The organism is Pseudomonas sp. GD03842, from assembly GCF_029841165.1.
Taxonomy (GTDB): Bacteria; Pseudomonadota; Gammaproteobacteria; order Pseudomonadales; family Pseudomonadaceae; genus Aquipseudomonas.
The window spans coordinates 56,524-153,374 of sequence record NZ_JAOCEA010000015.1 but is presented as its reverse complement, the minus strand read 5'-3'; the positions used below and the strand labels follow the sequence as shown (position 1 = coordinate 153,374).

Below are 96,851 nucleotides of genomic sequence, written 5' to 3'. Positions count from 1 at the left end.
ATCGGCTGGTGGTGACCGGCAGCCCGGATGCGCCCCCCTACCTGTGGCGCGATCCCCATGATCCTGTGCATCTGATGGGCGCCAATGCCGATCTGCTCAAGGACGCCGCGACGCAGATGGGGGTCAAGGTTGAGGTGTTGTATGGCGGCAAACGCAGTCAGGCGCTGGAAGAAGTGCGCTCGGGTCGTATGGATTTGCTGGCAGACACGCCACTGAATACCAATGAGCTTGAAGCCCTGGATTTCATCCATCCCCCCATCGCGCAGAACGAGATCATGGTCTGGACCCGCTCAGGGCATGCTCAGCCGTTCAATGCCTTGGCGGATCTGCACGGGCATCCGGGCGCCATTTCGGAAAAGACCCGCATCACCCCCGGTTTTGAAAGCGCCATCAAAGAACACCTTGCCGTCGAGCGGCAGCCTAACCTGACTCAGACTTTTCAGAAGCTGATGATGGGACAGGTCGAATACGTACTTGCCGGTCGCTACGCCGCCATGGCGCTGACCCAAGCGCTGGCCATCGACAAGGACCTGCAGGCACAACCCCTTGCGCTGGACCGTCCTGGGCTGTATCTGGCGTTGTCGTTCAATTCCGCCTGCAACGAGCCTTGGCTGCGCGGACAGTTGGCGAAAAAGATGACAGAATTGGCGGCTTCCGGTCGTGCAGCCGAAGCCCTCTCGCGCAATCTCGAATTGTGGAAGGCCCAGCTTCAGCAGCCGACCAGCGTTACCCATCCGTAGGGCCACCCATCAGTAGGAATGTTTTTTTGAGTTTCTTTTTGAAAGTCCGCCCCATGTTGGCGGCCATGGCGATCGCTTCGCTGTTCGGCTGCGCCACCGACCCTGCGCCGACAGAGCAACTCAAGCTCACCGAACAAGCGGTCGCTCAGGCCTCGGCCGTTGGTGCAACGGAAGATGAGCCGGACATGGCCGCTGCGCAGGCAAAGCTTGCACAGGCCAAGGCTGACATGACCCACCAGTCGTACAAGGATGCCCGCATGCAGGCAGAACAGGCCGAGCTGGACGCCCGGCTCGCCGAAGCGCGTGTTCTGACGCAAAAGAGCGACGAGCAGTTGAATCAGGTGAACGGGCGGCTCGAGCGCCTGCGTAAACAATTGGGGACCAGCCAATGAATCGCATTCCCCGTACGCTGGCGCTTGGGCTGTTGTTGGGCTGCGCCGGCCTGTATGGCTGTGCCGGTCACCAGGCCAGCGAGCAAGCCCTGCAGCGCGCCAATACCGATTTCCAGAAAGTGAAGGGCGACACCAATGTGTTGCGCAGTGCGCCCAGGGATGTGATCCGGGCCGGTGAGTTGCTGGCGCGGGCCGAGCGCTTGTCCAGCTACATCGGCAGTTCGGAGGACGTTACCCATTACGCCTATCTGAGCAGTCGCTACAGCGCCATCGCGGCTGAGCACAGTCGGCTGTTGCTCAATCAGGAGAAGCTTGCACGCCTGGAATTGGAGCGTCAGCGCCTGCAACTGGCGCTGCGTGAAGCGAAGTTGGCGGGCGCCCAGAAACAAGGCCAGTGGGCCGAAGATCAGGTGGTCAGCCTCTCGACCCAGCAAAGCGAGCGAGGGCTTGTCATGACCCTTGGCGACATGTTGTTCGACACTGGGCGCGCCGAATTGAAGAGCTCGGCGAACCGTACGGTGCTGAAGGTCGTCCAGTTCCTTCAATACAACCCAAAACGCGTGGTGCGGATCGAGGGTTACACCGACGGCACTGGGGACAGTCGGGAGAATCTGCAGTTGTCTCGCGACCGTGCACAGGCGGTGGCCGATGTCCTCTCCGATCTCGGCATTGATGACGAGCGTATTCAGGTCGAGGGGTACGGCGATCAATTTCCAGTGAGTGCAAACACGTCTGAGCGTGGCAGGGCGCAGAATCGTCGGGTTGAAATCGTGTTTTCTGACGACAAGGGCGTGTTGAGCGCCCCTCGCTAAGCATCCCTCACCAAGCCCGGTTTTTCGTTGAAAAGCCGGGCTTTTTCATGGGCGGTGAAAAGAGGTCTGTTCGAGGGCTGGCGGGAGGAGTGCGCATGAATTGATCCGCAAACCGATGTATGACTAGTCGGAGGGCTAACTGTCCCCGTACACTTCGCAACTGTAATGGTGAACTGCTCGCGCCGGTGCCCGCTGATGATTGGGTCATGGCGCGTAAAACGTGCTTCGAGGGACTCGAAATGACCAATCTTCTGCTGTATCAACGCATCGCTCAGCAGTTGGCTGAAGACATTCGCCGAGGCGTGTATCAGCCCGGCGAGCGGGTGCCCTCCGTACGCAAGATGAGCTCACAGCTCAACGTCAGCCATGCCACGGTGTTGCAGGCTTATGCGAATCTCGAAGATCAAGGGCTGATTCGGGCACGCCCCCAGTCCGGTTACTACGTGCACCAGACGCCGGCTCTGACGGCCCCGACGCCGGACATCGCCCGGGTTGAGCGCCCCGGCCTCGTTACCCGTGCCAGCATCATTCAACAGGTTCTGGTCGAGGCGCGTCGCGAAGGCGTGTTTGCTTTCGGAGCGGCCGTTCCGCACATCGATTACCTGCCGTTGCGCGCATTGCATCAGCAGTTGGCCAAAGTCACTCGGTTCCACAGTCCGCGTGCATTCAATTACATGTTCAGCCCCGGCTTCGAGCCGTTGCGTCGTCAGGTGGCAATCCGCATGCGTGACGCGGGGGTCGTGGTTGATCCTTCAGACATTGTCATCACCCATGGCTGTGTCGATGCGCTGCAGATGTCGCTGCGGGTGCTGACCCGTCCGGGCGATCTGATCGCCGCCGAATCCCCCACCTATTATGGGCTGTTGCAACTGGCGGACCTGTTGGGCCTGAAAGTGATCGAAATCCCCAGCGATCCCAACACAGGCATCAGCCTGGAAGCCTTGCAGTTGGCCGCCAATCAATGGTCGATCAAGGCGTTGGTCATGACCTCGCGCTTGAGCAACCCCTTGGGCAGCACCATGCCGGAGGAGCGACAGAAACACTTGCTGCGGTTGGCGTCGGATTTCGATATTCAGGTGATCGAGGACGATATTTACGGCGAGCTGATGTATGAGCAGAACAAGACGAAGGCCCTCAAGGCGTTCGATCGTCTAGGGCGGGTGATCTATTGTTCGAGTTTTTCCAAAACGCTGTCGCCCGGTGTGCGTATCGGTTGGATGATCGCGGGCAAGTATCAGGCGGAAATTCAGCGCTTGCAGACGTTCAGCACGCACTCGGCGTGCAGTGTCACGCAGATGGCGGTCGCTTCCTATCTGGAGAACGGCGGTTATGACCGCCATCTGCGCTACATCCGGCATGAACACCGGAAAAATCTGAGCGCATTTCAGCTGGCGGTGCAGCAGATGTTTCCAGAGGGGACGCAGATCAGCCGCCCTGCAGGCGGGTTCATCCTTTGGATCAGCTTGCCAGGGCGCGTCAACACGCAGGAATTGCACGTCCGGGCGCTGGAGCAGGGGATCAGCATTGCGCCGGGCCTGATTTTCAGCAACACGGAGCAGTTCAATCACTGCATTCGCCTGAACTGTGGCTTGCCGTGGAATCGGGAGGCGGAACGTGCGCTGATGACGCTGGGTATGCTTGCCAAACAGTTGTGTCAGGACAGCGGTCAATCCTGGTGAACTTGGTCCGCTGAGCGCTTTCCACTCTATACGAGTTAGAGAGGTCGACTGGCAGTGCATTCACTTGTCAGCGGCCATGCAAAGGGCCAGCATATCGGCTTCTGCCTTTTTACTGCCGTTCGATTATGAATTTTCTTCGTTGTGTGGGACTTTCAGTGCTTGTCATTCTGTCAGGATGCGATCCCGACAAGCCGACTGCGCCGCCTCCCAAAGTCGCCGCTCAGGCACCACAGGCCAAGGTTGAGCGCGCGTCCCCCGAACCCGAAAGTGCTCAACGTGCTCCCGTAGCAGCGTCCATCCCCGGTGAGCCGGTGCACGAGCTTAAGCCCAACATCAATGTCGTGCCTGTGACCGCAGGCTCCAAGCCAGCAGGGGGCAGGGCGCCTGAGGAGAAGTTGGCCAAAGTGCCTGCCAAGGAATCGGTTGGGCAGCAGAAAACCCCCACAGCCAATGCCAAATCAGCCAAGGTCAAAGCGGATAACGCCGAGATCGCAAACCGCGCGCCGGTTTCCAGCAAGAGCAAATCCCCGTCGCAGGTGGTGAAAGAGACGCGTCTGCCCAAGGCCGCTCTGGATTTGAGCCTGCCACCGGACATGGTCAAGCAACTGACCCCTCCGGCGAATGTAATCACGGCGGGCGGCAGGACGAAGTCCCCGCAGACGGGCGGCAAGCCGCTGTTGCCGAAGATGTTTCCGGATGCCCAGCAACCCTCTGACTTTCAGCTTCAGGGGCGTTTGTTGAGTAACGAAATGGAGTTGCAGTTGCGCAATGAAGCGCGCAAGGAGGTCGACGGTGCCGCCCTGGATTTCAAATTCACTCAGTGATGTAGCCTGGTTTGGGCTGTTACGCGGCATTTCAAACGCGCGTTTCAGCGGTTAAGATCGTATTCGCTCTCATCACGTCTTTAGAGAAATCGTCATGGAATGCCGTCCGGGCTGCGGTGCCTGCTGCATTGCGCCGTCTATTTCCTCACCCATCCCCGGGATGCCCCATGGCAAGCCTGCGGGTGAGCGCTGTATCCAGCTTTCTGCGGACAAGCGGTGTCTGATTTTCGGCCAGCCTCAGCGTCCTCCGGTGTGTGGCGGTTTCTCAGCCGACCCCGAGGTCTGCGGCAGTAGTTTCGAAGAAGCCGTGCGTTTGATTGGGTGGTGGGAGCAGGCTACCTCGGTCGCATGAAAGGCGGCGGGGGCGGTGGATCTGAGTATCTGAACGACAAACAATAAGGAATAAGAATATGGGTTCGCTGTACCGGATTGCCTTAGGGCTGAGCATGACTGTACTGGTGGCGAGCGCCGTCCAAGCCGAAGACTGGAAGGTCGCCAAGGACGAGGACGGCATCAAGGTCTCTCTAAGTGACGTTCCTGGCTCGCAATACAAGGCTTATCGGGGTGTGACCACCATCAAGGCCAGCGTTGCGAAGCTGCGCAGCTTGCAAGAGGACGTGGCGGGTGCCTGTGCCTGGGTGCATGAGTGCAAGCTGCAGAAAGTGCTCAAGCTCGAGGGTGACAAGGCCTGGACCTACACGCAATTCAACACCCCTTGGCCCGTTACGCCTCGTGACTCGGTGCTGCAAATCACAACGGTTGAAGGTGCTGATGGAAGCTTGACGCGCAAGTTACTCGGGCAGCCGACGTACATTCCGGAAGAGAAAGGCTTCGTTCGGGTGGCGCAAGTGGAGGGGTTTTGGAAACTCGTGCCCAAGGGGCCGAATGAAACAGAGGTGACCTACCAGGTGCATACTGAACCAGGCGGGAGCGTACCTTCCTGGGTGGCGAACAAGTTCGTGGTGGATGCGCCGTTCAATACGCTCAAGGCGCTGCGGGATCGCGCATCGAAATAACCCGGACGATTTTTCATGCGGAACAAAAAAGGCTGCCAGTGGCAGCCTTTTTCAGTTGTCTCGCGCTTACTTTCGTTCAGCCAGGGGCTTGATGTCGCGGGACGTTTCGCCAGTGTACAGTTGGCGCGGACGGCCAATCTTGTACGGACTGGAAAGCATTTCCTTCCAGTGGGAGATCCAGCCCACGGTACGCGCCAGCGCGAAGATGACCGTGAACATGCTGGTTGGGATGCCGATCGCCTTGAGGATGATGCCCGAGTAGAAATCGACGTTCGGGTACAGCGAGCGCTCGATGAAGTAAGGATCGGTGAGCGCGATCTCTTCGAGGCGCATGGCCAGTTCCAACTGCGGATCGTTGGTGATGCCCAGTTCGCGCAGCACTTCGTCGCAGGTCTGTTTCATTACCGTGGCGCGCGGGTCGCGGTTCTTGTAGACGCGATGACCGAAGCCCATCAGCTTGAACGGGTCGTTCTTGTCCTTGGCCTTGGCGATGTACTTGTCGATGTTGGAGACATCGCCAATTTCATCGAGCATGGTCAGCACTGCTTCGTTGGCGCCGCCGTGGGCAGGGCCCCACAAGGCTGCGATGCCCGCGGCAATACAGGCGAACGGGTTGGCACCCGAGGAACCTGCCATGCGTACGGTGGAGGTCGAAGCGTTCTGCTCATGGTCGGCGTGAAGGATGAAGATCCGGTCCATGGCCTTGGCCAGCGTCGGGCTGATCGGTTTGATCTCGCACGGCGTGTTGAACATCATGTGCAGGAAGTTTTCGGCGTAACTCAGGTCATTGCGGGGGTACATCATGGGCTGGCCCATGGAGTACTTGTACACCATGGCCGCAAGGGTCGGCATCTTGGCGACCAGGCGGATCGCCGAGATTTCACGGTGCTGCGGATTATTGATGTCCAGCGAGTCGTGGTAAAACGCCGAGAGCGCGCCGACCACGCCGCACATGACGGCCATCGGGTGAGCATCGCGACGGAAGCCGTTGAAGAACGTCTTCAACTGTTCATGAACCATCGTGTGGTTCTTCACTTTCTCGACGAATTCGGCTTTCTGCTCGGCGGTAGGCAGTTCGCCATTGAGCAGCAGGTAGCAGGTTTCGAGGTAGTCGGACTGCTCGGCCAGTTGCTCGATCGGGTAGCCGCGATGCAGCAAGATGCCGTTGTCACCGTCGATGTAGGTGATCCTGGATTCGCATGAGGCGGTCGACATGAAGCCTGGGTCGAATGTGAAGCGTCCGGTGGCGGTCAGGCCGCGTACGTCGATGACATCGGGACCAACGGTGCCGGTCAGAATGGGCAGCTCGACGGGGGCAGCGCCCTCGATGATCAACTGCGCTTTTTTGTCAGCCATGTGGCCTCCTATTTATGCTTCAAATCATCAGACAGGCCCCCCACGCAGGGCCCGCATCACTATAGTGAGATAAATTCTAAAGTCAATTTGCCAAAAGTCTTCTGGCAGAGGGCTTTAAGTGTGGCTTTTCCACGAAATTCACTGCCATTTACGCCTTTTATTCCGCCAGCGCAATCCGCCATTAGGGGAGGGCGGGTGCGTTGTCATTAGTTGGCTAACTGTCTATACTCGGCACCCGACCGCCAGGGGCTCGCAGGCCCGTTTTTCTGGGGGTCGTCACTTCCTGGGTAGTGGGTACCTGACCAGTGCACTTCCCAACAACTTGCCCTGATTCCTAGGGGCTCTTCAGTGTGAAAAAAAAGCCGTGAAAAGCCAACGACCTGTAAACCTAGACCTAAGGACCATCAAACTCCCCATCACCGCGATCACGTCGATCCTTCACCGCATCTCCGGCATCATTCTCTTCATCGGCATTGCCTTCATGTTGTACGCGCTGGGCAAGTCGCTGGGCTCCGAAGAGGGTTTCGCCGACGTGAAGGCGTCCTTGACCAGTCCTCTGGCCAAGTTCATCGCATGGGGGCTTCTGTCTGCCCTGTTGTACCACCTGGTGGCGGGCGTTCGTCACCTGATCATGGATTCGGGTGTCGGTGAAACGCTTGAAGGCGGAAAGCTGGGCTCGAAAATCGTCATCGCCGTTTCCGTGGTGCTGATCGTTCTGGCGGGAGTTTGGATATGGTAACCAGCGTTACGAACCTGTCTCGTTCGGGCCTCTACGATTGGATGGCGCAACGCGTCTCCGCTGTAGTGCTCGCGGCTTATTTCATTTTCCTGATCGGATACCTGGTCGTTCACCCGGGCCTGGATTTCGCCCAGTGGCATGGCCTCTTCTCCCATAACGGAATGCGCATCTTCAGTCTGCTGGCCCTCGTGGCCCTGGGCGCTCACGCCTGGGTCGGCATGTGGACCATCGCGACCGACTACCTGACGCCCATGAGCTTCGGCAAGTCCGCGCTGGCTGTGCGTTTCCTGTTCCAGGCGGTCTGCGGCATCGTGATGTTCGCGTACTTCGTCTGGGGTGTGCAGATTCTTTGGGGTATCTGATTCATGGCTAACATCAAGACACTATCCTTCGACGCCATCATCATCGGTGGCGGCGGTGCAGGCATGCGTGCTGCCCTGCAGTTGGCTCAGGGCGGCCACAAGACCGCCGTAGTCACCAAGGTCTTCCCGACTCGCTCCCACACCGTATCCGCCCAGGGTGGCATCACCTGCGCCATTGCGTCGGCCGACCCGAACGATGACTGGCGCTGGCACATGTACGACACCGTCAAGGGTTCCGACTACATCGGCGACCAGGACGCTATCGAATACATGTGTCAGGAAGGCCCAGCAGCGGTCTTCGAACTGGACCACATGGGTCTGCCGTTCTCCCGCACCGAAACCGGTCGCATCTATCAGCGTCCGTTCGGCGGTCAGTCCAAGGACTTCGGTAAAGGCGGTCAGGCTGCCCGTACCTGCGCGGCCTCCGACCGTACCGGTCACGCGCTGCTGCACACCCTGTACCAGGGCAATCTCAAGGCAGGCACCACCTTCCTCAACGAGTACTACGCCGTCGACCTGGTGAAGAACTCCGAAGGCGCCTTCGTCGGCGTGATCGCGATCTGCATCGAAACCGGCGAAACCATGTACATCAAGTCCAAGGCCACCGTGCTGGCCACGGGCGGTGCAGGGCGCATCTATGCTTCTACTACCAACGCCCTGATCAACACCGGCGATGGCATCGGCATGGCACTGCGTGCGGGTGTTCCGGTTCAGGACATCGAAATGTGGCAGTTCCACCCGACCGGCATTGCGGGCGCAGGTGTACTGGTCACCGAAGGTTGCCGCGGTGAAGGTGGCTACCTGATCAACGCGCACGGCGAACGCTTCATGGAGCGTTACGCGCCGAACGCGAAAGACCTGGCAGGCCGCGACGTGGTTGCGCGTTCCATGGTCAAGGAGATCATCGCTGGCAATGGTGTGGGCCCTAACAAGGACCACGTACTGCTGAAGCTGGACCACCTGGGTGAGGAAGTGCTGCACAGCCGCCTGCCCGGTATCTGCGAACTGTCGAAGACCTTCGCCCACGTCGACCCAGTCGTCGCGCCGGTTCCCGTGGTTCCGACCTGTCACTACATGATGGGCGGCGTCGCTACCAACATTCACGGCCAGGCGATCACCATGGACGCCGAAGGCAATGACCAGATCATTCCGGGTCTGTTCGCCGTCGGTGAAGTGGCTTGCGTATCGGTTCATGGCGCCAACCGTCTGGGCGGCAACTCGCTGCTCGACCTGGTGGTCTTCGGGCGTGCTGCGGGTCTGCACCTCGAAAAAGCGCTGACCGAAGGCATTGAATATGCCGACGCCAGCGACACCGACATCGATGTTGCCCTGAACCGTCTGAACGCGCTGAACAGCCGTACCGAAGGCGAAGACGTTGCCAGCCTGAAGCGCGAGCTTCAGAGCTGCATGCAGAACTACTTCGGTGTGTTCCGTACCGGTGAATACATGGAGAAGGGGATCGAGCAACTGGCGGGCCTGCGCGAGCGCATCGCCAACGTGAAGATCAACGACAAGTCCCAAGGCTTCAACACCGCGCGTATCGAAGCGCTGGAGTTGCAGAACTTGCTGGAAGTCGCTGAAGCCACGGCGATCGCGGCCAACACCCGTACTGAATCTCGCGGCGCTCACGCCCGTGAAGACTTCGAAGACCGTGATGACGTCAACTGGCTGTGCCACACCCTGTACTATCCGGGTGAAAAGCGTGTTGCCAAGCGCGGCGTCAACTTCGCGCCGAAGACCGTTCCGGCGTTCGAACCTAAAGTCCGGACTTACTAAGGGTGGCTGCTATGTTGAAAGTCGAAGTTTATCGTTACAACCCCGATACCGACTCGGCGCCTAAAACCCAGGTGTTCGACGTCGATACCGGCGGAAAGGACCTGATGGTGCTGGACGTGCTGGCGCTGATCAAAGAGCAGGACGAAGGGTTCTCCTACCGTCGTTCCTGCCGTGAAGGCGTCTGCGGTTCCGACGGCATGAACATCAACGGCAAGAACGGCCTGGCGTGCATCACGCCGCTGTCTGCCGTCGTGAAGAACAACAAGCTGGTGGTGCGTCCGCTGCCTGGCTTGCCGGTCATTCGTGACCTGGTCGTCGATATGAGCATCTTCTACAAGCAGTACGAGAAGGTGAAGCCATTCCTGCAGAACGACACGCCGGCGCCGGCCATCGAGCGTCTGCAGTCGCCTGAGGAGCGCGAGAAGCTGGACGGCCTGTACGAATGCATCCTGTGCGCGTGCTGCTCGACGTCCTGCCCTTCGTTCTGGTGGAATCCCGACAAGTTCCTCGGTCCGGCCGCACTGCTGCAAGCCTATCGTTTCCTGGCTGACAGCCGTGATACCAAGACCCAGGAGCGCCTGGCGTCGCTGGATGATCCGTTCAGCGTATTCCGTTGCCGCGGGATCATGAACTGCGTGAACGTTTGCCCGAAAGGCCTGAACCCTACCAAGGCCATCGGTCACGTTCGCAGCATGCTTCTGACCAGCGGTATCTGATGTTCCGGCCCGTGCGGCAACGCTACGGGCCGGTTCGTTGCACCCTGTGGCATCGATACATCGCAGTATTTGAAAATGTTGTACCCGCAAACGCTGCGGCGCAGGCTTCAACCGGCGCCGGAGTTTAAACCTGAGCAGCGGTCATATGGCTGCGGCTCTTATTTGAAGAAATGAGACCAGCAGGGGCATCCGGGCTGGTACCCGGACTATCTGCGTGATCCCTGGCAGCCGGATTCGTGCGCGACTCGATATCGTCGCGGGATGGATTCCAAGCAGGCTCGGGCGTCGACGCCGGTGGTGTCCCCTAACCGAGGGTGACCAAGCATGCAAGAAAGCGTGATGCAGCGCATGTGGAACAGCGCCCACCTTTCAGGTGGTAACGCTGCCTATGTGGAAGAGCTCTATGAGCTCTACCTGCACGACCCTAACGCTGTGCCAGAAGAATGGCGCACCTACTTCCAGACGCTGCCGGCAGATGGCAGCACTGTCACCGATGTATCGCACTCTACGGTTCGCGATCATTTTGTGTTGCTGGGCAAGAACCAGCGCCGCGCACAGCCGGTCTCCGCCGGTAGCGTGAGCAGCGAACACGAGAAGAAGCAAGTCGAAGTGCTGCGACTGATCCAGGCGTACCGTATGCGCGGCCATCAGGGTGCGCAGCTCGACCCGCTGAGTTTGTGGAAGCGTACTGCGCCAGCTGACCTGTCGATCGACCATTACGGCCTGACCAACGCTGACCTCGATACCACCTTCCGCGCCGGCGACCTGTTCATCGGCAAGGAGGAGGCGAGCCTACGCGAAATCGTCGACGCGTTGCAGAAGACATATTGCCGCACCATCGGTGCCGAGTTCACGCATATCGTCGATTCCAATCAGCGCAACTGGTTCATGCAGCGCCTCGAAAGCGTGCGGGGCCGTCCAGCTTACTCCGCCGACATTCAGAGCCATCTGCTCGAGCGCGTCACCGCGGCCGAGGGTCTGGAAAAGTACCTGGGGACCAAGTACCCGGGCACCAAGCGTTTCGGCCTGGAAGGTGGCGAAAGCCTGATTCCGATGCTGGATGAGCTGATTCAGCGTTCCGGTTCCTACGGCACCAAGGAAATCGTCATCGGCATGGCCCACCGCGGCCGTCTCAACGTTCTGGTCAACACGTTCGGCAAGAACCCTCGCGAGCTGTTCGACGAGTTCGAAGGCAAGAAGAAGGTCGAATTGGGCTCCGGTGACGTGAAATACCACCAGGGCTTTTCTTCCAACGTCATGACCACCGGTGGCGAAGTCCACCTGGCCATGGCGTTCAACCCGTCTCACCTGGAAATCGTTTCTCCTGTGGTGGAAGGTTCAGTGCGCGCCCGTCAGGACCGCCGCAACGACACCACCGGCGAGAAGGTGCTGCCGATTTCCATCCACGGTGACGCGGCATTCGCCGGTCAGGGCGTGGTTCTGGAGACCTTCCAGATGTCCCAGACACGCGGCTTCAAGACGGGCGGCACGATCCACATCGTGGTGAACAACCAGGTGGGCTTCACCATCAGCAACCCGCTGGATGCGCGTTCGACCGAATACGCGACCGATGTGGCGAAGATGATCCAGGCGCCCATCCTGCACGTGAATGGCGACGATCCTGAAGCAGTGCTGTTCGTCAGCCAGTTGGCGATCGACTACCGCATGCAGTTCAAGCGTGACGTGGTGATCGACCTGGTCTGCTACCGCCGTCGTGGCCACAACGAGGCCGACGAGCCAAGCGGTACCCAGCCATTGATGTACCAGCAGATCGCCAAGCAGCGCACCACCCGTGAGCTGTATGCCGATGCACTCGCTGCCGCGGGTGTGCTCAACGCTGAAGGTGCCCAGGCCAAGGTCGACGAATACCGCAGCGCGCTGGACAACGGCATGCATGTGGTCAAGAGCCTGGTCAAGGAGCCGAACAAGGAACTGTTCGTCGACTGGCGTCCCTACCTGGGCCATGCCTGGACGGCGCGTCATGACACCCGTTTCGACCTCAAGACCCTGCAGGAGCTGTCTGCCAAGCAGATGGAGCTGCCGGAAGGTTTCGTGGTTCAGCGTCAGGTTCAGAAGATCTACGAAGACCGCCAGAAGATGCAGGCCGGTGGCTTGCCGATCAACTGGGGCTACGCGGAAACCATGGCCTACGCCACGTTGCTGTTCGAAGGCCATCCTGTGCGCATCACCGGCCAGGACGTAGGTCGCGGCACCTTCTCGCACCGCCATGCCGCGCTGCACAACCAGAAGGATGCCAGCGTCTACCTGCCGCTGCAGAACCTGTTTCCTGGTCAACCAAAGTTCGAACTGTATGACTCCTTCCTGTCGGAAGAGGCCGTCCTGGCGTTCGAATATGGCTACTCGACCACCACGCCGAACGCGCTGGTGATCTGGGAAGCTCAGTTCGGTGACTTCGCCAACGGTGCGCAGGTGGTGATCGACCAGTTCATCACCAGTGGCGAGCACAAGTGGGGCCGTCTGTGCGGTCTGACGATGCTGTTGCCGCATGGCTACGAAGGCCAAGGTCCGGAGCACTCTTCGGCACGTCTCGAGCGTTACCTGCAGCTGTGCGCCGAGCACAACATCCAGGTGTGCGTGCCAACCACCCCGGCCCAGATCTACCATCTGCTGCGCCGTCAGGTGATTCGCCCGCTGCGCAAACCGCTGGTGGTGCTGTCGCCGAAATCCCTGCTGCGTCACAAGCTAGCGATCTCGACCCTGGAAGATCTGGCCGAAGGCTCGTTCCAGACTGTCATTCCGGAAATCGACACCCTCGATCCGGCCAAGGTGACCCGTCTGATTCTGTGCAGTGGCAAGGTTTACTACGACCTGCTGGAAAAACGCCGTGCCGAAGGCCGCGAAGATATCGCCATCGTGCGTATCGAGCAGCTGTACCCGTTCCCGGAAGACGACCTGATGGAGGCCATCGCGCCTTACACCAACCTGACCCATGTGGTCTGGTGTCAGGAAGAGCCGATGAACCAGGGCGCCTGGTACAGCAGCCAGCACCATTTGCGTCGTAGCATCGGCAATCACAACCGTAACCTCGTCCTCGAGTACGCCGGTCGTGACGCCTCCGCTGCGCCTGCCTGTGGTTACGCTTCGATGCACGCCGAACAGCAGGAAAAACTGCTGCAAGACGCGTTCACCGTTTAACGCCTTCGCGCACTAGAAACCGAATTAAGGAATTACAGACAATGGCTATTGAGATCAAAGCCCCCTCTTTCCCGGAATCCGTTGCCGACGGCACCATTTCCAAATGGCACAAGCAACCGGGCGAAGCGGTAAAACGTGACGAGCTGCTGGTCGACATCGAGACGGACAAGGTCGTCCTCGAAGTGCTGGCCGAAGCGGACGGCGTGTTGGCTTCCATCGTCAAGGGCGAGGGCGACACCGTCCTGTCCAACGAGTTGATCGCGACCCTGGACGCAGGCGCTACGGCCTCCGCCGCGCCAGCCGCTGCCCCTGCTGCCGCCGCTCCAGCTGCCGCACCTGCTTCCGCACCGGCCGCAGCTCCCGCTGCGGATGACGACGCTATCGGCGCTCCGGCTGCCCGTAAGCTGGCTGAAGAAAACGGCATCGCCCTGTCCAGCATCAAGGGCACCGGCAAAGACGGTCGTGTGACCAAGGAAGACGTCGTCGCCGCAATCGACGCGAAGAAATCCGCTCCAGCCGCTGCGCCAGCCGCCAAGCCTTCCGCCGCTCCTGCTGCCGCCCCTGTCGTGGCGGTCGGCGACCGCACCGAGAAGCGTGTGCCGATGACTCGCCTGCGTGCCAAGGTTGCCGAGCGTCTGGTCGAGGCTCAATCGACCATGGCCATGCTCACGACCTTCAACGAAGTGGACATGACCGAAGTCATGGCGCTGCGCGCGAAGTACAAGGACCTGTTCGAGAAGAGCCATAACGGTGTACGCCTGGGCTTCATGTCGTTCTTCGTCAAGGCGGCCACCGAAGCGCTGAAACGTTTCCCGGCCGTCAACGCCTCGATCGACGGGTCGGACATCGTTTACCACGGTTATGCGGACGTCGGCGTTGCCGTTTCCAGCGACCGCGGGCTGGTGGTGCCGGTGCTGCGTAACGCTGAACAGATGAGCCTGGCTGAAATCGAAGGCGGCATCGCCACCTTCGGCAAGAAAGCCCGCGACGGCAAACTGTCCATCGACGAGATGACTGGCGGTACCTTCACCATCACCAATGGTGGTACGTTCGGTTCGATGATGTCGACGCCGATCGTCAACCCACCGCAAGCGGCCATCCTGGGCATGCACAACATCGTTCAACGCCCGATGGCGATCAACGGTCAAGTGGTCATTCGCCCGATGATGTACCTGGCGCTGTCTTACGACCACCGCCTGATCGATGGTAAGGAAGCCGTGACGTTCCTCGTGACGATCAAGAACCTGCTGGAAGATCCAGCGCGTCTGTTGCTGGATATCTGATGAGGCAGCCGCACGCTGTACGCCGCACGCTTCAAGATGACAGCGCACGGCGTGGAGCCTGCGGCCCGTAAGTCGCATCCAATGATGCTGGCCGTGAGTCGGGTCTGACGTTTGATACGGATCAGCTCGCGGCTTGCAGCTTGAAGCTTGTAGCTAAAGGAACTTTGTTATGTCCCAGAAATTCGACGTGGTAGTGATTGGCGCGGGCCCGGGCGGTTATGTTGCCGCTATCAAGGCTGCGCAACTTGGTTTCACGACTGCCTGCATCGAGAAGTATCAGGATAAAGAGGGCAAGCTGGCCCTCGGCGGTACCTGCCTGAACGTAGGTTGCATTCCGTCCAAGGCGTTGCTGGACAGTTCCTGGAAGTTCTACGAAGCCAAGAATCAGTTCGGGGTTCATGGCATCTCCGTTTCCGGCGATGTGAAGATGGACGTGCCGGCAATGGTCGGTCGCAAGTCGCAGATCGTCAAAGGCCTGACCGGCGGCGTTGCCAGCCTGTTCAAGGCCAACGGCGTCACCTCCCTGCAAGGGCACGGCAAGCTGCTGGCCGGCAAGAAGGTCGAGCTGACCAAGCCTGACGGTAGCACCGAAGTCATCGAAGCGGACAACATCATTCTGGCGTCCGGTTCGCGTCCGATCGACATCCCGCCGGCCCCGGTCGACCAGAATGTGATCGTCGACTCCACTGGCGCCCTGGAATTCCAGGCCGTCCCTGAGCGTCTGGGCGTGATTGGCGCTGGCGTCATCGGTCTGGAGCTGGGCTCGGTCTGGTCCCGCCTGGGCTCCAAGGTCACCGTTCTGGAAGCGCTGGAGAAGTTCCTGCCGGCCGCGGACGAAGCGGTTTCCAAGGAAGCACAGAAGACCTTCACCAAGCAGGGCCTGGACATCAAGCTGGGCGCTCGCGTCACCGGCTCGAAAGTCAATGGCAACGAAGTCGAAGTCAGCTACACCGACAAGGACGGCGAGCAGAAGATCACCTTCGACCGCCTGATCGTCGCGGTCGGCCGTCGTCCGGTCACGACTGACCTGCTGGCTGCCGACAGCGGCGTCGACATCGACGAGCGCGGCTTCATCTTCGTCAACGATCAATGTGAAACCAGCGTGCCTGGCGTCTATGCGATCGGTGACGTGGTTCGTGGTCTGATGCTGGCGCACAAGGCGTCGGAAGAGGGCATCATGGTGGTCGAGCGCATCAAGGGTCACAAGACCCAGATGAACTATGACCTGATTCCTTCGGTTATCTACACTCACCCGGAAATCGCGTGGGTGGGCAAGACCGAGCAGACCTTGAAAGCCGAAGGCGTGGAAGTCAACGTCGGGCAATTCCCATTCGCGGCCAGCGGCCGTGCAATGGCAGCCAACGACACCGGCGGTTTCGTCAAGGTCATCGCCGACGCCAAGACCGACCGTGTACTGGGCGTTCACGTGATCGGCCCAGGCGCTGCGGAACTGGTTCAGCAGGGCGCTATCGGCATGGAATTCGGTACCAGCGCTGAAGACATCGGCATGATGGTCTTCTCGCACCCGACGTTGTCCGAAGCGCTGCACGAAGCAGCGCTGGCTGTGAATGGCCATGCCATCCACATCCAGAACAAGAAGAAACGCTAAGAAAAAACCACGGCGGACCGCCCGTCGCCAGTCTTGTTCGCAAGCCTGGCCGCGGAAGGTCCGTCGGACTCGAACCCCTGTCAGGCTTCGTCTCCTCACCTTGGTGAAGAGAGGGCGCTTGCCAGGGGAAGCGGTCACAGGTGGTGCGGCACGCCTGGACGGGCAGCACCGAAGCGCAGTACCTAACGAAGACGGTAAAAAGCATGAATCTTCACGAGTATCAGGGTAAGCAGCTGTTTGCTGAATACGGCCTGCCAGTATCCAAAGGCTTCGCAGTAGACACCCCGGAAGCAGCAGCAGAAGCGTGCGACAAGATCGGCGGGACCGAGTGGGTCGTCAAAGCCCAGGTTCACGCGGGCGGTCGCGGCAAGGCCGGCGGCGTCAAGCTGGTCAAGAGCAAAGAAGACGCAGCTGCGTTCGCTGCCCAATGGCTGGGCAAGCGTCTGGTCACTTACCAGACTGATGCCAACGGTCAACCGGTCACCAAGATCCTGGTTGAATCCTGCACTGACATCGCCAAAGAGCTGTACCTGGGCGCTGTAGTCGATCGTTCGAGCCGTCGTATCGTGTTCATGGCGTCCACCGAGGGTGGCGTGGACATCGAGAAAATCGCTCACGACACACCTGAGAAGATTCTCAAAGCCACTATCGACCCACTGGTCGGCGCTCAGCCATTCCAGGGCCGCGATCTGGCATTCCAACTGGGCCTGGAAGGCAAGCAAGTCGCTCAGTTCGCCAAGATCTTCACCGGTCTGGCCAAACTGTTCCAGGACCACGATCTGGCCCTGCTGGAAGTGAACCCGCTGGTCATCAAGGCCGACGGCGATCTGCACTGCCTGGACGCCAAGATCAACATCGACGCCAACGCCATGTACCGTCAGCCCAAGCTGAAGGCGTTCCACGACCCGTCGCAGGACGATCCGCGTGAAGCCCACGCTGCCAAGTTCGAACTGAACTACGTAGCACTGGAAGGCAACATCGGCTGCATGGTCAACGGTGCCGGCCTGGCCATGGGTACCATGGACATCGTCAACCTGCACGGCGGCAAGCCAGCCAACTTCCTGGACGTTGGCGGCGGCGCGACCAAAGAGCGCGTGACCGAAGCGTTCAAGATCATCCTGTCCGACAGCAACGTCGCTGCAGTACTGGTCAACATCTTCGGCGGCATCGTTCGTTGCGACATGATTGCCGAAGGCATCATCGGCGCCGTGAAAGAAGTCGGCGTGAAAATCCCGGTTGTTGTTCGCCTTGAAGGCAACAACGCTGAGCTGGGCGCAAAAGTACTGGCAGAAAGCGGCTTGAACATCATCGCAGCTACCAGCCTGACCGACGCTGCTCAACAAGTCGTCAAAGCTGCGGAGGGCAAATAATGAGCGTCCTGATCAATAAAGACACCAAAGTCATCTGCCAGGGCTTCACCGGCTCGCAAGGTACTTTCCACTCCGAACAAGCCATTGCCTACGGCACCAAAATGGTTGGCGGCGTGACCCCAGGCAAAGGCGGCAGCACTCACCTGGGCCTGCCGGTGTTCAACACCGTCGCCGAAGCCGTCAAGGCCACCGGCGCCGACGCTTCGGTCATCTACGTTCCGGCTCCGTTCTGCAAGGACTCGATCCTGGAAGCGGCATTCGCGGGCATCAAGCTGATCGTCTGCATCACCGAAGGCATTCCTACCCTGGACATGCTGGACGCGAAGGTCAAATGCGACGAGTTGGGCGTGACCCTGATCGGGCCTAACTGCCCTGGCGTCATCACCCCGGGCGAGTGCAAGATCGGCATCATGCCAGGTCACATCCACTTGCCAGGAAAAGTCGGTATCGTTTCGCGTTCCGGCACCCTGACGTACGAAGCAGTGAAGCAGACCACTGACGCCGGTTTCGGTCAGTCCACCTGCGTCGGTATCGGTGGTGACCCCATCCCGGGCTCGAACTTCATCGACATCCTGAAGCTGTTCCAGAACGACCCGCAGACCGAAGCGATCGTCATGATCGGTGAGATTGGTGGTTCGGCCGAGGAAGAAGCGGCTGCCTACATCAAGGCAAACGTGACCAAGCCGGTCGTTTCCTACATCGCAGGTGTGACGGCGCCTCCGGGCAAGCGCATGGGCCACGCCGGTGCGATCATCTCCGGTGGTAAAGGCACTGCAGACGAGAAGTTCGCTGCGCTGCAAGACGCTGGCGTAAAAACTGTCCGTTCGCTGGCAGACATCGGCAAAGCCCTGGCTGAGCTGACCGGTTGGGAAATGAAGAAGTAAGCATCGCTTACCGATCATCGCTCGATCCACAAAGGCCACCTTAGGGTGGCCTTTGTGTTTCCAGGCATTGTGTAATGAGTGTGGCAAGCGTGCTCCTACAAGTGAATCTGCGAAATATGTAAGAAACTTCCGAAATGCGACATGAATGTGCATGCATTGGTCGATCTGCCCTGTGTTGGAGCGGGAAATAGGGTAGGCTAGCCGCCATTTTGCTCGGCCAGCTCCCAAAAGGAGCGGTCATGCTCCTAAGGGCCTGTCTTAAAAGGATGGGCAGCATTTCCCTCGACCCATTGGGAAATCTCCTCTTAATTCCGATTCTGCAGTGTGGTTTCTTCGATGAAAGTGTTGAAAGGTCAGGACATCCTGGCGCTTGGCTTCATGACGTTCGCGTTGTTTGTGGGTGCTGGCAATATTATTTTCCCTCCTATCGTCGGCCTTCAGGCCGGTCCTCATGTGTGGATGGCGGCGCTGGGCTTTCTGGTGACTGCCGTGGGCCTGCCGGTCGTCACAGTCATTGCATTGGCCAAGGTGGGAGGCGCGATGGACGCGCTCAGCAGCCCCATCGGTAAAGTGGCGGGCACGGTGCTCGCTGCGGTGTGCTATCTCTCGGTGGGGCCTTTGTTCGCGACGCCGCGCACAGCGACCGTTTCGTTCGAAGTGGGCCTTGCACCGCTGACCGGCGAGAGCTCGTTGGCCTTGTTTCTCTACAGCCTTGTCTATTTCCTGCTGGTGTTCTGGATCTCGCTGTATCCGGGCCGGTTGCTCGACACCGTGGGGCGCTTCCTGGCACCGCTCAAGATCATCGCACTGGCAGTGCTCGGGATTGCCGCATTTGCGCTGCCCGCAGGCGACGTCGGCACGGCGCAACCGGCCTATGTCGCCGCGCCGTTTTCCCAGGGTTTCATCAACGGTTACCTGACGATGGATACGCTCGGTGCGTTAGTGTTCGGCATCGTCATCGTCAACGCCATTCGCTCGAGGGGCGTGGATTCTGCGCGGTTGATCACGCGCTACGCCATCATCGCCGGGCTGATCGCCGGGGTCGGCTTGGCGCTGGTCTACATCAGTCTGTTCCGCCTTGGCTCGGGGAGCCATGCCGTGGCGGCTGGCGCAACCAATGGCGCGGCGGTGCTGCATGCCTACGTGCAGCATACCTTCGGCTCAATGGGCAGCGGCTTTCTGGCTGTCTTGATTTCGCTGGCGTGCCTGGTCACCGCGGTTGGCTTGACGTGCGCCTGCGCAGAGTATTTCAGCCGCTTGTTGCCGTTGTCGTATAAGACGCTGGTAGTGCTTCTGGCTGGCTTCTCGCTGCTGGTCTCTAACTTGGGGCTGACGAATCTGATCCATTTCTCGATTCCCGTCCTGACCGCCATCTATCCACCCTGCATCGCCTTGGTCGCGCTTAGCTTCTGCGAAGCGTTCTGGCATGCTCAAGGCCGGATTGTCGCGCCTGTGATGGCCGTGTCACTGGTGTTCGGAATGGTGGATGCAGTGAAGGGGGCAGGGCTCGACGCCTACTTGCCGGACGTGATGGCCCATCTGCCTCTGAGCGACCAGGGGCTGGCCTGGCTGGTGCCATCGTTGATCACGCTGTTCGCTGCGTTCGTGATCGATCGCGTCATTGGCAAGCGTGGCGAGGCATTGGCTTGAGCGTGATGCACTAAAAAATAAAGCCCGACGAGTCGGGCTTTATTTTTTTTGAAACTTTGGAACTTACGGCTTAGTTGTCGCAGGCGCTTGTTCGTTCGCTTCTTTCGCGCGCTCTTGAGCGGCTTCAGCGTTCTTTTGCGCAGCTTCCTGACTTTCCTTGGCCGCGTCATTCACTTTTTCTTGAGCCTTTTGCATCGACTCTTGGGATTGCTGGGCAGCCTTGTTCGCATCCTGTTGTTTGTCTTCGGATTTCTTGTCACAGGCAGCGAGGCCCAGGGTGGCAGAGAGCATCAGGGCAATGGCTAAAGTCTTACGCATGGGGTGTTTCTCCTTATTGATCATCAACGTGCCTTCGAACGCGGTCGCGTTAAATTGGTTCCATTTTTAGTGTGAATTAACAGCGCATTTCTTCAGACTCGACACGCCATCTTGTAGGAGGTATCTGATGAAACGTTTTTGCGCTTGTTGCAGTTCCAAACGTTTGCGTTAACGCCGCTAGTTGCTCGCGAAGATTCGACGCTCGTCGCTTCGGTCCCCTTGAAATCCCCTGTCTCGACCCCACCTTCATGACAACCCGCCGTCCGGCCCTGTGCTGTCGGGTCCTTGGGGCGGCCCCCTATTCGTGTGGACTGATTGGAGTTTGATGACCATGAGTGTGGAAACTCAAAAGGAAACCCTGGGCTTCCAGACCGAGGTGAAGCAACTGCTGCACCTCATGATCCATTCGCTGTATTCGAACAAGGAAATTTTCCTCCGCGAGCTGATTTCCAACGCCTCTGACGCGGTGGACAAGCTGCGCTTCGAGGCGCTCTCCAAGCCCGAGTTGCTCGAGGGCGGCGCTGAGCTGAAGATCCGCGTGAGCTTCGACAAGGCCGCCAAGACCGTCACTCTGGAAGACAACGGCATCGGCATGAACCGCGATGACGTCATCACGCACCTGGGTACGATCGCTAAATCCGGTACCGCCGATTTCATGAAAAATCTCACGGGCGATCAGAAAAAGGATTCGCACCTGATCGGCCAGTTCGGTGTGGGGTTCTATTCAGCGTTCATCGTGGCCGACAAGGTCGACGTCTTCAGCCGTCGCGCCGGCACCGACGCAAGCGAAGGTGTTCACTGGTCGTCTCGGGGCGAGGGTGAGTTCGAGGTGGCGACGGTCGAGAAGGCCGAGCGCGGCACCCGCATCGTGCTGCACCTGAAGAGCGGTGAAGACGAGTTCGCCGACGGCTATCGCCTGCGTAACATCATCAAGAAATATTCTGACCACATCGCTTTGCCGATCGAGTTGCCCAAAGAGCAGGTTGCCGTTGAAGGCGAGCCTGAGCCCGCGCAAGAGTGGGAAACCGTCAACCGCGCAAGCGCCCTGTGGACCCGACCTCGTACCGAAGTGAAGGATGAGGAGTACCAGGAGTTCTACAAGCACATCGCCCATGACTTCGAAAACCCGCTGAGCTGGAGCCACAACAAGGTCGAGGGCAAGCTGGAGTACAACTCGCTGTTGTATGTACCGGCGCGTGCACCGTTCGACCTGTACCAGCGCGAAGCGCCACGGGGCTTGAAGCTGTATGTGCAGCGTGTGTTCGTCATGGACCAGGCCGAGTCGTTCCTGCCGTTGTACCTGCGTTTCATCAAGGGCGTTGTGGATTCCAACGATCTGTCGTTGAACGTTTCCCGCGAGATCCTGCAAAAGGACCCGATCATCGATTCGATGAAGTCGGCCCTGACCAAGCGTGTGCTGGACATGCTGGAGAAACTGGCCAAGAACCAGCCGGAGGACTACAAAGGCTTCTGGAAAAACTTCGGTCAAGTCATGAAGGAAGGTCCGGCCGAAGATTTCGCCAACAAGGAAAAGATCGCCGGGCTGCTGCGCTTCGCCTCGACCTCCGACGACAGCGGCGAACAGAGCGTTGCGCTGGCCGATTATCTCGGCCGCGCCAAGGAAGGTCAGGACAAGATCTACTACCTCACCGGTGAAAGCTACGCGCAGGTCAAGAACAGTCCGCACCTGGAAGTCTTCCGCAAGAAGGGCATCGAAGTGTTGCTGCTGACCGATCGTATCGACGAATGGTTGATGAGCTACCTCAGCGACTTTGACGGCAAAGGCTTCGTCGATGTGGCCCGCGGTGACCTGGATCTCGGCAAGCTGGACTCGGAAGAGGACAAGAAGGCCCAGGAAGAAATTGCCAAGGACAAAGAGGGTTTGATCGAGCGCCTGAAGACTGCACTGGGCGACGCCGTCAGCGAAGTGCGTGTTTCCCATCGCCTGACCGATTCGCCTGCGATTCTGGCCATTGGTGAGCAGGATCTGGGCCTGCAGATGCGTCAGATCTTGGAAGCCAGCGGGCAAAAGGTTCCGGATTCCAAGCCCATCTTCGAATTCAACCCGACGCATCCGCTCATCGACAAACTGGACAACGAACAGAGCGAAGACCGCTTCGGCGAGCTGTCGCACATCCTGTTCGATCAGGCGGCGCTGGCTGCGGGCGACAGCTTGAAGGATCCGGCCGCTTACGTGCGCCGTTTGAACAAGTTGTTGGTCGAGCTTTCGGCTTAACATTGAAACCCGCCAAAACCCGCTTCGGCGGGTTTTGTCATTTGATCTAGCCATTTTCAGTAGCAGGAGTCAGCAATGAACGACGTGACCGTGCAGTCCTTGGTGTACGCGATTGATGGGCAACACTACGAAAGCCGGCTGGTGTTCAGTCCAGGCGCGAAAGCCTTGCCCGGCTTGGTGATGGCGCCCAACTGGATGGGGGTCAGCGAAGACGCTGAGGAAATTGCCAAGCAAGTGGCCAGTAAAGGCTACGTGGTGCTGTTGGCGGACTTGTATGGGCAGAACGTACGCCCCACCAACGCCGATCAAGCCATGGCCGCCATGCTGCCTTTGAAAAATGATCGTGGGCTGCTGAACAAGCGTATGCGTACCGCCCTCGATCAGCTCACCACGCAGTCGGTGGCGGCCGTCGATACCGGTCGCCTGGCGACATTCGGCTTCTGCTTTGGCGGCTGCTGTGCCCTGGAGTTGGCCCGCACCGGCGCGCCGTTGAAGGCTGCGGTGTCGTTCCATGGCACGCTGGATACCACCCACCCGGCGGATGCGAAGAACATCCAGGGCAAGGTACTGGTGCTGCACGGTGCGTCCGACCCGTTGGTGCCAAAGGAACAATTGCCGGCGTTCGAAGCGGAAATGAACGCAGCGAAGGTCGACTGGCAACTGCTGAGCTACGGCGGGGCGTTTCATTCCTTCACCGACCCACATGCCAACAACCCGGGGGTGCAGATGTATAACCCAACCGTTTCCAAGCGTGCTTTCACCGCGATGCATAACCTGCTGGATGAAGTCTTCGCCCATTGAGAGGCGCCCGCTGTAGCGGCGTCCTACCGCCGCCGTAGCGGCACGGCTCGCCAACGGTGGCACCCTGAAGGTCGCTGCCATCGGCGAGCGGTGCGGCTGCAGGGTCCCCGTCGTTGCCGTCAGCTCATCTGCGAGCGGGCGGCAGTTCGATCCGTTCGATTTCTCCGGGCACCGTCGGCCAGTCACCCACCGCCCATTTGGCCCTTGCCTGATCGATGAGCGCCTGATCACTGGCAACGAAGTTCCAGTTCATCCGCCGCGGGCCGTCCAGTGGCGCGCCACCGATGAGTACCGCGTGGGATTCTTCATTGGCACACAAGACGGGCTCCGCGTCTGCTTCCAGCACCACCAGAGTTCGAAGGGGAACCGGTTCGCCATCCAGTGCCATGTCGCCGTCGATTACGTACAGAGCGCGCTGCTCATGCTCGGTCGGAATCAGCAAAGTGGTGGCGGCTTGCATCTTCAGTTCGGCGTAGAGCGTCGGCGACAACACCGGGACGGGAGAGGCGAGGCAAAAACCGGTGCCCGCGATCATGCGCAGGGTAATGCCCATAGCGTCGCTCACCGGCAAACTGCTAGCGGGGTGGTGGCTGTAGTGACCGGCCCCTTGCTCATGGGCCTTTGGGGATGCCAGCCAGACCTGCAAGCCGTGCAAGCGAGACCCGCTCTGCAGCAGGTCGGGCGGGGTGCGTTCGATATGGGCAATGGCGCTGCCCGCCGTCATCCAGCTGACATCGCCTGGCTTGACGCGTTGATCGCTGCCGAGGCTGTCCTTGTGCTGGATTTCGCCTTCGAACAGGTAGGTCAAGGTCGACAGCCCGATATGGGGATGCTGACGGATGTCCATTCCGCTTTCTGGCGCGTATGTGGTTTTCAGCATGTGGTCGAAAAACACGAAGGGTCCGACGCTGCGGCATTGGGCGCTCGGCAGGGGACGCAGGATCGGCTGCCCTTCGACGTCTTCGGCGCGGGGTTTTATGGTCAGCATTTCATGGCTCTCGTGGGACGTATGTGCAGCATACAAGGCACAGGAACATCCGTCTGGTCCGCGTGTGCTCAGGCTGCGCGCCACTCATCGCGTGGGAAGTCGAATGGTTGCGCCATCTGCCGATGGAGGCGCACATCAGTCCACGTCGCTGCTCGCCCTTGAGTCGTCAATGGGGATCACCGGGGCAGTGGTCAGGGCAATAAAAAAGGCGCCTCGAAAGGCGCCTCGAAAGGCGCCTTCTTCATTGACGGGCCGCGCAGGGGGCGACAATCACTTGCCGGTCCAGCGCTTCATCACCAAGGTCGCATTGGTGCCGCCGAAGCCGAAGCTGTTGCTCATGACCAGGTTGATGTCCGCATTTTCGCGGGTCTTGGTCAGGATCGGCAGGTCAGCCACTTCGGGGTCCAGTTCGTCGATGTTCGCCGAACCGGCCATGAAGTTGCCTTCCATCATCAGCATGCAGTAGATCGCTTCGTGAACGCCTGCGGCGCCCAGGGAGTGACCCGACAGGCTCTTGGTGGAGCTGATGGCCGGTGCGTTGGCACCGAACACTTCACGCACGCCTTTCATCTCCGCGACGTCGCCGACCGGGGTCGAGGTGCCGTGGGTGTTCAGGTAGTCGATGGTGCCGTCGACGGTAGACAGTGCCTGCTGCATGCAGCGGATGGCGCCTTCGCCGCTTGGCGCGACCATGTCGTAACCGTCGGAGGTCGCACCGTAGCCGACCAGCTCGGCGTAGATCTTGGCGCCACGGGCCAAAGCGTGCTCCAGTTCTTCGACGACGACCATTCCGCCACCGCCTGCAATCACGAAACCGTCACGGTCGGCATCGTAGGCGCGAGACGCCTTCTCAGGGGTCTCGTTGCGCTTGCTGGACAACGCGCCCATGGCGTCGAACAGGAACGACTGGCTCCAATGCTCCTCTTCACCGCCACCGGCGAAGACGATGTCCTGCTTGCCCATCTGAATCTGTTCCATCGCCGTCCCGATGCAGTGTGCACTGGTGGCGCAAGCCGAGGCGATGGAGTAGTTCAGGCCTTTGATCTTGAACGGCGTCGCCAAGCAGGCCGACACGGTGCTGCTCATGGTGCGGGTCACGCGGTAAGGGCCGACGCGCTTCACGCCTTTTTCGCGCAGGATGTCCAGCGCTTCCATCTGGTTCAGGGTCGAAGCACCGCCCGACCCGGCGATGAGGCCGGTGCGTACGTTGGACACCTGGTCTTCGGTCAGGCCGGAATCCTTGACCGCCTGCTCCATCGCCAGGTAGGCATAGGCAGCGGCATGGCCGACGAAGCGATAGACCTTGCGATCGATCAGTTCTTCCAGGTTCAGGTCGATGGAGCCGGACACCTGGCTGCGCAGGCCCATTTCCTTGTATTCCGGGTTGAAGCGGATGCCCGGGCGGCTCTTACGCAGGTTTTCGGAGACGGTCTCTTTGTCATTGCCCAAGCAGGAAACAATGCCCAGACCGGTGATAACGACACGGCGCATGCGAATACCCTTAGAAATCGTCAGTGGAGGTGAAGACGCCGACGCGAAGGCCTTCGGCGGTGTAGATTTCGCGACCGTCCACGGCCACGGAACCGTCGGCGATGGCCAGGTTCAGCTTGCCTTTGAGGACGCGCTTGATGTGGATGTTGTAGGTGACCTTTTTCGCGGTCGGGAGGACCTGGCCGAAGAATTTCACTTCGCCCGAGCCCAGCGCACGGCCGCGGCCCGGCAGACCTTGCCAGCCCAGATAGAAACCGACCAGTTGCCACATGGCGTCGAGGCCCAGGCAGCCCGGCATCACCGGATCGCCTTCGAAGTGACAGCCGAAGAACCACAGGTCTGGAGTGATATCCAGTTCGGCGACCAATTCACCTTTGCCGAACTTGCCGCCTTCCTGGCTGATGTGGGTAATGCGGTCCATCATCAGCATGTTGGGGGCGGGCAGTTGCGCGTTACCCGGGCCGAACAGCTCGCCGCGGCTACAGCGCAGCAAGTCTTCCCGGGTAAAGGCGTTTTGTTTGGTCATGCGAGCTCCTCGATAATCCTGTGCGGCTGGGTGTGGCTTATGTTTGACCCAATCTGGCCAGCGGGTTTCCCCGGCGCTGGCAGCCTACCCATAGACTATTGCGTTGTAGTGAAAGTCACAGCACAAGTGAAATGAATGTACACCTGTACACTGAAATCGTCCGTCCGCGCGGCTGCACGGGTCGATCACGGCACACAAGACTGCCGCAATTTATCATTTATCGCCAGTCGCAGATGCCTTAATGGTCAGCCAGCGCTGCAAAACCTGCTGTAAATCAGTGCGTTTGAAGGGTTTGGCCAGGTAATCGTTCATTCCCGCCTGCAGACACAGATCCCGATCGCCATGCCGGGCGTTGGCCGTGAGCGCAATGATGGGCAGGCTCTCCAGTCCTGGCAGTGCCCGGATCCGGCGTGTCGCTTCATAGCCGTCCATGACCGGCAAACGGCAATCCATCAGAATCAGCGCATACTTTTCCTTGCTGGCCATGCTGACTGCCTGTGCCCCGTCACCGGCCACGCTGACCTGCAACCCCAGGCTACGCAACATCGCCTCGACCACGGTGCGGTTGACGGGGTTGTCTTCGACCAGCAGAACGCTGCTGTTGCCTTCTTGCGGCAGCTCGCCCACTGCACCTGGCGGAGGGGAAGGGTCTTCTTGAGCCACGCGCAGCAGCGGAATTCGCAGCGTGAACACCGAACCGATGCCCTCGCTGCTCTGTGCCTGCAACGAGCCGCCCATGCGTTCGGCCAGGTTTCGGGCGATGGGCAGCCCAAGTCCCGTCCCTCCGTAACGTCTTGAAATGGAATTGTCCGCCTGTTGAAACGCGTCGAACATCGATTCAAGCAACTGCGCCGAGATACCGATGCCGCTGTCCCGCACGGCGCAAGTGAAGAGGACATGTTGACTGTCCGTCTGCTGCCAGGCGGTTTCGACCCTCACGCTGCCGAATTCGGTGAATTTCAACGCGTTGCCGATGAGGTTGACCAGTATCTGTCTGATCCGGGTCGGATCGCCTTTGACGCGCAGCAGATTCATGCCTGGAGGCAAATCCAGCTCCAGCGCCAGACCGCGCTGTTGCGCGTTGTGGGCAAACGCCTGAACGGACGTGGCGATCAGGTCCGCCAGGTTGAAGGAGATATTCTCCAACTCGAGGGCATCCCGTTCGAACCGGGAGAAGTCCAGAATATCGTTGATCACGCGCAACAGATGCTCGGTGGACTCGGTGGCCAGTGCCGCGTACTCGGCCTGCTCCTCGGTCATTCGAGTCGTTTCCATGAGCTGGAGCATTCCCAGCACGCCGTTCATCGGGGTGCGCAACTCATGGCTCATCATCGCCAGAAATTCCGACTTCGCATTGTTCGCGCGCTCGGCTTCCTCACGGGTCCTGATCAGTTCGTCCATGGCTTTTTTCTGCTCGCGGCTGGCTTTCTCCAGGCCCAGCGCGAGGTTGTTGATGTGGCGCGCCAGGTCACCCAGCTCGGCGTCGTCCGCAACGGGTAGGGGTACGGTGTAATCGCCATGCTGAATGGCTTTGACAGCATCGCTCATGGCACTGATGGGTTGGGACAGGCTCAGGGACAAGCGGCGCGCCAGGATGTAGGTAAACAGAAGCGCGAACAGGGCGAGAATGCCGGCCTTGAGCAGAATCTCCTGCTCCCTGATGTTGAACGCGTCACTGGACATGCCGACCAAGACGCGGCCCAGGTAATCTTCGACCGGGACGCTGGTGAGGTCATCGAGTTCATCCGCCGGCTTGACCCGTTGCAGGCGTATAGGCGCCTGGAACACCTCCAATTGGCGTGAGTGCGTGGAGTCGGTCGCCTGCTCGACATGGACCAGTACCTTGCCCGTGCTGTCCTGAACCTCAAGAAAGCGCACATGCGGCGTGCTCATGGTGGCCTTCATCAGGCTCTCCAGCACGTCCTCGTTGCCCACGATGACGCCGTATTCGGAGGCAGGTGCCAGCTGGTTGGCAATCAATTGCCCCGTGTGGGTCAGTTCCTGACGCAGGTCCTGAATGCGCACCACGGTAAAAAAGCTGATCAGCAACAGGGTCAACAGCAAGGCCGGACCGAGGCTGAGGATTTGCGTGCGGGTGCTGATGTTCCAGCCGCGTTGCGCCGTCAAAGCCGGACTCCCGAGGTCAAGGGTGTCTCACAGGTCATCGTGGGTACGATTCTCATTGAAAGCGCTCTTACGATAGCTCATCGGCGGCGGGGTGGAATTTTCACTCGGAGCGCGCATCTTAACCGAGCCGTCGGGATTTTCCTCGTGAAGAGTAGGGTGCTTGCTATCTGATCCGTGGGGTCGTGTTTTGCCGCTGGTGGCGAGCCCGGCGCTCCGTATAATGCTGCCATCGCCAGTTTCGATGGCTCTAGATGGATGGTTTTATGACCCAACAGCAACCGATCGCCGTTTTGGGTGGTGGCAGTTTCGGCACCGCCGTGGCCAACCTGCTGGCCGGCAATGGCCACCGGGTCCTGCAGTGGATGCGCGACCCCGAGCAGGCCGAGGCGATTCGCGTGAACCGCGAGAATCCGCGTTACCTCAAGGGCATCAAGGTGCTCGAGGCCGTCGAGCCGGTGACTGATCTGCAGAGCGTTCTGAGCCAGAGTCAACTGATCTTCGTTGCGCTGCCGTCCAGTGCGCTGCGCAGCGTGTTGACCCCCCATGTCCAGCGGTTGACCGGCAAGATGCTGGTCAGCCTGACCAAGGGCATCGAAGCCCAGACGTTCAAGCTGATGAGCGAGATTCTCGAAGACATCGCCCCGAATGCTCGCATCGGGGTGCTGTCCGGGCCGAATCTGGCCCGTGAGATTGCCGAACACGCGCTGACCGCAACGGTGGTGGCCAGTGAAGACGAAGCATTGTGCCAGGCGGTCCAGGCCGCGCTGCATGGCCGCACTTTCAGGGTCTACGCCAGCGCCGACCGATTTGGTGTCGAGCTCGGCGGCGCGCTGAAGAACGTTTACGCCATCATTGCGGGCATGGCGGTGGCGCTGGGGATGGGGGAGAACACCAAGAGCATGCTGATTACCCGCGCCCTGGCTGAAATGACCCGCTTCGCCGTCAGTCAGGGCGCCAACCCCATGACCTTTCTCGGCCTTGCGGGCGTCGGCGATCTGATCGTGACCTGCTCGTCGCCCAAGAGCCGCAATTACCAGGTTGGCTTCGCTTTGGGCCAAGGGCTCTCGCTGGACGAAGCAGTGACCCGGCTGGGCGAAGTCGCCGAGGGCGTCAATACGCTCAAGGTGCTCAAGGCCAAAGCCCAGGAGCTTCAGGTGTATATGCCCTTGGTGGCAGGGCTGCATGCGATTCTTTTCGAAGGCCGGACGCTGGAGCAGGTCATCGAGTTGTTGATGCGCGCCGAGCCCAAAACCGACGTCGACTTCATTTCGACCGGCGATTTCAACTGATCCCTCTCTTCTCTGGAGAAGCCCGTGAACGAATCGAAATTCAAGCAGCACGAATCGATCCTCCTGCGCATCGTGTGGATGCTGGTCTTTGTGGTGGTGTGGGAGGTGGCGGTGATCGTGCTGGGGGTGGTGGTGCTGGTGCAACTGGCGTACCGACTGTTCTACGGCGCGCCAAGCCTGAGCCTGATGTCGTTCGGCGACAGCCTGAGCCAGTTCATGGCTCAAATCGGCCGGTTTGGCACGTTCCATACCGATCAGAAGCCCTGGCCGTTCGCCGACTGGCCGACTCCACGCCCACCGGAAGGCGAAGCACCGCACACCGTGCCTGCCGCAACGCACCCGGTGAGTGACGAGGAACCCAAGCTATGAAAGTGTGGATTCTGCGCCATGGGGAGGCGCAGTACCGGGCCCGTACCGACGCCGAACGGGAGCTGACCGCCAACGGCTGCCAGGAGGTGCTCGCCAGCGCGGCGCATCTGCTCGGCGAGCCCTTGCGCTGGATCATTGCCAGCCCCTATGTCAGGGCGCAGCAGACTGCCGAACGCGTCCGTCAGGCCCTGGGGTTCGCGGATGCCGTGGTCACCGTGCCCTGGCTCACACCGGACAGCGATCCGCGCCAGGCGCTGGACAACCTGGACCTGTACGCACCGGACAATGTACTGCTGGTCAGCCATCAGCCGCTGGTGGGCTCGTTGATCAGTCTGGCCGTGCATGGCCATGTGCAGCAGCCTGCCGGGATGCACACCGCAAGCCTTGCCGAACTGGAAGCCGACTTTCCGCTGGCGGGGGCGATGAACCTGATCGGTGTGCGGCATCCGGGGTGATGCGCCTCGGCCCGGCAGATGATGTTCTTCTGTGGGAGCCGTTCAACAGTGGACCATTCAATAAAAAGGAAACCCCATGAGCCTATGGCACGACACCCCCGATCTCGACGCACTCAACGCCATGCAGAAAAACACCATTGGTGAGCTGCTGGATATCCGTTTCGAGGCGTTTGACGACCAGTCCCTCACTGCCAGCATGGTGGTCGACCACCGGACACACCAACCCTATGGCCTGCTGCACGGCGGGGCGTCGGTAGTGCTGGCGGAGACCGTCGGCTCGTCCGCCAGCTACCTGGTCATCGACCCCGCCAAGTACTTCTGCGTCGGGCTCGAAATCAACGCCAACCACCTGCGCGGTCTGCGCACGGGTCGGGTTACGGCCGTAGCGCATCCGGTGCATATCGGCCGCACGACTCACGTCTGGGATATCCGCCTGACCAGCGATGAGGGCAAGGCCAGTTGTATTTCACGATTGACCGTGGCGGTCGTGCCTTTGGGTGAACAGCCCCCTGCACGTTAAAACTCCCGCTGTGACCGGAGTGTCATCCCCGATGGCAGTTCCGGTCATTGCCGCTGTGTCAGGCTCACGCCCACAATTGCAGCCTGATCACGGTCTCTGGATGTGCTGGCATGACTCAACACGTGTTTTTCGCCCACGCGAATGGCTTCCCGTCGGCCACCTACGGCAAGTTGTTCGCGGCGCTGGGAGATGAGTTCGAGGTCACCCATCTTGCGCAGCATGCCCATGATCCACGGTTTCCGGTCAGTGATAACTGGCCGAATTTGGTGGACGAGTTGATTCACCACCTTCGTGAACAACCGTACCCCGTGTGGGGAGTCGGCCACTCGCTGGGCGGCGTGCTTCATTACCACGCCGCGTTGCGGCATCCGGAACTGTACCGTGGGGTGGTGATGCTCGATTCGCCGGTGCTGACCCGCTTCGATCAATGGATGATCCGCGCGGCCAAGCGTTTCGGTTTCATTGACCGCATCACCCCGGCAGGCCGGACGCTGGGCCGTCGTGAGGTATTCAGCGATCTGGACGCTGCCCGGCATTACTTTTCCGGGAAGACGCTGTTCCGTCGCTTCGACCCCGAATGTTTCGAAGCCTATCTGTTGCACGGTTTGCAACCGGACGGTGAGCAACTGCGCCTGCGTTTCGACCCGGCCACGGAAATCAGCATTTACCGCAGCGTCCCGCACACCAGCCCTGGCGTTGCTCGCCACCTTCGCGTCCCGTTGGCGATGGTCCGGGGGGAGCGCAGCGATGTGGTCCGGCGTCATCATGCGTTGCCCGTCAAACGTATGCGCGGGGGAGTGTACCTTTCGGTACCTGGCGGGCATATGTTCCCGCTGGAACATCCCGAAGACACCGCGAAGATGCTCAAAGTCCTGTTTTCCCGTTGGGCCGCGCTCGAACCTGCCGCTGCGCAGGTCCCACCCCAGCGGCGAGTGGGCGCATGAGCTGTGCGGTCGAAGAAATACGTTTGAGCCTGCCCCATATCGAGCTGGCCGCTCATCTGTTCGGCCCGCAGGACGGTCAGCCGGTCATTGCCTTGCACGGCTGGCTGGACAACGCGAACAGCTTCGCTCGCCTTGCGCCGAAGCTCAAAGGTCTTCGCCTGTTGGCGCTGGACATGGCCGGGCACGGGCATTCGGACCATCGGCCAGCAGGGGCGGGCTACGGGCTGCCCGATTATGCCCACGACGTACTGCACGTGGCGCAGCAGATGGGCTGGGAGAGCTTCTCGCTGATGGGGCACTCGCTGGGCGCCATCGTTTCGGTGATTCTCGCCGGGTCGGTGCCGGACCGCATCGAACGTTTGGCGCTCATCGATGGCCTGATGCCTCTTCTTGGCGAGCCCGAAACAGCCGCCGAGCGCATGGGAGCTGCGCTGGCGGCGCAACTGGCTCAATCCGGCAAGCGCAAACCGGTGTATGCGCAGATGGATCAGGCGATCGAGGCCCGAATGAAGGGAAGGGTAGCGGTGAGTCGCGAGGCCGCCGAGCTTCTTGCCCAACGGGGCCTGATGCCCGTGCCGGGCGGTTACACCTGGCGCAGCGACAGTCGACTGACTTTGCCATCGGCGATGCGCATGACTCGGGTCCAGGCGCTTTCCTTCGTCCATGCCATTCGTTGTCCTGTGCACCTGGTCGTCGCCGATTCGGGCATGCTGGCGCAGAACACGTCATTGCTGGGCAGCTTGCCGTTCAGCGTGACTGTCCTGCCGGGCGGCCATCATCTGCATTTGAATGACGAGGCGGGTGCGGCCTCTGTTGCAGACTGTTTCAATCGGTTCTTCACCGTTCCTTGACTTGAGCAGCGCAACTGCCGAGGCTGAGCGGGTTGAAACAGGAGACTGCCCGATGGACCACCGCTCACACCTGCTCTGCTGCCCCGGACTGCGCCCCCTTCCCGTCCTGCTGTCCCCTTCGATGACGCGCCCATGAGGGCGTCCAAGCGTTTTGCGTGCTCGCTTGGCTGGCTGCTGGGCTTGGCTGGCTACGTCACGACCGGTCTGGCGGCGGATGTCGCCGGCAGTCAGGATTTTCCCAATCTTCCGCGCCCCGCCGACGCCGAAATCGTCGACTACAAACCTGCCACGAGCCAGGAACGGATCTTCCCTCTGGGCTCGATTCGCAAGATCAGTGGCCAATTGCGCTTCGATGGCCAGGTGGTTTCCCGAGGCACCAGCCGTTCCGTGACCTATCAATTACCGCCGGAGCGTTCCGCCGACGAGGCGTTCACGGCCGCCCGCGAAGCCTTTCAGCAACAGGGCGCGCAACTGTTGTTCTGGTGCCAGGCACGTGATTGCGGTGAAAGCAGTCTGTGGGCCAATGAGGTATTCGGCAACGCCCGGCTGTACGGTGCCGACAATGGACAGGCCTATTTGCTGCTGCGTATGGCGCCGGGCAGTGACACGCTGGTGGCGCTCTACAGCATCACCCGTGGCAATCGCAGGGCCATGTTGCACGTCGAGGAGTTTCAGGCCGATGCGCCCTTGGGTGAGTTGCTGCCCACGTCGGCGACCCTTCTGCGTGAGCTGAAAAGCTCCGGGGATCTTGACCTTTCCATGCTCAAGGGCGAACCCAGAGAGCCTTGGATAACCCTGCTGTCGAGGGGCTTGAACCTGGACAGTGCACTGCGGGTGATCCTTTCCGGACCGACGAGCGAGGCATGGCGGCAGGCGTTGATCGACAAAGGCGTCCGGGCTGCGCGGCTGGAATCCGGGAACAAGCCCACCCAGGGACTGGTGGTCGAGCTCATCCGTTGAGCACGCGGCAGTGCGGTGCGTCTCGGGGAGTTCGATGAGCCTGCGGTCGGAATAAGGCGCGCGGTGATGTTCGCCGTTATGCTTCCGGTTCCTGTTTCCATTTGTACGGAATGATTCATGCTCAATAACGATCGCCTGTTGGTCCAGATCCTGCTGCTGGCGCTGCTTGGCGCCTGTCTGTGGGTCATGGCGCCGTTTTGGTCGGCCCTGTTCTGGGGAGCCGTGCTGGCCTATGCCAGTTGGCCATTGATGCGTTTGTTGACGCGATGGTTCAACGGTCGAGAATCGCTGGCAGCAGGCATTCTGACCCTGGGCTGGATGTTGCTGGTGGCCGCACCGCTGGTCTGGCTCGGGTTCAACCTGGCCGATCACGTCCGTGATGCCACGGCCTTCATCCGCGATGTACAGGTGGACGGCTTGCCGGATCCGCCCGTCTGGCTGGGCAGCCTGCCGTTCGTAGGCGAGCGACTGGTGGGTTACTGGAACACCATCGACCAGCAGGGCGCCGCGATGCTGGCCAGTCTCAAGCCCTATCTGGGTCAGATGGGTAATTGGCTGCTGGCGCGCAGCGCGCAAATCGGCAGCGGCATGCTCGAACTGACGCTGAGTATCGTTTTCGTGTTTTTCTTCTACCGCGATGGGCCTCGCCTGGAGGCGTTCGTGCTGAGCCTGTTGGAGCGCCTGATCGGCGACCGGGCGCAGTATTACCTCGATCTGGTGGCCGGCACGGTGCAGCGCGTCGTGAACGGAGTGATCGGCACGGCAGCAGCCCAGGCGATTCTGGCCCTGATCGGCTTTCTGATTGCAGGCGTGCCGGGTGCGCTGGTGCTCGGGATCGGAACCTTCCTGTTGAGCCTGGTGCCAATGGGGCCGCCACTGATCTGGATCCCTGCCACGGCGTGGTTGGCGTGGAGGGGCGAATACGGCATGGCAGTGTTCCTCGGGTTGTGGGGCACGTTCATCGTGAGCGGGGTCGATAACGTGCTCAAGCCCTACCTGATCAGCCGGGGCGGCAACCTGCCGCTGGTGATCGTGCTGCTGGGGGTGTTCGGTGGCTTGCTGGCGTTCGGCTTCATTGGCCTGTTCATTGGTCCGACCTTGCTGGCGGTGGCCTACAGTCTGTTGCTGGATTGGGCCGGCGACAGCCGTGCCCGACAATTGCCCAAGTAAAGCCCCCGATCCCCCCTGAATTGGACTGTCGGCAATTAATTTTTACGCTTTCTTTATGCGAGGCCTCCGTCCCCGATCTCGTTCCTTTACACCGCTCATGAAGACAATTCCCACACGGTAATCGCCGTATGACGGAGAGTTTTTCATGAGCGTTCTGGATGGGGTGTCTCTGCTGCTGGCAGCAGGATTGTTCGTGTACTTGCTGGTGGCGCTGCTGCGTGCTGGCCGGGTCGAGGAATGACGGCCATGCACGGTTACGACTACCTGCTGTTACTCGCATTCTTCGCCTTGGTGCTGGTGCCCGCGCCGCTGCTGGGGCGTTTCTTTTATAAGGTGATGGAGGGCCAGCGTACCTGGCTGAGTCCGGCGATGGGGCCGGTCGAGCGCATCTGCTATCGATTGTCGGGGGTCGACCCCAGCGTCGAACAAAACTGGAAGACCTACACCTTGGCCTTGCTGGCGTTCAACCTGGCAGGGTTTGCCGTGTTGTTCGCCATTCTGCTGTTTCAGGGCGCGCTGCCGTTGAACCCGCAAGGCCTTCCCGGGATGGAGTGGTCGCTGGCGTTCAATACGGCGATGAGCTTCGTGACCAACACCAACTGGCAAAGCTACAGCGGTGAGGCCTCGCTGAGCTACCTGAGCCAGATGGCTGGGCTGACGGTGCAGAACTTCGTCAGCGCCGCGACTGGCATCGCCGTGCTGGTCGCGTTCTGTCGCGGCATCGGGCGCCGCTCGACTCAGCATCTGGGTAATTTCTGGGCCGACATGACACGCGCCACGCTCTATGGCCTGCTGCCGCTGTGCCTGGTGTTGGCGCTGTTTCTGGTGTGGCAAGGTGTGCCCCAGACGTTTGCTCATTACGTGGACGCGGTCACCCTGCAAGGCGCCGACCAGACGATCCCCCTCGGCCCGGCCGCCAGCCAGATCGCAATCAAACAATTGGGAACCAACGGCGGCGGCTTCTTCGGCGTCAACTCGGCGCACCCGTTCGAGAACCCTAGCGCTTGGAGCAACCTGTTCGAGCTGGTGTCGATCATCCTGATTCCGGTGGCGTTGGTGTTCACCTTCGGTCACTACGTCAAGGACATGCGCCAGAGCCGCGCCATTATCGCCTGCATGCTCGTGCTGTTCCTGATCGGCGGCGCGGTCGCGCTGTGGGCCGAGTACCAACCGAACCCGGCATTGAACATCGCGGGTGTCGAGCAGACGGCGCCCATGGAAGGCAAGGAGACGCGCTTCGGCACGACCGCCACCGTGCTTTGGGCGACGACCACCACCGCGGCATCCAACGGCTCGGTCAACGGCATGCACGACAGCCTCAACCCGCTGTCTGGAATGATTGCCCTGGCCAACATGATGGTGGGCGAGGTGATTTTCGGTGGCGTCGGCGCGGGCCTTTACGGGATGTTGCTGAATGTCCTGATCGCGGTCTTCCTCGCCGGGCTGATGATCGGACGCACGCCGGAATACCTGGGCAAGAAGCTGCAAGCCCGTGAGGTGAAACTGCTGGTCGCGACCCTGATCGTGATGCCGGTCGGCGTGTTGGTGTTCGGTGCACTGGCGGCTTCGTTGCCCGGTCCTGCCGGCGCGGTGAGCAACCCCGGCGCCCACGGTTTCAGCCAGTTGCTTTACACCTACACCTCGGCCACGGCGAACAACGGCTCGGCGTTCGGTGGATTCAGCGCCAACATCCTGTTTCACAACCTGATGCTGAGCCTGGCGATGTTCATCGGTCGCTTCGGCTACATCCTGCCCGTGCTGGCACTGGCCGGCAGCCTGGCCGCGAAAAAGACCGCGCCCCTTGGCCTCAACAGTTTCCCGACCCATGGCCCGCTGTTCGTCACCCTGCTGACGGTGACCATCTTGCTGGTGGGCGGCCTGACGTTCCTGCCGACGCTGGCACTGGGCCCCATTGCCGAACACCTGAGCCTGGGCTTCTGAGGATCGAATCATGAATATGCGTGCTACTGTCCCAAACGCTGCTGCACCGAAACACCCTGAACCGGCGGCCGACTCGGTAAAGACTGGTTTCGCCGAGCTGTGGCGGCCGGCGTTGGTCCAGGCGTTCGTCAAACTCGACCCCCGTCAGTTGCAGCGGGCACCGGTCATGCTAGTGGTGGAGCTGACGGCGATTCTGACCACGCTGCTCTGCCTGATTCCCAACCCTGCCGTGCCGACGTTCGTGGCGGTGCAGATTGCGCTGTGGTTGTGGTTCACCGTGTTGTTCGCCAACTTCGCCGAAGCCTTGGCGGAGGGACGCGGCAAGGCCCGGGCCGACAGCCTGAAAGCTGGAACCGAAGGCCTCAAAGCTCGTTTGCAGGGGGCCACCGGGGCCTTTATCACGGTCAATGCCAGCACATTGCGCAAGGGCGACGTGGTGCGGGTCGAGGCGGGCGAGCTGATTCCCGGCGACGGTGAGGTGATCGCCGGCATCGCCGCGGTCAACGAAGCGGCGATCACCGGTGAATCCGCTCCCGTGATTCGTGAATCTGGCGGCGATCGCTCGGCGGTGACCGGCAACACTCGGCTGGTCTCGGACTGGTTGCTGGTGCGCATCAGCAGCAACCCCGGCGAATCGACCCTCGACCGCATGATTGCGTTGGTGGAAGGCGCCAAGCGTCAGAAAACCCCCAACGAAGTGGCGTTGGACATCCTCCTGATCGGTTTGACCCTGATTTTTCTGCTGGTGGTGGTGACGCTTCAGCCGTTCGCTCATTTCGCGGGGGGCAACCTGCCACTGGTGTTTCTGGTGGCGTTGCTGGTCACGCTGATCCCGACCACCATCGGCGGCCTGTTGTCGGCAATTGGCATTGCCGGGATGGACCGTCTGGTCCGCCTGAACGTCATCGCCAAGTCCGGCCGTGCCGTGGAGGCCGCCGGCGACGTGCATGTGCTGCTGCTGGACAAGACCGGCACCATCACCTTCGGCAACCGTCGTTGTGCCGCGGTGTATGCAGCGCCGGGTGTCAGTGGCAAGGAGCTGAGCGAGGGAACGCTGCTGGCTTCACTGGCGGATGACACCGCCGAAGGCAAATCCATCGTTGAGTACCTGCGCGCGCTGCATCCCATGAGCGAGCCTGCGCCGGATCAATTGACGGCAGTGCCTTTCAGCGCCGAGACGCGGTTGTCCGGCGTGGACTATCAGGGCCGGTTGTACCGCAAAGGGGCGGTCGATTCCCTGCTGGCCTTCATCGGTCGTGACCGTTCGGAACTGCCAGCGCCCCTGGCACGCGAGATCGACAAAATCGCCAAAACCGGTGGTACGCCGCTGCTGGTGTCGGTCGATCAGACCTTGCTCGGCGTGGTTCACCTCAAGGACGTGGTCAAGCCGGGCATCCGCGAGCGCTTCGACGAGTTGCGCAAATTGGGCATCCGTACGGTGATGGTCACCGGGGATAACCCCCTGACCGCTGCTGCCATTGCCGCCGAAGCGGGTGTCGACGACGTGCTGGCCGAAGCCACGCCGGAAAAGAAACTGGAGCGCATTCGTCAAGAGCAGAACGATGGCCGTCTGGTCGCGATGTGCGGCGACGGCGCCAACGATGCGCCGGCCCTGGCCCAGGCGGACGTGGGCATGGCGATGAACGATGGCACGCAGGCGGCGCGGGAGGCGGCCAACATGGTCGACCTGGACAGCGACCCGACCAAGCTGCTGGACGTCGTCCAGATCGGCAAGGAGTTGCTGGTGACCCGTGGCGCGCTGACCACCTTTTCGATCGCCAACGACGTGGCCAAATACTTCGCGATCCTGCCTGCGTTGTTCGCGGCCATCTACCCGCAGCTTGGTGTGCTCAACATCATGCGCCTGGCCAGCCCGCAGAGCGCGATCCTCTCGGCCATTGTCTTCAACGCCTTGATCATCGTGGTGCTGATTCCACTGGCACTGCGGGGTGTGCGGGTACAGGCGGCGAGTGCCGCGCACCTGCTGCGCCGCAACCTGCTGATTTACGGGCTGGGCGGGATTGTCGTGCCGTTTCTCGGGATCAAGGTCATCGACCTGTTGTTGACCGCCCTGCACCTGGTTTAGCCGCGTGTCGTGGTGTCGTGAGTGCGGCGGGCGGTGACCGTCCGCCGCCACTGAAATGAATTGAGGAATGAATGATGTCGACTATAGTGCGTCCCGCCGTCAGCCTGATCGTGTTGATGACCTTGATCACCGGCGGGGTTTATCCGCTGGTGTTGACAGGCGTCGCGCAGGCGGTGTTTCCGGAACAGGCCAACGGCAGTCTGGTGTATGACGATCAGGAAAAGGTCCGGGGGTCGGAATTGATTGCGCAGAATTTTACGGGCGAAGAATGGTTTCACCCACGCCCCTCGGCGGGGGCGTTCGCGACGGTGGCCAGCGGCGCGAGCAACCTGGCGCCGAGTAACCCCGCACTGGCGACGCGCATCGGCGACGATGCGGCCAAAGAGCGGGTCGAAGGGCAGGGACCGGTGCCGCTGAACCTGCTGACGACATCGGGCAGCGGCCTGGACCCTCATCTTTCGCCTGCGGCGGCTGACTACCAGGTGAGCCGTGTCGCCAGCGCCCGGCATCTGCCACGGGCAACCGTGCAGAAACTGGTGGTGGAAAACACCTACAGCCCGCTGATCGGCCCGCCGGTAGTCAATGTGCTGGCGTTGAACCAGGGTTTGAGTGAGTTGCGGCCCCAGGCAGAATGACAGCCTGAACCTGTAGGAGCGCGCTTGCCCGCGATAGCGTCGGGTCAGGCAAAAACGGGGGTTAAACAGATGGCTATCGCGGGCAAGCGCGCTCCTACAACGGTTGTGATGACCTGTTATTGATGCATTGGATGAGCCATTTTTTTAGGGGATCTTTGTGAATTCAGACACCCGCGCCGATGCCTTGCTGGCCTCTCTTCCCCGCGGCGACCGTGGCCGTCTGAAAGTCTTTCTTGGCGCTGCGCCGGGGGTCGGCAAGACGTTCGCCATGCTCCAGGCCGCTCACGCGCAACTGCGCCAGGGCGTTTCACTTCTGGTGGGCGTGGTGGAAACCCACGGTCGCGCAGAGACCGAGGCCTTGCTCGTCGGCTTGCCACAGCTGCCCATGCTGCGCTGCGAATACCGTGGCGTCATGTTGGAAGAAATGGACCTTGACGGCCTGCTTGCGGCCAGGCCCAAACTGGCGCTGGTGGACGAGCTGGCCCACAGCAACGCGCCGGGCAGTCGCCACGCCAAGCGCTGGCAGGACATTCAGGAACTGCTGTCGGCGGGCATCGACGTCTACACCACCGTCAACGTACAGCACCTGGAAAGCCTCAATGACCAGGTGCGTGGCATCACGGGTGTGCAAGTGCGGGAAACCCTGCCGGACTGGGTGCTGCAAGAAGCCTACGAGCTGGTGCTGATCGACCTGCCGCCCCGCGAACTGCTGGAGCGCCTGCGCGACGGCAAGGTCTATGTGCCCGAACAGGCGAGGGCCGCCATCGACGCCTTCTTTACCCAGACCAACCTGACCGCATTGCGTGAATTGGCCATGCAGACGGCGGCCGCGCAGGTCGATAACGATTTGGCACTGGGCTACCGTCAACTGGGTCAAGCCGCCCCGGCAGTGCGCGGGCGCCTGTTGGTGGGCGTGGACGGGGATGCGCAGGCCGAGCGGCTGGTGCGCCACGCCAGCCGTGTTGCGCAGCGCCGGCATTTGCCCTGGAGCCTGGTGCACGTCGATAACGGCCGATTCTTCGATGAACTCGCCCGTAGTCGCTTGCAGAACGCCCAGCAACTTGCCGAGCGGTTGGGGGGCGAAGTCGTGGTGCTGCGGGCGCCGGAAGTGGCCAGGACGTTGATCCAGCATGCCACTGAGCGCCGGGCCAGCCTGGTGTTGGTGGGGCAGTCTCGGCCGCTGTTGCGCCGTCGTGTGTTCGGTGGGGGGCTGGCCGCGCGTCTGTTGCGCAACGCTCATGGGCTAGAGATCAACGTGCTCGACAGTGAAGCTCGGCCCGATCAACCGCGCTCTATCACCCCGCGCTCGTTGCGCTGGTTCGATTACCTGCTGGCGGTGTTGGCAACGGTCGGGGCCAGTGCGTTGGCATGGGCGGTGTCCAGCGTGCTGGCATTGCCCAACATCTCATTGGTGTTTCTGGCTGCAGTCCTGCTGGTGGCCGTGCGCAGCAGTGTGGGGCCGGCAATGGTTTGCTCGGTGCTTTCATTCCTGGCGTACGACTTTCTGTTCATCCCGCCTAATTTCTCATTCAGCATTCAGCGCGAAGAGGACGTGCTGACGCTGTTGTTCTTCCTCATGATGGCGGCATTGACGGGTAACCTCGCGGCCCGCCAGCGTCGGCAGTTGCAGGCGTTGCGTGATACGCAAGAGGAGACCAGCGAGTTGCTCGACCTGTCGAAACGCCTGACCGCTGCGACGGACCGGCAAGCCGTGCTCAGCGCCGCCGAACATCATTTGGCTGGGTGGAGCGAGTTGCAGGTGTGCATCCTCGATCATGACGCCGCGCAGGGCTGGACCGTCGAAACGGGCGGGCCGCTGGAGTTTGCCGAGTTTGAACGGGCCGCCGCCGATTGGGCCTGGCAGCACGGACAACCAGCGGGTAAAGGCACCGGTACCCTGCCGTCCGGGAGCTGGTGGTGGCTGCCGTTGTGGGTCGACGACGCGCCTTTGGCACTGCTCGGCGTCAGGCCGCGTCAAGGGGAGGATTTCACCGCTCAGCGCCGACGCCTGCTGATCGCCCTCAGCCAGCCGTTGGGCCAGGCACTGGCCCGCGCTCGTCTGGCCGAGGACCTCGAAGCGGCGCGTTTGCATGGCGAAACCGAACAATTGCGCAGCGCGCTGCTGGCCTCGGTGTCCCACGACCTGCGCACGCCGTTGACGGCCATGCGCGGCAGCATCGACAGCCTGCTGGCATTGGGCGAGGCCATCCCGCAGGAGGATCGGCGCGAACTGTTGGAGGGGACCCGCGATGAGGCCGAGCGGCTGGACCGTTATATCCAGAACCTCTTGGACATGACGCGTCTGGGGCACGGTGCGCTGAAACTGGCGCGTGACTGGGTTTCACCGGGGGACATCGTCGGCAGTGCGCTCACACGGCTGCGGGCGGTGCTGGCGCCCTTGCGGGTCAGCACGGACCTGCCTGCGGAGTTGCCGCTGCTTTATGTCCACGCTGCGCTGATCGAACAGGCGTTGATCAACGTGGTGGAAAACGCCGCGCGGTTTTCGCCGCAACACGGGCGTTTGCAGGTGGACGTTCGGTTGGCCGCGGAGGAACTGGTGTTTGCGGTCAGCGATGAAGGCCCCGGCATTCCGGAGGCTGAGCGCGCGAAGATCTTCGACATGTTCTACACCGCGGCACGGGGCGACCGTGGCGGGCAAGGCACCGGTCTGGGCTTGGCCATCTGTCAGGGCATGGTCGGCGCCCACGGTGGCCGGATCAGCGTGGGAGAGGGCATCGACGGGCGCGGTACCTGCATCGCTCTGCACCTGCCTCTGCAGGCCCAGCCCCAGGCTGAATCGGAGCAAGCGCTGTGAGCCTGCTTTGCGGTAGGCTGGCTTTTCAAATTGGCCCCCTGCGTCAGCGCGCGTTTTGCCAACAGGCCGTGCGGCTGCGCGAGCCTCGGTTTTCAAGAACAGGATTTCCATGAGCCAGACCGCAACCCTTCTGGTGATCGACGATGAACCGCAGATCCGCAAATTCTTGCGAATCAGCCTCGCATCACAAGGCTACAAAGTATTGGAAGCCGGAACCGGCACTGAAGGCCTGAGCCAGGCCGCGCTGAACAAACCCGATTTGGTGGTGCTCGACCTTGGCCTGCCGGACATCGATGGCCAGGAGGTCTTGAGCCAGCTCCGCGAATGGTCGACGGTGCCGGTGCTGGTGTTGTCGGTGCGCGCCAGCGAAGGCGAAAAGGTGCGTGCCCTGGATGCGGGGGCCAACGATTACGTTACCAAGCCCTTCGGCATTCAGGAGTTCCTGGCCAGGATCCGCGCGCTGTTACGCCAAGTGCCCGACGCGGAGCAGACCGAGTCGGCACTGGTCATCGGCGCGCTCACGGTGGACCTGGCTTACAGGCGTGTGTTGCTGGACGGCATGGAAGTCGCCCTGACCAAAAAAGAGTACGCCGTGCTGGCGCAGCTGGCGCGCCACCCCGGCCGCGTCATCACGCAGCAGCAATTGCTCAAGGAGATCTGGGGCCCGACCCATGTCGAGGACACCCATTACCTGCGGATCGTCGTCGGGCATTTGCGGCAGAAGCTGGCCGATGACCCGGCTGCGCCCCGTTTCATCTTGACTGAGGCCGGTGTGGGCTATCGGCTGGTGGCGCCCTGAACAGACGCCGCCTGGTGGCACATCGACCGATGAACGCTGGCCTCAAGGTTCACGCTCGTACCGATCCAGCGTATCCCGGGCGATCTCGCGGCCCAGGGCGATCAACTCGGGCGCTTTGTAGAATTCGAAGAACCGGCACACCCGTTTGGGCACGTTGATCAGGATGTCGGGTGGGTAGCCGGCGATCTTGTATTGCGCCAGCGACGTCTGCATCACTTCGAAGCTCTGGTTGATCAAGTCCAGCAGCGAGGCGGGGCCGACGTTATCGATGATCACCGCGCCGCTGGCAGATTTCGGTGCGCCCGCCTGGGTCGGGGCCGCAGCCGGTTGCTGGCCCTGCGGATCGGGGGATTCGGCTTGCAGCCACGGGTCGGGCAGGCTGGCCGCGGTGGCCTTCAGGCTGTCCTGTTCCAGACGCAACACGTCGCCCTGTGCCACTTCCAGCTTGCGACGGAACGGCAGGTGCGAACCGATAGAGCTGATCAGGCTGTCGAAGCGCTTTTTCACTGCCGGAGGGCGTTCGATGACCGGTAACTGATACTGCTTCTGGTTGGTCGAGTTGAGGTTCACCGCGACGATCAGATCGCAATGGCTGGACACCACCGGCACGATCGGCAAAGGGTTGAGGAGGCCGCCATCCACCAGGGTGCGATTGCCCTGGACCACCGGGGTGAACAGGCTTGGAATGGCCGCCGAGGCGCGCATCGCTGCATGCAGATTGCCCTCTTGAAACCAGATTTCCTGCTGATTGGTCAGGTCGGTGGCGACGGCCGTGTAGGGAATGCGCAAGTCTTCGATGTTTATGTCGCCGACGATCTCGCGTATATGCCCGAATACCTTTTCTCCGCGAATGGCGCCAAGCCGGAAGCTGACATCCACCAGGCGCAGGACGTCCAGATAATCGAGGCTCTCGATCCAGGTGCGGTATTGCGGCAGCTTGCCCGCGGCGTAGATCCCGCCAATCACCGCACCCATCGAGCAACCGGCGATACAGGCAATGTCATAGCCACGCCGCTCCAATTCCTCGATGACTCCAATGTGCGCGTAGCCCCGTGCGCCCCCGGACCCCAAGACCAGCGCGATTCTTTTTTTCATGCGCAACTCCCCCTTGCAGGGCTTCTACCCTACGCTCAAGACGGCCGCGATTCATCTGCCATGCGAGAATTTTCACCCGCGCTCCAGCCCGTCGCGAACGGCCTGCGCCAGCAGATCACAGGCCTGGCGCAGGTTGCCTGGCTGTCCGGAAATCACCTGCCAGATATCCATTCTCAACGAAAAGTCACTGACCTCGACCACCGACAACGCTTGGGCCAGCGGGCTGTCGTCCATGAAGTGCCGCGGAATCAGGCCCAGGCCGAGGCCCGAGGCGACCATGCGCATCTGAATGGCCGTGCCGTGGGTGTCGATACCCAACCTCAACCGCTTGCCCCTGGCCTCGATGGCCGCCACCAACGCATCGCGGTAGCCGCAGCCTGCAGGATTGAGCACCCATTCCCGTTCGGCGAGGCGCGCCAGGCAGGTCGAGGGTTCAGACAGCGGTTGGCGGCGGCTTTGCACCACCAGCACCTCAAAGCTCCCCAGCTTCTCGCCAGCGAATCCGCCGGGCAGGCGGCTGGGCGATGGGCGCATCAGCGCGGCGGCGTCGAACTCGCCTTGGGCGAGGCGCTTCTCCAACAAAAAGCTCCAGTCGGTGATGACCTGCAGCTCCAGGCCGGGAAACGCGGCTTTCATCCGCGACACGAGGTCGAATGCCGCGATGTCGGAAATGACCTGCGGCAGGCCAACGCGAAACGACCCGGAAGGGGCGCTTTCTTCGCGGGGAATCGCCAGTAACTGGTTGGCGTCGTGGAGCAGCGCGACGGCGCCTTGGTAAAGCCGTCGACCGATCGCCGAGGGCCGGGGTGGGCGTGTCGAGCGGTCGAACAATTCGACGCCCAGCGTCTGTTCCAGATGCTGAATCCGACGGGAAACCGCCGACTGCGTGAGGTTCAGGCGTTGAGCGGCATAGGTCAGCGACGCGCATTCGACGACCGCGACAAACGCTTTGAGGTCTGCAAATAGCATGCGTGATGCTCATGGAAACAGTGAGAATTATGCGCTTGATGCGCTTTGTTCGTGAGCTTAGGGTGGATGCCTGACGCTGGCAACCAGCCGCTGTCGCCTATCCTCCACAGAAGGAACGCCTCATGCCTCTCGTACGAATAGACGTTTCAGACCGCACATCGCCGGATACCCTGGCGAGTATCAGCGAAGTGATCTATGACGCCATGCGCAGCACCGCCAACGTGCCTGAGCACGATAAATTTCAGATCATCCAGCGGCACCCCGCCGATGAGCTTATCTACCCCGAAGCCGGGTATCTGGGAGTGACCTACACCCCAGGCATCGTCTTCATTCAGGTGACGTGGAACGAGGGCCGGACCACGGAGGTCAAGAAAGCCTTTTACGAGGCTGTCGCCCAAGGCATTCATGAGCGAACGGAGGTGCGACGAGAGGATGTATTCATCAATCTGGTCGAGACCAAGCGGGAGAACTGGTCTTTCGGCAATGGCCAGATGCAATACGCCTGAGGCGATCGGGGCGGGTCTGAAAATCGTTAGGCAGGGGTGGACAGTTATGGCACTTTTACATCGCCATACCGTCCAACCCGCATTATCGATTTCCACCTCTGAGGTAATACCCGATGAAAGCCTGGATTTGTCTGCCCTTGATCGCCCTCGCTCTTGCAGGCTGTGCCGGTAAAACTGCCTACCGCGACAGTTGCGCGACCAATCTGGACGCTGCCTGGCATGAGCTGGATCTGGCCAAGGCGGAAGGGTTTGCGGGGACAGTCAGCTATTCCAAGGCGCTGTCGCTGCTGACAGGCGCCAAGACCCAGCAGCAGTTCGAAGCGTTCGAAGGCTGCACCGAAAAAGCCGAAAAGGCGCGCTTTTATATTCGCGAATCCCGCGCAGGGCGTTGAGGCTGAGCGCACCGCATCCTGACCTCGCTGTAAACCGGCCCCGCGCCTGTGTAAGCACACGCATTCGTGGGGCGTCCGGCGCTTCGAATTCAGCGTCCACCTGCCTTTTATGGACGCTGCGCAACAAATCCGATCTTTCCCTTTCTCCGCTCTGGTGAAACCGCCTACGCTGACTTTAAAGTGGCAGCACGTCTGGCATCGTCTGCAGTCCTACTAGCCAAGAGCAGTCGCCTGGGGAGGCTTTCCGATGGGCAGAAAACTGGATGCGTGTCTGAACGCAATCAACGAAGTGGTATTGGGCAAGGAGCCTCAAGTCCGCCTGGCCATGACCTGCCTGTTGGGCGGCGGGCATCTGCTGATCGAAGATTTACCGGGCATGGGCAAGACCACCCTCAGCCACACGCTGGCGCGGATTCTTGGGTTGAGTTTCCAGCGCATTCAATTCACTTCCGATCTGTTGCCGGGCGACATACTCGGCACCTCGGTCTTCGACCGTGAAAGCGGGCAATTCACTTTTCATCCTGGGCCGATTTTCGCGGAACTGGTGCTGGCAGACGAGATCAATCGCGCCACGCCCAAGAGCCAGAGTGCGTTGCTCGAAGCGATGGAAGAAGGGCAGGTCACCATCGAAGGCGCGACCCGCCTGCTGCCTGATCCGTTTTTCGTGATTGCCACCCAGAACCCGTTCAGCCAGGGGGGCACGTTTGCCTTGCCCGAATCCCAACTGGACCGTTTCCTCATGCGCCTGTCGCTGGGGTACCCGGCGCGTTCGGCCGAAAAAGCCCTGCTGCTGGGCGAGGCCCGCCGGGACCTGTTGCCGCGCATCGAGCCGATCATCGACCACGCCGAACTGGCGGCCCTGCAGGAAGAGGCTCGCCAGGTTCGGGTGAGCGACGCGCTGGTCGATTATGTGTTGCGGTTGGTCGACGCCACCCGCAGTCAGCCGCAGTTCGCCTACGGGCTGTCTCCGCGGGGCAGCCTGGCGGTGCTGTCGGCCGCGAGAGCGTGGGCGCTGCTGATCGGGCGCGAGTATGTGATTCCGGAAGACGTTCAAGCGGTACTGCCTGCGGTCGTCGGCCATCGCCTGCGCGACCGGACCGACCCGACGGGGCATGGCGGTGGAGCGTTGGTTCAGTGGCTGCTGCGTGAGGTGCCGGTGCTTTGATGCTTCAGTTCAAGCCGTTCTGGCAACGCTGGGTGGGGCGACGGATCCCTCCGGCATCCCGGATCGAGCTGGATCACCGACGAATCTTCATCCTTCCGACGCGGGTCGGCGGGACTTATGCGCTCGTCCTGTTTCTGCTTTTGCTGGTCGCCATCAACTATCAGAACAGCTTGGCCTACGGCCTGACATTCTTGATGTTGTCCGTGGGTATCCTCGCGATCCTTCACACCTATCGCAACTTCAGCGGCCTGATTATCAGCGCCAGCCCTGCGCGTTCCGTGTTCGTGGGCGAGCCCGTGCAGCTTCGCTTGCGCCTGGAAAGCGCGTCTGTCGCCCATCAGGCCATCGCCCTGGGCTGGGACAGCGAACAACTGGAACAGACCGACGTGGACGCAGACCGGCAGGTCGAGATTGGGCTGGCCTTGCCCGCGCAGCGGCGAGGCTGGCTGCGCGCCCCACGGCTGCGGGTGGAGAGCGTGTTCCCGCTGGGTATCTTTCGCGCCTGGACCTGGCTGGATCTTGAGCAGACGGTGCTCATCTACCCCCAGCCGGTGCCCGGGACGCTTCCCCTGCTGCAAGGGGCGCAACCCCATGCCGAAGACGACGGGCAAGCCACGCAAGGCCAGGGGGTCGACGATTATCAAGGCCTGCGGCCGTGGCAACCCGGCGACTCCATGCGGCGCATGCACTGGAAGGCCTGGTCGCGTGGGCAGGGTCTGATGGTCAAGGAATTCACCGACCTGAGCGGGCACGACCTGTGTCTGGATTTCATGGCACTGGGTGGAGACATCGAAGAGCGGCTGTCACGCCTGTGTTATTGGGTGCTGGAACTGTCCCAGCGCCAGCAGCCGTTCGCCTTGCGCCTGCCAGGCTTCCTCTCCCCGGTGGACAGCGGCGATGCGCATCGCGAGGCGTGCCTGCGGCAACTGGCGCTTTACGGTGTGCGGGCATGATCGGGAGTCCGCCATGACCTCTGCCAACCTGGGAAAACCCATCCCGCGCACCAGCCTCAACTGGCTGCTGATCGCTCAGGCGTTGGTGATCGTGCCGTTCTCGCTGCACGTACCGGTGGCGTTGATCGTCCTGTGGCTGGTGTGCAGCTTCTGGCGCATCCAGATTTTTCGCATGCGCGTGCGCATGCCGGGCACCTGGGTCAAGGCCGGTTTGCTGGTCGGCACGGCGGGTGGGGTCTTCCTGGCACGGGGCAGCCTCGTGGGCCTCGATGCCGGGGCAGCGCTGTTGATTGCCGCGTTCATCTTGAAGATGCTGGAAATGCAGACCCGACGCGATGCCCTGGTGCTGATCTTTCTCGGTTTCTTCTGTGTCGCGGTTGGCTACCTGTTCGAGGACGCGTTGCTGTGGGGGCTCTTCACGCTGCTACCCATCGCCACTTTACTTGCCGCGCTCATCGGGCTGCAGCAATCGGGACTCGCCACTCGGCCAGGGGCGACCTTGATGCTTGCTGCCAAGCTGTTGCTGCAGGCTGTGCCGCTGATGCTTCTGTTGTTTTTGTTCTTTCCCCGCCTGGACCCGCTCTGGTCACTTCCGCAGCCGAGCAACAAGGCGCTGACCGGGCTTTCCGACAGCATGGCGCCGGGGGACATCGCCGAGCTGAGCAAGTCGGCGGCACTGGTGTTCCGCGCCAGTTTCGACGGGCCGATTCCCCCGCGCAACCAGCAGTACTGGCGCGCCCTGACGCTGGAACAGTTCGACGGTCGGCGCTGGTCGCAATCGTCCCGCGCGCAGGTGCCGGATGCGCCGGACTGGCGCAAGGAAGGCGAAAAAATCAGCTACAGCGTGGTCATGGAGCCTACCGGCAAACCCTGGTTGATGCTGCTGGACATGGGGGCGCCCGAGCTTGGCGGCGTGCGGCAGATGAGCGATTTTCGCTGGCAGCGCAGACGCCCCATCGATCAGTCGATACTCTACCGCGTCGATTCCTGGCCGGCTGCCGTTCGCGAAACCGTGCTCAGTGAGGGTGGACGTCTGCAAAACCTGCAGCTACCCGCCAAGGGCAACTTGGAGGCGCGGGAATGGGCGGCCGACCTGCGCCGCCGTTACCCCAGGCCAGAGGCGCTGGTCGAAGCGATGCTGAGCTACTTCAGTGAGCAGCCCTTCCATTACACCTTGAAGCCGCCGGTCACGGGCCCGGACGGCATCGACGACTTCCTGTTCACCAGCCGCGCCGGGTTCTGTGCCCATTACGCGGGTGCGATGACCTTTGTGCTGCGGGCCGCGGGCATTCCCGCGAGGGTCGTGGCCGGGTATCAGGGCGGCGAGCTCAATCCTAACGGTCACTACCTCAGCGTGCGCCAGCTCGACGCCCACGCCTGGGTCGAGTACTGGCAGGCCGGGGTGGGCTGGCGCAGTGCCGATCCTACCGCCGCCGTCGCCCCCGCGCGCATCGAACAAGGGCTGGAGCAGGCATTGGCGCCGGACGAGGCGTTCCTCGCCGATTCGCCGATGTCGGCCCTCCGTTATCGCCACCTGGCCTGGCTCAACTCGATCCGTCTGAACTGGGACAGCCTCAACTACGGGTGGCAGCGCTGGGTGCTGGGCTATCAGGGCCAGCAGCAGTTGCAAGTGCTGGGCCGCTGGTTTTCCGGCTTCCAGGCACCCGTGTTCGCCGCCGGGGCGCTGGTCATTCTCGGTCTGCTGGCCTTGTGGCTGTTCAAGCCGTGGCGTCGTGAAAGCGATTCGCAGCTGCGCCTGTTCGCCGCTTTCGAACGGTTGTTGGCCCGACAAGGTCTCAAGCGTCAACCGGGCGAGGGCGCTCAGGCCTTCGCTCGCCGCGCCGCGCAGCGGTTGCCTGCCCATGCCGAAGCCATCGATGCCTTCGCTCGCGAGTTCGAGGCGCAACGGTATGCCGGAGTGCCCGGTTCTAACGGGCCGCTGCGTCGACAATTGAAACACCTGCGCCGCCGTTTACCGTGGCGGCTGTCTGCGGCGAAAGACCCTTCGTCGTGATGAATGTTTAAGGAGTGCGTCCCATGTCTGCCATGGTCGATCGGTTGGTCGCCGAAATCATCAGCCTCAACGTCAAGTTGCTGGCCTGTCATGCCCGCTTGGTGGCCTCCACCGACAGCGAGGCCTTGCACGACCTGCGCACCACCGTGCGGCGTCTGCGCAGCGTGGTGCGACCCTTGCGCGGCCTGCCAGGCATCGACCAGGTTGAAGAAGCGGCAAAGGGGGTAGGGGAATTGACCACGCCGCTGCGTGACATGCAGGTCCTGGCGGCGTTCCTCGCCGATCAGGGGCTGCATGAAGCGGCGCTCGACCGAACGCGCGTGCTGGACTCGGCCTGCCCACAGGTGGCCACTTCTGCGCCGTTGAACCGCCTGTTTGGAATACTCGATCAATTGCCTTCGTTTCTGCGGACCCAGCAGCGTCACGGCCTGCTCAAACGCCTGCGTCGACGCATCGAGAAACGCATGGACAAACAGTGGAAGCAATTGCGCGACGCGATGGCCGATCCGACGCATGATCGCCATCGCTTACGGTTGTTGATCAAGCGCGTGCGTTACGCCGCCGAGGCGTACCCGGCACTCAGTCACCAGCCAGCCGGCATGCAGAAACGCCTGAAAGCGGCGCAGAGCGCCTTGGGTGACTGGCACGATCACCTGCAGTGGCTGACGCAGGCCGAGCAGCAGGCGGATCTTGCCGCCTGCGTGCCGGGGTGGAGACGGGGAATCCAGCTTGCCGAGCAGCGCTCCGACAAAGCCTTGGAGCGGCTGCACGCAGCGTGTTTCGGAGGCCATTCCGGCTGACGCTCCCGATCAGGCCGCAGGAATGGCAGTTATGAGTGCTGTTGGCCCCAATGCATCGGGTTAAGCTTTGCCGTGCAGCTCATTCGCACGGAGTGCCCCATGACCTTTTCCGAATTGCTCGACGCGGTCCGCAACCACCCTTCATCGGTGTCCATTCCGGCCTCGTGGGCCCAGGGGCGTTCGTGTTTTGGTGGCCTGATGGCCGCGTTGCAATTCGAAGCAATGCGCGCCAGGGTCGCAACGGATCGGCCGATTCGCTCGCTCGCCGTGTGCTTCGTCGGGCCGCCGGCGATCGACGTGCCGATTTCATTCGAGGTGGAGATCCTGCGCGAAGGCAAAGCCGTGAGCCAGGTGCTGGGCAGGGCGATTCAGAAGGGCGAGACGGTCACGTTGATCCAGGGCAGTTTCGGCGCGCCCCGTGAGTCGGCGATTGCCGTAGCGGCCGATCCGGCCCCCGAGTTCAAGGCGGTGGACGAAGTGCCTGCCTTTCCCTTCATCGCGGGTGTGATGCCCGAGTACTTGCGTTATATCGACATGCGCTGGGCCTTGGGCGGACTGCCCTATAGCAACACCCCATCCGCTGCGATCGGGGGCTATGCGCGGCTGAAGGACGTGCCGGAAGAAAGACTGACCGAGGCGCATGTGCTGGCGTTGGTCGATACGTGGCCGCCCGCGGTATTGCCGCATCTGAATAAACCGGCACCGGGGAGTTCGCTGACGTGGACCATCGAGTTCGTGCAGCCGCTACCTGCGATGAGCACCCATGAATGGACGCGATACCGCGCGGTGATCGAGCATGCCCGGGATGGCTACGGCCATGTCGCGGCGGGGTTGTGGACGCCGAAGGGAGAGTTGATCGCGATCAGCCGCCAGACGGTGACCGTGTTCGGTTGAGACGTCGAGGGCAACGACCTGCCCCGAGACCTTACTGGCCTCGGGTCTTGATGGCCTGGGCTGCAACCAATCCCAGAATGCCGATACCGGCCGACGCGACGCTGGCGCTCAGCGCGCCATCCAGCAGCAGGAGACCGGAAACGATCGACAGCGGAAAGGCCATCGATGCCAGCACCGTTTGCGAAGACAATCCCGATTGATGCGCGCTGCTGAAAATGCTGTCCAGGTGAAGACTGGCAATGAACTTGGGCATGATGACCTCCGAAGCCTGAATAAGAACCGTTTTCGATGGGTTCAGAATAGGCCGGGCGCCCCACTACGGCGAATCGAAGATTGCTATCGCGCCCATAGCCAGCATCGGTGAAAGCAATCAGTGATAAAGCCGCACACCGCCAGGGGGCCGTGGGCCCACTGGCCGGCGAGTCTGTTCTTGCTTCGATGGCTACCCCTGCAGTTTCAACTGCCCGATAGCCTTATTCAGTTCCCCGGCCAGCGTCGCCAGTTCGTCGCTGGTACTCGCCGAATCCAGGGTCTGGCGTACGGTGCGTTCGGTGACATCGCGGATGCTCACTACCGCGCGGTTCATGTCTTCCGCCACCTGGCTCTGCTGCTGCGCGGCCACGGCGATCTGCGTGTTGCTTTCACGCATCTGCGCCACCGCTTCGGTGATCGCCGCCAGAGCTTCTCCCGCTTCCCGCGCGTGCTGCACGCAGTCGTCCGCCTTATAGGAGCTCTCCTGCATGAAATCCACCGCATCCCGCGTGCCTGCCTGCAGCGCCGAGACCATGGTGGTGATTTCGTCCGTGGAGGTCTGCACACGCTTGGCCAGGTTGCGCACTTCGTCGGCCACCACGGCGAACCCCCGGCCCATTTCCCCGGCGCGGGCCGCTTCAATGGCTGCGTTGAGGGCGAGCAGGTTGGTCTGCTCGGCGATGCTGTGGATCACGCTCACCACGCTGTTGATCTTTTGACTGTCTTCGGCCAAGCGCTGAATCATGCCCGCAGTCTGTTGCACGCCGCTGGACAGCCCGGTGATCGAGGCCTGCACCCGGGCCACCACGTCCTTGCCACTGCCTGCCAACGCGTCAGCGTTCTGCGATTGATCCCGCGTGGCGCTGGCGTGCTGGGCAATGTGATGGACCGTGGCGGTCATCTCGTTGATGGCCGTGGCCACTTGATCGGTCTCGCTCTGCTGCCCCAGCATCCCTTCACGCACGTCGCTCATGCCAGTGGCCAGATGCACCGCGCCCTGATCCAGCCGCGCGGCCGACTGCGCCACGGTGCCGACGATTCGTTGGTAACCGGCCTGCATGGCATTGAACGCTTTGGCCATTTGCCCGACTTCATCGTCCCCGGCCAGCGGTGCGCGGACGGAGAGGTCACCGCTGCGCTCCACGTACAGCATGACGTCCTTGACAGCGTTCAAATGCGTCAACAGAAACCGGATGAGCAACTGGGAGGCGCTGAGCATGACCAGCATCAATACCAACACGGCGAGCGCGTACTGAGTGAAATGCTGGCTGAACAGCTGCTCGAAGGACGGCGCCGCAGGCAGGGGCGGTGCCGTCGGCGCGGTTTGTCCGGCAGGCCAGGCCGCGAGTAAGTGCGCCTGGGCCTGAGCCGCGATGCGGGCATCTTCGGCACGGCTCTGTTGCTCGATGTTCAGCGCATACAGCACCAGCAACAGCGTGGTGATGAACGCGACGGCGTTCACTGCCCAGAATTTGTATTTCAGCGAGAGGTTACTTAACCAGCGGCTCATGAGAAAGCTCTTCTGTAGGTGCACGTGATAAGGCAAGGTGCCATTAGTTTCTCAGTTGTCTGCCCAGGTAGGGTTGATCTGCATCAATTTCTCAGGCCCCTTGCTGAAGCGTCCGCGCTCTACAGGTCGGGCAAGCCGAAAAAGGTCCGTGCGCACGCGGTGGTGTGGGCTGCCACGTCTTGCGGGGTTTCACCACGATGCGCCGCCACTTCTCTGAGAACTTCAGGCAGAAACGCCGGTTCGTTGCGACCGTTTTTCGGCTTGGGTCGCAGACTGCGGGGCAGGAGATAGGGCGCGTCGCTTTCCAGCATCAGGCGGCCACGGGGAATCTCGCGGACCAACGGATGCAGATGAGTGCCCCGGCGTTCATCGCAGATCCAGCCGGTGATGCCGATGTGCAGGTCCAGATCGAGGTACGCGAACAAGGCCTTTTTTTCACCCGTAAAGCAGTGCACCACTGCGCCGGGCAAGTGATCCCGGTACTCGCGAAGGATGGCGAGCAGCCGGTCATCGGCTTCCCGCTCGTGGAGAAACACCGGCATCTTCGATGCCGCCGCCAACGCCAGTTGGGCTTCGAGCACTTTTTCCTGTTGCGGACGTGGGGAAAAATCGCGGTTGAAATCCAGGCCGCACTCACCGACGGCGCGCACAGGTGTTTCCCTGAGCAGGGCTCGCAAGGCGTTCTCAGTGTCCAGCGTCCAGGCGCTTGCCGAATGGGGATGGACCCCGGCGGTGCTGAACAGCCGCTGACCCGCTTCGTCAAGCTCGCGGCACAGGTGCAGGGCCTGTTCGCTGCCCGCGACGTCGGTGCCAGTCAGGATCAGTTGCGCCACATCCGCTGCATAGGCGCGGTCGAGGACTTCACGCTCTTTCGAGGCAAAGCTGGGATTGGTCAAGTTGACGCCGATGTCGATTAGTTGCATGGTTCACCTCAGGCCGGAGGCCGAGAAGAATACCAGAGCGATTGAAGTGATAAAAAAACGAGCAGGTTCAACTGCTTGGAACGATGGGTCGTCGGCAATCCCTGATGCCAGGGCGATAGCGACCAACCGACGCAGACTTCAAACCCCTTTTTCGGCTTTTTCCCGGAGCGTCAATGATCCGAGCCTCGCTGATCTCGTTGCTGTGCCTGTCGCTGATGCCCACCCCGGCGTCAGCCCGTCCTGCCGGCCCCCCGGTAGTCATCAAGAAAACCCAGGTGCGCGATCTCTCGGCCATCCGCAGCAGCAAGGTGTTGCGTGTGCTGGTCAATCAGAGCCGCAACAGCTCCGGTGAAATCCAGGGCGAGGCGATCGGCGTCGAATACCGGCGGCTGCAGGCCTTCGAGGCCTACCTCAACGGCCATGCCCGCGATGGCCAGAAAGTCGCGCTCAAACTCATTCCCAAAGCCAAGGACCAATTGCTTGCCGCGCTGCAGCGGGGCGAGGGTGATCTGGTCGCGCCTGGAGAATTGCTGGACGCCAGCGCTGCCCGTTACGTCGATGCCTCAGCGCCGGTGGTCAGCCATGTGCCGCTGGTGGTAGTGGGCGTGCGTGGCGAGCGGGGTTTCAAGCGGGTCGAGCAGCTTTCCGGCCGCACCCTGATGCTGACCGCCGGGAGTGTGGCCAATGACGCCATCGTGCAACTGAATCAGAAGCTGGCGCTGCGCAAGTTGCCGCCGGTGAAAGTCGAATGGGTCGACCCCAGCCTGGCTGTCGAGGACGTCCTGGAAATGGTGCAGGCCGGTATTTACCACTTGACGGTGGTCGAGCAGCCGATTGCCGAACGCTGGGCGAAGGTGATGCCCAAGCTGCGGGTGGATCGCTCGCTGGCGTTGAGCGATCCGGGCCAGATGAACTGGTTCGTGCGCAAGGACGCGGTCATGTTGCACGCCACCGTCGATCGCTTTCTGGCGACCTACACGCCGCCGAGCAATCAGGATGTGGCCTTCCAGAAGGCTTACAAGGACGTGTATCGCATCCATTACCCCTTGGCACGCGACGACCGCCAGCGGCTGGAGAAGCTGCGGCCGACCCTGCAGCTTCATGCCGATGCGCAGAAAATGGACTGGCTCGATCTCGCTGCCCTGGCCTTCAAGGAGTCTCAGCTCAACCCCGGTGCCAAAGGTGGCAGCGGCGCGACGGGCCTGTTGCAGATCACACCATCGGCGGCCCAACGTGTCGGGGTCGGCAACATTCATGACCTCGATGGCAACGTGCAGGCGGCCACCAAGTACCTGGCGATGATCCGACGCAAGTTTTTCTCCAGCCCGAAGATCAACGAGCGTGAGCGGATGGCATTCACGCTGGCCGCCTACAACCTGGGGCCGGAACGGGTACAGGCCATGCGTACCGAGGCCAGGCGCCAGGGGTTGAATCCCAATCAGTGGTTCTTTCAGGTCGAGCGAGTGGCGCTCAAGCAGGTCGGGATGAACGTCGTCAGCTACGTCAACAGCGTCAACAAGTACTACCTGGCCTATGACCAGGAACGCAGCGCGCTGGAAAACACACCTATACGCAAAGTAGCGGCCCGTGAATGATCGATTAATTCGATTGATATGGCGGGTTTTTTGCGATTTTCATATTGGCTAATCCGATTATCATGGCGCCATTACTTCTTACTAACGGAATGTGCACCATGACTACTCAGATCAAAAAACTGTTCAACACCCAGGCCGGTTATGGCATCGCCATCCTGCGCATCCTCGTCGGCATCATTTTCATGGCCCACGGCAGCCAGAAACTCTTCGGCATGTTTGGTGGATACGGTCTGGAAGGCACCGGGCAGTACATGGCCAGCCTTGGGTTGAACCCGGGTTACCTGATGGCCTTGTTGTCCGGCAGCGCGGAGTTCTTCGGCGGGCTGGCGCTGTTCCTCGGTTTGCTGGTGCGCCCTGCCGCAGTGGTGCTGATCGTGATGCTGGTGGTTGCCATTCTGTCGGTGCACATCCACAACGGTTTGTTCATGGCCAACAACGGCTATGAATTTGGTCTGGCGTTGCTGGCGGGTGCCTTTGCGGTCCTGTTCGAAGGTGCCGGGCGAGTCTCGCTGGACCGCGTGATCGCCCGTCGATAAACCGCCGACAGCAAACGATCCCGGTCTTCGAAAAGGCCGGGATTTGTTTTTGCGGTGCAGCAAGGGAAGACCTTCGCCAAGGGCCGGTCCGCCGAACCCTGAGCCCTCCTCAGAAGGCGTGTTGCCGGTCCAGTTCGATGGCCTGGTCCAATGTCTCGAGGAACGCCTTGCGCACCTTGAGCTTGGTCTGGTGGTGGGCTTTCATGTTGATCTTCTTCAATTGCAAAGCCACGGTACGCGCGGTGTCGGCAAGCGCTTCGGGGGCGACGACCCTGTCGAGAAAGCCTGCTTGCACGGCGCCTTGGGGGTCGTACATTTCACCGTTGATCACAGAGCGGCCGAAAGCGGGTTTGCTCAGGCGATCACGGGCCAGCTCGATGCCGGCGTGATGCATGGTCATGCCGATCTGTACCTCGTTCAAGCCGATGCTGAACGGGCCTTCGACGCCAATGCGGTAATCCGCTGACAACAGCAGAAACGCGCCTTTGGCCACTGCATGACCAGTGCATGCCACGACAATGGGGAAGGGGTGGGAGAGCATCCGGCGGGCGAGGGTGGACCCGGCGGCGACCAGGTCCATCGCCGCCTGCGGCCCGGAGGTCATGATTTTCAGATCGTAGCCGCCGGAAAGAATCCCCGGCCCGCTGGTAATGATCACCACGGCACGGTCTTTTTCGGCCTGATCCAGGGCAGCATTGAATGCAGCGATCACGTCATTGCTGATGGCATTGACCTTGCCGTTGCTCAGGGTGAGCGTGGCAACGCCGTCGTCCAGTTGGTAGGCGACCAAATCACTCATGGAGCGCGTCCTTTTTTGTTGTGAAGTGGCGCAGACGTTACCCACCCGAACGGGCGAGGTAAAGCGCTATGAATGACTGGCAAGTCAGGGTTTCGGGCCGTGGACGAGGCGGCAGCATCACGACCCGAAGCCCTGCGCAGGCGGGGGCAGCGTCAGTCTTCGACGTCGTTCAACTCGCGGTAATCATCCCACGCCATGCCCAGGGCATCCGCGGCCTCCTTGTGGGCCGCCAGGCGCAGTTCCTTGAGTTGCTCCGGGGTGTCGGCGATGAATTGCAGGGCCAGGTCCCAGGTTGGAATGCCGAGGTCTTCGGCCTCGTCCTCGAAAGCCCAGAGAATCTGTTGCTGTTGCTCTTCAGGGCTCAGTTCCTTGATTTCCGCCTGAAGAGTCGGGTTGGTCACGATGTACTTCGCCAAGGCAGCTTCGGTCCAGTCATTAGCGTTCATGCGAGCGGTTTCTCCTGTTGGGCGAGCTGACGATTTCTGATTGTCGGGTGGCTAACGTGAAAGCCGATTGTGCGGGATGTCTTGTATCGATGTCACCCAGAGGCGACCCCGTCGGTCGTGGCGCAATGCAAAAGGGCCCGTCTGTGGACGAGCCCTTGCGCGTGTGTGGGGAGCTATCAACCGATGACCATTGGCTTTTTCACGTTGCGGTGCGCGTTGCTGCCCAGCAGCGGATGTGGGCCGCGGTCGCCGTACACGCCCACCGGCTCCGGAAAGGTGCGCAGCAATGTGACGTACAGCAACGCGGCCAGCCCCAAGGTAATCGGCAGACTGATGTCGATGCCGCCCGCCAGGTTGCCCAGCGGGCCGACGAACTGCCCAGGCAGGTTCACGAAGCACAGGCCCACCGCCGCGCTGGGAATCCACGCGCCGAGGCCGCGCCAGTTCCAGCCGTTTTCGAACCAGTAATGGCCACCGCTCTGGCCACGGGTGAACACCTGCAAGTCTTCGGAATGATAGAAGCCGCGACGGATGATCAGGCCCAGCACCATGATCACGATCCACGGCGAGGTGCAGGTGACGATGAGGACGGCGAACGTCGATACGCTCTGCACCAGATTGAATGCGAACCGACCGATGAAGATGAAGGCAATGGCCGCGATGCCAATCAGGATCGTCGCCTGGGCACGGTTCAGCAGGCGCGGGAACATGCTCGACATGTCCAGTCCGGTGCCGTACAGCGAGGTCGTGCCGGTCGACATGCCGCCAATGATCGCAATCAGACACACCGGCAGGAAGAACCAACTGGGTGAAACAGCCAGCAGGCCGCCAACGTAGTTGTTGTCGGTGATGTACTGCGGCGCTTGAGTGGCCACGATGGTGGCGGTGCAAAGGCCGAACAGAAAGGGAATCAAGGTGCAGACCTGCGCCAGGAAAACCGACGCCATGATGCGCGGCTTCGAGGTGTGGCGCGGGATGTAACGGGACCAGTCCCCGAGGAACGCGCCGAACGACACTGGGTTGCTCATCGCCAGCAACGCCGCGCCGATGAACGCGGCCCAGAAGCCTTCGCTGCCCTGATTGACCGTGCCTGCAAAGCTTGCATCGAAGCTGCCGCTGAAGGCGAAGATACCGAGCAGAAACAGCACGCTGGAGGCAAACACCGCGACCTTGTTGACCCACAGCATGAACCGGAAGCCGTAAATGCACACCACCAGCACCAGCACCGCAAACACACCGTAGGCGATGGCCAGGGTAAGGTCGTTTTCCGGCAACCCGGCCATGCGTTTGGCGCCACCGATCAGTGCATCCCCGGAGCTCCAGACCGACAGCGAGAAAAACGCCACAGCGGTCAGCAACGACAGAAACGAACCGACGATGCGGCCGTGCACACCAAAGTGTGCCCCTGACGAGACCGCGTTATTGGTGCCGTTCAATGCCCCGAACAGGCCCATCGGTGCCAGGATGAGCGAACCCAGGACAATGCCCAGAAGGATTGACCAGACGCCCGCCTGGAAAGACAGCCCGAACAGCACGGGAAAGCTGCCGAGCACCGCCGTGGCGAAGGTGTTGGCGCCGCCGAAGGTCAGGCGGAACAGGTCGAGGGGCGAGGCATCACGCTGATCGTCCGGAATTTGTTCGACACCAAAGGTTTCGATACGGGTGGTGGGTTGTGACATGACGGTTTCCTGCGCGCTGTCGTGTTGTTATGAGGCCCGGCAACGAAAATGCGGCCCCGATGTGTCCGGCCGGAACAGGTCCGGCGGTGGCGTTGGCAGTGGTCGGTAACCCGGTGGTCAACCCGTGTAGGTGGACAGGTGTTCGTGGCACGCCAGCCAACGCTCGCCGTCACGGCGGAAGACGATGGTCTCGCGCTCCTCGAACTGACTCTCTTCAGTGCCGAAGCGAATGCGAGTCGCCACGTCGTGCATGAAGATCGCCATATCCCCAAGCAAACGAACCTGTGCCCGGGTGGACTGACAATCGAGCACGGCAAAGCCATCGGCCAGCCAGCCGTCCCACACCTTGCGGTAGGCAGCGCGGGACAACAAGGGCGAGGGCAAGGTGTGGAACAGGAACGTCGCGTCTTCGCTGAAAGCGGCGAAATACGCTTCGGTGTCAGTGCGGGCGAACGCCGCTACCAAATCATGGGCTGCCTGGAGGACGTGCGCTTCGAGCTGCTGGGTAGAGGTCATGGCCATCTCGTTATTGTGGTGCGAGCGATGGGACCTGACTTTAAGGAGCTCTCACATGGGGTAACATCGTTGCCGATAAATATTCAGTTCATGAAATTCGGAAGTAATCGGCGCCCATCACCGATTGTGCGCCGACCCGCGCAGCGTCGGGCAGTCAGCGGCTGAAGCCCAACGGTTCACGCCGGACTGCGTCCTTCCCCGGCTGGCGAATGCTCCCACCTGAGGGGTCGAAGCAGGCGCTGTTGTAGATCGGCGCTACACAGGTCGACGGGACCCCGGGCGGGGGCGGTCGAATGGCCTGCATGTGGTCTGAGATTTCCTTTTCGTTGGTAATGATGATCCGCCGGCGTCGACTGACTTGCAGGATTTCCGTCGCATTCTTGTTCACTCGGTGGGGAAAGTCGGTCGGTTCCCAATCGCTGGAGAGGCGTTGAGCGGGCCGCTGTACCCGATTTTCGCCGACATAATCAGGGCAGGGCGTCGAGGCGAAACTGACCCTGCCGTCGTGCGCGACACATTTGAACACCTCGCCGTACGCCATAGCACTGAGGCTCAGCGCAAGCAGCGCGGATGCGATGACCGATCCATTCATTGAAGCCCTCCTCTTGTGGCACAAGGCTACCACTTGGGAGGAGAGCTTGTCAGTGGGCGGGCGAGCGACTCACTGGGTGCCGTGGCTGGACTTTTGTACCCGCGATAACGCCAGGGCGACGAACATGTCCGCATCACCCTGCAACACCCGCAAATGGTCTTCGACGTGATCGCTGATCTGCGGTTGCTCTTGGGTATCGATCAGGCGCGTCACCTCACACAACGCATTGGCGGTCACCCACAGGCTCTGTCGCAACTGACTGATAATCTTCACCACGCTCTCGGCGCTGGTGAAATCCTTGTCGTTTACCAGCGAAGGGAAGGTCGGCATCTCCAGTCGATTGTTGGAGTCGATGCCGGTGACCACACGGCCGATGTCGACCCCTGCCGCCGCCACGCGAAACAGGTAATCGGCCCTAGGCAGGCGTTGCCCACTTTCATAATGACCTTGGGCATTGGCCTCCACGCCGCCGATTGCGCCCATGGCACTCTGCGTCAGCTTCAGCCTCTTTCTTTCTTGCCTCAAACGTTTGCCAATTCCATTCATCAACCTACTCCTGCGAAATTCGCGCTCTTTGTTTCTCATTCGGGAGCGCGCAATGGGGGCTGGAATACGGGCTGGGTGTTCAGCGTCTGACTAGCCTCGTACGAAGTACTGCTCCAAAAAACGAGCAGCACGGATAGACAGTAGACGTTCATTTGGTGGGAAGGTGGGGTTTCCGATGTTCTGCGGTCACTTGAGGCGTCGGGGTCCAAATATAAGCGTCGTATCTGGCTGTTCGGAGGTTCAAACCAGCCGAATGGATGGAATCAGCAGCTTGAGGTATTCACTCACAGGCAGGGTGAAGAACGTTCCGAACCACTCAAACGCGTGATCAATGGCAGCAGGGCCGGTCGATGAGCGAGCCATTCCGCTTTGGTGATGCCCAGCAGGACTACATTGACCCGGTGCCCTTCCTTGATGATGTTGTTACGCCGCACGCCTTCAAGCTGAAAGCCGAACTTCTGGTGCATCTTGATGACCGCCGTATTCATCTCCAGCACTTCGCAGTTGAGTTTTTCCAGGCCGACGTCGTTGAAGGCATGATCGAGCAGCCAGAACTCCACCAGACTGCCAAGCCCTTTGCCGCGCAACTGCGCGTCGAGGTAAAACGCCCAGTCGGCGGTTTTGTGAGTGGTGTTTATGGCATTGAGCGACACCACCCCCGCCAGAACGCCCTCGTGGATGGCCACAAAAACTGCTTGGCGAGGGTTATCTTTCAACGACTCAAGCCACTGTTGATGCTCTGTAGGGCTGATTTCATGGGCGGTGTACATGAACCGGCGCACCGCTTCCTGATTGCGCAACGTGCGCACGGCAGACTGGATGGAAGGAGGGGTGTCGGTCAGTGGCAGAAATTGCATGGGGGACATCCTTGAGGCGAAAGCGGGAAAAGAATAGCGCGGTTTGTGCGATGAAAGTCTTCGATGCCGTGAGGTTGGCGAAACCGCCTACTTGGGTAGAAAACTCGATTGCCAACGGTGCGGAATCGTCGCCGAAAGGCACGCGAGGATCAGGGCCGCAATGCCGCTGACCAGCATCGCTCTCAACCCCATGGTGTGAGCCAGCAACCCGCCGAGGATCGCGCCCGACAGCATGCCGCCCCACGGGACCAGTTGCACGCGCCAGCCGTTGCGGCGCTCGCCCAGCAGCCAGCGGCCAAGCCCGCGCCCGAATCGGGAGAGGGCGCCGGTCACGTAAGTCAGCCCGATCGGCAGCCCGTTCACTTCTTCGACCACCGCGTTGATCATGCCCATCGCCACGACGGCTCCTATCAACGGCGCGACGCCCTGATCCAGCCATCCACAAAGGCAGAGCAGCGTGCCGATGGACGCGAGCAACGGCCAAGCGCGGTGCTTGAATGCGCGCGATGCAATGACCCCAAGCGCGTTCCCGACCACGAAAGCGGTAATCAACACCCCAATGCGCAGAGACAGCGCATAGTCACCACCGCCCACGGCAATCGCCAAGCGGGTGGTGTTGCCACTCATGAACGAGACGAAGTCGCCGGAGACCATGAACCCGATCGCGTCCGTCATGCCCGCGATGAGCGACAGGGTTGCGACAAAAGACAATCCGACCCGCCCGCGGGCTCGGATCATTCGCCTGCCTGCGCGGTTGAGCGTTGCAGATTCCGGAAGCACGGCCACCTCCCTTGCTGAGAAGGACTACAGAAGACAGTGGTATAGCGTGAGTGGCAGTTTGCTGGCAATTCCCATTCTGCCCGGGACTCGCCTTTCTACTAGGGCGAGCGGCGATTCAGCATGATACCCGGACGATCACACCGCCAGAGAGATCGTTACCGTGGTGATCTATGGGACGGCCGCTCGTCGGAACGCGAGCACTATCAATCGGTTGGCCACTCCATGGTGTAGCGAAAGGAAATGGAATATATGCCGCAGAGACTAATTGATTCGCCCAACGCGCTTGAACTGATCAAAGAGCTTGATGATGCCACTGAACAAATGATGGCTTTAGGTGTGGACCAAGTCGGCTCGCCGCAATGGCAGGTGGTTTTTGACCGACAGCAGCGCGCCTTCCGAAACTGGCGCGACTATCTGTATCTCAAGGCAGATGAGAAGCCGCCTGCGCACCTGCTCAATATTGCCTGAGCCGGCCCAGCACAAGAACGGACCTCACCTTGGTGCCGCAAGCCGCCTTGTGCCCCTGCATCATCAGCCCGCGTGCAGCCGCCGATGTGATTGGGATTAAGGCCAGAAAAGAAAAAGCCCCGATTTTCGCAGGGAAAATCGGGGCTTTGACGGGTATCGAATATGGCGGTGAAGGAGGGATTCGAACCCTCGATACAGTTTCCTGTATACACACTTTCCAGGCGTGCTCCTTAAGCCACTCGGACACCTCACCGTATCTCGCTAGACGTTCAGTCTGTCGAGGCGCGCTAATGTAGTCGAAAGTTTTGAGGAAGGCAAAACTTTTTTTCAGATTTTTCATGCGCTTAAGCAGAAAAGCGCAAAGCCCGGGCTTCATTGCAGTGTTCGGGGCTGAGCGAGAGCGGAAGGTTGGCCGAAATCAGGCGCCAAAGCCGCCGTCGATGGTCAGGCTCGCCCCCGTGACGTAGCCGGCTTCCGGGCCCGCGAGGTAAGCGACCATGGCGGCGATTTCTTCTGATGTCCCATAGCGCGGCACCGCCATCAGCCCGAGCAGGGTGTTGGCGAAGTCCGTGTTGGCCGGGTTCATGTCGGTGTCCACCGGGCCTGGCTGCACGTTGTTGACGGTAATGCCGCGGGGGCCCAAGTCGCGGGCCAGGCCTTTGGTCAGGCCTACCAAGGCCGATTTACTCATGGCGTACACGCTGCCCCCAGCGAACGGCATGCGGTCGGCGTTCGTGCTGCCGATATTGATGATGCGACCGCCTTCTTTCATATGACGGGCCGCTGCCTGGCTGGCGATGAACACGCTGCGTACGTTGATGGCCAGCGTCCGGTCGAAATCGTCCAGGCTGAATTCGTCCAGCGGCGCAATTGCCAGGACGCCCGCGTTGTTGACCAGAATGTCCAGGCCACCGAACGCGTCGACCGTCTTCTGCACGGCATCACGAATGTCCTGTTCGTGGGCGCTGTCAGCCTTGATGGCCAAGGCTTTACCGCCGCTGGCAACGACGCTGGCCTGCAATTGGCGTGCTTTTTCTTCGGAACTGACGAAAGTGAACGCAACCGCGGCGCCTTGTTCGGCCAAACGCTTGACGATGGCCGCGCCAATGCCGCGCGAGCCACCCTGGACAAGAACCGTTTTGCCGCTGAGTGGGGGGATATGAGTCATGTGGGTCTCCGGTAAGCCGAGCGATGAAGTGGATGAGCGCAGTATCTGTCGCCGATTGGATTCTCGGTAGCGGGCAATCGCTATAGTCTGTGTAAACCAAAAGTTGTGAATCGAGTCGATGGAGAACTTCAGCAGCATCGAATGTTTTGTCCGCAGCGCCGAAGTCGGCAGCTTCGCGGAAGCCGCACGACGCTTGAGTCTGACGCCTGCGGCGGTGGGCAAGAGCGTGGCGCGTCTCGAAGGGCGTCTCGGTGTGCGCCTGTTCCAGCGCAGCACGCGACGCCTGACCCTTACCGAGGCCGGGCAGCGCTTTCTGGATGAGGTGCGCGTCAGTTTTCATACCATTCAGAACGCGGTCGCCAACCTGGCCAGCGCCGAGGGCAGCCCGGCGGGTACACTCAAAGTGAGTGTCGGAACGCTGTTCGGATGCTTGTACGTGGTGCCGCTGCTGGGCGAGTTCTTGCGGCGGTTTCCCGCGATCACGCCGGACTGGCATTTCGATAATCGCCAGGTCGATCTCATCGGCCAAGGATTCGATGCAGCGATAGGTGGCGGCTTCGATCTGCCGCAAGGGGTGGTCGCGCGCAAGCTGGCGCCCGCCCATCGGGTGCTGGTGGCGTCGCCCGCCTGGGTCAGTGGGCACGCCCGCATCCAGCAGCCCGAGGACCTTCGCACCTGCGACGGGATCCTCATTCGCTCGCCCCAGACCGGCCGTGTCCGTCACTGGCCGCTGACCCATCGTCATCAGGCGCAGGCCCCGCTGCAACTGACCGCACGTATGACCCTGAGTGATTCCGAGGCAGCCTGTCGCGCCGCCGTGCAGGGGCTGGGGGTCGCGCTGGTCAGTATGCCGTTCGCGTTGCCTTATTTGCGCAGCGGGGCGCTGTTGCGGGTGCTGCCGGACTGGTACGTCGAAGACGGCCACATTTGCATTTACTACAGCGGACACAACATGCTGCCCGGCAAGACCCGGGCGTTCGTCGATTTCATCATCGAGCAGTTCGCCGAGCAGCAATGGGCGCGGCATTTCAGCGCCATTTAGACGGCACCGCCATGCCCGTGTCGATCAGCGGCGCATCATCGCAGGCGCCAGAATCCACCCTCCTTACGAGACCCATCATGCAACTCGACCCCAAGGCCGCGCTGGTCATCATTGATATGCAGCAAGGGATCAACCACCCCAAGTTAGGGCGGCGCAACAATCCCGATGCCGAACGACAGATGCTCGCGCTGTTGAAGGCGTGGCGCGACACCGGCCGGACGGTGATCCATGTGCGGCATTTTTCCCGCTCCGAGGACTCGGTGTTCTGGCCCCGGCAAGCGGGTGTGGAGTTCCAGCCCGACTTTCTGCCGCTGGATGGGGAAGGGGAGCTGCACAAGCAGGTGCCGGACGCATTTTGCCACTCGGCGCTGGAGGGCTGGTTGAGAGCGGACGGCATCCGCCAGGTGGTGATCGTCGGGGTGATCACCAACAATTCTGTGGAATCCACGGCAAGGACGGGCGGCAACCTGGGGTTCGAGGTCATCGTTCCCCATGATGCCTGCTACACGTTCGACGGCGCGGATTTTTTCGGGCAACCCCGCAGTGCCGAGGCAATTCATGGGATGTCATTGGCTAATCTGCACGGGGAATACGCGACGGTGGTCTCGACCGCCGATATCGTGAGCGCCATGGCCTCCCTGTAGCCGCTCGGCGACAGCAAAAGCGATCACGCAGCAGTCGCTCACAACCTGAAACGTGCCATCTGTGCCGCCAGGTGTTCGGCCTTCTGGGACAGCTTGAGGCAGTCTTCACGGCAGGCACTGACGTCGCTGGCAGTCGATTGCGCGAGGTCCGCGATGCCCTGCACGTTGCGGTTGATTTCTTCAGTGACCGTGCTTTGCTCCTCGGTGGCGGCCGCAACCTGGTGGTTGCGGTCCGTCAGCTCTTCGACGTGGCCCGCGATTGCGTCCAGTGATTGGCCCGTGCGCCGGCTGGCGTCGACGCCAGTGCCCGTGGCCGCCTGCCCGGCACGCATTGAAGTGACCGCCTGCTCGGCACCGCTTTTGAGCTCGCCCATCATGTGCTGAATTTCCGACGTGGCGGTTTGTGTGCGACCGGCCAACGTGCGCACCTCGTCGGCGACCACCGCAAAGCCGCGACCCATTTCCCCCGCGCGGGCCGCTTCGATGGCGGCATTGAGGGCCAGCAGGTTGGTTTGCTCGGAAATGCTGCGGATCACGGCGAGCACCTGGTCGATGGTGGAAATCTGCGTGGCCAGATGCTCCACTGCACCGGCCGCGGTTCCGACCCCGTCGGACATGCTCTGAATGTGGCCGATGGACTCACCGACCACGCGTTTGGCGGATACCGCTTCTTGGTGGGTAGTGCGCGAAACGTCGGCAGCAGCGCCGGCGTTACGGGCAATCTCCTGAACAGTGAGCCCCATTTCGTGCACGGCGGTGGCGACCATGTCGGTCATTTGCTGTTGCTTGGCTGCACGCGCCGACGTGCTGTCGACCACCCGAGCCACGTCCACCACGCTGTGGCGCAGTTGCTCGCTGGTCTGCAACACGTCGCCGATCAGCAGGCGCAGGGTCTCGATGAAGCGGTTGAAGCCCCGGGCCAGATCGCCCAGTTCGTTCGCCCGGCTGTCATCAAGGCGCCGAGTGAGATCGCCCTGGCCGCCGCCGATATCCACCAACGCGCTCGTGACGTGTTGGATAGGGCGCACGATGCCGCGTGCGATCCAGCCCACGAACCCGAGGAAACACAGCACCACCGCCAGGCTGATCGCGGAAATGGTGGTGAGGGCTTCTTTTGCCGGGCCGTACACTTCCGCCAGTGGCACTTCGCTGACCAGTGTCCAGCCCAGCGACTCGACCGGTCGGGCGACGGCGACGTAAGCCTGGCCATCGCGTTCGAACTCCAGCGCCTGGCCCTTGCCATCCTGGCTGAGCAGTGTCCGCGCAGCGGCGTCGCCCACGTGCGCGGTCAGTGATTCACGGTCATTGAACTCGGGGTTGGGATGGACTTTGATCTTGCCGTCCGGGCTGACCAAGTAAACCTGCCCCTCTTTGCCGAAATGGAAATCGCTGATCATGCGCGACAGCGCGCTCATGCTGAAGCCCAAGCCCGCCACGCCCACGACCTTGCCGTCGAACTCGATGCGCTGGTTGATGAACAACGTGGGGATTTTGGTCGTGGCATCGATATCGATATCCAGCGAGCGCCGCTTGTTGCTGTCAAGGAAGCCATAGAACCAGGCGTTCTCGGCCGGTCCTCGCTGCAAGGTGCGGTCAGCGCCTTTGTCGGTGATGTAGTGGCCACTGTCCTTGGCCACGATGAAGGTGATGAGCGCGTTGTGTTGAGCCTTGATTTTCGCCAGGTAGCGGATGAACGCGGGCTGTTGGGCCGGGTCTTCACCGTTGCCCAGCCAGTCAGCGACCAGGGTGTTGTCGCCAATGTCACTCGCGGCGGTCAATGGGGCAGCCAGGAGGTGTTCGAGGTCATTGCGAATGGCTTCGACGCTGGCTGGCATCGCCTGCTGCAGCAGATAGCGGTCGGTCAGGCGGTTCAATGCAAAGGCATAGATACCGATGACAATCAGGCTGCTGGTCACCAGCGCGGCGCCCATGCTCAGGGTCAGTTGCCATTGAATGCTCTTTCGCCAGACAAACATAAGAAAACTCCGCAAATACGCGCGCACAACCACCATGGAACAGTGCCTACTGTCCGGCCGGAGCAATAAGCGGGCCATTAAGTTGATCGGCTGGTCAGGATATGCTGGCGGGTGACCCCAGGGTGCTGGGTTTTGCGAGGCGCAGAGCCCTTCGGCGGCAGGTGCGATGGAGCACAGCGGCGCACCTTGTGTACAAAAAATGAGTATTTTTGGAACAATTCTTCCTGCTGTGCCCACAAATGTGGCGAACTGCGATCAAGGCTTGCCCAGAATCTTGCCACCGCCCGCCGCGCCCATTCGATGCACCCACTGGGCACCGTCGAGTCAGGCGTGCTGCATGCCCGCGCGCTTGAGCAGCTTTTTGCAACGCTTCGACAAGTGCACCACACGCAGGTGTTTCCCGGCTTTTTCATAACGCTCGCGAAGCGTCTTCAGGGCGGCGATCGCAGAATAGTCGACGAACCGCAGGTGACGGCAATCGAGGGTCACGTTTTGCGGGTCGTTCAGGTGATCGAACTGGTCGAGAAACGGCGTCGTCGAAGCGAAAAACAGCGTGCCATGCACCTGATACCGTTTGCTGCCGTCGGCTTCGGTGTGGCTGTCTGCGTACAGTTCGCGCGCCTGTTGCCAAGCGAAGTTCAGTGCCGCGATGAGAATACCGAACAGCACCGCGGTGGCCAGGTCGGTCAGTACGGTGACCACGGTCACGGCGATGATGGCCAGCACATCGTTCAACGGGACTTTGCGCAGCACCCGCAGCGACGCCCAGGCGAAGGTCTGCTGGGCCACGACGAACATCACGCCCACCAATGCAGCCAGTGGAATGCGCTCGATCAGCGGCGACAGGAACAGCACGAATATCAGGATCATCAACCCGGCCACGACCCCGGACAAACGCCCCCGGCCGCCTGAGCTGAGGTTGATCACGGTCTGGCCGATCATCGCGCAACCGCCCATGCCACCGCAGAGGCCGGAGGTGATGTTCGCCACTCCCAGCGCCACACATTCGCGGTCCGGGTAGCCGCGGCTTTCGGTGATTTCGTCGGTCAGGTTCAGCGTCAGCAAGGTTTCCAGCAGCCCCACGAGGGCCATCAGCACCGCGTAGGGGGCGATGATGCGCAAGGTCTCCAGGCTCCATGGCACATCAGGCAGCGCAAGACCGGGCAGGCCGCCGGCGATGTGGGCCATGTCACCCAGGGTGCGTGTTGGCAGATCGAGCAGGTACACCAGCAGGCCGACGCCCAGTATCGCCACCAGGGCCGGCGGGACCGCGCGGGTGAGGCGGGGCAACACGTACACCACCGCCATGGTCACCGCGACGAGGCCCAGCATCCTGTACAGCGGCGGGCCGGTGAGCCAATGCTCGCCGGCCTTGAAGTGTTCGAGCTGGGCCATGGCAATCACGATGGCCAGGCCGTTGACGAAGCCGAGCATCACCGAGTAGGGCACCATGCGCACCAGTTTGCCCAGGCGCAAGACCCCAAAGGCAATCATGACCAGCCCGCCCAGCAGGACCGTCGCCAGCAGGTACTGCACGCCGTGTTGCACCACCAGTGCGACGATCACCACCGCCATCGAGCCTGCTGCGCCCGATACCATTCCGGGGCGGCCGCCGAACAGGGCTGTCAGGGTGCAAATGACGAACGCGCCGTACAGCCCCATCAGTGGGTTGAGGTGGGCGACCAGGGCGAAGGCGATGCACTCGGGAACCAGGGCGAATGAGGTGGTGAGGCCGGCGAGGATGTCGGCACGCAGACGAGCGGATTTCATGTATGACCTGAAGGGAGAAAGCGCAAAGGGTGGGGATGTTACGGAATATGAGCCGCACCGGCCAGCCAGATTGAACGCTTGGTGAGGGCTTTAGTGAGCGGATTGATCAGGGTTCAGGCCAGCGTGATCGAGTGACGGAGGGACCGCCCAGGTTTTTTCAGAGGGATGCAAATGAATTTATCTCAATGTCCAGTCCGCTTCGATTATGCAACGATGCTCGGCTTCGATTGCCACGGCTGACCATAAGGACAGGACTCGGATGCTCACCGCCCTCAGACATTACCCTGCCTCGGTCAACCTCCTGCTGGCCTCGTCGCTGTTCCTGACGCTGGGCAGGGCGATCACCTTGCCTTATTTGGTGATCTATCTGTCGTCCAGTTTCACACTGGGCATCAGTGATATCGGCCTGATGGTCGGCAGTGCCTTGATCGTCGGTTCGCTCCTGAGCCTGTACGGCGGTTACCTCACGGACCGACTGTCCAGCTACAAACTGATCCTCGCGTTCACCGGGTTCTTTTTCGTCGGCTTCGTCGGGATGTGCCTGACCGACAGGCTGTGGCTGTTTTTTCTGTTTCTGGTGTCGTTCAATTTCGCCTATTCGGTGATCGATGTCGTCGTCAAGGCGGCCTTTGGCAAGCTGCTGCCCGTAGCCGAGCAGAGCAAACTGTTCTCGGTGCGCTACACCCTCATCAACATCGGTTACGCGGTCGGCCCGTTCATCGGTGCGGGGCTCGCCCACTGGAGCATGAAACTGCCGTTTCTGGTGTCGGCGGCGCTGGGCCTGGGTTATTTCGTTGTCTACGCGATGTACGGTGACCGTCAGTTGAGCTCGGCGGACCCGGCCAACGCGCCCATCTCCTTTCTGGCGGTAGGGCGGATTCTGCTCAAGGATTACCGATTGGTGTGCTTCACCCTGGGGGGCATGCTCAGTGCGGTGGTGTTCGGCCAATTCACGGCTTACCTGTCGCAATACCTGGTCACCACCAGCACGCCGGAATTTACCTATCAAGTCATCAGTTCCGTGGTCGCGGTCAATGCGGCGGTGGTGATCTGCCTCCAGTATGTGGTGGGCAAGCGCGTCAGCCACCAGCACCTCAACCAGTGGCTGACCCTGGGCTTCACGTTGTTTCTGATGGGCGTGGTCGGGTTCGCCCTGTCGAGTACGGTGCTGCACTGGTCGTTGGCAGTGGCGATTTTCACTTTGGGCGAGATCATCGTTTTTCCTGCGGAGTACATGTTCATCGATCGCATTGCACCCACGCATTTGCGAGGCATGTATTACGGCGCGCAAAACCTGTCCAACCTCGGCGGTGCGCTGGGGCCAGTGTTATGCGGTTTCGCCCTGGCCGCCCAGCCCCCTGCGTTCATGTTCTCCATGCTGGCGGGTTTCATCGTGGCCGGGGGCTGTTGCTATTTGCTGGGGGCGTCGTATTCCAGACGTCACGATCAATCTCACACTGTGCGGTGATGCGGTTCAATGAGTGCGCTTTCTCCATTGGAGGCCTGGCAGCAGGCCGTGGATACCCGGGGTTTTCAACCGGACGAGGCCCAACGCCAGGCCGCTCGACACTTGCAGCGCTGCTGGGACGCGTTGCATGAAGGCAGGCCCCACGCCGGCGTCAAGGGCGTCTACCTCTGGGGCCCTGTCGGACGCGGCAAGACCTGGCTCATGGACCGGTTTTTCGAAGGTCTGCAGGTGCCTGCCCGGCGCCAGCATTTTCATCATTTCATGCGTTGGGTGCATCAGCGCCTCTTTCAACTGACAGGTATCGCCAAGCCCCTTGAGGTGCTGGCCCACGAACTCGGCCAGGAAGTGAAGGTGCTGTGTTTTGACGAATTGTTCGTCAACGACATTGGCGACGCGGTGATCCTGGGTGGTCTGCTGCGGGCGATGTTCGAAGAAGGCGTGACCCTCGTCTGCACGTCCAACCAGTTGCCCGAGCAGTTGTATGCCACGGGGCATAACCGGGAGCGATTCATTCCGGCGATCACCGCAATCAACGAGCACATGACGGTGGTGTCAGTGGACGGCGGCGAAGATCATCGCCTGCACCCCGGGCAGGCGCAGCAGCGTTACTGGATCACGCCGGAGCGGGGTCCCAGCGCGCTGGTGGCGGTGTTCGAAACGCTGAGCGAAGGCGAATCGGTGTCGATTCAACCGGTGCCGTTGGGCCGCCGCCATCTGGCGGTTGTGCGCTGCAGCAAGACCGTGATCTGGTGCCGTTACAAGGACCTGTGCGAACAGCCGCTGGCCGCCGTGGATTTCATCGATCTGTGCGACCGTTACCGTGCCGTGCTGCTGAGTGAAGTGCCTGCCTTGAGCGCCCGTCAACGGGAAGGCCGCATCGCCCGGGGGACCGAGGATGCCGTCGAACAGGTCGTCGCAGGCGATCGGGAGCTGCCGCAGTTGTCGCCTTACGATGACGGGGTGCGACGCTTCATTGCCTTGGTGGATGAGTGTTACGACCGCAAGGTGCCGCTGTATGTCGAAGCGGCTTTGCCCATGCAGACGCTGTATACGGAAGGTTACCTGGCGTTCGCTTTTCGTCGCACCCTGAGTCGATTGCAGGAAATGCAACTGGCGCGCTTCGGGCGCTGATTGGCGGGGCGGATAAGGCTGAGCGATCGGAGCATGGGCGAATCGAACCCCTCTCACGACCAAAAAAAACCCGCTGCGGTAGCGGGTTTTTTCGATTCAGCTCACGTATCAGAGTTCTTTGACGGTGCGAACCTGATCTTTGTTGATGCGGGTTTCTTTGCCATCCAGTTGCTTGAATTCGTAGAAACCGGACTCTTCGTCGTACTTCGGCGTGTCCGTTGCCTGGATTTCACGGCCATCGTTAAGCGTGATCACCGTGGGCGAAGAGCAACCGGCGAGGGTGGCCAGGCCAAGTGCGAGCAGGAAGGCTGCAGGAATAGTCCGTTGTTTCATTACTGTGTCTCCGAGGGTAATTCTTTGTGTAGTGACGGTTCTGACGCAGGGGTTGTGCGCAAAGTTCCATGAAACATCGTTCCCGCCCTCAGGGTTTGACCTCGGTCAACACCTGTGGGGAATTGAGGTTGGCCAGGCGCCGGTCACCCGGGTCGCACTGCAACGCGACCGCCCCGAGTTCAGCCATGGTCCGACGCGGGCTGCGCTGGCCTTGTTGCCAGTGCCGTTCGAACACCGCGGCGTGGCAGGTAGGGATGCAACACAGCAGCGGCTCCCACTGCTCACCCTGGCGGACCATCACGGGCTTGCCGGGATGGTCCGCGGCTATGCGGCGCAGACCGTCGAGCAGGGGGACGTCGAGCAAGGGGGTGTCGCACGGCATGACCAGCAAGTAGTCATGCCGTGCCACGGCCAGCCCCGCGCGAATGCCGGCGTAGGGGCCGGGGAAGTCCGGTTCGTCGTCGTGCACCAAACGGTCGGCCAGGGGCGCATAGCGCTGGCGATTGCGGTTGCAGGAAATGATCAGGTCGTCCGTCAGCGGTCGGGTCAGGCGGTGCAGAGGGTAAATCAGCGGCTCGCCCTGCCATTCGATCAGCCCCTTGTCGCGACCGCCCATGCGCTGCCCTTGGCCGCCCGCGAGCAATAGGATCGAGCAAGGGGGCAGGGTGTCGAACGCGGTCATGGGGGGACTCATCAAGCACAGGAAAAGGAGGCCCTGTGATATAACACCGGACTGTTTTCTCGACAACTGGACCTCGCCCATGAAAGCCAAGGCTGACACCCCCTTCGTGCCGCTGAACATCGCTGTGCTCACCGTCAGCGATACGCGGACCTTCGAAACCGATACCTCCGGGCAACTGTTCGTCGATCGCCTGACCGCTGCCGGGCACGGCTTGATCGAGCGTGTGCTGCTCAAGGATGACCTCTACAAAATCCGCGCCCAGGTCGCGACCTGGATCGCCGACGATCAGGTCCAGGTCGTGCTGATTACCGGCGGCACTGGCTTCACCGGTCGCGACAGCACGCCCGAAGCGGTGGCCTGCCTGCTGGACAAACAGGTTGACGGGTTCGGCGAGCTGTTCCGGCAGATTTCTGTGCCGGACATCGGCAGCTCTACCATTCAATCCCGCGCGCTGGCGGGGCTGGCCAACGGTACGCTGGTCTGCTGCTTGCCCGGTTCGACCAATGCCGTGCGCACCGGCTGGGACGGGATTCTGGCCGATCAATTGAACAACAGCTTCCGGCCCTGCAACTTCGTGCCGCATTTGAAAAAGGCGGAGCCATGCGCAACCCGTGGGTGAATGGCGATGAGCAAGCCTGAAATGAGCCGCTTGATGCCGGTCGAAGAGGCCATGGAGCGGCTGATGAACCTGGCCGCAGCAGCGGCGATTACCGAACGCGAAACGGTGACCCTGGCACAGGCTCAGGGCCGCGTCCTCGCCCAGGATCTGGTGTCTACCCTGGACCTCCCGCCCTGGCCGAACAGCGCCATGGACGGTTACGCCTTGCGTGTGGCGGACTGGACGGGTGAGCCGTTACCGGTCAGCCAACGGATTTTCGCTGGCCAGGCGCCCGAGCCTTTGCAGCCGGGCACCTGCGCGAGGATCTTCACCGGCGCACCCGTGCCGGACGGCGCCGACTGCGTCGAAATGCAGGAAAACGCCGAGGTCCTGGCCGATGGGCGTGTGCGTTTGCTGCATGCCTTGCACCGCGACCAGAACATCCGGCCCAAAGGTCAGGAAACCACCGTTGGCGACACCGTCCTGCAGGCGGGCACGGTCATGACGCCCATCGAAATGGGGCTGGCCGCGACCTTGGGCATGAACGTGTTGCCGGTGGTGCGTCGCGCCCGGGTCGCGGTGCTCTCGACCGGCGACGAGTTGATCGAACCAGGTCAGGCACTGGGGCCGGGGCAGATCTACAACAGCAACCGAGTCCTGTTGTGCAGTTGGCTCGAGTGGTTGGGATGCGAAGTGATCGATGCCGGGATCCTCCCTGACGACCTGGACAAAACCCGTGCAGCATTGGGCGCCTTGGGCGATGTTGACCTGATCCTTTCCACCGGCGGTGTTTCGGTGGGCGAAGCCGATTTTCTCGGCCATGCCCTGCGCGAGGAAGGCGAAATTGCCCTGTGGAAGCTGGCGATCAAGCCGGGCAAACCTCTGACCTTCGGTCACTACCGGGGCGTGCCGGTGATCGGCTTGCCGGGCAATCCGGCCTCGACGCTGGTGACCTTCGCGCTTCTGGCCCGGCCTTACCTGCTGCGCCGTCTGGGGGTGCAACAAGTCAGGCCGTTGTCGTTCAAGGTGCCGTCAGGTTTCGTCTGGTCCAAACCGGGCACGCGCCGGGAGTACTTGCGCGGGCGTCTGGAGCAGGGCCGGGTGGTCGCCTATCGCAACCAGAGTTCGGGCGTGCTGCGCAGTGCCGCGTGGGCCGATGGCCTGATCGAGGTGATCGAGGGCACGACGGTGGCGGAAGGTGATCTGCTGAATTTCATTCCCTTGAGTGAGGTGATGGGCTGACCAGCGGTTGAATCCCGGGTAAAGATCCTGAGCTACCCTCAAATGCGTGTCATGACAAATGGGCATTGTGCAGTTGCCACGGAGTATTGTTATGCAGCCTTTGCGTGTCGCTTGCGTCATCCCGACCTACAACGGGCGCAGGGAGCTCGAGCGGTTGCTCGATTCCCTGTGGGCCCAGACCGCTGAGTTCGACACCCTGATCGTCGATTCCAGTTCCACGGACGGTACCCTGGAACTGGCGCAGTCCCGCTGCGGCAACGTGACCCGCATCGACCCGAAGGACTTCAACCACGGCGGTACCCGGCAGATGATGGCCGAGACCCACCCCCGCTATGACATCTTCGTGTACCTGACGCAGGACGCCTACCTGGAAGATCCCCGCGCGGTGGAAAACATCCTCGCGCCGTTCGACGACCCGCTGGTCGGCGCGGTCTGCGGTCGGCAACTGCCTCATCTGGACGCCACGGTGCTTGCCCAGCATGCCCGCTGGTTCAACTACCCGCCGGTGTCCCGGATCAAGCGTCTGGAGGACGTGCCGGCGCTGGGGATCAAGACGCCGTTCATGTCCAATTCGTTCGCTGCCTACCGCCGCGATGCGCTGCGGGCGGTGGGCGGTTTCCCCCGGCATGTGATCTTGTCCGAAGACATGTACGTGGCCGCGAAGATGCTCCTGTCCCACTGGAAAGTGGCTTATCAGGGCTCGGCGGTCTGTCGGCACTCCCACAATTACACCCTGCGCGAGGAATTTCGCCGGTACTTCGACATCGGCGTCTTTCAGGCACGCGAGTCATGGATTCACGCCCGGTTCGGCGGAGCCCGTGCCGAGGGTATGCGTTACGTCAAGTCTGAGCTGAACTTCCTCGGCCTGCGGCGCTGGTACCTCTGGCCGGCCTCGTTGCTGCGCAATGGCCTGAAGCTGGTGGCATTCAAACTGGGCAAGGAAGAGGCGCGGCTGTCTCGACCGTTGAAGAAGAAACTTGGCATGTACAAGCGGTTCTGGGACAGCGAAAACGCCTAGTCAACGATGGGCTGAAGGGCTCGTAGGGCGATCACGTGCCCGTCAGGGGACACGCTCGGTCATCGCGGCCATCGCCACCGAGGTGGCGGCGGTGCGGGTTTCGACGCCGAGTTTGATGTAGATGTGCTCCAGGTGTTTGTTCACGGTGCGTGGGCTGAGTTGCAGGATGTCGGCAATGTCTTTGTTGGTTTTTCCGCAGGAGACCCAGCGCAACACTTCGAACTCCCGCTCCGTCAGTTGAAAGCGTGTCGCCAGTCGATCATACGCCGGGGGGTGGTCGAGCCCTATGGGCTGCGCATCGCGCGCCGTTTGCAGGATGCGCGCGGTGCGCAGGTGCGAGGCGACCCGTGCCAAGACCTCCGCACACTGGATGGGCTTGGTCACGTAATCGATAGCGCCCGCTTCGAAACCCTGAACCACATGTTCGCTGTCGGTCAGTGCGGTCATGAACAGCACTGGAATGTTCGCTGTGTCTGGCTGGCGTTTGATCTGGCGGCAGGTCTCGAACCCGTCCAGCCCCGGCATCATCGCATCGAGCAGGATCAGGTCCGGCCGTCGGCGTTGTATGCGGTTCAGCGCACTGGTGCCGTCCAGTGCCACCAGCACCATGTAGCCCGCCTCGTCCAGTGCATCGGACAGCAGGGCCAGGTTGTCCGGGGTGTCGTCGACAATCAGGATCACCCCCGTTTCAGCGCGTGGAGTCAGGGCGTTCATTGAGGGCCTCCTTGAGTTGTAGGCTGAGTTCGTCCAAGCGAAAGCCGGTGGCCAGGGTGCGCAGGTCTGCGACGAAGCGGGCACTTTCCGTGCTGTCTCGCTCAATGGCATCGAGTTTGTGCTGAATGCCACGCATGTACCCTAGACCGCACAGTTCATAGAGTTCTTCGAGGTCCTTTCGGGGCGGCAGATGCCATTCAGACCGGGCGGGTGGGGCGTTGCGCACACGATATTGCCAATGAAGTGTCAGGTGGTGGGCCAGGCGGTCGAGCAGTTGCTGCATGTGCACCGGTTTGGAAAGGTAGTCATGTTCCATGGAGGGCAAGCCCTGGTCCTTGTCGTCAGCAAAGGTATTGGCATTGGCTGACAGCACGATGACCGGGACCAGGGACAATGCGTTGTGGCGGATCAAGCGCAGGGTCTGCCAGCCGTCCATGCCCGGCATCGACAGGTCCATCAGAATCAGATCAGGGTGCTGTAACGACACCTGGCGCACGGCTTCGTGGCCGTTGGCTGCCTCGATGATGTCGAAACCGAGCGGCGAGAGCATGCCGTGAATCACTTTGCGGTGTTCGATGTGGTCGTCGACCACCAGAATCCGTCGACGCTCGCCCTCATAGCCGATCACGTCATGATCCACGTCGATGACCGCCCGCGGCACCCGCACTTCCGACAGGAATAGCCGCACTTGGAAGCGTGTCCCTTCCCCCGGTTGGCTGGTCACCGACAGGGCCCCGCCCATCAAGGCGGTGAGCATGCGGGTGATAGTCAAGCCCAAGCCTACGCCGTTGTCCTGGCGCACGAGACCGCCCCGCTCGAACGGCTGAAAAATCCGCTCGATTTGGTCCGGCGCGATGCCGATGCCGGTGTCAATCACATCGAATATGGCTGTTTCCCGTCGGTAACTGACCCGCAGGCACACCTCGCCCCTGTCGGTGAAGTTCACCGCGTTGCCTAGCAGGTTGATCAGAATCTGTCGCACTCTTTTTTCATCGCCACGCACCACCATTGGCATGCGTCCCACTCGTTCCAGCCGAAACCCTACCCCCTTGTCGCCCGCGGTGCTGACGAACATCTGTTCCAGGTCGCTGAGGAATTCCTGCAAGAGAATTTCCGACGGTTCGAGCCGCAGCTTTCCGGCCTCGATCTTGGCGACGTCCAGCAGACCATCGATCAACGACAGCAGGTGCGAACTGCTGCGGAGAATTGTCGCCAGAGCGGCTTGTTGCTGCGACGGGGTGGCAGGGTCGCGTTGCAGAATTTGGGTGAAGCCCAGGATGCTGTTGAGCGGCGTGCGCAGCTCGTGGGACAGTCCGGTCACATAACGGCTTTTGGCCGCGTTGGCGGCTTCCGAAGCTTCCTTCGCTTCCTGCAGCGCCTGGTCGGTCTTGTCGTGGGCATCGATTTCCTGAATCAACAGCTGTGTCTGGCGTTCCGACTCCTCCAGAGCCACGCGACGGCTTTCTCGGGTCAGCACCACCCACCAGGCGAGGATGCCGGCGAACACGCAGAAAGTCAGGAAGGCCTTGAGAAAGGCCAGCCGCAAGGTGTGATACGCCTGCAATGACTGATCGATCAGGCCGTGCGCCACTTGCCCGTAAATCAGCGCCAGGGCGCCGGACAGGCCCAGAACCAGGATCGCGAGCAAGCCCAGGTACTGCGCCAGCCGGGTATGCAGGTAGCGGCGAGGCAGGCGAGGCAGGAGATGGCTGACCAGATCCTCGAACTGCATGGAGAGCCGTGTGCGTTTCTTGCACTGATCGCCACACCGCGCATCCAGCGAACAGCACAGCGAGCAAATCGGCGAGCCGTAAGCCGGGCACCATGCCATGTCCGGCGTTTCGAAGGCGTTGCTGCACAAACCGCAACGCAGCGTGGGCTGCGGCCCCTGCGGGTGGAGCAGGGCGGCAGTGCTGCTGCGGGCGATGTAGTAACGGCCTTGGGTTCGCCAGGCGATCAACGGCGAGATAATCAGCGCGACGGCCAGTGAAACCAGCGGCGGCGCGGCCTGCGCCAGTTCCCCGAATGCTCCGAAGTGGGCACAGAACGCAACCAGCGAGGCGATGGTCATTGCACCCACCCCAACCGGGTTGATGTCGTACAGGTGCGCTCGCTTGAACTCGATATGCCTTGGCGACCAGCCCATCGGTTTGTTGATCACCAAATCCGCCACCAGTGAGCCAATCCAGGCGATGGCCACGTTGGCGTAAAGGCCCAGTACCTGCTCGATGGCGTCGAAGACCCCCAGTTCCATGAGGATCAGCGCAATGATCACATTAAATACTAACCAGACAACCCGCCCGGGATGGCTGTGTGTCACCCGCGCGAAAAAGTTGGACCAGGCCAGCGACCCGGCATAGGCGTTGGTCAGGTTGATCTTGATCTGGGAAATGATCACGAACAGCGTCATGGCCGCCAGCGCCCACTCCGGCGAGCTGAGCACGTAGCGAAATGCGACCAGGTACATTTGCGTTGGTTCGGCGGCGCGCTCGATGGGCACCTCATGCTGCAACGCGAGAAAGGCCAGGAAAGCCCCGGCCAGAATTTTCAGCGCGCCGGGGATGATCCAACCCGGCCCGGCCATCAGCAGCGCAACCCACCAACGCGTGCGGTTGGCGAGGGTCTTTTCGGGCAGGAAACGCAAGTAGTCGACCTGCTCGCCGATCTGGGTCACCAGTGACAGTGCCACACTGAACGCCGCACCAAATAACAGCAGGTTGAATGTGCCCCCTTCGCCCTCCCGACCGGAAAAGCTGGTGAGATCGCTCAATGCGTCGGGGTTTTTCCAGATCACGAAAACGTAGGGCACCAGCAACAGTGTCAGCCACAGCGGTTGTGACCACATTTGCAAGCGGCTGATCAGGGTGATGCCGTAGGCCACCAGCGGGATGATGATCACCGAACAGACCACATAGGCCAAGGCCAGGGGAATGCGGAAGTACAGCTCCAGGGCCAACGCCATGATCGCCGCTTCCAGGGCGAAGAACAGGAAGGTGAAACTGGCGTAGATCAAGGAGGTGATGGTCGAGCCGATGTAGCCGAAACCGGCGCCGCGAGTCAGCAGGTCCATGTCCACGCCGTAGCGCGCGGCGTAATAGCTGATGGGCAGGCCGGTCAAAAAGATCACCAGCGCCGTGGCCAGGATTGCCCACAGCGTATTGGTGAAGCCGTAGCTCATCACCAGCGCCCCCCCGATGGCTTCCAGCGCGAGAAAGGACACGGCGCCGACCGCGGTATTGGCGATCCGGAACTCCGACCATTTGCGGAACGACTTGGGTGTGAACCGCAGAGCATAGTCTTCCATCGTCTCATCGGCGACCAGGCTGTTGTAGTCGCGGCGGACCTTGATGATGCGTTGTGAGCCAGAGGGTCGCACAGTCGATTCTTCCAGAGAGGTGAGGGGTGAAACCTGTCGTCCCGAGACCGAGCCGTCGTCCTCTGAACACACTGTGTCGGCAGCGGCGTGCTCGCGAAAGCGCTCATGTCAGCCGACCCCAACTCCGAGCCCGGCGCGACGGCTGAAGGTATTGGCGAGCAAGTTCCATGCCTCGCCGCTCGCACGGGCGCAAGCATGCCGCCAAATGGCAATTCTGGCGCTACGTCAAATGACGTATGCCACTACGTCAAGCTGCGTATACCGCCAAACCCTCCCGGACTTCATGCTCGTTCCAGCTCGCGATGAGGCGCCGTTCAGAGCGCCGCCGAGACCCACGACCCACACAGGAGCCGGAACCATGGAATCACCACAGACCCACTTGAAACGCTTGCTCCCTCGACGACTGACCCTGGGCGCGGCTGCGCTGTCGCTGATCGCCGCCAGCGTGTTCAGCCAGATGGCCATGGCCGATGACGCTAACAGCACCGGGCTGGCCGTGACGCCGACCGAAGTCACCGTCGGTCAACTGCACTCGGCCACGGGGACCATGGCCATTTCCGAGACCGGTTCGATTCAGGCCGAGCGTCTGGCCATCGACCAGATCAATGCCTCGGGCGGGATTCTCGGACGGCAGATCAAGGTAATTCAGGAAGACGGCGCCTCCGACTGGCCGACCTTCGCCGAGAAGGCCAGGAAGCTTTTGGTCGGGGACAAAGTGGCGGCCGTGTTCGGCTGCTGGACCTCCGCCTCGCGCAAGGCGGTATTGCCAGTGTTTGAGAAAGAAAACGGCCTGCTCTACTACCCCACCTTCTATGAAGGGCTGGAGCAGTCCAAGAACGTGATCTACACCGGCCAGGAAGCGACGCAGCAGATTCTCGCCAGCCTGGACTGGATCGCCAAAGAGAAGGGTGCCAAGACGTTCTACCTGATTGGCTCGGACTACATCTGGCCGCGGACCTCGATGAAAATCGCGCGCAAACACATCGAAAATGTGCTCCATGGCACGGTGGTTGGCGAGGACTACTACCCGCTGGGAAACACCCAGTTCGGCTCGCTGATCAACAAGGTCAAGCTGAAAAAGCCTGACGTGGTGTTTGCCGCCGTGGTGGGTGGCTCCAACGTCGCGTTCTACAAACAACTGAAGGCGGCAGGCGTCACGGCGGCCAAGCAGAACCTGCTGACGCTGTCGGTCACCGAAGACGAACTGCTCGGCATTGGCGGCGAAAACATGGAAGGGTTCTACGCCTCGATGAAGTACTTCCAAAGCCTGGATAACCCCAACAACAAAGCCTTCGTCGATGCCTTCAAAGCCAAGTATGGCAAGGACGCGGTGATGGGTGACGTGACCCAGGCCGCCTACCTCGGCCCTTGGTTATGGAAAGCTGCCGTCGAAAAAGCGGGCAGTTTCGATGTGGACAAAGTGGTCGCAGCATCGCCTGGCATCGAGTTGAAAACCGCGCCGGAAGGCTACGTGAAAGTCCACGAGAACCATCACCTCTGGAGCAAGACCCGGATCGGGGAAGCTCAGGCCAACGGCCAGTTCAAGGTGATCTACGAGTCGGATTTGATCGAGCCGAACCCGTTTCCGAAGGGTTATCAGTAACCGATTCGCTGAGACCGGTAGGCGCGCACTTGCCCGCGGTGAGGGTGGTCAATCCAGAACATCTCGATCGCTTGTCCGGGCCTTTCGCGCGCAGGCGCGCGCCGACCACGTTCACCGATGCTGATCGTCGATCGTTCCTACGTCACTTCTTCTGAGGACACCACCATGCAATGGCTATCTGAGTTTGGTGCCATCGCTGCCATGCAGGGGTTCAACGGCTTGTCCGTGTTCTGCGTGTTGCTGCTCATGGCCCTGGGGCTGGCAATCATCTTCGGCCAGATGGGGGTGATCAACATGGCCCACGGGGAGTTCCTCACCCTGGGTGCCTACACCACGTACATGCTCTCGACCCTGGTGCAAAACCATCTGCCGTCGATGCAGCCGTACTACTTTTTCTTTGCCATCGCCTTGTCCTTCGTGGTGGCTGGCGCCATCGGCTGGGCGGTGGAGAGGGTGATGATCAGCCGTCTGTACCATCGACCGCTGGACACCCTGCTCGCCACCTGGGGCCTGTCACTGGTGATGCAACAGGCGTTTCGCTCGATCTTCGGCGCCCGTGAAGTCAGTGCCAACCCGCCGGAGTGGTTGATGGGCGCGGTGAACCTGACCGACGCCATCGAGATTCCCAAAAACGGCCTGTTCGTGATGGCACTCACGGCGTTGTTGACCGGCGGCATTTTTCTGATGCTTTACCGCACACGCTGGGGTCTGCAGGTGCGGGCGACGGTGCAAAACCGGGTGATGAGCCGCGCCGTCGGTATCAACACCCGTCAAGTCGACCGCATGACGTTCGCCCTCGGGTGCGGGGTCGCCGGGGTCGCGGGCGCGGCCTTCACGACCATTGGCTCCACCGGACCCACGGCGGGCTCGCTGTACATCGTCGACACCTTTCTCACGGTGGTCTTCGGCGGCGCCCAAAGCTTGCTCGGCACCATAGCGTCGGCCTTCGCCATTGCCCAGACGCAGTCGGTCTCGGAATTCTTCATGAGCGGTTCAATGGCCAAGGTGCTGACCCTTTCGACCGTGATCCTGATCCTGTTGATGCGCCCGCAAGGGCTGTTCTCCAGCAAAGTTCGCAAATAGAGGCGCACAGATGAACGCTATAGACAGACTCATGGGCGGACGGCAAGGGGTGATCGGCCTGCTGATCCTGGCCGCGCTGATACTGCTGGTGTTTCCACTCACGCTGGACGCCTTTCGCCTGAACATGGTCGGCAAATACCTGACCTACGCCTTCGTCGCCGTCGGGCTGGTGTTGTGCTGGGGCTACGGCGGGATTCTCAGCCTGGGGCAGGGTGTGTTCTTCGGTTTGGGTGGGTACTGCATGGCCATGTTCCTCAAACTGGAAGCCAGTGACCCGGAGAGTACGAAAATCCAGTCCACGCCGGGCATACCGGATTTCATGGACTGGAATCAGATCACCGAACTGCCCGCATTCTGGATGCCCTTTCACAGTTTCGGTTTCACGGTGGTTGCGGTGGTGGCGGTACCGGTGATCCTTGCGCTGGTGATCGGCGCGGCGCTTTTCAAACGTCGCGTGGGGGATGTGTACTTTTCCATCGTCACCCAGGCCATCGCGCTGATTCTCACTGTCTTGATCATCGGTCAGCAGGGCCTGACGGGCGGGGTCAACGGCATCACCGATCTCAAGACCCTCATGGGGTGGGACATCCGTGGCGACGGCGCAAGGCTCGCGTTGTATTTCATCAACGCCGCATTGCTGCTCGGCTGCATCCTGATCGGTAAGTTCATCCTCGCTTCCAAGCTCGGCCGCTTGCTGATGGCCATGCGCGACAAGGAGGAGCGTGTGCGTTTCTCCGGTTACGACGTGGCCAGCTTCAAGGTCTTCGTGTACTGCGTTGCCGCCGGGTTTTCCGCCGTCGGCGGGGCGATGTTCGCCTTGCAGGTGGGGTTTATGTCGCCGTCGTTCGTCGGCATCGTGCCGTCCATCGAGATGGTGATCTTCGCCGCGGTCGGCGGCCGCATGTCGCTGCTCGGCGCGGTGTACGGCTCGTTGCTGGTGAATTACGGCAAGACCTATTTCTCTGAATCCTTCCCTGAACTGTGGCTGTACCTGATGGGCGGCTTGTTCATTGCCGTGGTCATGTACTTCCCCAACGGGCTGGCCGGGTTATGGGAAAGCCACGGACGCAAATGGTTGGCACGACTGAAGGGTAAACCCGCGCTGCCTGCCGCCCCTGCACCTGCAAAACCGGCTGCTGTAACCGGCGCCAAATCCGTCAACAGTTCCCTGGAGACCCAACCATGACCACGGCCAGTGGCTTTCAGATGCCCAAACCGGTGCTGGCAGTCGAGGGGCTGACGGTGTCTTTCGACGGCTTCAAGGCGGTAGACGACCTGAACCTGTACATCGACCGTAACGAGGTGCGGGTGGTCATCGGCCCCAATGGTGCAGGCAAGACCACGGTCCTCGATTTGATCTGCGGCAAGACCCGCGCTACCGGCGGCAGCATTCAGTTCAAGGACCGTGAGCTGACCCGGATGAACGAGTACGACATCGTTCGCGCCGGGGTTGGGCGCAAATTCCAGACGCCGTCGATTTACGACAACCTGAGCGTGTTCGAAAACCTGGAAATGTCCTTCCCCAAAGGGCGCAGCGTGTTCGGTGCGCTGTTTTTCCAGCGAAGCCAGACTGTGGTCGATCGGGTCCACGAGGTGGCAAAGGACATCTTCCTCGCCGATCTGTTGCAGCAGCAGGCCGGCTTGTTGTCCCACGGCCAGAAGCAGTGGCTGGAGATCGGCATGTTGCTCATGCAAGACCCTGAACTATTGATGCTCGACGAGCCGGTGGCGGGCATGAGCGTCAGCGAGCGCGCGCAGACCGCCGAATTGCTTAACCGCATCAGCCAGGGCCGCTCGGTGCTGGTAATCGAGCATGACATGGAGTTCGTCAAGAGCATCGCGCACAAGGTCACGGTGCTGCATCAGGGCAAGGTGCTGGCCGAGGGCAGCATGGAGTCGGTGCAGAGCAACCCGAAAGTCATCGAAGTCTATCTCGGCCATTGAGGAGCGCAGCATGTTCACCATCCATCAACTGGCGTGCGGCTATGGCCAGAGCCAGATACTTCACGACCTCGATATGGCCGTGCAGAAGCAGGAAATCGTCGCCGTCATGGGCCGCAACGGCATGGGCAAGACCACTCTGTTCAAGAGTCTGATGGGCATCCTCCCGCAGTGGCGCGGCCAGGTGCAGGTCGAAGGGATCGACGTCTCGGCCATGGAGACCCATGCCAGGGTGGAGCACGGCATGGCGTACGTGCCTCAGGGGCGGATGATTTTTCCCTCCATGACGGTGCTGGAAAACATTCAGACCGGCCTGCCCGCGTCGGCCAGAGGCAAGGTGTCTGAAGACCTCTACGCCTTGTTTCCGGTGCTGTTCGACATGCGCAACCGGCGCGGCGGCAACTTGTCCGGTGGGCAGCAGCAGCAACTGGCAATCGCCCGAGCGCTGGCGACCAACCCCAAAGTGCTGTTGCTTGACGAGCCTACAGAAGGCATTCAGCCGTCGATCATCAAGGACATCGCCCGCACCCTCAAAGAGATCCGCAACCTGCGCAACCTGACCATCGTGGTATCGGAACAGGTGCTGTCCTTCACCCTGGAAATCGCCGACCGGTTTCTGGTGATCGAAAAGGGCCGGTTCGTGATCGAGGAGACGCGGGCCAATGTCGATGAGGCAACGATCAGTCGTTATCTCTCGGTTTAACCCCATTCGAGATCTGCAGTGTTTGTTCGATTGCATTGCTGGCCAGCGTACCTACGGAAGAGCTCGAACCTGCAGGCGCGCGCTTGCCCGCCAAGTGGCCAGTGCATCCACCCAGAACCATCCGTTGACCCAGGAACCCCAGGAGAACACCCATGACCGAAGTCTTGATCAAAGTCGATCTCAACCAGCCCGCTACCGAAAACGAGCAGATCCACAACCGCTGGCACCCAGACCTTCCGATGGCCTGTTGGGTCAAGCCGGGGGAGGATTTCATTCTTGAAACCTACGACTGGACCGCCGGAGCGATCAAGAACGACGATGACGCCAGCGACGTGCGGGATGTCGATCTGTCCACCGTGCATTACCTCTCCGGTCCGGTCGGGGTGCATGGCGCAGAGCCCGGTGACCTGTTGGTGGTCGACCTGTTGGACATCGGTGCCCGGGCCGATTCGCAATGGGGCTTCAATGGGTTCTTCTCGAAGCAGAACGGCGGCGGCTTCCTCACCGATCATTTCCCGATGGCGCAAAAGGCGATCTGGGATTTCAAAGGCATGATGACCCGCTCGCGGCACATTCCTGGCGTCGAATTCGCCGGTCTTATTCATCCCGGCCTGATCGGCTGCCTGCCTGATCACAAGATGCTCGCAGAATGGAACCGTCGCGAGCAGGAACTGATCGACACCGAGCCGGGCCGTGTCCCGCCTTTGGCAAATCCACCCCACGCCAAGACTGCGCACATGGGCAAACTCAAAGGCCCTGCGCGGGACATGGCCGCTGCCACCGGCGCCCGCACCGTGCCGCCGCGCGAGCATGGCGGCAACTGCGACATCAAGGATCTGTCCCGCGGTTCGAAGGTCTTCTTCCCCGTATACGTCGACGGGGCCGGGCTGTCAGTGGGCGATCTGCATTTCAGTCAGGGTGATGGTGAGATCACCTTTTGTGGTGCGATCGAAATGGCCGGTTGGGTGCACATGCGCGTCGAGTTGATCAAGGGGGGCATGGTCAAGTACGGAATCAAGAACCCGGTATTCAAACCCAGCCCCATCGTGCCGACGTACAACAAGTACCTGATCTTCGAGGGCATTTCGGTGGACGAGGCCGGACAGCAACACTACCTGGACGTCAATGTGGCCTATCGTCAGGCGTGCCTGAATGCGATCAATTACATGACCAAATTCGGCTACTCGCCTGCGCAGGGGTATGCCTTGCTCGGCTCGGCGCCGGTGCAGGGGCATATCAGTGGCGTGGTGGACATCCCTAACGCCTGCGCCACGCTGTGGCTGCCGACTGAGATCTTCGGGTTCGACATTAACCCGAGCGCGAGCGGGCCGACCCAATTCATCGATGGCAGTGTCGACCTGCCCATTGCGCCGGACAAGTAACGCCGGGTCGACCCCGCAGATCGAACGCGCCCATGCTCCGCGTGATAAAGACCCGAACGCTCCGTGTGCATTGCCGGGGCTGATGCCCAGCGTCACGGGACCTGGACCTACGCGGCGCCTGGGCACGATCAACAGAGTGCGACGTTGAAACCGAATCGAGGACCCTGCCATGCCCGTGTACGAATACGACTGCCCACACTGCGGTGACTTCACTGCCCTGCGGCCCATGTCCGAAAGCGCCTTACCCTGCGATTGCCCTGAATGCGGTGCATCCAGCATGCGAGTGATTCTGTCCGCTCCCGGGCTGGCGACGATGGCAGGCCACACGCGCAAGGCGATGGCCGCGAACGAACGCAGCGCCCATGCGCCGCAGACCCTCGGCGAATATCAGGACAGCCGGCGGCACCCCACCGGCTGTGGCTGTTGCGCCCCGAGCAAAAAAGTCGAGCCGAGCAAGGACAATCCCCATGCGCTCAAAGGCAAGCCAGCCGGGCGACCTTGGATGATCAGCCATTGATCGGCCGCCAGGGTTTGAGCCATAGCGCGATGACGATCAACAGCACGACGCCATACGCACCGCTCAAGCCCAATTGCAGCCAGACGTTGCTCAGTGGATGAAGCAAGCTTGCGGCCAGCGCCATGGTCGCGACCCCCAGCGACCATTGCCGACGCCATGGCAACGCCTGCAGCAGCCGCTGCCGGCGCATCAGCAGCCAAGCGGTCAGCACGACGCCACCGATCGCGGCCATGGCGATACCGGTCAGGCCGAACACGAACGGCAAAACACCCAGCAACAGCGCGTTGAGCAAGCTGCCCGTCAGCTCACACGCCAACGGCATGCGGGTGTCGCCTGCAGCATAGGCATAGCGGGCCAGCAGGGCGTTCCAGGCGCCGAACATCAGGGGCACGGAAAACCAGGCCAACAATCCCGGCAGAGGACCCTCGACGGCCTGGCTGGGGATCAGCAGGAACACCAGCGCCCCGGCGGCGCCAATCAGTCCGGCTACGGCGGGCACGGTGAGCAGCGTGGCAGTGCTCAGGCCTTTGCGCAGCAGGCCCATGCGTTGATCACCCTCGGCACCGCTCATCAAACCGAGCAGCACTTGATTCAGGCTCATCAACGCGATCAGCGGCAGGTTGATGAGCTTGCGCGCCAGGTTGACCCAAGTGACTGCGCCTTCGCCCAACAGCGATGCCACCATTCGCTCCAGCAACGCCAGGCCCTGACTGGCCAGGTTGCTGCTGAGCAAGGGTCCGATGCGTTGCAACAGCTCTCGGCCCGCGCCTGGGGCCTGTGAACGGTGCCAAGGCTTCCAGCCTTCGCGGTACAGCGCAGGCAACAGCACACCCGGCATCAGCAGGCTGCCGAGCAGACAGGCTATGGCCAACCCGGTTGGCGTGGCGTCATGGTGCATCGCGGCGAGGTAAAGCACCGGCGGCAGGTTGAACACCAGCGAGCCCGTCCCCGCCAATACGAAGCGCGAGCGGGCCTGCAGCGGTACGCACAGCAGCGCGTGCATCAGAAAGCCCGGTGCCGACCACGCCAGCCAACGCAGTGCACCGGTAGCCAGGGCGTACCCGGCTTCGTCCAGCCCCGGCCCGATCAGACGCACCCACAGCGAGGCGCCTGCGCTGAGCAGTGCACCCAACCCCAGCCCGCACAGCAGCAGCCGAGGGGCGAGGGCACCGAGCCAGTTCTGCTGAGCGTGCGCCGCCCGTTGCTGATACAGGGGCAGCGCGGCGGCACTGAGCAGCCCAGCCGCCAGCGCCATGCGCAGGGCCTCGGGCAGAAACAGGGCGACCAGAAAGGCATCGCTGCGGCCGCCCGCGCCCCAGGCAGCCACCACCAGCCATTCGCGGGCAAACCCGGCGGCCAACCCGGCGAGAGTCGCCAGGGTCAGCCACACCGTCGATCCGAACATGGCCAGCCCTCAGTGAAACAGCGTGAACAGGCCTTTGCCGCCCACTTTGTAATTCAGGTTGCGGGCCCGTTCGCCTTTGATTTCCGCATTCGGCCCGCCCACGATGGCGTAGGGCGCAATGGGCTTGGACACCACGCTGCCGCCCCCCACCACGGCGCCTTCGCCGATGTCGGCGCCAAATGACAACAGGGCTCGGCTGGCGACCCAGGCGTAGTCGCGTACGTAGACCGGCCCGCCCACGGCCCAGAACTCAGGGGCCTGGAGGTCGTGGCCGCCCGCGATGATCAGCACATGGGAAGCGATGGTCACATGATTGCCAATGAACAGGCCGCCCCGTGCATCGAGTTGGCAGTGCCAGCCGACGGTGCTGTCGTCGCCGATGCGCAGGCCATCCACGCCGAGGATCTCGGTGTTGCGCCAGACCGTCGACCCCTTGCCGATCTTCGCGCCCCCCATCCGCAGCCAGAGCAGGCGCAGGGTATGGCTGGGGATCTTGCAGATGAGAATGTTGTAGACCTGCTCCCACGTTCGCAGCATACGGTCGCGCAGGGTCGGCCAGTTGATGCCGTACAGCGGAATCAGCGCACCGGCGGTTTCCTGACCCAACAGCCGGTAGAAGCGGCGGGCCAGGGGGGGCTCGATGCGCGGCTCGATGTTCAGGTAACTGATGAAACAGAGGGTTTTGCCCTTCATGGGCGTTTCGAAACAGACGTCGTTGGCAAGCATCCAGTCGTAGGCGCTCTCCAGCTCCTGGGGGCTCACCCCCATCTTGCGTGCGTAGTCGGGCAGCGCCTGGCGCAGGTCATGGGAATGCAACATGCGGTGTTTCATGGGTTCTCCCGGGCATCAGGGGCGAGGGCGTGTGCAGCGGTCTGCAGTCGTCGGGCTTCGTAGAGGTTCAGCCCGAGCAATAGCCAGAACAATGCAATCAATACCGTGGTGAAACTGAAATAGTGATCGAATGCGCCGCTGAGCAGCGCTGCCAGCACGCCGACCCGACTGCCCAGCCACAGGGCCGTATCGCGGTTGAGGGTGACCCGGTCATCGGGCAAACGCGCTTCACGCCACCATGCGACGGTGACGCCGATATAGACCAGCATGCCGGGAATGCCCAGCTTGTAGGCATAGTTCAGCCAGAGGTTGGAGATCCCCCAGAGGCCGGTCCCCGGAACGGGCGGGTCCACCTTGAAACCGATGCCCAGCGGGAACATTTTCAGGGCATCGGGGAAGTGCGAATACTCTTCGAAACGGACTGCCGTACTGGCGTCATTGCTACTGAACAGGCCGATCAAGCGCTCCTGCAAGGGGGGGTAGAACATCAGCAGCAACATCCCGAAGATCGCTCCAGCTATCAGCAAACGTCCGACATGCGGAACGCGCCGGCGCGCCATCCAACCCATCACCAGCACCAGGCTGACCAGCGCTCCGCGTGAACCGGTGAGCAACAAGCCGGCCAGCGCCAATAGGGCCACGGCCAGCCCCAAATGCCGCACGACGCCTTGGCGCGTCAAGCCGATGCAGAAGGCCAGCGGCAACAACATGGCCATCGCACCGCCAGCGATGTTGGGGTGCGTCCAGGGCGTGCCCATCCGGGTCGATAACCCGCTCAGGCCCTGGTTGAGGGTGTCGAGGTTGCTGTAGCCCAAGCCGCCGATGACGGAAATGATCGCCGTCGAATTGCCTTCCTTCAGGTACACCGGAATCGACAGCAACAGCATGAGGAGGGTGCCGAACAGAATGGCCACGACCATCTGTTCACGGGCCTGCGCCTCGCGCAAAAGGCGCGGAACCAGAAACAGCGGCGATAGGTTGAACAGCCAGCGCACCCAGTTGATCGGGCCATTACCCTCGACGTGCACACTCAACTGCCCCACCACGAATGGCAAGGCGCTGAACAGCATCAACGCGATCAGCCAGCGCTCGGTGCGCAACAGGGGAACGGCAGCGGTGTGCAAGGCAAACAGCCGATGGGCCAGCAGGCTTGCCCAGATGAGCATCAGCAGCGCTTCGGAGACCGTGGTGCGGATGCCGATCTGCACAGTGGCATAGGGCAAAAAGGTCGCCAGCACGCCGAACAGCAGCAGACCGCGCAAGGGGCGCCGGATAATTGTCAACACCGCCGCGACGCCGATCACCGCCGCCGTCACTTTGAGCGCCGGCAACAGCCAGACCATCACGCCGAACAGCAGCGCGACCAGCACCCCCAGCGGCATGGCCAATGGCATCAGCGCAATTCCTCCAGCAGCTCATTGAAGCGCCGACGGTAGGCCTCGACGCCAAACCGCTCGGCCCAGGCCTTGAGCGGCGCTGGGTCCTCCGGCTCGGCGGTGGACAGCACGCCCATCAGGCGAATCAGTGCCGACTGGTCATGGGGTGAGAAGCGCGGGCTGTCCGCAGGGGTGACTTCGTCCAGTGACGAGCCACTGGCCACGGCCACGGGTGTCCCCACCCCCAGCGCCTCCACCACCGGAAGCCCGAACCCTTCGCCATAGGAGGGGTGCCACAGTCGCTCGGCCTGCCGGTAGACCTGATGCAACTGGCCATCGCCGATGCCGCGCAGGATATGCAGGCCCGGCAGCTCGCGCTGCGCGGTGGACAACCCGTCTGGACCACCGACCAGCACCAGCGCCGGTGTCTTGGGAAATTGCCGTCGGGCGATCTGCCAGGCCTCGACGAACCAGGGCATGTTCTTGCGCGGCTCGCGGGTGCCCACACACAGCCAATAGCGCTCGGGCAGCGGTGTGTCGAGCTGGGCAGGGGTGCTGGTGAAACCTTCGACCAGGTTGGGCAGCACTCTGACTTTGTCCCGAGCCTGAGGAAACAGGCGCACGGTTTCTTCCGCCGTGAACTGTGAAGGGGTCCAGATCCGATCGGCGACCTTCACCGAATAGGCGATCGACAGTCGATCGGTCTGGCCATAGATCATCGCTTTGATTTTCGAGCCATGGGCGTTGTTCAGGGTCAGTTGGAACAGGTCATGCAATTGCAGGACATAGCGCATACCCGCCGGTTTGCGCCCGATGGGCAAGCCCATGTTGAGGTTCGCCAGGTACAGCTCGACTTCGGCATCACGCAGTGCGCCGGGCAGAAAGCAGGCTTCGAATTTCAAGCGCTCGGGCAGGCGGTGGATGCCGTCCAGCGGCGTTGCCCAGCGCGGGCAATGGGCAATGCGGCGGACCGGATGGTCGTATGGGCCGACACTGAACACTTGCAACTGCACCTCGGGGTGGGCGCGAAAGGCATCTTCCAGCGCAACGTTCTGTCGGCCGATGCCGCTGTTGGGAAAGCCGGTGGCGGGGCGCACATCCAGTCCTACGCGCATGCGTGAGCGTCCTCTTGCTGATGAAACCGGGCGTAAATCTCTTCCAGTTGCGTCGCCGACACCGCCCAGTCGTGGTGTTGGCGCACATAAGCCCGGCCGGCTTCGCCGATTTTCGCCAAGCGTGTCGGGTTGGCCACCGCATCCACCAGCATCAGCGCCAGCCCGTGAGCGTCTTCGCAGCCCAGGTAATGGGTGCCGTTGAGCACATTCAGGCCGGAGACGCCCTGAGCGGTGGTCACGACCGCAAGGCCGGCGGCCATGGCTTCCAGGACCTTGAGTTTGGAGCCGCCGCCTTCGCGCAGCGGTGCAAAGAACACCGCCGCGTCGTGCTGCACGGTACGCAGGTCCGGCACGAAGCCCAGCCAGTCGATGCGCGGGTCGGCCCAGCGTTGCGGCCAGTCACGGGGCAGGGCGTAGCCGCCAATGGTCAGCCGCACCATGGGATCGATCGCCCAGACGCGCGGCATGATGTGGTCGAGCGCCCATTGCATCGCATCCAGATTCGGTCCGTATTCGTAGTTGCCGATGAACAGCAGGCGGCGGCTGTAGCGGTCCGGGCAGACTTTGGCGTAGTAATCGCAATCGACGCCATTGACCACCAGGCCGGTGGTGCGCGCTGTCACGCGCGTCAGGCCTTTGGCATCGTCCTCGGTGACCGCGATCAGTTCGCAGGCCTGGCACAATACCCGCTGCTCCCATTGGCGGTAGCGCCACTGGTCATAGCGCGTGAACGGGCGCGCCCATTCGGGGAAATGGTGGTAGCTGGCAGCGCCCAGTCCGGACTCGACATTGTGTTCGGTCATGATGAACGGCTTGCCGCTGCGCCGCAGGGGCGCCTCGAATGGCTGGAAGCTGTAACTGTGTTCGATCTGGATAACGTCCCACTGCTCTTGCAGCAGGGCTTCGAATTGCTGCTGCAGAGGCGGGGAATAGCCATTGGCGCTGGCCAGCATGGGCGGCCGGGCGAAGGCGATCGCCAGCAAGGTCAGCGCGCTGCGCAAAGGCCTACGCGGCACCACGATCAAGCGTTCCAGCCAAGGCTCCAGCGCGGCCCGCGTGTCGTCGTCAAGCTCGGTCTTGGATTGCACCAGCAGGGTGATGCGATGGCCCCGCGCCGCCAGATTCCGCAACAGGTGGAACTGGCGGGTCTTGCCGCCGCTGGTGGTCGGCCAAGGCAGATAGGGCATTGTCCAGAGAATGCGCATGGCTAGGGCTTCCAGGCCAGAATTTGCAGGGTGGGCGTCAATGGCACATCAACGCCCTTGCTGTCGGCCAGCTCGGTTCGCTTGCCGGTCAACGGGTCGTGGAGCGAAGCGGATTTGATGCCGGGGAAGTTCAGGTGCCCGCTACTGGCGCTCCACGCCATCAACAGGTGCGTGCCGTCGGGCCGATTCCAGGCAATGGCATACAGGTCTTCCGGTATCGCCTTGGCGGGCGGTGGGTCGGCCGGTTGCAGGGTGGGGCCGGTGACCTCGAAGAAGCGCTTGAGCGCGGTGTAGACCGGCTTGGGCTCGGCATTGAGGTCAAGCAACCCGTAGCCTCGGTCGCGGGCGCTGGCTCGCTGGTCCAGGTCGCTGAGGTTGAACAGGAAGATGCGCTGGTAGTCCAGGGTACTCATCAGGGCCAGGCGACGCAGGGTGTAATCGGCCTGACCGTCGAGGCCGACGATGTGTTGCATCTCGACCGGCCCGGCATAACTCGACCAGCCCCATTCCGTCGCCCAGACCTGACTGACGCCTGCGTCATGCAGGCTTTTGTTCAGCGCTGTGGCGCGGACCAGGAAATCCCGGTCCTGGATGGAGTCGCCTTCCGGGTATTCGGAATAGGGGTGGTACGCCGCAACGATGTCCTGCCTGGCCAGCCCTTGATCCACCATCGATTGCAGCATGTAGCCCGTGGAGCCGCGCATCTGCCCGTAATACGCGACCCCGGCGGTGACGATGGGCTTGCCCGGCACGGCGCTGCGAATGGCCGAGGCGGTGGTGGTCAGCAGGTTGTAGTAGGCCACAGGGTCCGCTTGGGGCAGCCAGATGATGTTGGGCTCGTTCCACACTTGCCAGTGGCTGACCTGGGGATAGCGTTGGGCGAGCGCGGTCATTCGCTCGGCAAACACCCCGATGTCCCGCGGTGGGTACTGATCGGCGTTGCTAGCGCCTTGTGGAGCGGTGCTGTCGAACGTGGCCGAGCCCACCAGGTAGGCCACGGTGCGATAGTCATGGGGCCGCGCGGCTGCCATGGCAGCGTCCAGGTCCGCCAGGTTGTACTGACCCGGCGCAGGTTCCAGGATCGGCCAATGCAGGGTCCAGCGAATCCAGTTCAGCCCCAGTTGATCCAGGCGGTTCATCTGTTTCGGGTAAATGTCCGCAGGGAAATAATGAAACTGCACGTTGACCCCCAGAAAATCCTTCCAGGTCACAGCGCGAGGCGCTCGCAGGATGGTCTCGGCTTCCACTGCCGGGCTGAAGGCGCCCAGTACGCACGCGCTCAGAACGGAAATCGCCAGTAACGCCTTGCCCTTCATTCGTTTACCTCGCACGCGTGTTGGAATAGTTGGTGGAAGCGCTCGGCTGTGAGGCTCCAGACTCGCTCCCGACCCAGCGTAGCCGCTCGGTCCGCCCACGCCTGGGCCCGTTGCGGTTCGGCGCACAGGCGCGCCAGTGCTTGGGTCAGGGCATGCACCTGGCCCTGAGGGTAGATTTCACCGTTGCCGTAGGAGACTTCTTCGCCGAACGAGCGCGCGTCCGAGGTGATCACCCCGCGTCCGCAGGCCGTGGCCCAGGACAACGCGCCGCTGGTGCCACGCAGTTGGCCAAGGATCTTCAATTTGCTGGATTCCCGGTAGGGCAGCACCATGACGTGATGCGCTTGGATGACGCTGGGGATCTCGTCCGCGGGAACGTCCAGATGCCAGCCAATCAGATCGCTCAGGCCCCGTTCACGGATGCGCTGGCGCAACTGTTCCAGGTAGCTGCCCGATGGCCCGAATGCCATTTCCGGCTCGCTGCCCCCGGCCAGTGTCAGGCGCACGCGGCTGCGTAATCCCGGCTGCTCCGTGACCAACCGAGCCAGTGCCTCCAGTAAGTCTTCAATACCCTTGCCGCGATAGATGAAGCCGAAATACAGCAGCTTCAGCGGTTGCAGGGGTGGCAGGGGCAGGGGGGCGATGGGCAGGTTGCCGTGAGGAATGACGGCCATCTGCGCCTGGCGCAAACCCATTCGCTGTTGCAGGCACCGATTGCCAGCGTGCGTGAGGGTGACCAAGCGCGTCATCTGCCGTGCCAACTGACGCTCTTCGTGCAGGCACAGCGGGTCCGCCAGGACGGTGGCCACCTCGGGCAACGGCGAGCGCAGCGTGGCCAGCATCGACAGCGGCCAGGGCAGCTTTTCCCGGCGCCAGACCAGCCGTTCTGGATCATGAACCGTGGCCGTCAGGGGCAACTGAGCGAAGCGTTGGCGCAGCGCGCGCAGGGCGTGGAATTCCGCCAGGCGTCCGCCTCCAATCTCCGCATGGACAAGATCGATCCCTTGCCAGTCGGCCTCCGCGACCCGCTGCCGCGCAGCCTCTGGATCGTTGCCGACGCCTTGCAGTGGCGTGCGCACCCGCACCCCCAACGCCTCCAGCGCGTGGCGGAGGTGGCCGGCGTAGTCGGCGATGCCGTTCTGCTCCGGAGGGAGCGGGGCGAGCAGGGCTATCTGCATGGCGGTCGTTCCCTCAGTGATGGCTGCGCAAACGACCGAGCCAAGCCAAGACCTGCTCGGGA

The 96,851-nt window shown here is 61.6% G+C and carries 91 protein-coding genes and 1 tRNA gene (1 of these 92 running past the window's edge); 57 read left to right on the top strand and 35 right to left on the bottom strand.

Annotation, left to right across the window (positions count from 1 at the left end; all coding sequences use genetic code 11):
• The 7 genes from N5D61_RS20825 to N5D61_RS20795 form a co-directional block, all read left to right on the top strand.
• Positions 1 to 740: transporter substrate-binding domain-containing protein (locus N5D61_RS20825; RefSeq protein ID WP_279894054.1), on the top strand; the 740-nt coding region annotated here is incomplete at its 5' end.
• Between the two features lie 38 nt (positions 741 to 778).
• Positions 779 to 1,132: a DUF4398 domain-containing protein gene (locus tag N5D61_RS20820; RefSeq protein WP_279894058.1), complete on the top strand. Its 354-nt coding sequence runs from the start codon at positions 779 to 781 to the stop codon at positions 1,130 to 1,132.
• A complete protein-coding gene (locus tag N5D61_RS20815; RefSeq protein ID WP_279894053.1) occupies positions 1,129 to 1,944 on the top strand; it encodes an OmpA family protein in 816 nt (271 codons plus the stop codon). The genes N5D61_RS20820 and N5D61_RS20815 overlap by 4 nt, the downstream gene beginning before the upstream one ends.
• Before the next feature lie 239 nt (positions 1,945 to 2,183).
• Complete coding sequence (locus N5D61_RS20810) at positions 2,184 to 3,623, top strand: PLP-dependent aminotransferase family protein (RefSeq protein ID WP_108238769.1); 1,440 nt, start codon at positions 2,184 to 2,186, stop codon at positions 3,621 to 3,623.
• Between the two features lie 311 nt (positions 3,624 to 3,934).
• Entirely contained in the window at positions 3,935 to 4,447 is a 513-nt protein-coding gene (locus N5D61_RS20805; protein WP_279894052.1) for a translation initiation factor 2, read from the top strand.
• A gap of 94 nt (positions 4,448 to 4,541) precedes the next feature.
• Complete coding sequence (locus N5D61_RS20800) at positions 4,542 to 4,799, top strand: YkgJ family cysteine cluster protein (RefSeq protein WP_108238744.1); 258 nt, start codon at positions 4,542 to 4,544, stop codon at positions 4,797 to 4,799.
• A gap of 58 nt (positions 4,800 to 4,857) precedes the next feature.
• Entirely contained in the window at positions 4,858 to 5,463 is a 606-nt protein-coding gene (locus tag N5D61_RS20795) for an START domain-containing protein (RefSeq protein WP_108238743.1), read from the top strand.
• 66 nt (positions 5,464 to 5,529) lie between these two features.
• Here the strand turns inward: N5D61_RS20795 and gltA are convergent, their stop codons facing one another.
• Positions 5,530 to 6,819, bottom strand: coding sequence for a citrate synthase (gene gltA, locus N5D61_RS20790; RefSeq protein WP_108238742.1), 1,290 nt, complete (start codon positions 6,817 to 6,819; stop codon positions 5,530 to 5,532).
• A 364-nt stretch (positions 6,820 to 7,183) separates the two neighbouring features.
• Between gltA and sdhC the strand changes: the two genes are divergently transcribed.
• From sdhC to brnQ, 10 genes are all read left to right on the top strand, one after another.
• Positions 7,184 to 7,558 carry a succinate dehydrogenase, cytochrome b556 subunit gene (sdhC, locus tag N5D61_RS20785; RefSeq protein ID WP_108238741.1) on the top strand — a complete coding sequence of 125 codons (375 nt, stop codon included), beginning with the start codon at positions 7,184 to 7,186 and terminating at the stop codon, positions 7,556 to 7,558.
• Positions 7,552 to 7,920, top strand: a complete 369-nt coding sequence (gene sdhD / locus N5D61_RS20780) for a succinate dehydrogenase, hydrophobic membrane anchor protein (RefSeq protein WP_108238740.1) — start codon at positions 7,552 to 7,554, stop codon at positions 7,918 to 7,920. Before sdhC ends, sdhD begins: the two co-directional genes overlap by 7 nt.
• Before the next feature lie 3 nt (positions 7,921 to 7,923).
• Complete coding sequence (gene sdhA / locus N5D61_RS20775; RefSeq protein WP_108238739.1) at positions 7,924 to 9,696, top strand: succinate dehydrogenase flavoprotein subunit; 1,773 nt, start codon at positions 7,924 to 7,926, stop codon at positions 9,694 to 9,696.
• A gap of 11 nt (positions 9,697 to 9,707) precedes the next feature.
• A complete protein-coding gene (locus N5D61_RS20770; RefSeq protein ID WP_108238738.1) occupies positions 9,708 to 10,412 on the top strand; it encodes a succinate dehydrogenase iron-sulfur subunit in 705 nt (234 codons plus the stop codon).
• A 324-nt stretch (positions 10,413 to 10,736) separates the two neighbouring features.
• Entirely contained in the window at positions 10,737 to 13,568 is a 2,832-nt protein-coding gene (locus N5D61_RS20765) for a 2-oxoglutarate dehydrogenase E1 component (protein WP_279894051.1), read from the top strand.
• Between the two features lie 41 nt (positions 13,569 to 13,609).
• Positions 13,610 to 14,851, top strand: coding sequence for a 2-oxoglutarate dehydrogenase complex dihydrolipoyllysine-residue succinyltransferase (gene odhB, locus N5D61_RS20760; protein ID WP_279894050.1), 1,242 nt, complete (start codon positions 13,610 to 13,612; stop codon positions 14,849 to 14,851).
• A 169-nt stretch (positions 14,852 to 15,020) separates the two neighbouring features.
• On the top strand, positions 15,021 to 16,460 hold the full coding sequence (gene lpdA, locus N5D61_RS20755; protein ID WP_108238735.1) for a dihydrolipoyl dehydrogenase: 1,440 nt from the start codon (positions 15,021 to 15,023) through the stop codon (positions 16,458 to 16,460).
• A gap of 203 nt (positions 16,461 to 16,663) precedes the next feature.
• Positions 16,664 to 17,830, top strand: a complete 1,167-nt coding sequence (gene sucC / locus N5D61_RS20750) for an ADP-forming succinate--CoA ligase subunit beta (protein WP_108238734.1) — start codon at positions 16,664 to 16,666, stop codon at positions 17,828 to 17,830.
• Complete coding sequence (sucD, locus tag N5D61_RS20745; protein WP_108238733.1) at positions 17,830 to 18,714, top strand: succinate--CoA ligase subunit alpha; 885 nt, start codon at positions 17,830 to 17,832, stop codon at positions 18,712 to 18,714. The genes sucC and sucD overlap by 1 nt, the downstream gene beginning before the upstream one ends.
• A 336-nt stretch (positions 18,715 to 19,050) precedes the next feature.
• Positions 19,051 to 20,364, top strand: a complete 1,314-nt coding sequence (brnQ, locus tag N5D61_RS20740; RefSeq protein WP_279894049.1) for a branched-chain amino acid transport system II carrier protein — start codon at positions 19,051 to 19,053, stop codon at positions 20,362 to 20,364.
• Between the two features lie 63 nt (positions 20,365 to 20,427).
• Here brnQ and N5D61_RS20735 read toward each other — a convergent pair whose 3' ends face one another.
• Positions 20,428 to 20,682, bottom strand: coding sequence for a hypothetical protein (locus tag N5D61_RS20735; RefSeq protein ID WP_108238731.1), 255 nt, complete (start codon positions 20,680 to 20,682; stop codon positions 20,428 to 20,430).
• Between the two features lie 331 nt (positions 20,683 to 21,013).
• On the opposite strand from N5D61_RS20735, the gene htpG reads away from it, so the two are divergent.
• Positions 21,014 to 22,918: a molecular chaperone HtpG gene (htpG, locus tag N5D61_RS20730; protein WP_108238768.1), complete on the top strand. Its 1,905-nt coding sequence runs from the start codon at positions 21,014 to 21,016 to the stop codon at positions 22,916 to 22,918.
• A 75-nt stretch (positions 22,919 to 22,993) separates the two neighbouring features.
• Positions 22,994 to 23,719 carry a dienelactone hydrolase family protein gene (locus N5D61_RS20725; RefSeq protein ID WP_279894048.1) on the top strand — a complete coding sequence of 242 codons (726 nt, stop codon included), beginning with the start codon at positions 22,994 to 22,996 and terminating at the stop codon, positions 23,717 to 23,719.
• Positions 23,720 to 23,843: 124 nt separating this feature from the next.
• Here the strand turns inward: N5D61_RS20725 and N5D61_RS20720 are convergent, their stop codons facing one another.
• From N5D61_RS20720 to N5D61_RS20705, 4 genes are all read right to left on the bottom strand, one after another.
• Positions 23,844 to 24,707, bottom strand: a complete 864-nt coding sequence (locus tag N5D61_RS20720) for a pirin family protein (RefSeq protein ID WP_108238729.1) — start codon at positions 24,705 to 24,707, stop codon at positions 23,844 to 23,846.
• 270 nt (positions 24,708 to 24,977) lie between these two features.
• Complete coding sequence (gene fabB, locus N5D61_RS20715; protein ID WP_108238728.1) at positions 24,978 to 26,198, bottom strand: beta-ketoacyl-ACP synthase I; 1,221 nt, start codon at positions 26,196 to 26,198, stop codon at positions 24,978 to 24,980.
• A 10-nt stretch (positions 26,199 to 26,208) separates the two neighbouring features.
• Positions 26,209 to 26,724, bottom strand: a complete 516-nt coding sequence (gene fabA, locus N5D61_RS20710; protein ID WP_108238727.1) for a 3-hydroxyacyl-[acyl-carrier-protein] dehydratase FabA — start codon at positions 26,722 to 26,724, stop codon at positions 26,209 to 26,211.
• Between the two features lie 213 nt (positions 26,725 to 26,937).
• Positions 26,938 to 28,851 (bottom strand): response regulator, encoded by a 1,914-nt coding sequence (locus N5D61_RS20705; RefSeq protein ID WP_279894047.1) that lies wholly within the window; start codon positions 28,849 to 28,851, stop codon positions 26,938 to 26,940.
• Positions 28,852 to 29,114: 263 nt separating this feature from the next.
• Here N5D61_RS20705 and N5D61_RS20700 point away from each other — a divergent pair, with 263 nt between their 5' ends.
• The 14 genes from N5D61_RS20700 (at position 29,115) to N5D61_RS20635 (ending at position 43,685) form a co-directional block, all read left to right on the top strand.
• Positions 29,115 to 30,140 carry an NAD(P)H-dependent glycerol-3-phosphate dehydrogenase gene (locus N5D61_RS20700; RefSeq protein WP_108238725.1) on the top strand — a complete coding sequence of 342 codons (1,026 nt, stop codon included), beginning with the start codon at positions 29,115 to 29,117 and terminating at the stop codon, positions 30,138 to 30,140.
• A gap of 24 nt (positions 30,141 to 30,164) precedes the next feature.
• Positions 30,165 to 30,509 carry a DUF4389 domain-containing protein gene (locus N5D61_RS20695; protein WP_279894046.1) on the top strand — a complete coding sequence of 115 codons (345 nt, stop codon included), beginning with the start codon at positions 30,165 to 30,167 and terminating at the stop codon, positions 30,507 to 30,509.
• A complete protein-coding gene (gene sixA / locus N5D61_RS20690) occupies positions 30,506 to 30,964 on the top strand; it encodes a phosphohistidine phosphatase SixA (RefSeq protein WP_279894045.1) in 459 nt (152 codons plus the stop codon). The genes N5D61_RS20695 and sixA overlap by 4 nt, the downstream gene beginning before the upstream one ends.
• A gap of 76 nt (positions 30,965 to 31,040) precedes the next feature.
• On the top strand, positions 31,041 to 31,484 hold the full coding sequence (locus N5D61_RS20685) for a hotdog fold thioesterase (RefSeq protein WP_279894044.1): 444 nt from the start codon (positions 31,041 to 31,043) through the stop codon (positions 31,482 to 31,484).
• Positions 31,485 to 31,594: 110 nt separating this feature from the next.
• Positions 31,595 to 32,428 carry an alpha/beta hydrolase gene (locus N5D61_RS20680; protein ID WP_279894043.1) on the top strand — a complete coding sequence of 278 codons (834 nt, stop codon included), beginning with the start codon at positions 31,595 to 31,597 and terminating at the stop codon, positions 32,426 to 32,428.
• Positions 32,425 to 33,279, top strand: a complete 855-nt coding sequence (locus tag N5D61_RS20675) for an alpha/beta hydrolase (protein ID WP_279894042.1) — start codon at positions 32,425 to 32,427, stop codon at positions 33,277 to 33,279. The genes N5D61_RS20680 and N5D61_RS20675 overlap by 4 nt, the downstream gene beginning before the upstream one ends.
• Before the next feature lie 132 nt (positions 33,280 to 33,411).
• Positions 33,412 to 34,239 carry a DUF4892 domain-containing protein gene (locus tag N5D61_RS20670; protein WP_279894041.1) on the top strand — a complete coding sequence of 276 codons (828 nt, stop codon included), beginning with the start codon at positions 33,412 to 33,414 and terminating at the stop codon, positions 34,237 to 34,239.
• Positions 34,240 to 34,356: 117 nt separating this feature from the next.
• Positions 34,357 to 35,409, top strand: coding sequence for an AI-2E family transporter (locus tag N5D61_RS20665; RefSeq protein WP_108238718.1), 1,053 nt, complete (start codon positions 34,357 to 34,359; stop codon positions 35,407 to 35,409).
• 145 nt (positions 35,410 to 35,554) lie between these two features.
• Positions 35,555 to 35,650: a K(+)-transporting ATPase subunit F gene (gene kdpF / locus N5D61_RS20660; RefSeq protein WP_037009437.1), complete on the top strand. Its 96-nt coding sequence runs from the start codon at positions 35,555 to 35,557 to the stop codon at positions 35,648 to 35,650.
• 5 nt (positions 35,651 to 35,655) lie between these two features.
• Positions 35,656 to 37,350 (top strand): potassium-transporting ATPase subunit KdpA, encoded by a 1,695-nt coding sequence (gene kdpA, locus N5D61_RS20655; RefSeq protein ID WP_279894040.1) that lies wholly within the window; start codon positions 35,656 to 35,658, stop codon positions 37,348 to 37,350.
• 10 nt (positions 37,351 to 37,360) lie between these two features.
• Positions 37,361 to 39,436: a potassium-transporting ATPase subunit KdpB gene (kdpB, locus tag N5D61_RS20650; RefSeq protein ID WP_279894039.1), complete on the top strand. Its 2,076-nt coding sequence runs from the start codon at positions 37,361 to 37,363 to the stop codon at positions 39,434 to 39,436.
• Between the two features lie 74 nt (positions 39,437 to 39,510).
• On the top strand, positions 39,511 to 40,071 hold the full coding sequence (gene kdpC, locus N5D61_RS20645) for a potassium-transporting ATPase subunit KdpC (protein ID WP_279894038.1): 561 nt from the start codon (positions 39,511 to 39,513) through the stop codon (positions 40,069 to 40,071).
• A gap of 157 nt (positions 40,072 to 40,228) precedes the next feature.
• Positions 40,229 to 42,886, top strand: a complete 2,658-nt coding sequence (locus tag N5D61_RS20640; protein WP_279894037.1) for a sensor histidine kinase KdpD — start codon at positions 40,229 to 40,231, stop codon at positions 42,884 to 42,886.
• A 109-nt stretch (positions 42,887 to 42,995) separates the two neighbouring features.
• Entirely contained in the window at positions 42,996 to 43,685 is a 690-nt protein-coding gene (locus tag N5D61_RS20635; protein ID WP_279894036.1) for a response regulator, read from the top strand.
• Between the two features lie 42 nt (positions 43,686 to 43,727).
• Here the strand turns inward: N5D61_RS20635 and N5D61_RS20630 are convergent, their stop codons facing one another.
• Together N5D61_RS20630 and N5D61_RS20625 are read right to left on the bottom strand one after the other, a co-directional pair.
• Positions 43,728 to 44,780 carry a patatin-like phospholipase family protein gene (locus N5D61_RS20630; protein WP_279894035.1) on the bottom strand — a complete coding sequence of 351 codons (1,053 nt, stop codon included), beginning with the start codon at positions 44,778 to 44,780 and terminating at the stop codon, positions 43,728 to 43,730.
• Between the two features lie 72 nt (positions 44,781 to 44,852).
• On the bottom strand, positions 44,853 to 45,749 hold the full coding sequence (locus N5D61_RS20625; RefSeq protein WP_279894034.1) for a LysR family transcriptional regulator: 897 nt from the start codon (positions 45,747 to 45,749) through the stop codon (positions 44,853 to 44,855).
• A gap of 122 nt (positions 45,750 to 45,871) precedes the next feature.
• On the opposite strand from N5D61_RS20625, the gene N5D61_RS20620 reads away from it, so the two are divergent.
• From N5D61_RS20620 to N5D61_RS20590, 7 genes are all read left to right on the top strand, one after another.
• Positions 45,872 to 46,255 (top strand): tautomerase family protein, encoded by a 384-nt coding sequence (locus tag N5D61_RS20620; protein WP_279894033.1) that lies wholly within the window; start codon positions 45,872 to 45,874, stop codon positions 46,253 to 46,255.
• A gap of 113 nt (positions 46,256 to 46,368) precedes the next feature.
• Positions 46,369 to 46,647 (top strand): hypothetical protein, encoded by a 279-nt coding sequence (locus N5D61_RS20615; protein ID WP_279894032.1) that lies wholly within the window; start codon positions 46,369 to 46,371, stop codon positions 46,645 to 46,647.
• A gap of 247 nt (positions 46,648 to 46,894) precedes the next feature.
• A complete protein-coding gene (locus N5D61_RS20610) occupies positions 46,895 to 47,812 on the top strand; it encodes a MoxR family ATPase (protein WP_279894031.1) in 918 nt (305 codons plus the stop codon).
• Entirely contained in the window at positions 47,809 to 48,765 is a 957-nt protein-coding gene (locus N5D61_RS20605) for a DUF58 domain-containing protein (RefSeq protein ID WP_279894030.1), read from the top strand. The genes N5D61_RS20610 and N5D61_RS20605 overlap by 4 nt, the downstream gene beginning before the upstream one ends.
• 13 nt (positions 48,766 to 48,778) lie before the next feature.
• Positions 48,779 to 50,779 (top strand): DUF3488 and transglutaminase-like domain-containing protein, encoded by a 2,001-nt coding sequence (locus N5D61_RS20600; protein WP_279894029.1) that lies wholly within the window; start codon positions 48,779 to 48,781, stop codon positions 50,777 to 50,779.
• Between the two features lie 32 nt (positions 50,780 to 50,811).
• The gene (locus N5D61_RS20595) at positions 50,812 to 51,579 is read left to right on the top strand and encodes a CHAD domain-containing protein (protein WP_279894057.1); all 768 of its coding nucleotides are present in this window, start codon (positions 50,812 to 50,814) and stop codon (positions 51,577 to 51,579) included.
• 99 nt (positions 51,580 to 51,678) lie between these two features.
• The gene (locus N5D61_RS20590) at positions 51,679 to 52,473 is read left to right on the top strand and encodes a thioesterase family protein (RefSeq protein WP_279894028.1); all 795 of its coding nucleotides are present in this window, start codon (positions 51,679 to 51,681) and stop codon (positions 52,471 to 52,473) included.
• A 31-nt stretch (positions 52,474 to 52,504) separates the two neighbouring features.
• Here the strand turns inward: N5D61_RS20590 and N5D61_RS20585 are convergent, their stop codons facing one another.
• The 3 genes from N5D61_RS20585 to N5D61_RS20575 all read right to left on the bottom strand — a co-directional run bounded on the left by N5D61_RS20585 (position 52,505) and on the right by N5D61_RS20575 (position 55,158).
• Positions 52,505 to 52,726, bottom strand: a complete 222-nt coding sequence (locus tag N5D61_RS20585; protein WP_108238704.1) for a hypothetical protein — start codon at positions 52,724 to 52,726, stop codon at positions 52,505 to 52,507.
• A gap of 189 nt (positions 52,727 to 52,915) precedes the next feature.
• Entirely contained in the window at positions 52,916 to 54,235 is a 1,320-nt protein-coding gene (locus tag N5D61_RS20580; protein WP_279894027.1) for a methyl-accepting chemotaxis protein, read from the bottom strand.
• Between the two features lie 119 nt (positions 54,236 to 54,354).
• On the bottom strand, positions 54,355 to 55,158 hold the full coding sequence (locus tag N5D61_RS20575) for a TatD family hydrolase (RefSeq protein ID WP_279894026.1): 804 nt from the start codon (positions 55,156 to 55,158) through the stop codon (positions 54,355 to 54,357).
• 173 nt (positions 55,159 to 55,331) lie between these two features.
• Between N5D61_RS20575 and N5D61_RS20570 the strand changes: the two genes are divergently transcribed.
• Positions 55,332 to 56,753, top strand: coding sequence for a transglycosylase SLT domain-containing protein (locus N5D61_RS20570; RefSeq protein WP_279894025.1), 1,422 nt, complete (start codon positions 55,332 to 55,334; stop codon positions 56,751 to 56,753).
• A gap of 98 nt (positions 56,754 to 56,851) precedes the next feature.
• Complete coding sequence (locus tag N5D61_RS20565) at positions 56,852 to 57,289, top strand: DoxX family protein (RefSeq protein WP_279894024.1); 438 nt, start codon at positions 56,852 to 56,854, stop codon at positions 57,287 to 57,289.
• Between the two features lie 109 nt (positions 57,290 to 57,398).
• Here N5D61_RS20565 and N5D61_RS20560 read toward each other — a convergent pair whose 3' ends face one another.
• The 8 genes from N5D61_RS20560 to N5D61_RS20525 all read right to left on the bottom strand — a co-directional run bounded on the left by N5D61_RS20560 (position 57,399) and on the right by N5D61_RS20525 (position 63,462).
• Positions 57,399 to 58,088, bottom strand: coding sequence for a crotonase/enoyl-CoA hydratase family protein (locus N5D61_RS20560; protein WP_279894023.1), 690 nt, complete (start codon positions 58,086 to 58,088; stop codon positions 57,399 to 57,401).
• 152 nt (positions 58,089 to 58,240) lie between these two features.
• Entirely contained in the window at positions 58,241 to 58,534 is a 294-nt protein-coding gene (locus N5D61_RS20555) for a DUF6388 family protein (protein WP_108238698.1), read from the bottom strand.
• A 176-nt stretch (positions 58,535 to 58,710) separates the two neighbouring features.
• A complete protein-coding gene (locus N5D61_RS20550) occupies positions 58,711 to 60,213 on the bottom strand; it encodes a cytosine permease (RefSeq protein ID WP_279894022.1) in 1,503 nt (500 codons plus the stop codon).
• A 117-nt stretch (positions 60,214 to 60,330) separates the two neighbouring features.
• Positions 60,331 to 60,729, bottom strand: a complete 399-nt coding sequence (locus tag N5D61_RS20545) for a nuclear transport factor 2 family protein (RefSeq protein WP_279894021.1) — start codon at positions 60,727 to 60,729, stop codon at positions 60,331 to 60,333.
• A 154-nt stretch (positions 60,730 to 60,883) separates the two neighbouring features.
• Positions 60,884 to 61,321 (bottom strand): DUF4124 domain-containing protein, encoded by a 438-nt coding sequence (locus tag N5D61_RS20540; protein ID WP_279894020.1) that lies wholly within the window; start codon positions 61,319 to 61,321, stop codon positions 60,884 to 60,886.
• 69 nt (positions 61,322 to 61,390) lie between these two features.
• Entirely contained in the window at positions 61,391 to 61,867 is a 477-nt protein-coding gene (locus N5D61_RS20535; RefSeq protein WP_256601822.1) for a helix-turn-helix transcriptional regulator, read from the bottom strand.
• Between the two features lie 284 nt (positions 61,868 to 62,151).
• Positions 62,152 to 62,724 (bottom strand): UDP-4-amino-4,6-dideoxy-N-acetyl-beta-L-altrosamine N-acetyltransferase, encoded by a 573-nt coding sequence (gene pseH / locus N5D61_RS20530; RefSeq protein ID WP_279894018.1) that lies wholly within the window; start codon positions 62,722 to 62,724, stop codon positions 62,152 to 62,154.
• An 87-nt stretch (positions 62,725 to 62,811) separates the two neighbouring features.
• The gene (locus N5D61_RS20525) at positions 62,812 to 63,462 is read right to left on the bottom strand and encodes a YoaK family protein (RefSeq protein ID WP_108238693.1); all 651 of its coding nucleotides are present in this window, start codon (positions 63,460 to 63,462) and stop codon (positions 62,812 to 62,814) included.
• A gap of 291 nt (positions 63,463 to 63,753) precedes the next feature.
• On the opposite strand from N5D61_RS20525, the gene N5D61_RS20520 reads away from it, so the two are divergent.
• Positions 63,754 to 63,972, top strand: a complete 219-nt coding sequence (locus tag N5D61_RS20520; RefSeq protein WP_108238692.1) for a hypothetical protein — start codon at positions 63,754 to 63,756, stop codon at positions 63,970 to 63,972.
• A 163-nt stretch (positions 63,973 to 64,135) separates the two neighbouring features.
• Here N5D61_RS20520 and N5D61_RS20515 read toward each other — a convergent pair.
• Both N5D61_RS20515 and N5D61_RS20510 read right to left on the bottom strand, forming a co-directional pair.
• Positions 64,136 to 64,225 (bottom strand) — tRNA-Ser (locus N5D61_RS20515).
• 165 nt (positions 64,226 to 64,390) lie between these two features.
• Entirely contained in the window at positions 64,391 to 65,140 is a 750-nt protein-coding gene (locus N5D61_RS20510) for a 3-oxoacyl-ACP reductase FabG (RefSeq protein ID WP_279894016.1), read from the bottom strand.
• A gap of 118 nt (positions 65,141 to 65,258) precedes the next feature.
• Here N5D61_RS20510 and N5D61_RS20505 point away from each other — a divergent pair, with 118 nt between their 5' ends.
• Together N5D61_RS20505 and N5D61_RS20500 are read left to right on the top strand one after the other, a co-directional pair.
• The gene (locus N5D61_RS20505) at positions 65,259 to 66,182 is read left to right on the top strand and encodes a LysR family transcriptional regulator (protein WP_108238690.1); all 924 of its coding nucleotides are present in this window, start codon (positions 65,259 to 65,261) and stop codon (positions 66,180 to 66,182) included.
• 77 nt (positions 66,183 to 66,259) lie between these two features.
• Positions 66,260 to 66,826 carry a cysteine hydrolase family protein gene (locus tag N5D61_RS20500; protein ID WP_108238689.1) on the top strand — a complete coding sequence of 189 codons (567 nt, stop codon included), beginning with the start codon at positions 66,260 to 66,262 and terminating at the stop codon, positions 66,824 to 66,826.
• A gap of 38 nt (positions 66,827 to 66,864) precedes the next feature.
• On the opposite strand, the gene N5D61_RS20495 is transcribed toward N5D61_RS20500, so the two are convergent.
• Both N5D61_RS20495 and N5D61_RS20490 read right to left on the bottom strand, forming a co-directional pair.
• A complete protein-coding gene (locus tag N5D61_RS20495) occupies positions 66,865 to 68,802 on the bottom strand; it encodes a methyl-accepting chemotaxis protein (protein WP_279894015.1) in 1,938 nt (645 codons plus the stop codon).
• Positions 68,803 to 69,126: 324 nt separating this feature from the next.
• Complete coding sequence (locus N5D61_RS20490; protein WP_279894014.1) at positions 69,127 to 70,572, bottom strand: SulP family inorganic anion transporter; 1,446 nt, start codon at positions 70,570 to 70,572, stop codon at positions 69,127 to 69,129.
• A gap of 259 nt (positions 70,573 to 70,831) precedes the next feature.
• Between N5D61_RS20490 and N5D61_RS20485 the strand changes: the two genes are divergently transcribed.
• On the top strand, positions 70,832 to 72,040 hold the full coding sequence (locus N5D61_RS20485; RefSeq protein ID WP_279894013.1) for an MFS transporter: 1,209 nt from the start codon (positions 70,832 to 70,834) through the stop codon (positions 72,038 to 72,040).
• A gap of 9 nt (positions 72,041 to 72,049) precedes the next feature.
• Entirely contained in the window at positions 72,050 to 73,171 is a 1,122-nt protein-coding gene (gene zapE / locus N5D61_RS20480) for a cell division protein ZapE (protein WP_279894012.1), read from the top strand.
• 108 nt (positions 73,172 to 73,279) lie between these two features.
• On the opposite strand, the gene N5D61_RS20475 is transcribed toward zapE, so the two are convergent.
• Both N5D61_RS20475 and mobA read right to left on the bottom strand, forming a co-directional pair.
• The gene (locus N5D61_RS20475; RefSeq protein WP_108238684.1) at positions 73,280 to 73,504 is read right to left on the bottom strand and encodes a YgdI/YgdR family lipoprotein; all 225 of its coding nucleotides are present in this window, start codon (positions 73,502 to 73,504) and stop codon (positions 73,280 to 73,282) included.
• A gap of 88 nt (positions 73,505 to 73,592) precedes the next feature.
• Entirely contained in the window at positions 73,593 to 74,186 is a 594-nt protein-coding gene (mobA, locus tag N5D61_RS20470; RefSeq protein ID WP_279894011.1) for a molybdenum cofactor guanylyltransferase MobA, read from the bottom strand.
• Between the two features lie 79 nt (positions 74,187 to 74,265).
• On the opposite strand from mobA, the gene moaB reads away from it, so the two are divergent.
• The 3 genes from moaB to N5D61_RS20455 all read left to right on the top strand — a co-directional run bounded on the left by moaB (position 74,266) and on the right by N5D61_RS20455 (position 77,044).
• Positions 74,266 to 74,805: a molybdenum cofactor biosynthesis protein B gene (gene moaB / locus N5D61_RS20465; protein ID WP_279894010.1), complete on the top strand. Its 540-nt coding sequence runs from the start codon at positions 74,266 to 74,268 to the stop codon at positions 74,803 to 74,805.
• 6 nt (positions 74,806 to 74,811) lie between these two features.
• Complete coding sequence (glp, locus tag N5D61_RS20460; RefSeq protein WP_279894009.1) at positions 74,812 to 76,026, top strand: gephyrin-like molybdotransferase Glp; 1,215 nt, start codon at positions 74,812 to 74,814, stop codon at positions 76,024 to 76,026.
• Positions 76,027 to 76,117: 91 nt separating this feature from the next.
• The gene (locus tag N5D61_RS20455; RefSeq protein ID WP_108238681.1) at positions 76,118 to 77,044 is read left to right on the top strand and encodes a glycosyltransferase family 2 protein; all 927 of its coding nucleotides are present in this window, start codon (positions 76,118 to 76,120) and stop codon (positions 77,042 to 77,044) included.
• A gap of 42 nt (positions 77,045 to 77,086) precedes the next feature.
• Here the strand turns inward: N5D61_RS20455 and N5D61_RS20450 are convergent, their stop codons facing one another.
• Both N5D61_RS20450 and N5D61_RS20445 read right to left on the bottom strand, forming a co-directional pair.
• A complete protein-coding gene (locus tag N5D61_RS20450; RefSeq protein ID WP_108238680.1) occupies positions 77,087 to 77,758 on the bottom strand; it encodes a response regulator in 672 nt (223 codons plus the stop codon).
• Positions 77,733 to 81,134 (bottom strand): ATP-binding protein, encoded by a 3,402-nt coding sequence (locus N5D61_RS20445; protein WP_279894008.1) that lies wholly within the window; start codon positions 81,132 to 81,134, stop codon positions 77,733 to 77,735. Before N5D61_RS20445 ends, N5D61_RS20450 begins: the two co-directional genes overlap by 26 nt.
• 358 nt (positions 81,135 to 81,492) lie before the next feature.
• Here N5D61_RS20445 and urtA point away from each other — a divergent pair, with 358 nt between their 5' ends.
• The 7 genes from urtA (at position 81,493) to N5D61_RS20410 (ending at position 88,363) form a co-directional block, all read left to right on the top strand.
• Positions 81,493 to 82,737 (top strand): urea ABC transporter substrate-binding protein, encoded by a 1,245-nt coding sequence (gene urtA / locus N5D61_RS20440; protein WP_108238679.1) that lies wholly within the window; start codon positions 81,493 to 81,495, stop codon positions 82,735 to 82,737.
• Positions 82,738 to 82,902: 165 nt separating this feature from the next.
• The gene (gene urtB, locus N5D61_RS20435) at positions 82,903 to 83,820 is read left to right on the top strand and encodes an urea ABC transporter permease subunit UrtB (protein WP_177411071.1); all 918 of its coding nucleotides are present in this window, start codon (positions 82,903 to 82,905) and stop codon (positions 83,818 to 83,820) included.
• Between the two features lie 10 nt (positions 83,821 to 83,830).
• Positions 83,831 to 85,006: an urea ABC transporter permease subunit UrtC gene (gene urtC, locus N5D61_RS20430; RefSeq protein ID WP_108238678.1), complete on the top strand. Its 1,176-nt coding sequence runs from the start codon at positions 83,831 to 83,833 to the stop codon at positions 85,004 to 85,006.
• Positions 85,003 to 85,764 carry an urea ABC transporter ATP-binding protein UrtD gene (gene urtD / locus N5D61_RS20425; RefSeq protein WP_108238677.1) on the top strand — a complete coding sequence of 254 codons (762 nt, stop codon included), beginning with the start codon at positions 85,003 to 85,005 and terminating at the stop codon, positions 85,762 to 85,764. Before urtC ends, urtD begins: the two co-directional genes overlap by 4 nt.
• 10 nt (positions 85,765 to 85,774) lie before the next feature.
• Positions 85,775 to 86,464 (top strand): urea ABC transporter ATP-binding subunit UrtE, encoded by a 690-nt coding sequence (gene urtE, locus N5D61_RS20420; protein WP_108238676.1) that lies wholly within the window; start codon positions 85,775 to 85,777, stop codon positions 86,462 to 86,464.
• A gap of 152 nt (positions 86,465 to 86,616) precedes the next feature.
• Complete coding sequence (fmdA, locus tag N5D61_RS20415) at positions 86,617 to 87,846, top strand: formamidase (protein ID WP_108238675.1); 1,230 nt, start codon at positions 86,617 to 86,619, stop codon at positions 87,844 to 87,846.
• A 169-nt stretch (positions 87,847 to 88,015) separates the two neighbouring features.
• Complete coding sequence (locus N5D61_RS20410; RefSeq protein ID WP_108238674.1) at positions 88,016 to 88,363, top strand: zinc ribbon domain-containing protein; 348 nt, start codon at positions 88,016 to 88,018, stop codon at positions 88,361 to 88,363.
• Here N5D61_RS20410 and N5D61_RS20405 read toward each other — a convergent pair.
• The 8 genes in view from N5D61_RS20405 to N5D61_RS20370 are tightly spaced (at most 13 nt apart) and all read right to left on the bottom strand, a layout consistent with a single transcriptional unit that may run on beyond the window.
• Positions 88,353 to 89,768 (bottom strand): lipid II flippase MurJ, encoded by a 1,416-nt coding sequence (locus N5D61_RS20405; RefSeq protein WP_279894006.1) that lies wholly within the window; start codon positions 89,766 to 89,768, stop codon positions 88,353 to 88,355. The two genes, N5D61_RS20410 and N5D61_RS20405, sit on opposite strands and share 11 nt — an antisense overlap.
• A 9-nt stretch (positions 89,769 to 89,777) precedes the next feature.
• Complete coding sequence (locus tag N5D61_RS20400; protein WP_279894005.1) at positions 89,778 to 90,599, bottom strand: acyltransferase; 822 nt, start codon at positions 90,597 to 90,599, stop codon at positions 89,778 to 89,780.
• The gene (locus tag N5D61_RS20395) at positions 90,596 to 91,993 is read right to left on the bottom strand and encodes an O-antigen ligase family protein (RefSeq protein ID WP_279894003.1); all 1,398 of its coding nucleotides are present in this window, start codon (positions 91,991 to 91,993) and stop codon (positions 90,596 to 90,598) included. The genes N5D61_RS20400 and N5D61_RS20395 overlap by 4 nt, the downstream gene beginning before the upstream one ends.
• Entirely contained in the window at positions 91,993 to 93,090 is a 1,098-nt protein-coding gene (locus N5D61_RS20390) for a glycosyltransferase family 1 protein (RefSeq protein WP_279894002.1), read from the bottom strand. Before N5D61_RS20390 ends, N5D61_RS20395 begins: the two co-directional genes overlap by 1 nt.
• Positions 93,081 to 94,295: a glycosyltransferase family 4 protein gene (locus N5D61_RS20385; protein WP_279894001.1), complete on the bottom strand. Its 1,215-nt coding sequence runs from the start codon at positions 94,293 to 94,295 to the stop codon at positions 93,081 to 93,083. The genes N5D61_RS20390 and N5D61_RS20385 overlap by 10 nt, the downstream gene beginning before the upstream one ends.
• A 2-nt stretch (positions 94,296 to 94,297) precedes the next feature.
• Positions 94,298 to 95,611, bottom strand: a complete 1,314-nt coding sequence (locus tag N5D61_RS20380; protein WP_279894000.1) for a beta-xylosidase — start codon at positions 95,609 to 95,611, stop codon at positions 94,298 to 94,300.
• Entirely contained in the window at positions 95,608 to 96,789 is a 1,182-nt protein-coding gene (locus tag N5D61_RS20375) for a glycosyltransferase (protein WP_279893999.1), read from the bottom strand. Before N5D61_RS20375 ends, N5D61_RS20380 begins: the two co-directional genes overlap by 4 nt.
• 13 nt (positions 96,790 to 96,802) lie before the next feature.
• A protein-coding gene (locus tag N5D61_RS20370) for a lipopolysaccharide biosynthesis protein (RefSeq protein ID WP_279893998.1) crosses the window boundary here: on the bottom strand, positions 96,803 to 96,851 show its end. Its footprint extends 1,946 nt past the window's final position; only the last 49 of its 1,995 coding nucleotides appear in the window; its start codon lies beyond the right edge, outside the window — the gene reads right to left on this strand; the stop codon is at positions 96,803 to 96,805.

Coding starts and splice junctions, on each gene's coding strand:
- N5D61_RS20815 (WP_279894053.1), top strand. CDS start 1,129: ATGAATCGCATTCCCCGTACGCTGGCGCTTGGGCTGTTGTTGGGCTGC.
- N5D61_RS20810 (WP_108238769.1), top strand. CDS start 2,184: ATGACCAATCTTCTGCTGTATCAACGCATCGCTCAGCAGTTGGCTGAA.
- N5D61_RS20800 (WP_108238744.1), top strand. CDS start 4,542: ATGGAATGCCGTCCGGGCTGCGGTGCCTGCTGCATTGCGCCGTCTATT.
- N5D61_RS20795 (WP_108238743.1), top strand. CDS start 4,858: ATGGGTTCGCTGTACCGGATTGCCTTAGGGCTGAGCATGACTGTACTG.
- gltA (WP_108238742.1), bottom strand. CDS start 6,819: ATGGCTGACAAAAAAGCGCAGTTGATCATCGAGGGCGCTGCCCCCGTC.
- sdhD (WP_108238740.1), top strand. CDS start 7,552: ATGGTAACCAGCGTTACGAACCTGTCTCGTTCGGGCCTCTACGATTGG.
- sdhA (WP_108238739.1), top strand. CDS start 7,924: ATGGCTAACATCAAGACACTATCCTTCGACGCCATCATCATCGGTGGC.
- N5D61_RS20770 (WP_108238738.1), top strand. CDS start 9,708: ATGTTGAAAGTCGAAGTTTATCGTTACAACCCCGATACCGACTCGGCG.
- N5D61_RS20765 (WP_279894051.1), top strand. CDS start 10,737: ATGCAAGAAAGCGTGATGCAGCGCATGTGGAACAGCGCCCACCTTTCA.
- odhB (WP_279894050.1), top strand. CDS start 13,610: ATGGCTATTGAGATCAAAGCCCCCTCTTTCCCGGAATCCGTTGCCGAC.
- lpdA (WP_108238735.1), top strand. CDS start 15,021: ATGTCCCAGAAATTCGACGTGGTAGTGATTGGCGCGGGCCCGGGCGGT.
- sucC (WP_108238734.1), top strand. CDS start 16,664: ATGAATCTTCACGAGTATCAGGGTAAGCAGCTGTTTGCTGAATACGGC.
- sucD (WP_108238733.1), top strand. CDS start 17,830: ATGAGCGTCCTGATCAATAAAGACACCAAAGTCATCTGCCAGGGCTTC.
- brnQ (WP_279894049.1), top strand. CDS start 19,051: ATGAAAGTGTTGAAAGGTCAGGACATCCTGGCGCTTGGCTTCATGACG.
- N5D61_RS20735 (WP_108238731.1), bottom strand. CDS start 20,682: ATGCGTAAGACTTTAGCCATTGCCCTGATGCTCTCTGCCACCCTGGGC.
- htpG (WP_108238768.1), top strand. CDS start 21,014: ATGAGTGTGGAAACTCAAAAGGAAACCCTGGGCTTCCAGACCGAGGTG.
- N5D61_RS20725 (WP_279894048.1), top strand. CDS start 22,994: ATGAACGACGTGACCGTGCAGTCCTTGGTGTACGCGATTGATGGGCAA.
- N5D61_RS20720 (WP_108238729.1), bottom strand. CDS start 24,707: ATGCTGACCATAAAACCCCGCGCCGAAGACGTCGAAGGGCAGCCGATC.
- fabB (WP_108238728.1), bottom strand. CDS start 26,198: ATGCGCCGTGTCGTTATCACCGGTCTGGGCATTGTTTCCTGCTTGGGC.
- fabA (WP_108238727.1), bottom strand. CDS start 26,724: ATGACCAAACAAAACGCCTTTACCCGGGAAGACTTGCTGCGCTGTAGC.
- N5D61_RS20700 (WP_108238725.1), top strand. CDS start 29,115: ATGACCCAACAGCAACCGATCGCCGTTTTGGGTGGTGGCAGTTTCGGC.
- sixA (WP_279894045.1), top strand. CDS start 30,506: ATGAAAGTGTGGATTCTGCGCCATGGGGAGGCGCAGTACCGGGCCCGT.
- N5D61_RS20685 (WP_279894044.1), top strand. CDS start 31,041: ATGAGCCTATGGCACGACACCCCCGATCTCGACGCACTCAACGCCATG.
- N5D61_RS20680 (WP_279894043.1), top strand. CDS start 31,595: ATGACTCAACACGTGTTTTTCGCCCACGCGAATGGCTTCCCGTCGGCC.
- N5D61_RS20675 (WP_279894042.1), top strand. CDS start 32,425: ATGAGCTGTGCGGTCGAAGAAATACGTTTGAGCCTGCCCCATATCGAG.
- N5D61_RS20670 (WP_279894041.1), top strand. CDS start 33,412: ATGAGGGCGTCCAAGCGTTTTGCGTGCTCGCTTGGCTGGCTGCTGGGC.
- N5D61_RS20665 (WP_108238718.1), top strand. CDS start 34,357: ATGCTCAATAACGATCGCCTGTTGGTCCAGATCCTGCTGCTGGCGCTG.
- kdpF (WP_037009437.1), top strand. CDS start 35,555: ATGAGCGTTCTGGATGGGGTGTCTCTGCTGCTGGCAGCAGGATTGTTC.
- kdpA (WP_279894040.1), top strand. CDS start 35,656: ATGCACGGTTACGACTACCTGCTGTTACTCGCATTCTTCGCCTTGGTG.
- kdpB (WP_279894039.1), top strand. CDS start 37,361: ATGAATATGCGTGCTACTGTCCCAAACGCTGCTGCACCGAAACACCCT.
- kdpC (WP_279894038.1), top strand. CDS start 39,511: ATGTCGACTATAGTGCGTCCCGCCGTCAGCCTGATCGTGTTGATGACC.
- N5D61_RS20635 (WP_279894036.1), top strand. CDS start 42,996: ATGAGCCAGACCGCAACCCTTCTGGTGATCGACGATGAACCGCAGATC.
- N5D61_RS20630 (WP_279894035.1), bottom strand. CDS start 44,780: ATGAAAAAAAGAATCGCGCTGGTCTTGGGGTCCGGGGGCGCACGGGGC.
- N5D61_RS20625 (WP_279894034.1), bottom strand. CDS start 45,749: ATGCTATTTGCAGACCTCAAAGCGTTTGTCGCGGTCGTCGAATGCGCG.
- N5D61_RS20620 (WP_279894033.1), top strand. CDS start 45,872: ATGCCTCTCGTACGAATAGACGTTTCAGACCGCACATCGCCGGATACC.
- N5D61_RS20615 (WP_279894032.1), top strand. CDS start 46,369: ATGAAAGCCTGGATTTGTCTGCCCTTGATCGCCCTCGCTCTTGCAGGC.
- N5D61_RS20610 (WP_279894031.1), top strand. CDS start 46,895: ATGGGCAGAAAACTGGATGCGTGTCTGAACGCAATCAACGAAGTGGTA.
- N5D61_RS20600 (WP_279894029.1), top strand. CDS start 48,779: ATGACCTCTGCCAACCTGGGAAAACCCATCCCGCGCACCAGCCTCAAC.
- N5D61_RS20595 (WP_279894057.1), top strand. CDS start 50,812: ATGGTCGATCGGTTGGTCGCCGAAATCATCAGCCTCAACGTCAAGTTG.
- N5D61_RS20590 (WP_279894028.1), top strand. CDS start 51,679: ATGACCTTTTCCGAATTGCTCGACGCGGTCCGCAACCACCCTTCATCG.
- N5D61_RS20585 (WP_108238704.1), bottom strand. CDS start 52,726: ATGCCCAAGTTCATTGCCAGTCTTCACCTGGACAGCATTTTCAGCAGC.
- N5D61_RS20580 (WP_279894027.1), bottom strand. CDS start 54,235: ATGAGCCGCTGGTTAAGTAACCTCTCGCTGAAATACAAATTCTGGGCA.
- N5D61_RS20575 (WP_279894026.1), bottom strand. CDS start 55,158: ATGCAACTAATCGACATCGGCGTCAACTTGACCAATCCCAGCTTTGCC.
- N5D61_RS20570 (WP_279894025.1), top strand. CDS start 55,332: ATGATCCGAGCCTCGCTGATCTCGTTGCTGTGCCTGTCGCTGATGCCC.
- N5D61_RS20565 (WP_279894024.1), top strand. CDS start 56,852: ATGACTACTCAGATCAAAAAACTGTTCAACACCCAGGCCGGTTATGGC.
- N5D61_RS20560 (WP_279894023.1), bottom strand. CDS start 58,088: ATGAGTGATTTGGTCGCCTACCAACTGGACGACGGCGTTGCCACGCTC.
- N5D61_RS20555 (WP_108238698.1), bottom strand. CDS start 58,534: ATGAACGCTAATGACTGGACCGAAGCTGCCTTGGCGAAGTACATCGTG.
- N5D61_RS20550 (WP_279894022.1), bottom strand. CDS start 60,213: ATGTCACAACCCACCACCCGTATCGAAACCTTTGGTGTCGAACAAATT.
- N5D61_RS20545 (WP_279894021.1), bottom strand. CDS start 60,729: ATGACCTCTACCCAGCAGCTCGAAGCGCACGTCCTCCAGGCAGCCCAT.
- N5D61_RS20540 (WP_279894020.1), bottom strand. CDS start 61,321: ATGAATGGATCGGTCATCGCATCCGCGCTGCTTGCGCTGAGCCTCAGT.
- N5D61_RS20535 (WP_256601822.1), bottom strand. CDS start 61,867: ATGAATGGAATTGGCAAACGTTTGAGGCAAGAAAGAAAGAGGCTGAAG.
- pseH (WP_279894018.1), bottom strand. CDS start 62,724: ATGCAATTTCTGCCACTGACCGACACCCCTCCTTCCATCCAGTCTGCC.
- N5D61_RS20525 (WP_108238693.1), bottom strand. CDS start 63,462: ATGATCCGAGCCCGCGGGCGGGTCGGATTGTCTTTTGTCGCAACCCTG.
- N5D61_RS20520 (WP_108238692.1), top strand. CDS start 63,754: ATGCCGCAGAGACTAATTGATTCGCCCAACGCGCTTGAACTGATCAAA.
- N5D61_RS20510 (WP_279894016.1), bottom strand. CDS start 65,140: ATGACTCATATCCCCCCACTCAGCGGCAAAACGGTTCTTGTCCAGGGT.
- N5D61_RS20505 (WP_108238690.1), top strand. CDS start 65,259: ATGGAGAACTTCAGCAGCATCGAATGTTTTGTCCGCAGCGCCGAAGTC.
- N5D61_RS20500 (WP_108238689.1), top strand. CDS start 66,260: ATGCAACTCGACCCCAAGGCCGCGCTGGTCATCATTGATATGCAGCAA.
- N5D61_RS20495 (WP_279894015.1), bottom strand. CDS start 68,802: ATGTTTGTCTGGCGAAAGAGCATTCAATGGCAACTGACCCTGAGCATG.
- N5D61_RS20490 (WP_279894014.1), bottom strand. CDS start 70,572: ATGAAATCCGCTCGTCTGCGTGCCGACATCCTCGCCGGCCTCACCACC.
- N5D61_RS20485 (WP_279894013.1), top strand. CDS start 70,832: ATGCTCACCGCCCTCAGACATTACCCTGCCTCGGTCAACCTCCTGCTG.
- zapE (WP_279894012.1), top strand. CDS start 72,050: ATGAGTGCGCTTTCTCCATTGGAGGCCTGGCAGCAGGCCGTGGATACC.
- N5D61_RS20475 (WP_108238684.1), bottom strand. CDS start 73,504: ATGAAACAACGGACTATTCCTGCAGCCTTCCTGCTCGCACTTGGCCTG.
- mobA (WP_279894011.1), bottom strand. CDS start 74,186: ATGACCGCGTTCGACACCCTGCCCCCTTGCTCGATCCTATTGCTCGCG.
- moaB (WP_279894010.1), top strand. CDS start 74,266: ATGAAAGCCAAGGCTGACACCCCCTTCGTGCCGCTGAACATCGCTGTG.
- glp (WP_279894009.1), top strand. CDS start 74,812: ATGAGCAAGCCTGAAATGAGCCGCTTGATGCCGGTCGAAGAGGCCATG.
- N5D61_RS20455 (WP_108238681.1), top strand. CDS start 76,118: ATGCAGCCTTTGCGTGTCGCTTGCGTCATCCCGACCTACAACGGGCGC.
- N5D61_RS20450 (WP_108238680.1), bottom strand. CDS start 77,758: ATGAACGCCCTGACTCCACGCGCTGAAACGGGGGTGATCCTGATTGTC.
- urtA (WP_108238679.1), top strand. CDS start 81,493: ATGGAATCACCACAGACCCACTTGAAACGCTTGCTCCCTCGACGACTG.
- urtB (WP_177411071.1), top strand. CDS start 82,903: ATGCAATGGCTATCTGAGTTTGGTGCCATCGCTGCCATGCAGGGGTTC.
- urtC (WP_108238678.1), top strand. CDS start 83,831: ATGAACGCTATAGACAGACTCATGGGCGGACGGCAAGGGGTGATCGGC.
- urtD (WP_108238677.1), top strand. CDS start 85,003: ATGACCACGGCCAGTGGCTTTCAGATGCCCAAACCGGTGCTGGCAGTC.
- urtE (WP_108238676.1), top strand. CDS start 85,775: ATGTTCACCATCCATCAACTGGCGTGCGGCTATGGCCAGAGCCAGATA.
- fmdA (WP_108238675.1), top strand. CDS start 86,617: ATGACCGAAGTCTTGATCAAAGTCGATCTCAACCAGCCCGCTACCGAA.
- N5D61_RS20410 (WP_108238674.1), top strand. CDS start 88,016: ATGCCCGTGTACGAATACGACTGCCCACACTGCGGTGACTTCACTGCC.
- N5D61_RS20405 (WP_279894006.1), bottom strand. CDS start 89,768: ATGTTCGGATCGACGGTGTGGCTGACCCTGGCGACTCTCGCCGGGTTG.
- N5D61_RS20400 (WP_279894005.1), bottom strand. CDS start 90,599: ATGAAACACCGCATGTTGCATTCCCATGACCTGCGCCAGGCGCTGCCC.
- N5D61_RS20395 (WP_279894003.1), bottom strand. CDS start 91,993: ATGCCATTGGCCATGCCGCTGGGGGTGCTGGTCGCGCTGCTGTTCGGC.
- N5D61_RS20390 (WP_279894002.1), bottom strand. CDS start 93,090: ATGCGCGTAGGACTGGATGTGCGCCCCGCCACCGGCTTTCCCAACAGC.
- N5D61_RS20385 (WP_279894001.1), bottom strand. CDS start 94,295: ATGCGCATTCTCTGGACAATGCCCTATCTGCCTTGGCCGACCACCAGC.
- N5D61_RS20380 (WP_279894000.1), bottom strand. CDS start 95,611: ATGAAGGGCAAGGCGTTACTGGCGATTTCCGTTCTGAGCGCGTGCGTA.
- N5D61_RS20375 (WP_279893999.1), bottom strand. CDS start 96,789: ATGCAGATAGCCCTGCTCGCCCCGCTCCCTCCGGAGCAGAACGGCATC.